General features: G+C 29.8%; 111 protein-coding genes, 1 tRNA gene and 2 pseudogenes (2 of these 114 running past the window's edge). 52 read left to right on the top strand and 62 right to left on the bottom strand.

The window, feature by feature from the left end; translation table 11 throughout:
- Positions 1–205, bottom strand: the start of a protein-coding gene (gene secD / locus IM532_RS07855; protein WP_194182901.1) for a protein translocase subunit SecD. The gene continues 2696 nt to the left of window position 1, outside the view; only the first 205 of its 2901 coding nucleotides appear in the window; the start codon lies at positions 203–205; its stop codon lies beyond the left edge, outside the window.
- 142 nt (positions 206–347) lie between these two features.
- Entirely contained in the window at positions 348–1205 is an 858-nt protein-coding gene (locus IM532_RS07850) for a DUF6929 family protein (protein ID WP_194182900.1), read from the bottom strand.
- Between the two features lie 120 nt (positions 1206–1325).
- On the opposite strand from IM532_RS07850, the gene IM532_RS07845 reads away from it, so the two are divergent.
- From IM532_RS07845 to IM532_RS07830, 4 genes are all read left to right on the top strand, one after another.
- Entirely contained in the window at positions 1326–2546 is a 1221-nt protein-coding gene (locus IM532_RS07845) for an MFS transporter (RefSeq protein ID WP_194182899.1), read from the top strand.
- Positions 2547–2582: 36 nt separating this feature from the next.
- On the top strand, positions 2583–3149 hold the full coding sequence (locus tag IM532_RS07840) for a cob(I)yrinic acid a,c-diamide adenosyltransferase (RefSeq protein ID WP_194182898.1): 567 nt from the start codon (positions 2583–2585) through the stop codon (positions 3147–3149).
- The gene (locus IM532_RS07835) at positions 3142–3753 is read left to right on the top strand and encodes a thiamine diphosphokinase (RefSeq protein WP_194182897.1); all 612 of its coding nucleotides are present in this window, start codon (positions 3142–3144) and stop codon (positions 3751–3753) included. The genes IM532_RS07840 and IM532_RS07835 overlap by 8 nt, the downstream gene beginning before the upstream one ends.
- 89 nt (positions 3754–3842) lie before the next feature.
- A complete protein-coding gene (locus tag IM532_RS07830; protein WP_194182896.1) occupies positions 3843–4577 on the top strand; it encodes an SIMPL domain-containing protein in 735 nt (244 codons plus the stop codon).
- A 34-nt stretch (positions 4578–4611) separates the two neighbouring features.
- On the opposite strand, the gene IM532_RS07825 is transcribed toward IM532_RS07830, so the two are convergent.
- Genes IM532_RS07825 through IM532_RS07815 form a run of 3 tightly spaced genes read right to left on the bottom strand, consistent with a single transcriptional unit; the run spans position 4612 to position 6600 of the window.
- The gene (locus IM532_RS07825) at positions 4612–5301 is read right to left on the bottom strand and encodes a hypothetical protein (RefSeq protein ID WP_194182895.1); all 690 of its coding nucleotides are present in this window, start codon (positions 5299–5301) and stop codon (positions 4612–4614) included.
- 6 nt (positions 5302–5307) lie between these two features.
- On the bottom strand, positions 5308–5985 hold the full coding sequence (locus IM532_RS07820; RefSeq protein ID WP_194182894.1) for a hypothetical protein: 678 nt from the start codon (positions 5983–5985) through the stop codon (positions 5308–5310).
- A 6-nt stretch (positions 5986–5991) separates the two neighbouring features.
- Positions 5992–6600 carry a hypothetical protein gene (locus tag IM532_RS07815; RefSeq protein WP_194182893.1) on the bottom strand — a complete coding sequence of 203 codons (609 nt, stop codon included), beginning with the start codon at positions 6598–6600 and terminating at the stop codon, positions 5992–5994.
- A gap of 353 nt (positions 6601–6953) precedes the next feature.
- On the opposite strand from IM532_RS07815, the gene mnmE reads away from it, so the two are divergent.
- The gene (gene mnmE, locus IM532_RS07810) at positions 6954–8351 is read left to right on the top strand and encodes a tRNA uridine-5-carboxymethylaminomethyl(34) synthesis GTPase MnmE (RefSeq protein WP_194182892.1); all 1398 of its coding nucleotides are present in this window, start codon (positions 6954–6956) and stop codon (positions 8349–8351) included.
- A 299-nt stretch (positions 8352–8650) separates the two neighbouring features.
- On the opposite strand, the gene IM532_RS07805 is transcribed toward mnmE, so the two are convergent.
- From IM532_RS07805 to IM532_RS07795, 4 genes are all read right to left on the bottom strand, one after another.
- Complete coding sequence (locus IM532_RS07805; protein ID WP_194182891.1) at positions 8651–9577, bottom strand: hypothetical protein; 927 nt, start codon at positions 9575–9577, stop codon at positions 8651–8653.
- A 10-nt stretch (positions 9578–9587) separates the two neighbouring features.
- Positions 9588–10493: a hypothetical protein gene (locus IM532_RS07800; protein ID WP_194182890.1), complete on the bottom strand. Its 906-nt coding sequence runs from the start codon at positions 10491–10493 to the stop codon at positions 9588–9590.
- Between the two features lie 157 nt (positions 10494–10650).
- Complete coding sequence (locus tag IM532_RS13775; RefSeq protein ID WP_262892212.1) at positions 10651–10776, bottom strand: hypothetical protein; 126 nt, start codon at positions 10774–10776, stop codon at positions 10651–10653.
- 766 nt (positions 10777–11542) lie between these two features.
- Positions 11543–11950 carry a helix-turn-helix domain-containing protein gene (locus IM532_RS07795; RefSeq protein ID WP_194182889.1) on the bottom strand — a complete coding sequence of 136 codons (408 nt, stop codon included), beginning with the start codon at positions 11948–11950 and terminating at the stop codon, positions 11543–11545.
- A 170-nt stretch (positions 11951–12120) separates the two neighbouring features.
- Between IM532_RS07795 and IM532_RS07790 the strand changes: the two genes are divergently transcribed.
- The 14 genes and pseudogenes from IM532_RS07790 to IM532_RS07725 all read left to right on the top strand — a co-directional run bounded on the left by IM532_RS07790 (position 12121) and on the right by IM532_RS07725 (position 27397).
- Positions 12121–13713 (top strand): hypothetical protein, encoded by a 1593-nt coding sequence (locus IM532_RS07790; RefSeq protein ID WP_194182888.1) that lies wholly within the window; start codon positions 12121–12123, stop codon positions 13711–13713.
- A gap of 12 nt (positions 13714–13725) precedes the next feature.
- Complete coding sequence (locus IM532_RS07785; RefSeq protein ID WP_194182887.1) at positions 13726–15288, top strand: hypothetical protein; 1563 nt, start codon at positions 13726–13728, stop codon at positions 15286–15288.
- Between the two features lie 5 nt (positions 15289–15293).
- A complete protein-coding gene (locus IM532_RS07780) occupies positions 15294–15839 on the top strand; it encodes a hypothetical protein (protein ID WP_194182886.1) in 546 nt (181 codons plus the stop codon).
- A complete protein-coding gene (locus tag IM532_RS07775) occupies positions 15823–16014 on the top strand; it encodes a hypothetical protein (protein ID WP_194182885.1) in 192 nt (63 codons plus the stop codon). Before IM532_RS07780 ends, IM532_RS07775 begins: the two co-directional genes overlap by 17 nt.
- A pseudogene (locus IM532_RS07770) lies at positions 16007–16132 on the top strand (type II toxin-antitoxin system HigB family toxin); the annotation flags it as partial. The gene IM532_RS07775 and the pseudogene IM532_RS07770, both read left to right, overlap by 8 nt.
- 3 nt (positions 16133–16135) lie before the next feature.
- Positions 16136–16490 (top strand): annotated as a pseudogene (locus IM532_RS07765) (helix-turn-helix domain-containing protein).
- A gap of 634 nt (positions 16491–17124) precedes the next feature.
- Complete coding sequence (locus IM532_RS07760) at positions 17125–18768, top strand: type I restriction-modification system subunit M (protein ID WP_194182883.1); 1644 nt, start codon at positions 17125–17127, stop codon at positions 18766–18768.
- A complete protein-coding gene (locus IM532_RS07755) occupies positions 18758–19297 on the top strand; it encodes a restriction endonuclease subunit S (protein ID WP_194182882.1) in 540 nt (179 codons plus the stop codon). Before IM532_RS07760 ends, IM532_RS07755 begins: the two co-directional genes overlap by 11 nt.
- Positions 19298–19360: 63 nt before the next feature.
- Positions 19361–19987, top strand: a complete 627-nt coding sequence (locus tag IM532_RS07750) for a restriction endonuclease subunit S (RefSeq protein ID WP_194182881.1) — start codon at positions 19361–19363, stop codon at positions 19985–19987.
- A gap of 22 nt (positions 19988–20009) precedes the next feature.
- Entirely contained in the window at positions 20010–20762 is a 753-nt protein-coding gene (locus IM532_RS07745) for an abortive infection family protein (RefSeq protein WP_194182880.1), read from the top strand.
- 103 nt (positions 20763–20865) lie between these two features.
- On the top strand, positions 20866–22683 hold the full coding sequence (locus IM532_RS07740) for an AAA family ATPase (RefSeq protein WP_194182879.1): 1818 nt from the start codon (positions 20866–20868) through the stop codon (positions 22681–22683).
- A gap of 171 nt (positions 22684–22854) precedes the next feature.
- On the top strand, positions 22855–23490 hold the full coding sequence (locus IM532_RS07735; RefSeq protein ID WP_194182878.1) for a transposase: 636 nt from the start codon (positions 22855–22857) through the stop codon (positions 23488–23490).
- Positions 23487–26624 carry a type I restriction endonuclease subunit R gene (locus IM532_RS07730; RefSeq protein WP_194182877.1) on the top strand — a complete coding sequence of 1046 codons (3138 nt, stop codon included), beginning with the start codon at positions 23487–23489 and terminating at the stop codon, positions 26622–26624. Before IM532_RS07735 ends, IM532_RS07730 begins: the two co-directional genes overlap by 4 nt.
- On the top strand, positions 26624–27397 hold the full coding sequence (locus IM532_RS07725) for a hypothetical protein (protein ID WP_194182876.1): 774 nt from the start codon (positions 26624–26626) through the stop codon (positions 27395–27397). The genes IM532_RS07730 and IM532_RS07725 overlap by 1 nt, the downstream gene beginning before the upstream one ends.
- An 84-nt stretch (positions 27398–27481) precedes the next feature.
- Here the strand turns inward: IM532_RS07725 and IM532_RS07720 are convergent, their stop codons facing one another.
- The 3 genes from IM532_RS07720 to IM532_RS07710 are packed head-to-tail and all read right to left on the bottom strand — an operon-like array spanning position 27482 to position 28984.
- Entirely contained in the window at positions 27482–28456 is a 975-nt protein-coding gene (locus IM532_RS07720) for a type II toxin-antitoxin system HipA family toxin (protein WP_228063689.1), read from the bottom strand.
- Position 28457: 1 nt separating this feature from the next.
- The gene (locus IM532_RS07715) at positions 28458–28778 is read right to left on the bottom strand and encodes a HipA N-terminal domain-containing protein (RefSeq protein WP_194182875.1); all 321 of its coding nucleotides are present in this window, start codon (positions 28776–28778) and stop codon (positions 28458–28460) included.
- The gene (locus tag IM532_RS07710; protein WP_194182874.1) at positions 28775–28984 is read right to left on the bottom strand and encodes a helix-turn-helix transcriptional regulator; all 210 of its coding nucleotides are present in this window, start codon (positions 28982–28984) and stop codon (positions 28775–28777) included. Before IM532_RS07710 ends, IM532_RS07715 begins: the two co-directional genes overlap by 4 nt.
- Before the next feature lie 866 nt (positions 28985–29850).
- On the opposite strand from IM532_RS07710, the gene ytxJ reads away from it, so the two are divergent.
- Both ytxJ and IM532_RS07700 read left to right on the top strand, forming a co-directional pair.
- Positions 29851–30168, top strand: a complete 318-nt coding sequence (gene ytxJ / locus IM532_RS07705) for a bacillithiol system redox-active protein YtxJ (protein ID WP_194182873.1) — start codon at positions 29851–29853, stop codon at positions 30166–30168.
- A 141-nt stretch (positions 30169–30309) separates the two neighbouring features.
- Entirely contained in the window at positions 30310–30891 is a 582-nt protein-coding gene (locus IM532_RS07700; RefSeq protein WP_228063688.1) for a TlpA family protein disulfide reductase, read from the top strand.
- A gap of 226 nt (positions 30892–31117) precedes the next feature.
- On the opposite strand, the gene IM532_RS07695 is transcribed toward IM532_RS07700, so the two are convergent.
- From IM532_RS07695 to IM532_RS07635, 13 genes are all read right to left on the bottom strand, one after another.
- Complete coding sequence (locus IM532_RS07695; protein WP_194182871.1) at positions 31118–32425, bottom strand: DEAD/DEAH box helicase; 1308 nt, start codon at positions 32423–32425, stop codon at positions 31118–31120.
- A gap of 202 nt (positions 32426–32627) precedes the next feature.
- Positions 32628–32990: a hypothetical protein gene (locus IM532_RS07690; RefSeq protein ID WP_194182870.1), complete on the bottom strand. Its 363-nt coding sequence runs from the start codon at positions 32988–32990 to the stop codon at positions 32628–32630.
- Between the two features lie 74 nt (positions 32991–33064).
- Entirely contained in the window at positions 33065–33454 is a 390-nt protein-coding gene (locus IM532_RS07685; protein WP_194182869.1) for a hypothetical protein, read from the bottom strand.
- A 234-nt stretch (positions 33455–33688) separates the two neighbouring features.
- The gene (locus IM532_RS07680) at positions 33689–35224 is read right to left on the bottom strand and encodes a CshA/CshB family fibrillar adhesin-related protein (protein ID WP_194182868.1); all 1536 of its coding nucleotides are present in this window, start codon (positions 35222–35224) and stop codon (positions 33689–33691) included.
- A gap of 1 nt (position 35225) precedes the next feature.
- A complete protein-coding gene (locus IM532_RS07675; protein WP_194182867.1) occupies positions 35226–35879 on the bottom strand; it encodes a hypothetical protein in 654 nt (217 codons plus the stop codon).
- 325 nt (positions 35880–36204) lie between these two features.
- A complete protein-coding gene (locus tag IM532_RS07670; protein ID WP_194182866.1) occupies positions 36205–36366 on the bottom strand; it encodes a hypothetical protein in 162 nt (53 codons plus the stop codon).
- Entirely contained in the window at positions 36348–37322 is a 975-nt protein-coding gene (locus IM532_RS07665; RefSeq protein WP_194182865.1) for a phage integrase SAM-like domain-containing protein, read from the bottom strand. Before IM532_RS07665 ends, IM532_RS07670 begins: the two co-directional genes overlap by 19 nt.
- Positions 37323–37917: 595 nt before the next feature.
- Complete coding sequence (locus IM532_RS07660; RefSeq protein ID WP_194182864.1) at positions 37918–39693, bottom strand: AMP-dependent synthetase/ligase; 1776 nt, start codon at positions 39691–39693, stop codon at positions 37918–37920.
- Between the two features lie 275 nt (positions 39694–39968).
- The gene (locus IM532_RS07655; RefSeq protein WP_194182863.1) at positions 39969–41735 is read right to left on the bottom strand and encodes an AMP-dependent synthetase/ligase; all 1767 of its coding nucleotides are present in this window, start codon (positions 41733–41735) and stop codon (positions 39969–39971) included.
- 224 nt (positions 41736–41959) lie between these two features.
- Complete coding sequence (locus IM532_RS07650) at positions 41960–43723, bottom strand: AMP-dependent synthetase/ligase (RefSeq protein ID WP_194182862.1); 1764 nt, start codon at positions 43721–43723, stop codon at positions 41960–41962.
- Between the two features lie 150 nt (positions 43724–43873).
- Positions 43874–44530, bottom strand: coding sequence for a DUF2461 domain-containing protein (locus IM532_RS07645; RefSeq protein ID WP_194182861.1), 657 nt, complete (start codon positions 44528–44530; stop codon positions 43874–43876).
- Between the two features lie 26 nt (positions 44531–44556).
- Positions 44557–45006 carry an SRPBCC family protein gene (locus IM532_RS07640; protein ID WP_194182860.1) on the bottom strand — a complete coding sequence of 150 codons (450 nt, stop codon included), beginning with the start codon at positions 45004–45006 and terminating at the stop codon, positions 44557–44559.
- A 90-nt stretch (positions 45007–45096) separates the two neighbouring features.
- Complete coding sequence (locus IM532_RS07635) at positions 45097–46116, bottom strand: YCF48-related protein (protein WP_194182859.1); 1020 nt, start codon at positions 46114–46116, stop codon at positions 45097–45099.
- Between the two features lie 119 nt (positions 46117–46235).
- Between IM532_RS07635 and IM532_RS07630 the strand changes: the two genes are divergently transcribed.
- A complete protein-coding gene (locus IM532_RS07630; protein WP_194182858.1) occupies positions 46236–46745 on the top strand; it encodes a hypothetical protein in 510 nt (169 codons plus the stop codon).
- Between the two features lie 54 nt (positions 46746–46799).
- Here IM532_RS07630 and IM532_RS07625 read toward each other — a convergent pair whose 3' ends face one another.
- The gene (locus IM532_RS07625; RefSeq protein WP_194182857.1) at positions 46800–48425 is read right to left on the bottom strand and encodes a glycoside hydrolase family 10 protein; all 1626 of its coding nucleotides are present in this window, start codon (positions 48423–48425) and stop codon (positions 46800–46802) included.
- A 138-nt stretch (positions 48426–48563) separates the two neighbouring features.
- Positions 48564–49883 carry a solute carrier family 23 protein gene (locus IM532_RS07620; protein ID WP_194182856.1) on the bottom strand — a complete coding sequence of 440 codons (1320 nt, stop codon included), beginning with the start codon at positions 49881–49883 and terminating at the stop codon, positions 48564–48566.
- Between the two features lie 118 nt (positions 49884–50001).
- Here IM532_RS07620 and IM532_RS07615 point away from each other — a divergent pair, with 118 nt between their 5' ends.
- Entirely contained in the window at positions 50002–51258 is a 1257-nt protein-coding gene (locus IM532_RS07615; protein WP_194182855.1) for a DUF3472 domain-containing protein, read from the top strand.
- Positions 51259–51292: 34 nt separating this feature from the next.
- Here IM532_RS07615 and IM532_RS07610 read toward each other — a convergent pair whose 3' ends face one another.
- On the bottom strand, positions 51293–52309 hold the full coding sequence (locus tag IM532_RS07610; protein WP_194182854.1) for a PTS transporter subunit IIC: 1017 nt from the start codon (positions 52307–52309) through the stop codon (positions 51293–51295).
- 104 nt (positions 52310–52413) lie between these two features.
- Between IM532_RS07610 and IM532_RS07605 the strand changes: the two genes are divergently transcribed.
- The gene (locus IM532_RS07605) at positions 52414–53667 is read left to right on the top strand and encodes a PQQ-dependent sugar dehydrogenase (protein ID WP_228063687.1); all 1254 of its coding nucleotides are present in this window, start codon (positions 52414–52416) and stop codon (positions 53665–53667) included.
- A 58-nt stretch (positions 53668–53725) separates the two neighbouring features.
- Positions 53726–55765, top strand: coding sequence for a TonB-dependent receptor (locus IM532_RS07600; RefSeq protein ID WP_194182853.1), 2040 nt, complete (start codon positions 53726–53728; stop codon positions 55763–55765).
- A gap of 31 nt (positions 55766–55796) precedes the next feature.
- On the opposite strand, the gene IM532_RS07595 is transcribed toward IM532_RS07600, so the two are convergent.
- From IM532_RS07595 to IM532_RS07575, 5 genes are all read right to left on the bottom strand, one after another.
- On the bottom strand, positions 55797–56174 hold the full coding sequence (locus IM532_RS07595; RefSeq protein ID WP_194182852.1) for a GreA/GreB family elongation factor: 378 nt from the start codon (positions 56172–56174) through the stop codon (positions 55797–55799).
- Between the two features lie 419 nt (positions 56175–56593).
- Complete coding sequence (locus IM532_RS07590) at positions 56594–60055, bottom strand: methylmalonyl-CoA mutase family protein (RefSeq protein WP_194182851.1); 3462 nt, start codon at positions 60053–60055, stop codon at positions 56594–56596.
- Between the two features lie 564 nt (positions 60056–60619).
- Positions 60620–61282, bottom strand: a complete 663-nt coding sequence (locus tag IM532_RS07585; protein WP_194182850.1) for a MarR family winged helix-turn-helix transcriptional regulator — start codon at positions 61280–61282, stop codon at positions 60620–60622.
- A gap of 83 nt (positions 61283–61365) precedes the next feature.
- Entirely contained in the window at positions 61366–62028 is a 663-nt protein-coding gene (locus tag IM532_RS07580; RefSeq protein WP_194182849.1) for a uracil-DNA glycosylase, read from the bottom strand.
- A gap of 160 nt (positions 62029–62188) precedes the next feature.
- Positions 62189–62413, bottom strand: a complete 225-nt coding sequence (locus IM532_RS07575; RefSeq protein ID WP_194182848.1) for a hypothetical protein — start codon at positions 62411–62413, stop codon at positions 62189–62191.
- Positions 62414–62571: 158 nt separating this feature from the next.
- On the opposite strand from IM532_RS07575, the gene IM532_RS13770 reads away from it, so the two are divergent.
- The 3 genes from IM532_RS13770 (at position 62572) to IM532_RS07565 (ending at position 66578) form a co-directional block, all read left to right on the top strand.
- Positions 62572–62706, top strand: coding sequence for a hypothetical protein (locus IM532_RS13770; protein WP_262892211.1), 135 nt, complete (start codon positions 62572–62574; stop codon positions 62704–62706).
- A gap of 186 nt (positions 62707–62892) precedes the next feature.
- The gene (locus tag IM532_RS07570) at positions 62893–65040 is read left to right on the top strand and encodes an endonuclease MutS2 (protein WP_194182847.1); all 2148 of its coding nucleotides are present in this window, start codon (positions 62893–62895) and stop codon (positions 65038–65040) included.
- Between the two features lie 497 nt (positions 65041–65537).
- On the top strand, positions 65538–66578 hold the full coding sequence (locus IM532_RS07565) for an endonuclease (RefSeq protein WP_194182846.1): 1041 nt from the start codon (positions 65538–65540) through the stop codon (positions 66576–66578).
- A gap of 71 nt (positions 66579–66649) precedes the next feature.
- Here IM532_RS07565 and fsa read toward each other — a convergent pair whose 3' ends face one another.
- Both fsa and IM532_RS07555 read right to left on the bottom strand, forming a co-directional pair.
- Positions 66650–67306: a fructose-6-phosphate aldolase gene (gene fsa / locus IM532_RS07560; RefSeq protein ID WP_194182845.1), complete on the bottom strand. Its 657-nt coding sequence runs from the start codon at positions 67304–67306 to the stop codon at positions 66650–66652.
- Positions 67307–67391: 85 nt separating this feature from the next.
- A complete protein-coding gene (locus IM532_RS07555; protein WP_194182923.1) occupies positions 67392–68141 on the bottom strand; it encodes an SDR family NAD(P)-dependent oxidoreductase in 750 nt (249 codons plus the stop codon).
- 198 nt (positions 68142–68339) lie between these two features.
- Here IM532_RS07555 and IM532_RS07550 point away from each other — a divergent pair, with 198 nt between their 5' ends.
- From IM532_RS07550 to IM532_RS07525, 6 genes are all read left to right on the top strand, one after another.
- Positions 68340–69110, top strand: a complete 771-nt coding sequence (locus IM532_RS07550) for a hypothetical protein (RefSeq protein WP_194182844.1) — start codon at positions 68340–68342, stop codon at positions 69108–69110.
- An 11-nt stretch (positions 69111–69121) separates the two neighbouring features.
- Positions 69122–69847: a hypothetical protein gene (locus IM532_RS07545; RefSeq protein ID WP_194182843.1), complete on the top strand. Its 726-nt coding sequence runs from the start codon at positions 69122–69124 to the stop codon at positions 69845–69847.
- Between the two features lie 32 nt (positions 69848–69879).
- A complete protein-coding gene (locus tag IM532_RS07540) occupies positions 69880–71922 on the top strand; it encodes a S9 family peptidase (RefSeq protein WP_194182842.1) in 2043 nt (680 codons plus the stop codon).
- Positions 71923–72039: 117 nt separating this feature from the next.
- A complete protein-coding gene (locus IM532_RS07535) occupies positions 72040–73896 on the top strand; it encodes a RecQ family ATP-dependent DNA helicase (RefSeq protein WP_194182841.1) in 1857 nt (618 codons plus the stop codon).
- A gap of 8 nt (positions 73897–73904) precedes the next feature.
- Positions 73905–74846, top strand: a complete 942-nt coding sequence (gene fmt, locus IM532_RS07530; protein ID WP_228063686.1) for a methionyl-tRNA formyltransferase — start codon at positions 73905–73907, stop codon at positions 74844–74846.
- Positions 74847–74965: 119 nt separating this feature from the next.
- Positions 74966–75253 (top strand): HU family DNA-binding protein, encoded by a 288-nt coding sequence (locus tag IM532_RS07525; protein ID WP_194182840.1) that lies wholly within the window; start codon positions 74966–74968, stop codon positions 75251–75253.
- A gap of 64 nt (positions 75254–75317) precedes the next feature.
- Here IM532_RS07525 and pdxH read toward each other — a convergent pair whose 3' ends face one another.
- Positions 75318–75965, bottom strand: coding sequence for a pyridoxamine 5'-phosphate oxidase (gene pdxH / locus IM532_RS07520; protein ID WP_194182839.1), 648 nt, complete (start codon positions 75963–75965; stop codon positions 75318–75320).
- A gap of 83 nt (positions 75966–76048) precedes the next feature.
- On the opposite strand from pdxH, the gene IM532_RS07515 reads away from it, so the two are divergent.
- Positions 76049–76603 carry a YqgE/AlgH family protein gene (locus IM532_RS07515; RefSeq protein WP_194182838.1) on the top strand — a complete coding sequence of 185 codons (555 nt, stop codon included), beginning with the start codon at positions 76049–76051 and terminating at the stop codon, positions 76601–76603.
- Here IM532_RS07515 and IM532_RS07510 read toward each other — a convergent pair.
- On the bottom strand, positions 76600–77418 hold the full coding sequence (locus IM532_RS07510; RefSeq protein ID WP_194182837.1) for an aminotransferase class IV: 819 nt from the start codon (positions 77416–77418) through the stop codon (positions 76600–76602). The genes IM532_RS07515 and IM532_RS07510 overlap by 4 nt on opposite strands.
- A gap of 15 nt (positions 77419–77433) precedes the next feature.
- Positions 77434–77817, bottom strand: a complete 384-nt coding sequence (locus IM532_RS07505; RefSeq protein ID WP_194182836.1) for an START-like domain-containing protein — start codon at positions 77815–77817, stop codon at positions 77434–77436.
- A 113-nt stretch (positions 77818–77930) separates the two neighbouring features.
- On the opposite strand from IM532_RS07505, the gene IM532_RS07500 reads away from it, so the two are divergent.
- A tRNA-Met gene (locus tag IM532_RS07500) sits at positions 77931–78004 on the top strand.
- A 63-nt stretch (positions 78005–78067) separates the two neighbouring features.
- Here IM532_RS07500 and IM532_RS07495 read toward each other — a convergent pair.
- On the bottom strand, positions 78068–78898 hold the full coding sequence (locus IM532_RS07495; RefSeq protein WP_194182835.1) for a DUF6515 family protein: 831 nt from the start codon (positions 78896–78898) through the stop codon (positions 78068–78070).
- Positions 78899–79127: 229 nt separating this feature from the next.
- Between IM532_RS07495 and IM532_RS07490 the strand changes: the two genes are divergently transcribed.
- Positions 79128–80177 carry a nucleoid-associated protein gene (locus IM532_RS07490; protein ID WP_194182834.1) on the top strand — a complete coding sequence of 350 codons (1050 nt, stop codon included), beginning with the start codon at positions 79128–79130 and terminating at the stop codon, positions 80175–80177.
- Positions 80178–80239: 62 nt separating this feature from the next.
- Here IM532_RS07490 and IM532_RS07485 read toward each other — a convergent pair whose 3' ends face one another.
- From IM532_RS07485 to IM532_RS07475, 3 genes are read right to left on the bottom strand one after another with little or no spacing between them, the layout of a single operon-like run.
- Positions 80240–80746 (bottom strand): hypothetical protein, encoded by a 507-nt coding sequence (locus IM532_RS07485; RefSeq protein ID WP_194182833.1) that lies wholly within the window; start codon positions 80744–80746, stop codon positions 80240–80242.
- Positions 80746–81165 (bottom strand): hypothetical protein, encoded by a 420-nt coding sequence (locus tag IM532_RS07480; protein ID WP_194182832.1) that lies wholly within the window; start codon positions 81163–81165, stop codon positions 80746–80748. The genes IM532_RS07485 and IM532_RS07480 overlap by 1 nt, the downstream gene beginning before the upstream one ends.
- A gap of 4 nt (positions 81166–81169) precedes the next feature.
- The gene (locus tag IM532_RS07475) at positions 81170–82354 is read right to left on the bottom strand and encodes a sigma-54-dependent transcriptional regulator (RefSeq protein ID WP_194182831.1); all 1185 of its coding nucleotides are present in this window, start codon (positions 82352–82354) and stop codon (positions 81170–81172) included.
- Positions 82355–82664: 310 nt separating this feature from the next.
- Between IM532_RS07475 and IM532_RS07470 the strand changes: the two genes are divergently transcribed.
- On the top strand, positions 82665–83153 hold the full coding sequence (locus tag IM532_RS07470) for a DinB family protein (protein ID WP_194182830.1): 489 nt from the start codon (positions 82665–82667) through the stop codon (positions 83151–83153).
- Between the two features lie 18 nt (positions 83154–83171).
- On the opposite strand, the gene IM532_RS07465 is transcribed toward IM532_RS07470, so the two are convergent.
- The 3 genes from IM532_RS07465 to IM532_RS07455 all read right to left on the bottom strand — a co-directional run bounded on the left by IM532_RS07465 (position 83172) and on the right by IM532_RS07455 (position 84802).
- Positions 83172–83603, bottom strand: coding sequence for a hypothetical protein (locus IM532_RS07465; RefSeq protein ID WP_194182829.1), 432 nt, complete (start codon positions 83601–83603; stop codon positions 83172–83174).
- A 71-nt stretch (positions 83604–83674) separates the two neighbouring features.
- Entirely contained in the window at positions 83675–84325 is a 651-nt protein-coding gene (locus IM532_RS07460) for an NAD(P)-dependent oxidoreductase (protein ID WP_194182828.1), read from the bottom strand.
- Positions 84326–84373: 48 nt separating this feature from the next.
- The gene (locus tag IM532_RS07455) at positions 84374–84802 is read right to left on the bottom strand and encodes an RrF2 family transcriptional regulator (RefSeq protein ID WP_194182827.1); all 429 of its coding nucleotides are present in this window, start codon (positions 84800–84802) and stop codon (positions 84374–84376) included.
- Between the two features lie 88 nt (positions 84803–84890).
- Between IM532_RS07455 and IM532_RS07450 the strand changes: the two genes are divergently transcribed.
- The 5 genes from IM532_RS07450 to IM532_RS07430 all read left to right on the top strand — a co-directional run bounded on the left by IM532_RS07450 (position 84891) and on the right by IM532_RS07430 (position 89122).
- Entirely contained in the window at positions 84891–85493 is a 603-nt protein-coding gene (locus IM532_RS07450) for a Crp/Fnr family transcriptional regulator (protein ID WP_228063685.1), read from the top strand.
- Entirely contained in the window at positions 85486–86097 is a 612-nt protein-coding gene (locus IM532_RS07445) for a hypothetical protein (protein WP_194182826.1), read from the top strand. Before IM532_RS07450 ends, IM532_RS07445 begins: the two co-directional genes overlap by 8 nt.
- Positions 86098–86167: 70 nt before the next feature.
- Positions 86168–86923 (top strand): DUF4241 domain-containing protein, encoded by a 756-nt coding sequence (locus IM532_RS07440; protein WP_194182825.1) that lies wholly within the window; start codon positions 86168–86170, stop codon positions 86921–86923.
- Between the two features lie 138 nt (positions 86924–87061).
- Complete coding sequence (locus IM532_RS07435; RefSeq protein ID WP_194182824.1) at positions 87062–88744, top strand: RluA family pseudouridine synthase; 1683 nt, start codon at positions 87062–87064, stop codon at positions 88742–88744.
- 15 nt (positions 88745–88759) lie between these two features.
- Positions 88760–89122 (top strand): hypothetical protein, encoded by a 363-nt coding sequence (locus tag IM532_RS07430; RefSeq protein WP_194182823.1) that lies wholly within the window; start codon positions 88760–88762, stop codon positions 89120–89122.
- Positions 89123–89138: 16 nt separating this feature from the next.
- Here IM532_RS07430 and IM532_RS07425 read toward each other — a convergent pair whose 3' ends face one another.
- The 3 genes from IM532_RS07425 to IM532_RS07415 form a co-directional block, all read right to left on the bottom strand.
- Positions 89139–89930, bottom strand: a complete 792-nt coding sequence (locus tag IM532_RS07425; RefSeq protein WP_194182822.1) for an alpha/beta fold hydrolase — start codon at positions 89928–89930, stop codon at positions 89139–89141.
- Positions 89931–90056: 126 nt separating this feature from the next.
- Complete coding sequence (gene def / locus IM532_RS07420; protein WP_194182821.1) at positions 90057–90710, bottom strand: peptide deformylase; 654 nt, start codon at positions 90708–90710, stop codon at positions 90057–90059.
- Positions 90707–91120 (bottom strand): DoxX family protein, encoded by a 414-nt coding sequence (locus IM532_RS07415; protein ID WP_194182820.1) that lies wholly within the window; start codon positions 91118–91120, stop codon positions 90707–90709. Before IM532_RS07415 ends, def begins: the two co-directional genes overlap by 4 nt.
- 113 nt (positions 91121–91233) lie before the next feature.
- On the opposite strand from IM532_RS07415, the gene IM532_RS07410 reads away from it, so the two are divergent.
- The 3 genes from IM532_RS07410 (at position 91234) to IM532_RS07400 (ending at position 93350) form a co-directional block, all read left to right on the top strand.
- The gene (locus IM532_RS07410; RefSeq protein WP_194182819.1) at positions 91234–92049 is read left to right on the top strand and encodes a hypothetical protein; all 816 of its coding nucleotides are present in this window, start codon (positions 91234–91236) and stop codon (positions 92047–92049) included.
- Between the two features lie 60 nt (positions 92050–92109).
- Positions 92110–92547 (top strand): hypothetical protein, encoded by a 438-nt coding sequence (locus IM532_RS07405; RefSeq protein WP_194182818.1) that lies wholly within the window; start codon positions 92110–92112, stop codon positions 92545–92547.
- 149 nt (positions 92548–92696) lie between these two features.
- Positions 92697–93350, top strand: a complete 654-nt coding sequence (locus tag IM532_RS07400; protein ID WP_194182817.1) for a response regulator transcription factor — start codon at positions 92697–92699, stop codon at positions 93348–93350.
- Positions 93351–93404: 54 nt separating this feature from the next.
- On the opposite strand, the gene IM532_RS07395 is transcribed toward IM532_RS07400, so the two are convergent.
- The 8 genes from IM532_RS07395 to IM532_RS07360 all read right to left on the bottom strand — a co-directional run bounded on the left by IM532_RS07395 (position 93405) and on the right by IM532_RS07360 (position 101800).
- Complete coding sequence (locus tag IM532_RS07395; protein ID WP_194182816.1) at positions 93405–94916, bottom strand: carboxypeptidase regulatory-like domain-containing protein; 1512 nt, start codon at positions 94914–94916, stop codon at positions 93405–93407.
- An 11-nt stretch (positions 94917–94927) separates the two neighbouring features.
- Positions 94928–96334, bottom strand: coding sequence for a CsgG/HfaB family protein (locus IM532_RS07390; RefSeq protein ID WP_194182815.1), 1407 nt, complete (start codon positions 96332–96334; stop codon positions 94928–94930).
- 32 nt (positions 96335–96366) lie between these two features.
- Entirely contained in the window at positions 96367–96780 is a 414-nt protein-coding gene (locus tag IM532_RS07385) for a curli assembly protein CsgF (protein ID WP_194182814.1), read from the bottom strand.
- Positions 96781–96798: 18 nt separating this feature from the next.
- The gene (locus tag IM532_RS07380) at positions 96799–97542 is read right to left on the bottom strand and encodes a CsgE family curli-type amyloid fiber assembly protein (protein WP_194182813.1); all 744 of its coding nucleotides are present in this window, start codon (positions 97540–97542) and stop codon (positions 96799–96801) included.
- A 6-nt stretch (positions 97543–97548) separates the two neighbouring features.
- A complete protein-coding gene (locus IM532_RS07375; RefSeq protein WP_194182812.1) occupies positions 97549–97920 on the bottom strand; it encodes a hypothetical protein in 372 nt (123 codons plus the stop codon).
- Positions 97921–97991: 71 nt separating this feature from the next.
- Positions 97992–99140, bottom strand: a complete 1149-nt coding sequence (locus IM532_RS07370) for a hypothetical protein (RefSeq protein WP_194182811.1) — start codon at positions 99138–99140, stop codon at positions 97992–97994.
- Between the two features lie 276 nt (positions 99141–99416).
- Positions 99417–100547, bottom strand: coding sequence for a 4-hydroxyphenylpyruvate dioxygenase (gene hppD / locus IM532_RS07365; protein ID WP_194182810.1), 1131 nt, complete (start codon positions 100545–100547; stop codon positions 99417–99419).
- Positions 100548–100642: 95 nt separating this feature from the next.
- Entirely contained in the window at positions 100643–101800 is a 1158-nt protein-coding gene (locus IM532_RS07360; RefSeq protein ID WP_194182809.1) for a homogentisate 1,2-dioxygenase, read from the bottom strand.
- Positions 101801–102168: 368 nt separating this feature from the next.
- Here IM532_RS07360 and IM532_RS07355 point away from each other — a divergent pair, with 368 nt between their 5' ends.
- Positions 102169–102789 (top strand): hypothetical protein, encoded by a 621-nt coding sequence (locus IM532_RS07355; RefSeq protein ID WP_194182808.1) that lies wholly within the window; start codon positions 102169–102171, stop codon positions 102787–102789.
- A gap of 359 nt (positions 102790–103148) precedes the next feature.
- On the opposite strand, the gene IM532_RS07350 is transcribed toward IM532_RS07355, so the two are convergent.
- A complete protein-coding gene (locus IM532_RS07350) occupies positions 103149–105344 on the bottom strand; it encodes a B12-binding domain-containing radical SAM protein (RefSeq protein WP_194182807.1) in 2196 nt (731 codons plus the stop codon).
- A 39-nt stretch (positions 105345–105383) separates the two neighbouring features.
- Positions 105384–106493 carry an NAD(P)-binding domain-containing protein gene (locus IM532_RS07345; protein ID WP_194182806.1) on the bottom strand — a complete coding sequence of 370 codons (1110 nt, stop codon included), beginning with the start codon at positions 106491–106493 and terminating at the stop codon, positions 105384–105386.
- Positions 106494–106593: 100 nt separating this feature from the next.
- Between IM532_RS07345 and IM532_RS07340 the strand changes: the two genes are divergently transcribed.
- The 3 genes from IM532_RS07340 (at position 106594) to IM532_RS07330 (ending at position 109164) form a co-directional block, all read left to right on the top strand.
- Positions 106594–107586 carry a fumarylacetoacetate hydrolase family protein gene (locus IM532_RS07340; RefSeq protein WP_194182805.1) on the top strand — a complete coding sequence of 331 codons (993 nt, stop codon included), beginning with the start codon at positions 106594–106596 and terminating at the stop codon, positions 107584–107586.
- Positions 107573–108451: a flavin reductase family protein gene (locus IM532_RS07335; protein ID WP_194182804.1), complete on the top strand. Its 879-nt coding sequence runs from the start codon at positions 107573–107575 to the stop codon at positions 108449–108451. Before IM532_RS07340 ends, IM532_RS07335 begins: the two co-directional genes overlap by 14 nt.
- Positions 108452–108603: 152 nt before the next feature.
- Positions 108604–109164: a hypothetical protein gene (locus IM532_RS07330; RefSeq protein WP_194182803.1), complete on the top strand. Its 561-nt coding sequence runs from the start codon at positions 108604–108606 to the stop codon at positions 109162–109164.
- A gap of 74 nt (positions 109165–109238) precedes the next feature.
- Here IM532_RS07330 and IM532_RS07325 read toward each other — a convergent pair whose 3' ends face one another.
- The gene (locus IM532_RS07325; RefSeq protein WP_194182802.1) at positions 109239–111098 is read right to left on the bottom strand and encodes a TonB-dependent receptor plug domain-containing protein; all 1860 of its coding nucleotides are present in this window, start codon (positions 111096–111098) and stop codon (positions 109239–109241) included.
- A gap of 86 nt (positions 111099–111184) precedes the next feature.
- On the opposite strand from IM532_RS07325, the gene IM532_RS07320 reads away from it, so the two are divergent.
- Positions 111185–112657 carry an aminotransferase-like domain-containing protein gene (locus tag IM532_RS07320; RefSeq protein WP_194182801.1) on the top strand — a complete coding sequence of 491 codons (1473 nt, stop codon included), beginning with the start codon at positions 111185–111187 and terminating at the stop codon, positions 112655–112657.
- 22 nt (positions 112658–112679) lie between these two features.
- Here IM532_RS07320 and IM532_RS07315 read toward each other — a convergent pair whose 3' ends face one another.
- Positions 112680–113126, bottom strand: coding sequence for a DUF4442 domain-containing protein (locus IM532_RS07315; protein ID WP_194182800.1), 447 nt, complete (start codon positions 113124–113126; stop codon positions 112680–112682).
- Positions 113127–113223: 97 nt separating this feature from the next.
- Here IM532_RS07315 and IM532_RS07310 point away from each other — a divergent pair, with 97 nt between their 5' ends.
- Positions 113224–113979 carry an acyl-CoA desaturase gene (locus IM532_RS07310; protein ID WP_194182799.1) on the top strand — a complete coding sequence of 252 codons (756 nt, stop codon included), beginning with the start codon at positions 113224–113226 and terminating at the stop codon, positions 113977–113979.
- Positions 113980–114010: 31 nt separating this feature from the next.
- Here IM532_RS07310 and IM532_RS07305 read toward each other — a convergent pair whose 3' ends face one another.
- The gene (locus IM532_RS07305) at positions 114011–114613 is read right to left on the bottom strand and encodes a class I SAM-dependent methyltransferase (protein ID WP_194182798.1); all 603 of its coding nucleotides are present in this window, start codon (positions 114611–114613) and stop codon (positions 114011–114013) included.
- A protein-coding gene (locus tag IM532_RS07300) for a UbiA prenyltransferase family protein (protein ID WP_194182797.1) crosses the window boundary here: on the bottom strand, positions 114610–115343 show its 3' portion. 187 nt of this gene lie beyond the right edge of the window; the window shows 734 of its 921 coding nt (coding positions 188–921); the start codon falls outside the window, past its right edge; the stop codon is at positions 114610–114612. The genes IM532_RS07305 and IM532_RS07300 overlap by 4 nt, the downstream gene beginning before the upstream one ends.

The raw sequence follows: 115343 nt of genomic DNA, 5'->3' as shown, positions 1-115343 counted from the left end.
CATCTTTATAATCATAAGAGATTATACCTAAATCCAACGGTTGTTGTGCTAAACTGTCTAAAATTCGTTGCTCATCCGCAGGTTTAGTGGCTAAACTTTTGGCTTCGCTTTCGACTTTGTTTGTGTACCAAGTATAACTTAATTGCTTGATGCACAAAAGACCTAATATAATTGCAAATATTGCAATCAGCCCTCTTCCTCGCATAATTGTGTCTTTAAAAATAATTTTTAACGGGCAAATATAATGGTCTTAAGAAAACTTTCACAATTATTTGTGAATTATCTCAAAACCTTTTTCACCAATTAAAGTTAAAATTGAGTGTTAATATTACTATTTGTTGATTTTTTTATTTAATAAGCTTCAAATCCTTTGAAATACGCATTTCGTAAATCTTTGAGCTTTTAGAATCATCATCATTATCCTCGCAAAGTAAGAAATAATAATAGTTTTTTGATTTCTTTTTTAAAGTTAATCCTTCAATTTTTTGATTATTTGCTATAATTGAATAATTACCGGAATTAAAAGTTTGTAAATCTATAGATCCAATAATGGATTCTTTAACTTCGCCATCATTTACAACATCCGATTTCGCTTCAATAGTTGCTGTATATATGATCTGATCATCAACTATAATTGCATCACTAAATGTGGTTTGATGATTATTTAATACAGGTAAATTTATTTCTATAAAAGCAACACTACTCAAATCAGCTTCATGAGGTAAACCTTTAAACTTAAAAATCGCATTACGCTTATTATTACCATTCCCTCTATTGAATAAATATGAATAACCGTTATGATAAATAAAACCTTCAATATTAAAATCTTTTTCATCTACCATAAACTGTCCACGCAAGTGATTATATAAATTAGATAAATCAAAACGCTCAGATTCTTTAGTTTGAAGATTAACAACCAACATATCATTTCGGCTTGGTTTAGATCCCGAAGCTAAACAATATAATTTTTGATCATACAATACGATTGATTCAAAATCAGGCTTATTTTTTTTTATAATTTGATTTGCAGGTATAAGAGTATTAAGCTCTATTGCATTTTGCTTTTTCGATTTTAAATCATAATGATAAACATAGGCTTGATCATCTGATATTACATATAAATCTTTGTTGTCGTATACTAAACCAGATGCTGCACCAAGGCCTTGTATAATTACAAACAATTTTAGAAATAAATTCAGTATCATAGGGTTAGCATTTTTAGTAATTTTAAGATTTCCCAAATGTAAAAAAAACTAGGAATAATAGGCCATTAAAGCAATAATATAATAAAATAACATCTAAATTTGTAGTTCTTTAAGCTACTTATGAAAAGATTATTTAAAATTTATATAGATGCCTATCGAGGACTTTCCCAGGAATCTTGGATGTTGGCGATTGTAATGTTGATAAACAGAACAGGATCTATGGTTTTACCCTTTTTAGGGATTTATTTAATTGATCATTTAAATTTTACATTAGAAAATTCAGGCATCGTTTTAAGTTGTTATGGAATTGGATCATTAATTGGGTCATCTCTAGGTGGATACTTGACAGATAAAATTGGTAACTTTAAAGTACAAGCACTTAGTTTATTATTAAGTGCACCACTATTTGCCATTATTCCGCTTTTTAAAACATTAGAATCTGCTTGCGTAATTATGTTAATAATTAGTATGGTAAGTATGCTTTTTATTCCTGCAAATTCTGTTGCAATTACACGTTATGCAAAAAAAGAAAATATAACTCGTGCTTTTTCATTAAATCGTATGGCTGTTAATTTAGGATTTTCTTTTGGGCCGGCATTAGGAGGATTTCTTTCTAACTATTCTTACGATTTATTGTTTTATAGTAATGCAGCAGCAACATTGCTGGCTGGTATAGTTTTTATTAAATTCTTTTATAACCGTAAGGAAAGAAATGAAGCCGCTGAGGAAAATGAAACTGTAAATGAAAACACAGTAACCGAAAATAGGAGCGCATATACCGATTGGAAATTTATTATATTCACTATTTTCTGCGCAACCTTCTCCATTGCCTTTTTTCAAATCATGAATACTTTACCACTTTTCTATAATGAGGTGGCAAAATTATCGAAAACTGAAATTGGACTAATTATGGGTTTCAGCGGAATTTGTATTGTATTATTTGAAATGTTATTAGTACACTGGGCAGAGAATAAATTTACAATTACAGATATTTTGTTCTATGGCTCTATCGTCACAGCTATTAGTTACTCTATATTTGGCTTTACACACGCGCTTGTTTTAATGTATTTAGCCATATTCCTTATGAGTATTGGAGAAATGCTTGTATTACCATTTATATCCACTGTAACAGCGCTAAGTGCTGGTGCTAATAACAAAGGTTCTTATATGGGACTTAACGGATTGTCTGGTGCATTTGCATTTATAGTTTCACCATTTGTCGGAACTTTAATTGCTACAAAATATAATTTTGATATTTTGTGGTTCGGAACTGCGATATTACTACTACTTACAGCAATTGGTTTTAAAATAACAGTGAAGAAATTAATTGGAAATAAATAAAATTTAACTACTTTAGACCATCTAAAAAGATAATTAATGAAAATCTATACAAAAACAGGAGATAAAGGAACTACTTCATTATATGGTGGTACAAAAGTTTCAAAAGATAATTTAAGAATCGAAGCTTATGGAACTATTGATGAATTAAACTCATACATAGGATTAATAAGGTCGTATGAAATAGATTTTATTCTTGTAGAAGAATTCATGATTATCCAAAAAGATTTATTTAATATTGGTGCTGAATTAGCAACACCGCAAGATAAAATTATGTTAGCTAATGGTACATCTCGCCTAAAAGTAAGAATATTAGAAGACGATGTAACCCAATTAGAAAATTGGATTGATGATATTGATCAAAGTCTAGAAATGATGACACATTTTATTCTACCTGGCGGAAATCAGGCTTCATCTCATGCACACGTAGCAAGATGCATATGCCGTAGAGCAGAAAGATTAATTACAACTTTGTCTAAGGAAGAAGAAATTAACCCAATTATCATTAAATATATAAATCGTTTATCTGATTATTTATTTACAGCAGCTCGCAAAATTGCTAAAGATAATAATCACGAAGAAATAAAATGGATTCCTGGTGAATAATCAAAAAGTTATATTGTTTTTAAATGGAGAGGTTCCGGTAGAAATACCCAATCTCTCTATTTATTTCAAAATATATTGTACAGATGGGTCCTACGCTTATCTGAGAAAATTAAATATAAAGCCTCACGTCATTTCAGGCGATTTCGACTCAATACATATGAGCGAAATCCCACAAGATGTACAAATAATACCTACTCCTGATCAAAATTATACTGATTTTGAAAAAGCATTAAAACTAATATTAGAAGATGGTTATAAAAATGTAGATGTATATGGAGCGAGTGGGCAGCAACAGGATCATTTTTTAGGAAATCTTCATGCAGCATTTAAATTCAAAGATTTACTTTCTATAACATTTTACGACAACTATTCTAAATATTATTTTGTAACTGAAAATACAACATTAGAAAACGTACTCGGCAAAACGATTTCTCTTCTACCCTATCCTCTTACGGAAGGTATAACTACAGAAGGCTTACAATATCCACTCAATAATGAGACATTATCAATTACAGATCGTATAGGCACACGTAATAAAGCCGTTAATAATTCGGTTAAAATAACGTATAAAAAAGGGAACATGTTGGTTTTTATTTTAAAATAATTATTTATTTAACATCTTTTAACATTTCTTTAATATATGGCATATGTTTTGGTTTATTTCTATCCTAACCTAATAGTATAAAATAAATTATGAACAAAACATCTGTAATTGTTGCAGCTATTGCGGCAATTGGACTAATCGTAGGATCAGCGATTATTGGTAGTGCATACAAATATAAATTTGTATCAACACAAAATATTAATGTAACGGGAAATGCACTAAAAGATTTCAGTGCAGATTTTGTAAAATGGCGAGCGACATTTAGTCGAAATAACTTTGATTTAAAATCAGCCTCAGACCAACTTAAAAATGACCAAGCCATCGTAAAGAATTTCTTAATCTCGCAAGGTATCAATCAAAAAGAAATAATTTTTGAAGCTGTAAACATTTCAAAAGATATACAATACGGTACAGATGTAAACGGAAACTCGATTAGTCAATTCAACGGATATATATTATCACAAGATGTAACGATAGAATCTAAGGAATTGGATAAAATAGAAAAAGCATCACGAGAAATCTCTAATTTAATAAGTCAGGGTATCGAATTAAATTCATCTAATCCCAACTTCTATTACTCAAAATTGGAAGATTTAAAATTAGAATTAATCGCTCAAGCCTCTGAAAATGCAAAACAAAGAGCTGAGAATATAGCTATTAAATCTGGCAGTAATTTAGGCAAATTGCAAAAAGCAGATTTAGGAATTTTCCAGATTACTGGAAAAAACGATAATGAAGATTATTCGTACGGTGGTGCATTCAATACAACTGCTCGCCAAAAAACAGCACAAATTACAGTAAAAACTGTATATAGTTCTAAATAAAAAAAATCCACTTCATAGAAGTGGATTTTATAGTTTAATTAATTCCTATTGGCTTAGGAGTTGTTCCTCTACCTTGATTTCTATCTGAAGAATTACTATTCATATCATAAGTAATAATTTCATTTGCATCTAATAAGAGTAAATTCTTACGATAAATTGTAACGTTTAATACAATATCTACTCTAGATTTATTAAATATCGCGCCATTATTTGGACTAAATGTTAATACCCATTCATTATTCTCATTAACATAAGCTCTACTATTATATAATACATTTTGATTAATAGTAGTTGCTGTTCCGGTAACAGTAGTTGCTGTTGTATTATTATCTCCATATATAATAAACCCACCGATTACAACATGATAATCATTAGCATTTATTTTCGTGTTGTAAGCTTTTAAACCTGTATTTGGAAGCCTATTAAAACGATAAATTGCATAATTAATAGCTCCATAACTCATATCAGATGGATTAAATTTTTTTAATTTATTATCATCTTTATCGATAACTGTTAAAAAACTATCTGAAGTAGAACTACCTGATTTACCTGGATTTTCAAAAAACCATTTATCATTATCTCCTGTAGATACAATATCTCCATTTACATCTAAAGTACGTTTGGGCTCTGGAGTATTAATACCAACCCCTGGAGTATAATTCTCTTGTGCGATTCCTTTAAAAAAAACTAAGTTTAAAAGAATTAAGAAATAAATTTTTTTCATAATTTTTTAGTCTACAATTACAGTATTACCAGCATTTCCATTTTGTCCAACTCCAGTAAATTTAACTTCTCCAAGATTGTTAAAAAATTTGTTTGAATATATGATTATATCAAATTTATAGTCTGAAGTGTTTAAATTAAGGGGACTTTCATTTACTAAATCAACTGAAGGATTACCTATTCTCACTCTCCAAGTACCACCTTCTTGAAAAACTTCATATTGAAATCTACCTCGCTGATCACTTGTAGTTACAAATCCTAAATTTAGGTTATCTATTGCTTGAAAATTTGAGATTGCAACAATATATTTAGATGTAGGAATTTGTAAGTCTAAATTATTTAAATCGTCACCTAAAATATTCTTTATATGATAAGGTTGTATAACAATAGGCACAACTTGTTCATTGGCTGGAATTTCTTTTACTTGACCTTTAATCTTTTTTCCCTCAACATTAATTTCTGAAGGATCTACAACAGCAAGTTTGTAATTGGTTAATTTATTTTCTCCATTAACTTGTTTATACTCTTTTAAATTTTCAAGGTTAGATGTTCTACCAACATCATTCGTAATAACCATATTACCATTTAAGTAAACTTTTTCTGCAACTTCTCCAATATTAACTTGTGAATATACTTGAACAGAAAAACTTGATAAAACTAAAAATATATATTTATAAATCTTCATATTTAATTATTTTACTAATACACTACTAGCTGTTTTAGATCCTTTATTTTCCATATCTATATTTTGTTGTGGAAATAATTTCACAAAGTTTTTATGATATATTGAACATTGAATTATCCAAGCTCTTTTAGCTCCATTACCTTTGTCATTTAAAGAGGGATAATCTGCATTAATAAACCATTTATTATCCTTTACAAAAGCTCCAATTCCAGGTAATGCATTATTTTGTCCACTACCTACATTATTTGAATAATAGCCACTAAGTACAACTAAAGCATATTCTGTAGCATCTATATTAGTGTTAAAGGATTCTATCCAATCACCATTAGGATCTTCTAGTCTTAATGTAACTAAAGCTGCTATGCCTGGGCTTTTAGAATCTTTTATATCTAATAATTTTATATTTTTATTTTCATCCTGATTTTGAACTAACAAGTAGTACAAGTCTTTGGTTTCTTGAGTAACTTTTTCTAAATTTTTCGGAAAAATATACTCATCTGCAATAACATCACCATTAACTTCTAAAACACCTCTTGGATTATCCGTATTAATTCCAACTTGGGCATTCACATAAGACACTAAAAAGTAGACAATAAGTAGTAAAAATTTATTCATTTTATAATTGTTTAATTTCAAAACGGTTGCAAACTTACAATATTTAGATAATGTATTGCTACAATAGGATATTAAATTTATTATAAGTGTATAAATCAATTTTATGCAAACCACTTAAAATTAAATATATTCATATATATGATTACTTTAAAGAATATTATACCAATTGTATAATTTATCATAACAAATATTTCACTCCATGGTTAAAATAATTTTATATTATAAAAAATAGCAGGAATAATAATTAAACTCTAAAACTATATTGATTTTAGATAACTATACTTTTAAAAACACTAGAAATTTGTACAGAATTTAATTTTCCTAGAATTAGATAAATTAACTAATTTTGTATTATGATTAATAACGATACAATTTGTGCATTGGCTACGGCTAATGGAATGGGTGCAATTGCTGTAATACGAGTTTCTGGTCCAGAAGCTATCAGTAAAGTTGCGCAGATTTATCAATCAAAATTTAATGCCAATAAATCCTTAACCGATGCTAAATCTCATACCATACATTTAGGGTTTATAATGGATGGTGATACAATTATTGATGAAGCTCTTTTTTCTATATTTAAAAATCCACATTCATACACAGGAGAAGATGTTGTAGAAATTTCTACACATGGGTCAATCTATATTCAACAAAAGGTTCTAGAACTTTTAAATAAAATTGGAATACGCAATGCTAATCCTGGGGAATATACTTTTCGAGCATTTTGGAATGGTAAAATGGATCTTACACAAGCCGAAGCAGTAGCAGATTTAATCGCTTCAGATTCGAAAGCTTCACATGAAATTGCCATCAAACAAATGCGTGGAGGATTCTCTAATCAAATTAAAGATTTAAGAGATCAAATGATCAATTTTGCGGCTTTGATGGAATTAGAATTAGACTTTTCGGAAGAAGATGTTGAATTTGCTGATCGTACTCAATTTTATGCGTTATTAAATCAATTACAAAATATTTTAAAACGATTGGCAGATTCTTTTGCCTTTGGTAATGTGATTAAAAATGGTGTTCCTGTAGCCATTGTTGGAGCTCCAAATGCAGGTAAATCAACCTTATTAAATGCATTATTGAACGAAGAGCGCGCAATTGTTTCGGACATTGAAGGAACAACACGTGATACAATTGAGGAAACAATTTATATCGAAGGTGTTGGGTTCCGTTTTATTGACACAGCAGGGATACGTGTCGCAGGAGATAGTATTGAAAAAATCGGTATTGAGAAGACATTTGAGAAAATTAACGATGCTTCGATCGTGATTTTCTTATATGACGCTAATATCACCGAAGATGATCAAATTGCACAACAATTGGATGAACTGCAAGGGAAAGGTAAAATTGTTTTTAATGTTGCTAATAAAATTGATATCAACAATACTACTGCCGTTATTTCAGAGGCGATTCGTCAAGAATTCAAAGATGTAGTTCATTTAGAAATTTCAGCGAAAGACCAATTTAATATTGATGCTTTGAAAGATCAATTGGTGTACCAGATGAAATTAAAAGGTTCTAACCAAGATGATACGATTGTAACCAACTCACGTCACTTAGAAGCTTTACAAAATACGTTGATACAAATTGGTAAAATTAAACAAGGAATGGACAATGGACTTCCAGGAGATTTATTAGCGATGGATATCCGCGAAGCACTTACTTATTTAGGTCATATTACTGGTGAAATCGATGTAGATCAAGATATTTTAGGAACTATCTTTGGAAAGTTCTGTATTGGAAAGTAACCTCATCAAAGTAAACAATAACAAAACATATATAAAAAACCTCCTATTATCAGTAATTTAGGAGGTTTTTTCTTGCAATCTATTTTCGATTAATTTCTATTTACTTGTACCTCTTTAGATATTATTTATACCTTTCTTGTACCTTTTCAAATTTAAAGGGTAAAAATTCCATTTTAGGCAAAATAGAGTCCCTTAGTGTATCTTATTAACCCTAATTTATAGGATAGATGAGTAAAAGTATATTATGTAGCAATTATTAAAACTTTTAAACCCTCATTCTATTTGAGGGTTAAATTATCTTAGTTATATCCTGTTAATTTTCCATTCTTAAAATATAAATAATTATCATCATAAACCCATTGATCACCATAACTTGCCTTATTAATTTTCAAGGGTTCGCCCCAAGCAAATCGACACATTTCTTCAGTAAATCCAATTCTTATCTCACCTTCTTCAAAAATTAAATTCCAATTTTTTTCTCCAAACTTATTTTTATATTTATTATATTCACTAAGAGATAAAACAGGTTTATTTATATCATTATATTCAAATACAGAATAATCAACTATTGTCTTTATTCCTGATGAATTTGAAATTACAAAAACAAGCTTAAAATTTTCCTCTTCAATTATTAAATCTTCAACAATCCATTTTTCTCCAATCTTGGGTTTTAATTTATTTTGATTCAAATCAAAATTATCTCTTAAAAAAGTTGTGCCAAATATGTAAGTTTTATTGATATGTTTATCTTTTATATAATTAAAATGTTTTAAAACAATAAATGGAAAATTATGTTCAAATTTGCCATTATATTTATAATATAATGTATCCATAGTTTCCTTTTCAAGTAATTTGAAAAAGTATTCACTATATATTGATGGATATTTTTGCGTTAGATCGTTTGGGATTACATCGATAACACTAAAATATTTACCAAATAATAAATCATAATTAGAATTATACGGACTTGATTCACTACAACATTTATATGGATTACTACTTTTTAAAGATTCATAAAAATCTGAATAACCCCATTTTTGCAAAGATTGAGATTTACCTATTAAATACAAATCTTCTCCTAAATAAAAATTAGCTTTTTCAGCTACAAAATTCTTAGAACCATCATATGTACTTTCTTCAATTATTGGTTTATTAATTTTTATAGTTTCTATTTGGGCATATCCATATGTAACTAATAGTAAAAATATAATTACGAGAATTCTCATATATAAAATGTTAAAATTGTATTTCGTATAAATAATTTGCATCACTTTTATCTTTATAATACAAAGAGAAATTGGACTCATTATAATATGATAATCTAAATTTTATTTCTTTCTTGTCTACATCAGCAATTATAAAAACACCATTATTTTCTTTCAATATTTCTTTGATAACAATTGATTTATTAGATGTGGTTTCAGTATATTCCATATTACTTGTTCCTAATCTATATTCTTTTAAAACATTGAAAGAATTCTTAGAGATTAATTTCGTTTTAAAATCATTTAAATCTAATAAAATATTAGAATAAGCTACACCTGTTAAAATTGTTTCAGTTGTACTGCCAGCTTGCCAATAACCTCCCATTTTATTACCTTCAGTATTTTGATGAGCTAAATAAACAACATTTGCCCCCATCATTGCAGATTGCATTTTTATTTTATTATATGCTCTATTTCTAACTTTTTCCATACTTGAAAAAGTACTACCTCCTTTTGCTTTTGCACCTACATCAGCAATTTTAAATAAGCCTTTAACTTCAGATTCTACATTAGATATCGTTACTTTATCATAATCTCTAATCGAAGTTAATTTATTAAATGAAGATGATTCATTAAAAGTTTGAACCCTTCCACTTTTAAACACAATCTTATTAATTGTATTTTTATAAAAGGTGTTTATAAAATCTTCATTTGGGTAAGTAAACTTAACCGCATCTTCTGTAATTTCTTTAACATTAATTGCTAACTTTTCATTATTAGAATAAATTGTATCCATTTGCGCAAAAGAAAATGAACTAAAGGCTAATGATAATATTAATATTTTGCTTTTCATAGGTTTAATTTCTACAAATATATTACTATTTAGATTTATTTCATTATTTATAACCTTCTGTAAAACAAATATTAATTTCTTCATTATTTACAATTGGTTCTTTACCTTCACCCATATAAATAATATTAATTTTTGAAGCCTCAGAAGGATTTAATTGATTGATTTCTGTAGATTTTAGTTGAGGTATTACAAACTTGGATAATTGTAGTAATGCGTTTATTCTATCTTTAGGAGCTAAAGATTATAAATCACTATACAATGTATCTATATTGTCATTTAAAAGCTGATTAAACTTTTCTCGTATATCAGAAGTGATTTTGTTTTCTGTCCCTTTTACTCTACCTCCTGATTTAAATCCGTTTGCCATATCTAAACCATTGTATTACAATACAAAGATATAAAATAACAAGGTTTTAAGCCTTTTTACAGAAAACTAGAAATTCTAGCAACTATCTGTAACATTTACTTCATAAAATTTAATGCATTTTATACGCTTTTATAACATTTCTGTACCCTATTTTACCTTACCTTTTTAACGCTCTATAAATAGTGAGTTTTTATTTTTTGCATTGGCAAATAGATTTAACTCAATGATTTGAAAATAATATAACTTAAAAAGCGATATCCAATAATGGTATCGCTTTTTTTGAATATTCTATTTCGGCCATTACACTACAAGTATCCTGCCTTTATCTTGCCTTTATCCTGCCTTTATCTATACAATCATTATCTTTCAAAAAAATTTAATGATCTAGAAATCGATGCATAAAATAATGTATCTTATTACCTCTAATTAACTTTTATCAACACTTATTTATAGGATAGATGAGTAAAGTAAAGTAAAGCAAATCAAATAATGTTGTATGAGACTAATAAATAAACAAAGTCTTTGTCAATTCTATACTGGAAAAGAGCATGAACTAACATTATTCTCATGGCAAAAATCCAAATGCTAATATTCTTTATCTAAATATTGATTGAAGAAAACACCATAGATACTCCATACATAAAGCATCGAAAGTGCATTAACTTCATTTATTATAAAAGTGATTAAAACAGAAAAATCGACTATTAATATAATAAATAGTCGATTTTTTTAATTTTATAATTTAGTGTGATTTTATAACAAAAATCTATTTTTTTAATAATTGCTCTACGTAAGCTAATTTTTCCTTTTCAGCAGCTAACAGACGCTCGTATAATTTCTTGTTCTCATCATATGCCTCAACCAATTTATCTAAAGGATTAAATGTTGGATGATAGTTTACATTGTTAGTAAATGGGCTATCATGAAAAGTATTATTGGTAATAATATTCATGATTTTTTCATCTGAATATTCTTTTATAGCTTGGCTAGGCACTTCTAGGGCTTTAGCAATATCGTCAAGTTTTGCATCTTCCAAATCAGCTGTGTTTTCAAGTACCGACATTTTTTGTTGGCTAATACCCAATAGTTCAGCTAAAGTTTCTTGTTTCATTCCCTTCATTTCACGTATGCGACTGATGTTGCGTCCTAAATGCTTTTTTTGTGTCGTTACCATAAGCCAAAATTTTATATACTCAAATATAAACTATTTTCTTAAATCATTCCCTAAATATTTTCCCTAAAAATGTTATTTACCTCCTATTTGTGGTACGTTACCTCATTTTATGGTTCGATACCTCGTTATAATCAATCAATTTTGATGTATTAATTTTTAAATTATTGATTATGAAAAATTTAAACGAATTAACCCTGCCAAAAGACTTGGCTTTGCCTGTTCAAAATTTTATAACTAATGCGGTTTGTAGTGTCGAACTTATGTTGGTGTTTTATACAGCTGTGGTTAACAGTAAACTAAAAATATTAACCTTAGTCGTAGATAAACAAAACTATGATGCTTTTGTTTGTGAGTTAAAACCTCAAGTAGATGCCTTAAATGCTTTGGAAAAGTACGATACTTTAATAACCATTAATTATCATAAAGTTTCATCAAACGATTCTCATTTCCATTTTAGTTATTTGCAATTGCATTTACAGCCTTGTTTTGTTATTTACAGCAATCATTTAAAGAGATGGAACAGTTTATTCCAAAATTTTTACTGTACAGATAAACAAAAGGCGATACTTCATTTCCGAAATTGCAGTAAGGAGGTTGAGAATAAAGTAAATGAGGCTATTTCCATATTCGTAGCTCCATTAGTCAAACAGCAACTTTACGAAGCGGCACATTTAGCATTGCTTGAAGTCTTTGCTTACTATTACGACTTGTTAAAAAATATGTTGCTTCCAAATTCCCTACATCACAACTATAACGAGCAAGAATTTACTTTATTTATAGATGCCTATTATCCAGAGTTCTCGAAAATTGTCTATAAAATCTCTAAAATGAAGGAGAGTTTATTTATCGATCAATCGCAATATATACTGGGGGAAACTCCCAAAAGTATTTTCGATAAAACCATGAAAAGCGCATTAGAAATCTTAACCCATGCATTTAAACAATCTAATATTTTTTATACGAAACGAATCGATGCACAACTTTCAGATCTTTCAAATGAAAAAACGCTATTAAAAAAGCTCGTTGCTTTTTTAAACAATGCCTATAAAATAGATGCCATTTATCTATTAAGCGCAGAAAAAATAAATGACTCAACCAGTAACAATACTTATAAATTCAATCTGCTTTTAATTGCTCCAACACTTCGTATACAACAACACGATGCACTTGTTCAAAAGGTTTCTAATCATTTTAAAGGAAAAGTTGAAGTGTTTTGTTTAATTCATACGTTAGAATGGCTTCAAAAAAACGAAAATAATTACCAGCTTTTTTTTAATAAATTCATTTTACTTCATAATGTTTTGTATTTGAAAAACAACTTAGTTATAAATAAAAGGCTTGTTGAAACTACTAATTCCAAACATTTACAAGAAAAGTATTGGACAGAACGCTTAGCTTATATTTCACCTTGGTTTACTGCTTTTCAAAAGCAGGATTTAGTCTACCAATCCGGACATATTTTACTTCTTAAAAATATGTTGCAACAGTTAATCCTTGGGCTTTTATATCAAAAGCTACAATACATTCCTGCTATATACAGTTGCAGATATTTGATGCAATTATTCCAAGCCTTATTACCTGAGATATACAATAAATGTATGGATTCTATTGAAGTTCAAACCATACTTCATTTGTTAAGTACTCCAATTGATTTCTTGCCTAAAACGGATAAAATATCAAGAGATATCGATCAGCTTTCTTGTACAAAAACGTTAGGTCTTTGTCAAAATTTGTTTAATGAAATACAGATTACGAACAATTAAAACAATAGAATTATGAATATTCAAGAAAAAGAATTCAGTAAAACAGTTCGTTTACCAGATGAATTGAACTGTAAATTAGAAGAAAGTATTCGTACTAATGAAATTCAAGCCATTTGGTTTGATAAAACCGCTCGTACGGCGTATAACATTTTATGGTTAAAAGTAAAAGATAAAGAAGAAATTGTAAAATCATTTTCTGTCGATTTCCAAAACGCTATTTTAAAAGAAAATCAAATTTTGATGGTATGGTTAACCGATTATGATTTTGAATTTGCAAGTTCATATAATGATTTCACACTCGCTCATTTGCTATGTGAGGATAATTGCTTGTACAATACTGTAAAAATAAGTTTAAGTACATATTTAGGTCAAAGTGATTTAAAAAATTTAATTAGTAGTTATGAAGACAAATCCCTAATGTTAAAAAAAATGAGTGATGAATTCATAAAAGAACAACAACACGGAGCGTGGTTATTTATGATAAAAGCATTTGCGAATGATATTACTTATTTAGAACTTATGCTTTTCGGAACCTCGTTAGAAAGTAAAACAATAACCCAACGTTTGTTGATTTTAGAGCACTTCATTCCAGAAGTAAAAAAACTATTGGTTAAAAAAAATGAAACAACCTACTATTTAATTGATTACCTCACTACCGACGATGATTTTGGTTTCTACGACGAATTTGGAAAAAGCTTAAAAGTTGTTCAAAAAAAATTACATAAGCTAGTACATCAAAATATTAAACGATATACACAGAAGTACAATCAGTTTCCATTATTAAGAGTAGAAAAAACCAGCGAAGTTTTCACTCATGAACTAATGAACCATAAAGCTTTAAATCAATTGAAAAAGTTTGATGAGGTTGAAGAGCTATTTCTATTCCATCAAATTACAACTTTTAATAATAATCAACTATATGAACATTTTTATGTATTTGTGGTATCCAAACAGAAAGCGACAAAAGAATTAAAAACCTATCTGCAACACATAGAACAAAATCCAATTGAGAATGTTCGTATAACCTCCGTTCATCATACGCGTTATTATGTTCAGCATCATACTTACGATTATCAATTGTTTTTTCAAAAAATAATGAATGCTAAGAACAGGATTTACAGTTCGGGTTATCATCCTAAAATTCATTGGTATAAGAAAAGACCAACTTATTTAGATGGTTTAAAACATTCGTACAATTACAATAAGCAGGGTTATAACAACGATATAAAACCAATATTTGAAAATAATGAAGGCGAAAAATATTTTTTAAAACAAACCTTATCTAAATTTTTAATGAATCACTTACAAACATTTATTTTTTCAGAGATAATCTATAAACCTCGATCAAAAAATCTCATAACACTTTGGAATTTAATGATTTTTGCAAACAGTGCATTACTTGATAAATTTTCTACTACCGAAATACATCATTTTATTTCCTTATTTCAAAAATTACAAAATGAATTTATAAAAGAAGGACAATTGCTATTAGATGAATCCACTTGTACCTTAATCGATAAGTTTGTTACCACATTATTTTCCCACCTTCAATCTTCAAACGAATTTAAAAATTAGAAATCATGAAAAAAGAAAAGTTATATCTAAGAGCCGAGCTTTGGCATGGAAACAAAATTAAAGATCCATATAAACTAATTCAAGTATTTTTTGAAACGGAATCGATCACTAAAATAAAGACAAATTTTAATCAACTATTAAAACATGCATTTGATGATAAATACGAAATCTACACAAACCCTTTTGAGTCTTTAAAGTTTTTCACAATGACAAATTCGTTAATTCGCGCATGTTTTAAAATTTTAAAGAAGATTGATAAATATGAACGTAAAAGTGAATCTAATGATGTGTTACATTCGAAGTATTTAGTCTATGCATCTGGTTTAACCTACGAGCAATACTTAAATCCATACCTGATTATTAAACATGTTTTTAATGAACAAAGTTTTTCACAAATTGAATTAGATTTAGAAGATATTATGGAGCATACTTTAGGGAGTTACGGCAGTTGCCCATCAGAAGATATTTGTATTTCATTTATCAATATCAATAGGTTGTTAGATGCGTGTTGGTTAATTTTTAATCGTGAAATTTATGATGAAGATGTGTGAGTTAACTTTAGAATCATATTACTGGACGAAAGATAAGGTAGAATGCCCGTATGAACTTCTACTTTTATTAAAGGAGCAAGCAGGTATGGATTATTTTCATCAACAATTAAATAATTATTGCTTGTATTCTTTAAGTCATGTAATGTATGATAAAATAAGAGTTTCAGATGTTTAATATTAAGGGAAATCATTATCGATTAATTGTTAAAATAAACTTCATGCATCAAATGATGTGGATTCGTTTTATAGGAACCCACGCAGAATATGATAAAATTAATGCCAATACCATTTAAATTATGAAATTGAAACCTATAAAATCAGAACAAGATTACGAAGTAGCTTTAGAAAGACTAGAGGTGATTTTTGATGCACTTCCTGGAACGGAAGAAAGTGACGAATTGGAGATTTTGGGAATGTTGATTGAAAAATATGAAAAAGAACATTATCCTATGGATTTACCAGATCCAATTGAAGCAATTAAATTTAGAATGGAACAAATGGCTACACACAAAATGATTTAGCAGAAATGATTGGATTAAAAAGTAGGGCAAGTGAAATTTTAAATAGAAAGCGAAAATTATCTCTTGAAATGATCCGCACTTTAACTCAAAATTACATATTCCTTCCGAAGTTCTGCTTCAAGTCTATTAAATAAAGCCTCCAACTTCGGAGGCTTTACTAATTATATGTAGAATGTAGCATCTTCAACTAGTAGATTAAAAAGCCTTCGAATCAATTAACTATCATAAAGATAAATGAGGGGCTAATTTTCTTCCAAAATTTGAATCAATTCCTTTTGATAGTATTTATACAAATCAGGAATATTCAAAACAATTATTTCTTATTTAAATTTTCCGTTGCTCAAAATGCTGCACTTCTTTTATATGACTATATTCCATTACAATAATTAAATCAGCGTCTTCTAATGCTTCGGTACTTTCAGTTCATATGTCTCTTGATTCATTTGAACCAATTTTATTATTTATATCGTATTCTTTTACAATTCTGTAAACCGTTGCATTAATAACAGGTTAATTATACTCGTGAATTACCACTCCTTCAACATTTGCCTTTAAATTAATTGTCTATTTCTCCTATTCTCTCCTATCCTATTCTAATACTTTACTATACGTATAATATCCTAACGACTTATTTTGACGCTATATCTTTTTATATTTGAAATTAATCTAAAAATGAGGTTTTCCATACAATTTTATCCGTTAATATTACTTTATTAGCGCATATTGTATTTGTATATTTACCTCAAATAAATAATAACGAATAAATGGCTAAAAAGCTACAAACAAAAAGCACCGAGGAAATCCTTTGGGATGCAGCAAATAAATTACGCGGTTCGATAGAACCCTCTGAATATAAACACGTGGTATTGAGTTTAATCTTCTTGAAATTTGCAAGTGATAAATTCATCAAACGTAGAGAAGAATTGATTGCAGAAGGTAAAGAAGCCTTCTTAGAAATACCAGAATTTTATCAGGCAGAAAATGTATTCTATTTGCCTGAAGAATCGCGTTGGGATTTCATTATCGAAAACGCCAAGCAAGAAGATATTACCCTAAAAGTAGATACCGCCCTTAAAACTATAGAACGTACCAACAAATCTTTAGAAGGTGCATTGCCTGACAATTATTTCTCTCGATTGGGATTGGATCAATCTAAGTTTTCGGCTTTGTTGGATACCATCAACAACATCGATACGCTTCGTGATGAAGCACAAGATATTGTGGGGCGTGTGTACGAATATTTCTTGAGCAAATTTGCCATTGCCGAAGGAAAAGGTAAAGGAGAATTCTATACGCCAAAGTCGATTGTAAACTTAATTGCCGAAATGATTGAACCTTATAAAGGAAAAATCTATGATCCTTCTTGTGGTTCGGGTGGTATGTTTGTACAGTCGTTGAAGTTTATTGAAAAACACCAAGGAAACAAAAAAGACATATCGATTTACGGACAAGAGTTAACGAATACCACGTTTAAACTGGCTAAAATGAACTTAGCCATTCGTGGGATTTCTGCCAATTTAGGAAACAAAGCAGCAGATACATTTGGTGACGATCAGCACAAAGAATTGAAAGCCGATTATATCATGGCGAATCCTCCATTCAATTTAAAAGATTGGAGAGCAGGAAACGAATTAACAGATGATCTGCGTTGGACGGGTTACGAAGTTCCTCCAAAATCGAATGCCAACTATGCGTGGATTTTGAATATGATTTCTAAACTTTCTCAAAACGGAGTCGCTGGTTTTATCTTAGCTAATGGCGCCCTTTCGGGGGGTGGTGAAGAATACAAAATCCGTAAACAAATTATAGAAAATGATTTGGTGGAAGCGATTGTTATCTTACCAAGAGCAATGTTTTATTCTACAGATATTTCTGTAACGCTTTGGATTTTGAACCGTAATAAAACGGAACGCACCGTAGCAAGGGCGAATTGCAATTCGCCCCGACAGTATCGAAACCGCGAAGGTGAAGTGTTGTTTATGGATTTACGCCAAAAAGGTGAACCGTTTGAAAAGAAATTCATTCAGTTTTCGGAACAAGATATTGAGCAGATTGCGGCAACGTATCATAACTGGCAGACATGTAGAGGCGAAACTAAGGGCGATGAAAATAAGGGCGAAACTAAGGGCGAATTGCAATTCGCCCCAACCGCCCCAACCGCCCCAACCGCTCCAACCTACCAGAATATACAGGAATATTGTTACTCTGCAACCTTAGAAGAAATCCGTAAAAAGGATTATTCGTTGGTGCCAAGTAAATATATTGAGTTTGTAAACCGTGACGAAAACATCGACTACGATACCCAAATGCAAGCCTTGCAAACCGAACTGAAAGACTTGTTTCAGCAAGAAGAAGCCTTGAAACAAGAAGTAGCTAATGTATTTAAATCGTTGGGCTATGAGTTATAAAAAGTTGGGTGATTATATTCAACAAGTAAATAACCGAAACAGAGATTTACAAGTTGATACATTACTTGGTGTAAGTATTACTAAAAAACTGATTCCTTCCATTGCCAATACGGTTGGTACGGATATGTCTACGTATAAGATTATTGAAAAGGGACAATTTGCATACGGAACCATTACATCAAGAAATGGAGATAAAATATCTATTGCTTTAGCTGATGAATATGAAAAGGCTTTGGTTTCTCAAATCTATATAGTATTTGAAGTAATAGATAAAAATGAATTGCTACCTGAATATTTGATGATGTGGTTTTCTCGACCAGAATTTGATCGTTATGCTCGTTATCATTCGCATGGAAGTACAAGAGAATCTTTTGATTGGGCAGATTTATGTGAAGTAGAATTACCTGTCCCATCCATCGAAAAACAACGTGAAATTGTAGCCCAATACCAAGCGGTAGAAAATAAAATAAAAGTCAACGAACAAATCTGCGAGAAGTTGGAAGCTACTGCTCAAACGTTGTACAAGTAATGGTTTGTTGATTTTGAATTCCCTAACGAGGAAGGACAACCTTATAAATCTTCTGGCGGTGCTATGGTGTACAACCAAGAATTAGAAAAGGAAATTCCTGAAGGTTGGGAGGTGAAGAAATTAGAAGATATATATAAAATTCAAATTGGTAGAACGCCTCCAAGAGATGAGCCTAAATGGTTTAATAATTCAGAAGATGAAAATATAAATTGGATATCAATTAAAGATATAAATGAAAATGGTAATTATATATTAAGTACGAATGAAAGTTTGAGCTTAGAAGCATATAAAACTTTTAAAATTCCTTTAATCCCCAAAGATACTGTAGTTTTAAGTTTTAAGATGTCGGTAGGTAAATTGTCAATAACAAACATTAATTCTTTATCAAATGAAGCAATAGCTTCTTTTATTGAAAATGAGAATAATTATTTATCAAATAAATATTTATACCTATACTTAAAATGCTTTAATTATAAATCCTTAGGAACAACATCTTCAATCGTAAATTCTATAAATTCATCAATGATAAAAGAATTTAAAATAATAATTCCGATAAAAGAAGTGAATAATAATTTTAGCAATTACATCGAAGACATTTATTCAAATATTAAAATTGGAGAAATACAAAACCAAAAACTCACCCAACTTCAATCGTTGTTATTAAGTCGCTTGGCTACGTTGGAGGGGTAAAATACTATAAACGCAATTATTTATGGATCAAGAATTACAGCTCATAAAAAAACTGAATGAACTTCAATTAGTCGAATATTTTCAGGATGGAATCGTAGCTCATGCAACAGGTGGAGACTTTAATAATCAATTATATATTGAGATTAGAAGAAGATTACTTGAAAATAAATCAATTGAAAAATTCTTACCTGAATGGATAGTATCTAAGAGAACAATTGATCAATTTTGGACATTCATAAAAGGAAGATTTAGTACATATCAAGAGCGAAGAGAATTTTTGTGGAATGAATTCTCGCCATTACTTAATTATTTGGAAAAGAAAACTACTTCTCCTTTGGAAGAAATTATTGTGTTTGATGAAGCACATATACATGATCAGTGGCAAAAAGCACTTGACAGGAAGCAAACTGAACCTGAAGGTGCAATCACATTAGCAAGAACATTAATTGAAAGTATTCTTAAACATATTTTGGATGAACAAAATATTGAATACAATGATGGCGCAGATCTTCCTGAATTATATAAAGAAGTAGCAAAGTCTTTAAATCTAGCTCCTGAAAATCATCAAGAACAAATATTTAAACAAATTTTGGGAGGGTCAAGTAGTATTGTCAGCGGATTAGGAGCTTTAAGAAATAAACTTGGAGATGCTCATGGAAAAAGTAAAAAAAGTATTAAACCATCTGAAAGACATAGTGAACTAGCGGTAAATTTAGCTGGTACAATGGCTATTTTTTTATTTAAAACTTTTAAAGAAAAAACTCAAAATAAATAACCAAAAACTCACACAACTTCAATCGTTGTTATTAAGTCGCTTAGCAACGTTGGAGGGGTAAACTAAAATTAAACTACTATAAACTTAAGAAACACTATAATAAATGAAGAAATCTAGATATTCAGTACCTAAAGGATATAAAGGAATAGCGAATAATATTAATTTGGAATTCAATACAAACTTAGCTGTTATTACTGGATTGAATGGTTCAGGAAAATCTACGATATTAAAATATTTATATGAAAATTATCCTGATAGAAGTAAATGCTTTATTAAAACTCTTCAAAGCAATGATGCATATAGTTATGAGAAAAAGAAAAGTATTTCATATAATAACGGTTTAAGATTAACTGATGAAATTTCATTTGAAAGAATAATGGATGAGATTGAATCTATTGGATTAAGAAAACGAAGATCAAGTGATTCTCCTTTTTTAGACAGAACTGATTTTTACTCTGCATTGTTTGACCATGATAGTATTTACTACAAGAATGGTTATTTGTATTTAGAATCAATTGCTAAATTATTGTCAGAATTTCAATTTGATGAGTTAGACAATATAAAACGTGAACTAGGTATTGTACTAGATAGTGAAATTGATGAAAAATTAATTCGTGAATTAAATAAAACAAAAGAAGAAAATTTAAAGACTTTTGGTATAAGAAATGGTAGAAATATTCTTGAAAAATTTCACAACGCTGTTCTACTAGAGACTGATATGATTTCTTTGAGAACCAAAAGAATTGCGATTCAAGACAAATTAAAAATCGAACTTAGAAGAAATGCAAAAGTTTCTAATGAAGAAACATTGAAGTCATATGTTTATGATTTACTTACAAAAGAGTTTCGCTCTATTGAATCTATAGTTCAGAAAATGTCTAACAAAATATTTCAGGATTTTAAAACTAAAAATTTCAGAACACGAACTAAAAAGCTATGGGAAGAAATAAATGATGAATTATATAAATACTATGAGAAGGGGTATTTTAAATATAAATTAGTTGCGCCTAAAAATTATGAATCATATTACGAAATAGCTTTTGAAAAATTTGACACACCATCAAAAACATATATTCATTTTGATTCATTGTCAAGTGGTGAAAAAATCATTTTCGAATTAATTTGTTATCATTTTGCAGCTAAAGAATCAAAATTAGAATTGATTATGTTGGATGAATTTGATGCAAATTTAAATCCACAATTAGCTGAAAGATATATTGAAGTTATAAAAGAGCAATTCAAAAACATTAATGTAGTTCTTACGACCCATTCACCATCTACGGTGGTAGAAGTTGCACCAAATGAATTATTTGAATTAACCGATTCTCGTGAGCTTAAGTGTGCTAATGATGAAAATGGGAAAAGAGAGATTTTGAAGCGACTAGCTCCAAAGTTTGTTTATCATGGAGAATTTGGAATCCTAGAAGATGTTTTTAATACAAAATATGATATGATTGTATTTCTTGAAGGAAATAATGATTATAAAAATTTTGCATCAATCAAACACGAAGAAAAAATTAAGTTTATTGATTCAAATGGAAGTGGTAATATGCCAAATCTAGTTACAATATTTAAAGCAATACCATTTTTTAAAAAATTAGCAGAACAAAAAAAAATAGTTTTTCTTTTTGATTATGACAAAGAAGGTTTTAAAAATTTAGAAGAGTGTATTAAGGATAAAAAATTTAATCCCAAATCTATTTATGATTGTATCTCTGATAAAAGTGCTTTTTGTCATAAATTAGCTAATGATTTGCAAGTATATATTTCACACTTCATTCCAAATAATGAACATTCTTGGGATTTGATTGACGGATATAAACATGAAGAGTTAAAAATAGAAGGAGAAATAGGAATCCAAAGACAGTTAGATCATCTAAAAATGATTAAGAACGGATTTTATGATTTAATTAAAACCTAATTTAGTTACTACGAAATACACCGAACCACAATTAGTACAAGCATTTATTAGCCTTTTGGTGATAGAGGCGTAATCAAAATTTTTGAAACAGTGGGCGAAGATAGTAAGGGCGAATTGCAATTCGCCCATACAAAAAACTATCAGTATATTATACTTTTAAATAGCTAAGTTATGGAACAATACAACCCTCATAAACACCATCGAAGATCGATACGTTTAGCTGGCTATGATTATAGCCAAGCAGGATTGTATTTTGTTACTTTAGTTTGTCAAGATAGAGCGCATTTGTTTGGTGCTATAAAAGATGGCATCATGCATTTAAATGATATTGGGCAAATTGCAGCTGATGAGTGGTTACATACGCAGGAAGTTCGAGATAATGTTGTCTTACACGAATTTATAGTAATGCCTAATCATATCCATGGTATTATAGAAATACTATATCCTAAAGAATCAAGCAATATTGTAGGCGCTTTAAAATCGCCTTCCCAAACCATAGGCGCAATCGTAAGAGGCTATAAAATAGCTACTATAAAAAGAATAAAAGAACTAGAAAGTAAGGGCGAAGATAGTAAGGGCGAAGATAGTAAGAGCGAAGATAGTAAGGGCGAATTGCAATTCGCCCCAACCGCACCAACCGCACCAACTGATCCAACGAGGGAAATCATAAAATCCTTAGCATATAAGATCTGGCAACGTAACTACTATGAACATATCATAAGAGATGAAAAGGCTTATATCAATATCAGTAATTACATTATTGAAAATCCTCTTAATTGGGAGGAAGACCAATTGAATACACTATGAAATACACCGAATCACAATTAGAACAAGCATTTATAAGCCTTTTGGAAACAGAAGGCTATCACTATATTAACGGGAAAGAATTAATAAGAACTTCTAACCAAGAGGTTCTACTCAAAGAAGATTTACGTTCTTTTCTTTTCAACCGCTATTCTGATTTAGAAGAAGTAGAAGTTGAAACTTTAATTAATGAATTGGCTTTTCAGTCGACTTCTACCCTATACGAATCGAATAAAACAATTTGTAAACTTTTGGCGGATGGTTTATTTTTTAAACGCAATAATCCCAGCAAAAAAGACTTGCATATTCGCTATATTGATATAGAAAACATCCTAAATAATACCTTCAAGATTGTTAATCAATTAGAAATTCAAGGTACTGAATTACGCATCCCTGACTTGATTTTATACATCAATGGAATTCCTGTGGTCGTCTTTGAATTCAAAACAGCAATTGAAGAAGAAATTACTATTCACGATGCCTATAAACAGCTCACTAATCGTTATCGTCGTGATATTCCAGAGCTTTTAAAATACAATGTATTTACTGTAATCAGTGATGGTGTTAATAACAAAGCAGGTACAATCTTTTCTCCTTACGAGTTTTATTACGGATGGAATAAAATTACAGGTGACGAGAAAAAAGCCTTAACAGGTATAGAAACCACAACTTCCATTGTACATGGTATGTTGAATCAAACAAGATTAGTTGATATTATCCATCATTTTGTTTTGTTTCCTGATTCTTCTAAACACGAGCTAAAGGTTTTAAGTCGTTATCCGCAATATTATGCAGCCAATAAGCTGTATCAAAATATTAAAGCACATCGTAAACCTGAAGGCGATGGAAAAGGTGGAACATACTTTGGGGCGACGGGTTGTGGAAAGAGTTATACGATGCTGTATTTAACACGTTTATTGATGCGTTCTACCGATTTCGCAAGTCCTACCATTATTATCATTTCAGATCGTACCGATTTAGACGATCAGTTATCGAAGGATTTTACCAATGCCAAGAAATTCATTGGAGATGAAAATATCATCAATATCGAATCAAGAGCTGATTTACGAGTACGTTTAAGAGGCATCGAAAGTGGTGGTGTTTATTTAACGACGGTTCAAAAATTTGCTGAAGATGCTGAAATCTTATCCGATCGCACCAATATTATTTGTATTTCGGATGAAGCGCACCGTTCACAAGTGAATCTCGATTTAAAAGTAAAAATTGACGAGGAAAAAGGAGTGACAAAATCCTATGGTTTTGCTAAATATTTACACGATTCTTTACCTAATGCAACCTATGTTGGATTTACAGGAACACCTATCGATAAAACGTTAGAAGTCTTTGGAGAGGTGGTGGATCAATATACGATGTTCGAATCTGTAAATGATGAAATTACGGTTCGTTTGGTTTATGAAGGAAGAGCGGCAAAAGTCAATTTAGATTATAATAAAGTTCATGACATTGAAAATTATTACGAAAACGCAGTAGCTGAAGGCGCTTCTGAATATCATGTAGAAGCCAGCCAAAAAGCGATTGCTAAAATGGAAGTTGTTTTAGGTGATAAAGATCGAATTAAAGCGATTGCACAAGATTTTATAGCTCATTATGAAAAACGTATCGATGAACGTGCTACTGTTGCAGGAAAAGCGATGTTTGTGTGTGCTTCTCGTACCATTGCTTATAAATTGTACCAAGAACTATTAGCCTTACGACCAGAATGGGGAGAATTGAATATTTCGGATGGATTAACTGAAAAGGAACAAAAAGATATCAAGCCAATTGAGCGTGTAAAAATGGTGATGACACGCAATAAAGATGATGAAAAAGAGCTTTGGGAACTTTTGGGTAATAAAGATGAACGAAAAGAATTAGATCGACAGTTTAAACAAATCAAATCCAACTTCAAAATTGCCATTGTCGTAGATATGTGGTTAACAGGATTTGATGTTCCCTTCTTAGATACCATTTATATTGATAAGCCTTTACAAACGCATAATTTAATTCAAACGATTTCTCGTGTCAATCGAAAATACGAAGGAAAAGATCGCGGATTAGTAGTTGATTATATAGGTATCAAAAAGAACTTGAATAAGGCTTTAGGGATGTTCAATAATCAAACTGCTGATGATGATTTTGAAGATTTAAAACAAGCTGAAATCATCGTTAGAGATCAAATGGATTTATTACGTCAATATTTCCATCAGTTTGATGCTACATTATACTACCAAGGAAATCCTGTTGAACGTTTAAACTGTTTAAATAAAGCTTCTGAATTGGTTTTACAGACCGAAGAATCAGAGAAATTCTTTGTGAATGTAACGAAGAAATTGAAATCTGCCTATAATTTAGTGAGCGGTTCTGAATTGTTCACTCTTAAGGAAGTTGATGAAATTCATTTCTATTTTGCAGTCAAATCTATTGTGGTAAAATTAACGAAAGGCGAAGCACTTGATACGGCTCAAATGAATGAAAAAGTAGCTAAAATGGTGGAAGAAGCGATAATTTCTGAAGGTGTAGAAGAAATCTTTAAACTGGATGATAATAAAGCGAATGCCATTGATTTGTTTAACGATAAATTTATTGAGAAAATCTCTAATCTAGAATTACCGAACACAAAAATTAAAATCTTAGAACGTTTGCTAAAACAAACGATTACTGACTTTAAAAAAGTGAATAAAGTGAAAGGTCAAGATTTTGCTGATCGTTTAAAAAGCATTGTGGATCGTTACAACGAACGTAGTGAAAAAGATATTTTAGATTATGATGGTATTCAGGCTGATACAGCAGAACAAATGCTAGATTTAATCATCAAATTACGCACTGAAATGGCTTCATTCGAAGATTTAGGAATCGATTATGAAGAAAAAGCATTCTACGATATTTTGGATGTCATCTGTAAAAATTATGGGTTTGAATTCGATAAAGATAAAATGCTAGAACTAGCTCGTGAAATAAAAAAGATTGTAGACAGTGCCTCTCAATATCCAGATTGGGCTGAACGTGATGATATTAAAGCACAATTAAAGATGGATATTATCATCAAATTACATGAATTTGGATACCCTCCTATTACACAGGAAGATGTCTATAAAAATGTTTTAGAACAAGCAGAGAATTTTAAGAAGAATAGGTAATGGAAAATTATTTTAATGATTTAGTACTTAATAATGATAATAATTTTTATTTAGGAACTGGTAATCCTTCTTCTAAAATTTTAATTATTGGTAAAGAGTCTGCGATTGATAAAATTTCTAATTATGAACAATATGAAAGAGAAATTTTAAATAACGCATTAGATTGGAAGAAAAATATAGAGGATAATATCCATCAAGATTCTGTAACTTCTTGGTTTATTGATTATCCATTATATAACCCTTTATATCCTTATAAAGGTCAGTTAAATAAAATTGAAAATAAAAGAACTGGTAACAACGGAGGTACAAGTAGAACATTTTATAATTATCAGAAACTTTTAGATAAAATTTATAATGAAAATCGAAAAAGCTCAAACATTAATTTTCATGAAAAATGCTTTATTACTGAGTTAAATAGTTCTACTGCAAAATATAGTCATTTAGTTAATACAATTGATCGTAAGGATAGTATTAATAACCGACAAGAATTGTTAACGCATCCATTCTATCAAAGCTTTCCAATAGTACTATTTGCTGTTGGGAATTATGTAAGAGATTTTAATATTGATATCCAAAAACTCTTTAACGTAAAATTTGATGCTGAAACTGGAACTCTACCAATCACTAAAACTAATTACATTAATTTACATTACGACGATATCACTAATCCATCACGATTAGTAATCCATACAAATCAATTAAGTATTAATATTTCAGACTTATTATTAAATGAATTAAGTCAATATATAAGAAAGCACTTAGAATTAATATAGATTTATTATTATGAATCAATTCTATTTATAAATATTTCCAAAATGCACAAGGAGAATACTCTTTAGTGCATTTTTACTTTATATCTATTTTATTTTCTTCAATCGACGCTGATAACTTTGTAAATAATTTCGTTTTAGTTTCTCTGATAAAAACGATCTTCCAATTAAATCTACCACTTGATCTTCTTTAGAAGTTAGATTTTGAAGGACTTTTATGATAGATTTCTCTGTCATTCCTGCCTTCTCACCCAAAACCATCAATTGATCGATAATTTTACCACTTGAAATTGATTTAGGTAATATTCCTTCTTTCAAAGCAAAATCTGAATCTTCTATATGAATTTTAGTATTTAGCAAATCATAAGCTGGACTTAATTTGAAATCACCTTGTTGAATTTCTATTAATGAAAAATTCTTTAAATGAGCATCTCCATTCGCAAACAGATAATTGAAGACTATTAAAGTAAATAATTTAGGAGCTTCTACTTTCCATGCTGGTACATACTTTTTCAATGCTTCAAATAACTCTAAATAATTTCCTTCGTATTTGTATTGCTCTCCATCTGTAGCAGGTGATTTACCTAATAATGAAACGAAATCTTCTACAGCTAATTTATTTCTATTCTCATCATAATCAAAACGTTTCGTAAGATATGCTGGACTTCCATCTTCAAAAAAGACTAAGGCATTTTCTGCCGTTTCAATTTTAAAAATTTGTTTCGCTATTTGCATCGTTAAATGTTCGTTTGCAGGGGCAAATTCACTATTTTTTGGCAAATCTGAAATTGGTTTTAGAATATATTGACCGCTTTCATTTTCATTTGTCAATCGTAATGCATTTCTATCAAGAATTAAAGAATACTTTTCTTGAAATCCAGAAATTGAAATATGCGTCTGATTTTGATTAAATCTACTTTGATCCTTTCGATTCGTTGGAGTTGAATAATTTAAAAATGGACTTACCTTTTTTCCGTTAAACATTTTCTTCAAAACAACAGGACTGTAAGTAGTAAAATTTTCTTTTAAAGAACCTGGGCAATTTTCTAATTCTATTTTCATATTACATTCTTTCTATTGTTACTGCACCCACTGTATCTACTTTCGACGCTTGTAGTAAAATACCAAAAGCATCATCTTCTTCTATCTTATACGTTTTACAAATCATTCGTTTGTTTACGCCTTCTGGTAATAAATGATAGAAAAAAGGAAACAAAGCTTCTGATTTGAATTCAATTTGACTCTTTGGCAGCGTTAAACTTATCGAAGGTTTAGAATCATCAGATACCCAATCTTCATTATAGATAAAATGAAAACTACCATTATCCAATTGCGTTAAAACTCCTGCCCTTTCACCTTTATATAAAATTTGAGCAACTCTCATGATTCAATCGATTTAACCTCTAATTTAATTTCTAATCCTAAGGCATCACACAACTTTTGTAGTGTTTCTAACGTTGGATTACCTTTACCACTTTCAAATTGTTTTAACGTGCGTAAGCCAACACCAGAAATCTCTGCTAATGTTTCTTGTGATATCGCTAAAACTTTACGTCTTTCTTTGATTTGATTAATTATTGATAGTGTCATATAATGCACTTTTAATGTAAATTTAGAAATAAATAAGGTATAAAACAAGAAAAGTGCAACAAATTGCACTTTTATGAATGTATTACTATTATTTTAGCTTAAAGGTTTAAAATAGTGCGGTATATAGCACTAATTGACTAAACTGACCATATTTTTACATTTATATACCCTAAAGGGTATAATATAAATTATCTATTACAGAATTTATTAAACAAACAAGTAGAAAATGAAAAGCTCCATAGTCTAAACTCGGTGTAATTGCTAATACTAGTTTCTAAGAGATTTTCTATTAATTTCTATGAAATAATGTTAAACTTTCATTAAAATCACTTCACCAAAACTACACCTCATTATATGTAAATACTTATAAATAAAGAGTTTTATACATTCTGTATTGGGAAGTAGAAAGGTTAATAAAAGATAACAACACCCTAACAAGTACTTAATATAGTGATTGTTAGGGTTTTTATGTCATATGAAATTTTCACTATTAGATGTATATAAATTCAAACCGAAAATTTTTCAGGTATGCTTGTTCGTGCTTTCTCCTGCCTTAGTTCGGTGCTCGTTCGGAGTTTAGGTATACAACCTAATTTCGGACTGTCTGTTACTTATTAGGAATATTTTTCTACTTGAAGCGAAGAGATTAAGAAAAAAATTAATTGAGAGAGAAGAAAAAATTCAAATACTATCAATATTCTTCTACAAAAAGATTACCAATCAATGCTTGAGGCACGAGTAACTAATATAAAAATACTGTAAATTTGTACTTAGAATTCATTTAACGAGCATTAAATCTTTAAAAAATAGTATATTGATAAAATCAAGTTATTTGAACTAATTATATTGATCTTAAATTACTACTTATGATAAAAAATAACATCACAACATCCGAACAATTAGAGGGTATTAAAAAAGAATCATTTACCCAACCTCAGTTAATTTATAAACATAGCACAACTTGCTCTTTGAGTGAAATGATATGGAATGAATTACAAAAAAGTAATTTTACCATTCAATTTATTGACTTATTAGCTCATAGAGATATATCTAATCAAATTGAAAGAGATTATAGCGTGAGGCATGAATCTCCACAAGTTTTAGTGATAAAGGATGGAGTTTGTGTATACAATGAATCTCATTTCCGTATTAAAAATGAAATTGTACAACAACATCTAATGTAAAATACTTGTTATCAGCAACTTATTTAAAAACTATGCTAAAAAGTTATTTTATAATACCTTAAATCAATACTATAATTTAAGTCAAATAAAGCAAAATAAGTTGAGCGGAATGGAAATACACAATAAAGTATGAATAAATTTATGAAAGTTTTAAAAAATAACACATCAAATATCTTATTTGTATCGCTCGGAATAGTTTTATTATTCTCTACAGATGCTAAAGCTTTTCTTCAACAAAGTTTAATGAAAGTAGGATTTTTTAAACCTAATTTAGAAAATGTAGTTACTAAGAATATTGATAAAGATTATCTGGATGTAAATCTGATAAATAATCGTGGAGAAGTTGTGACTTTAGCTGATTTTAAAGGGAAAGTGGTGTTCATTAATTTTTGGGCAACTTGGTGTCCTCCGTGTATTGCAGAAATGCCTTCGATTCAGATTTTACATGATAAATTTAAAGATGATAGTGATGTAGTAATACTAACCGTAGAAATTGAAAGTAAAAAAGAGAAAGCCAAGCAGTTCATGAAAAGAAAAAAGCTAACACTTCCTGTTTATTATCCAAATTCAAACTTACCAATTGTTTTATTTGATGGAACTTTGCCCACTACCGTTATCCTAGACAAAGAAGGAAATATAGCTCATAAAACTTTAGGAATGGCAGATTATTCTGGTAATGATATAGTTGATTTTTTAAAAGAAATTAAAGCTATGCACGAGTAAAAGCTTTACATTTTGATAAAATAAGATTTCTTATGGCTTTGAGAAATAAGCGCTTTAAATTACTGATTGAAGGGTGAATTAAACAAAGCTATTCTAAATACAGTTTATTAATTACAATATTAACAATCACTTTAACTAACATATTATAAAGTGCTTTATATTAATGAATTAGTTTATATATAAAAGATCACTCCTTTTTAGCAATGAGTGATCTTTTTATTTAGTTTTAATAAGCAATTTGCATTTTTACTTTCTTGCCTTTTACTTTTTCCCCATTTAGTTTTTTCAATAAATCTGGAACTTTTTTACGGTTAATTGCTACATAAGACGTTGTGTCTTTCACTTCAATAAGTCCAACATCAGATTTATCTAATTCACCTTTTTTAAATAAGAATCCAACAATATCTACTTTGTTTACTTTATCTTTTTTACCCGCCGAAATATAAATAGTTTGATAAGGCGTACGCTCAGGAATACTGTATTCACCAGAAATGTCTTCTACTTGAATCTTTTTGCTAATGAATGGAAAATTTTCATCATTACTAATGATTAAATATACTGTTCCTTTTGCATGCATACGTGCTGTACGTCCATTACGATGAGTAAAAGCATCTTCTTTTGAAGGTAATTGGTAATGGATAATTGTATCTACCTCTGGAATATCCAATCCACGAGCTGCTAAATCAGTTGTAATTAACACACGAACAGAATCATTACGGAATTTTAGCAAAGCACGTTCACGTTCATCTTGTTCCATTCCTCCATGAAAACTTTCTCTTGCAATCCCTTTCTCACGTAAAAGCTCGCTGATACGATTTACAGCATCTCGGTGGTTACAAAAAATCAACATTCGTTGTGTTCCTAACTTACAAATTAAGCTAAATAATGAATCTAATTTCTCTTCAGAAATTGTATTCACTTGCATCATTTTTAAATTAGGTTTTATTTCTTTATTTTTTAAAAAGTTGATTTCTTTGTGGTTATCTAATCCTGCAAAATCAGGAATATCCTTCATTTCTGTTGCTGACGTAAGAATACGGTGTTGGATATTTTTCATCTCGAAAATAATCGTTGACATATCCGATTGAAAACCGAACTCTAACGCTTTATCAAATTCGTCTAAGACTAAAGTTTTAATCGTTGTTGGATCAAAATTTTCGTTGCGTAAATGATATGCAATACGCCCCGGTGTTCCTATTAATACAGCTGGAGCTTCTATCAGATTATTTTGTTCAATTTTTGTACTATGACCACCATAACAACATGTTACTTTAAAACCTGTTTTCATAGATTTGAAAACTTCTTCTATTTGTAAACCTAGTTCTCGCGCCGGAACCATGATAACAGCTTGGACACCTTTCACGGTTGGATCAAGATCACGAAGTAACGGAAAAAGAAACCCTAATGTTTTACCTGATCCCGTAGGTGATAGTAATATAATATCTTGATTGTCACCTGAAAACTCGAAAGCGTTACGCTGCATCGCATTCATATCCAGAATGCCTAGGTTTTTATATAATTCTTGAAAATTCATTGTTTATAAGCACTTTAAGCAAAGTGCGATTTTATTGTTTTTGCAATCTGCAATAAAATTGCAATATTAATCTTGTTATTTTAAATGAAAATCGTTCAAGAATTTTTCCTTGAACGATTTACAAAAGTATGTTATTTTTTTAAAATCTCGTACATTTTAGCGTCGGTAAGATTCAATTCTTTTATTATTTCTTTAAAATCTATCAATTAAAATTAATTCGTTCTGGATTGTCACTTGAATCAAATCTTATATCCTCCCAAATCATGTAAGTTTTATACCAATTCCATGCTTCCATAATTTGCGATTTAATTTCATTTATATTCTCTTTCACTTCAATATCATTAAGATTAAAGAACCTAACAACTTTTAGCATATAATGTTCTTTAAAGCCATCTGGATTTAAATAGGTGAATAAAGAATATACATCATCACTTCTAAAACTGATATCTTCCAATTCATCATATGGAATTATATCTATTAACATAGAATAGTTTGAAGTTTGTAAGATATAAATAGGACTAGTATTCCCATTCATAGGGTTTTCACATAATAAGAATCTCTCCATTTTAATTTATAATTGGTTAATACAATATAGTAAAAAATAAAAATGGTAGCAATATAAATATCACTACCCTTTTCTTACTTTTTCAAATAAAACCACAACCAAATTAATGCAAGTATAAAACAGAGGACTCCAAAACAGGTAAGATAAGTCCCGAATTGAATTCCATTAGTTTCTTTATCGGATTCTTTCTTAATCGAATCAATTAACTGCTCGGATCGTTCAGTTTTATTTTGCTGAAGGTTTACCTTTATAATACTATCAAATAATTTAGAATCTACTTCTGAACGGTATTCTTTTTCAAAGTCAGTAACTTGTTCATCTGTTAATTTGTTTACAAGTGCCTGTGCTTCTTCTTCTGTAGTGCATTGTAACGAGTAAGCCGCCGCTAAACGTGCCAATGTATCTTTATGAGTGCCTTTTCCTAAATATTTTGCAGTAAGTAACTCTAGTAATTTTTGTTTCATTCGAATAAATTATTAATTAATTGATTGAAATCAAATTTACTTTGTAATTAAGGCTTAAGTGCTACATTTTTACTGGAGTTAACGCCGACTTAATGGTTGAAATAATTTTATTTTAGCAGAAGTTGCCCTAATATAATTGTGAAGATTTTTATACATTATCTAGTTCTTATATAATATATAAAAGTTAAAATATATAGTAAAAAAAAACCACTCAGTTTGAGTGGTTCTGGTGGTTTAATCAAAAGATTTATATATTGGTGTTGAATTCAATATCATCGGGTTTGAAACTGCAGATGGCAAAATTTTCATATGGTGATCTTCTACTTCACCTCCTACAACATCTGAACTGGGACTTAATAGAGATTCATCAATCGTCTGATTGGATTTTGAAACTTCTACCAAATCAAAAAGTCTAATTCTGGCATATGTACTGAAAGGTTTTCTATTTTGAGGAATTTTCCATTCTAATAATACTTTAGAATCATTAACGTCTACTTTCTTGAATACACGTTCAGAATCATCAAATTTTCCATTCAAATTAAAATCTATCCACCCAGCTATTACACTACTTCTATTAACCTTAACAGGAATCTCTGCACTAATTAATGCACCAATAGGATATTTATTAGAATCGACAGTTTTATATGAAAAACTTTGGAATTTTTTCGGCCAACTATCTTCTTCATTTGTCAAAACATTTCTAGTACCATCATAATTATATGTATAGTCATCTCCTAATGCATCTTTAGAATATACAGGCATTGGATTTGCGTCAGGACCTAAAGTACCTACATAATTAGTATTAGGTTTTTCTAAACCTCCCGCTACAAATGACTTGGATGTACCTATATTAGTTTCTGCAACTTTATCTCCAAGATTATCTTTCCTAAGTTGTACATTATCTATAAAATGAATTGGAGCACCATAAGATTCGGGAGCATCTCCAAAATCTGCATACGGTGTAAGTAAACCTATTGAAATAGAAGTTCTACCTGTTCCTTTAAACGTTGATTTATAGTTAACTTTATAACTATCAGAAAGAGAAGAATAAGCATCAGCATCAAAATTTAGCATTGCAATAGCTGCTTGCGCTTTATCTTGCCCATACCCCATCGTTATAGTACTTGTATTATCTATATTGGTAACTTTTTTTATCTTATAATTATATTTAATATTATCAGTAATTAAATTTACAAATTCAATAATATCCCATTTACCTTTTGAAGTAAGAGTAAGATATTCATTAGTATTTGCAGATTCAGCATCAGCTATAATTAATCCTTTAATTCTTACCGGTTCATTTACAAAAGGATCATTTGCAGATTTACGCGATAATACAAAAGCATGTGATTCAAGTTCAATTTCCGAATAATCACCTTGATTAGATGATCTCAAAATATGATATAATGTATTTCCCTCGTTTGTATAAGTCTCATCCATTATACTCCAAGCTTTATCAATTACATCTGAAGTTACTTGGCTAACTTTGATTATTTTGGTTTTAACACAGAAATATTTATCATTTGTAATTTTTATTTCAGCATTAGAATAATCGCTAGTGCTCAAAACTTTAGAAGACCCCTTTATACTAGTAGGTGAACTAGCTCCCCAATTCAACCAAAGTATCTCATTCTTATATTTACCACTCCCTTTAGTGGCAAATGTAGAAATTACAGGTTCTAATCTTTTACCATTCTCATCAGAAAAACATTGTGCTGAAGAATAGGTTCCAACTATCATTGGTATTAAAGTTAATAAAAGCTTTTTCATCTTATTTAACTGCAAATATGATATTCATAAATGAACCTATCGAAATATCAGAATTAGGTTTAATCTGATAAGTCATTACACCTTTATCAGAAACTTTTACATTTGTAAAAACAGAATCATCATACCATGTAATATAGTAATCTAATTGATTCGTTTTATAAATAGGTAATGTTGTTGAAGCGTTTGTATTTCTTACCATAGCATTTGTAAACTGAGATTTATAGATTGCATATAAATCAATAGTACCAAATGTGCTTCCAGTTGCTACTTGATCAGATGATGTAGGGATGATAATAGATGGCATATAAAAGAATTGCTGATCTTTAGTCGATGTCATTCTAATCCAACGATCAGTTTCCCAATAATAATATCCTGGAGTTACATTCTTATATTCCTCTACTCCAGTTATTGAAGATGTATTTGTATTATAAACTAGTAAACTATTTTCATATGACTTAAATGAGCTACCGTCTATATTTGTAACAGTCTCTTTATCAAAAATATTAGTTAATGAAACACGAGGTATCAAAATACCCTTATCTTTTGCTTGTACTTCAAGCATTGAATATTTTTGAGGACTATCAGTATTAATTCCAACTTGTGCATTTGCATTAAATCCTAAAATGCATAAAAGAAGTAATATAAAATTTTTCATTTTTTTGTTATCTTAATTTTAAACGTGTGCAAATGTATAAGTTTATGTTTATCATATTACTTACAGAACATAAAGATATTTTATAATACTATATTAAATATGTATTTCGTAAAAATTAAGAAAATAAATAATTATAATTAATTACATGACAGTAGTTTAATTAATTGTTTAGAATGTATATAAATAATCATTTTTATTCGAATATTTATACAATTAGTATATTTTTATATTTTTTTTAACAAAAAACTATTACTGTTTGAGAGATAATTTTGCAGATTTATGGGATTAAGTTTAAAACTAGTCTATTATATTTTAGATTTTTATTTTACTTCACCCAATAAGGCACAATCTTCCAACCTCGATAAACATCTCCTTTTTCTTTCAAATGATTTTCAAAATTGGCAGGCATTTTTGTAATTTCTTTTTGAAAATTACCTAAATGTGAATAATCTTCCTTTACATCTCCTTTTAATTCATCTGTGAACATTTCCATAGGTTTAAGATCGCTTTTAGTTGTGTGGTAATTAATTTATTATTCTGATTGTGAGCTACTAAATTGGTTTCAGGATCCGGAAGAAACGAAAATACTCTATGTTCGTGCTTTGTTCCATATTCTTCTATTATATCCAATGCAAGTGGATGTAGCATATTATTGATCAATGGCCCTCCACCTTTACTTCTATTCTTGTAACGATGAAACTCTACTCTATTATTTTCAATGTTAGTCCATTTTAGATTTGCGATTTCAATGAAATCATGACCTCCAATCAAAAACTGCAGTTTCAATAAATCAACTGTTCTTTTAAACTTGAAGTCTGCTGAAGGATAATTTGAAAAATTAGTTAGATTAAAGAATACTTTCAGATCCTTTATAGAAACATCTCTTGATTTTTCTCTTTTACTTGGACTGATCTTGATTTTATCAAATGGATTATCTTGTTTTATATAAAGTGATTGCCTTTTTTGAGCTTCTCTATATATTAATTTTAAATTCTGAAAATAACTCGTGATTGAAGAATCGGCTAACCCTTGATTCATGCAAAAAATTTTATAGGCATTTAGAAGCTCATAATCTACATCATTAATTAAAAAAGTATTAAAATTAATACCTCTTGAATTAAGAAAATCTAAAAACTTTTTATTACTTATTTTAAGTCTGCCTGTAGTCTTTCCAACGATTTTATATTCATCAATAAAATCTTTAAAAAATTCGATGTATTTAGTTTGTGAGTGTTTAGATTTCAATCGCTGAAGTTCCTTTTCCAAATAAAGAATCTTGCTATTAACATCATCTTCAGGAATACCATTATTAATAATATCTAATGCATCCTCCAACGGAAGATTATTAAAATTGCAATATTCAACCTCTTTATGTAATTTTAATTCACGCTGGATAATAACAGCAGACCTTACAACCTCTTTGGATTTCTCGGCTTGATACATTTTTAATGCAATATATCTATGAGAAGTTATGTGATCGTATACTCGAATCTTAATTGGATAGCCATTTTGCTTCTTAGAAAAACTTCTATTATCGACTATTAATTTCGCTGATATAATACCTTTTAAGTATTAGATGTTGATATTGCAAAATTGAGAAAAATTGCAATAATTATTGCAATAACTTGTATTTTAATTGCTTTCTAATGTATTTATTTTGCAATTATTTTGCATATAGGTAATATTAACAAGCCTGTAATATAGATGCTTAGGTACTAAATTTTAGGTATATGCAAGCCAAAAAAATTCATTCATATCCAGAATGCCTAGGTTTTTATATAATTCTTGAAAATTCATTTATAATAAAGAGTTAATCGCATTAAAATCATGTTCTATTATCAATTTACAAAATTGTAAAGACTAAAATACGTTAATAAATACAAAACGCTCGGTTAAGTCCGAACGTTATCGCAAAGATATGAATATTTATTTTTTAATTCTAATTAATAATTTTACTTCGTTCTTTAGCTTAGACGTTGAAATTATGTAATTATTTTTATAAAAAATAAAGACCAATAAAAATTGGCCCTTGATAGATTTATTTGAAAATATTTTGAATTTCAGTTTTGTATTTTTCAGCAATTATTTTACGTTTCATTTTAAGCGTTGGAGTTAAATCTCCTGCTTCTATTGAAAATTCGTCTGGTATAATAACGCATTTTTTTAGTTGTTCCCAATTTCCAAAAAATTGGTTTGCTAATCGTACTTCTTGATTAATTTTTTTAGCAACTTCTGCAGTTTTAAAAAGGTCTTTACGTGGTAAAGCTGCAATTTCAGGCGCATTAGTTTCTGCCCAACTTTTTAAATTTAGATAGTTCGGAACGATTAAGGCTGAAGCAAACTTTTGCCCATCACCTACGACCATTGCTTGTTCAATAAATTTTGATTCTGTTAGTTTATTTTCTATTGGTGCTGGCACAACATATTTACCTCCAGAAATTTTGAACATTTCTTTTTTACGATCAATAATTTTTAAAAAATGACCTTCGCCTTCAATCCATTTACCGATATCACCTGTATGTAACCATCCATCTTTTAACACTTGTGCTGTTGCTTCAGGATTCTTATAGTAACCTTTCATCACATTTGGTCCTTTCACTAAGATTTCACCATCTTCTGCAAGTTTTACCACTACATCTTTTATGGGTTGTCCTACTGTTCCAATTCGAACTCCTAACTTATTTGGATTATTCACTGTAATTAATGGAGAAGTTTCTGTCATTCCATACCCTTCAAAAAAAGGTAAACCTGATGCCATGAAAACTTTTGCAATACGTCCTTGTAAAGATGCGCTACCAGATATTATATATTGGAAATGCCCCCCTAAAGCATCATAAAATTTATTTAATACAAGTTTTCTAGCCAATGCTAATTTTATATTATAAGCTAAAGATCTATTCGATGGATTTGGATCATATTGTGCTGCAATTTCAACTGCCCAATCAAAAACTTTACGCTTATTCCCTTTTAGTGAGCTTCCCGTTTTAATAATTTTATCATATACTTTCTCCATAATACGAGGAACTGCTGTCATAATATGAGGCTGTACTTCGTTGATATTGTCACCAATTTTCTCTAGACCTTCTGCAAAATAAACCGTAATACCAATGTATAAATAAGTATAGATTACTGTACGTTCGTAAGCATGACATGGAGGCAAAAAAGTTAATCCACGACTACCTTGCTTAATGACTACAACTTCTTTTGCCGCTATGAAATTAGTTACTAAATTATTATGGGTTAACATAACTCCCTTTGGTTTCCCCGTAGTCCCGGAAGTATAAATTAAGGTAGCTAAATCTGAACTACTTATTGTGCTACTAATATTATCGATATATTCTTCTGTAATGTCTTGACCAATTTTTGTAAGTTCTGACCAATTTCTTGAATCTGGAAATTCATTAATTGCGAATACATATTGTAGACTATATATAGAGTCAACCATATTATTAATACGGTTATACAAACTTTTATTACTTGCAATACAAACTTGTATCTCTGCATCATTGAAAATGAATTGATACTCTGCATCTGTAATGTTTGGATAAATGGCAACCACTACCCCTCCTATCTGTTGAATTGCAAAATCAATGACATGCCATTCATATCTACTTTCGCTCACTAATCCAACTCGATCACCAGGTTTTATACCTAACGCAAGAAGACCTTTAGAAATTTTTCTAGTTTGTTGAATAAACTCTGCTGGTTTAGTAAATTTCCATTCACCATCAACTTTAGACGAAAACATATTATGATCCGGAGATAATTCCTGCTGATAATATGCTAAATCAAATATTCTTGTAGGGTTATTCATTGTTTAATATATTTTTTCCACTTTCCAAAAAGAATGCAAATTTGAGGCTTATTTTTAATAAATGTAAATATTATGCTAAAATATCTTAAAATACATTAACTTTTTTGCTCTATATATTTTTTTACATTTATAAATATACATTGTAAAATTTCAATTATGGCAGTCAACTTGTAAATTTTATTGATTAATTGATATATATAACATAAAAAAAATGAACAAAATTCAATTTTAATAAATTGAGTTTTGTTCATCTTAATTTTAAATTTATATCAGTCTTATTGATATATTTTATCAATACTTTCTTTGTATTTTTCTAAAATGACTTTCCTTTTCAGCTTTAGAGTAGGTGTTAATTCGCCTCCTTCTATTGAGAATTCCGTTGGAATTATTTCTATTTTTTTAATCGTTTCCCAGTTTCCAAAATTCGAATTAATTCTATTGACTTCTTCGTTTAATTTAGTTTTAATCTCTTTTGTCTTTAGGAATTCTTCGTGAGGAAGAGAAAGAATATCTTTTGCATTATTTTTAGCCCATTCCTTTAAATTTTGATAAGATGGAACAACTAATGCGGCAGGAAATTTTCTATTTTCGCCGATGACCATAAATTGTTCAATAAAATCTGACTCTACCATCTTAGATTCTATTTGTGCAGGTACGATATATTTTCCACCAGAAGTTTTAAACATTTCCTTTTTACGGTCAATAATTTTTAAGAATTTTCCATCAATAATTTCTCCAATATCCCCTGTTAATAACCATCCATCTTTTATAACCTCAGCGGTAGCTTCTGGTTTATTATAATAGCCTAACATTACATTAGGGCCTTTCACCATAATTTCGCCATCATTTGCTAATTTGAATTCGACTCCAGGAATAGCTGGTCCTACAGATCCAATTAAGACACCATCTTGATAAGAATTTACAGAAATTAAAGGTGAAGCTTCCGTTAATCCATATCCTTCGTATACATTAACTTTGGCAGCGAAATATAAACGCATTAATCTTTGATTAAGCGCAGCACTTCCTGAACATACAGCACCTAAGTTACCACCTAAACCTTCTTTCCACTTAGACAATACTAATCGATGAGCGATTGAATACTTTAAGTTATAGGCAAAAGATCTGTTTTCTGGATTAGGATCATAAGATTCTCCTACTTTAACTGCCCAAAAAAATAGCTTACGTTTTATTCCAGTTAATTCATTTCCTTTAGCCATGATTTTTTCATATACCTTCTCTAATAATCGAGGTACTGCAGAAATCATATCAGGCTGAATCTCCTTCATATTTTCACCAATTGTATCCATTGATTCTGCATAATATACTTGCATTCCTTTATACATATATAAATACTGAATCATGCGTTCGTACGCATGACAGGAAGGCAAAAATGTAAGTGCTTTATCATACGCTTTTGTTGGTGTCGGACGATCCGCTCCAATGGCATTACTTAAAATATTTTTATGGGAAAGCATTACGCCTTTCGGAGTTCCGGTTGTTCCGGAAGTATATATTAGTGTAGCTAGATCATCTTCATGGACTTGATCTTTTAAATGATCAATCTGAGCTTGTGTTATGTACTCACCTTGCGTTATTAACTCGTCCCAATTAGTCTTATGAGGAACAGAATTGATGATATAAAGTTTTTCTAAAGTTGGTAAATTGTTTTTTAAATCAGTTATACGATCATATAAACTTGCATTACTTACTATACAAATTTTTATTTCAGCATCATTAAAAATATATTGATAATCAGCATCAGAAATATTTGGATAAATTGCAACCACAACGCCACCAATTTGTTGAATTGCAAAGTCAATCACATTCCATTCTAGCCGGTTCTCAGAGATTAATCCAACTTTATCTCCTTGTTTTACACCATTAGCTAACAAACCTTTAGACACCTCGTTGACTAACGCTATAAATCTTTTAGAAGTAATGGCTAACCATTTTCCATCTTTTTTCGCATTAAGCATATTTAAGTCTGGAAATAATTCTAATTGACGATATGGTAAATCAAACAATCGTTTGGGTTGATTCATAATTATTTTTTTATGGTTTTGATAAAAACAAATATCAAATAAAAAATTAAATTTCCTATGCAAGAATAATAAATTTTTAAAAAAATACCCTGTTTTATTATAAATACATAATCAAAGCAATGTTTTAACCTGTATATTTAACAAATAAACAAATAAATCATTATACATTTATCATAATAAGACATAAAATTTAAGACCTCCGCAAAGAGGTCTTATGTATCTAATTAATTATAAATATTTTGAATTATTGAATCAAATTTTTTCAATATTACTTTACGTTTCATTTTTAATGTTGGAGTAAGCTCTCCTGTTTCTATCGTAAATTCATTTGGAATTATCGCAAATTTTTTGATTTGTTCCCAATTTCCAAAATTTAAATTCGAAATATTTATTTCCTCTTGGACTTTATTTTTAACGATATCGTGATTTAAAAATTCCTCTTTTGATAAATTAAGTATATCTCTGTGATGGATAGTTGCCCATTCTCTTAAATTTTGAAATGCCGGTACTATAATCGCCGCGGGGAAATGCTTCCCTTCACCAATTACTATTGCTTGTTCAATAAATTTAGACTCAACCAATTTTTTTTCAATTTGTTGAGGAACTATATATTTTCCGCCAGAAGTTTTAAACATTTCTTTTTTACGATCAATGATTTTAAGAAATTTCCCTTCAAATACACCTATATCCCCAGTATACAGCCAGCCATCTTTTATGGTTTCTGCTGTTGCTGTCGGATTATTGTAATATCCAACCATTACATTATCGCCTTTTACAAGGATTTCTCCATCTTCTGCTAACTTTACATCAATATTAATTAAAGGAATACCAACAGTTCCGATTTTAATTCCTCTTTTTATACAATTTACAGACACACATGGACCTGCTTCTGTTAACCCATAGCCTTCCCAAATAGGAATACCTGCTGCAAGATATATTTTTAATAATCGTTCTTGTAAAGTTGCGCTTCCCGATGCAATACCTTTAATATTGCCGCCTAATGCAGCTCTCCATTTTGAGAAAACTAATTTCCTAGCAATTTTTAATTGTATTTTATACCAAGTAGAATGGTTTGCTTCGTCTACATCATATTGCTCACCTAAAGCTATTGCCCAAAAAAATAATTTCCTTTTTATCCCAGATAATTGTTCACCTGTAGCCATTATTTTGTCAAATACTTTTTCTAAAACACGTGGCACAGCAGAGAAAATTTCTGGTTTTATTTCTTTCATATTTTCACCTATGACATCCATAGATTCGGCATAGTAAATAGTAACACCCATATACATATATACATAATGAAAGCAACGTTCGTAGGCATGACAAGCAGGCAAAAATGATAATGCTTTATCGTATGCTGCAATGGGAAATGAATATTCAGAACTTATAACATCTGCTAATAGATTTTTATGTGAAAGCATTACACCTTTAGGATTTCCTGTGGTTCCTGATGTATAAATTAAGGTAGCTATATGATTAGGCTGAACGTTATTTCGAAGTTCATTTAAAGTTTCATCAGAAACATCAAATCCTTTTCCTATTAACTCAAACCAATGCGGTAGGTGAGGATAAGAATTAAACGTAAAAACAAATTCGAGTGTTGGGATTTCATCTTTAATTCCTAAAAGACGTTGGTATAAATTATCATTACTTACTACACAAAATTTAATTTCAGCGTCATTAAAAATGAATTTATAGTCCTCATCAGAAATGTTTGGATACATTGCTACAACTACTGCTCCTATTTGCTGAATTGCAAAATCAAGAAGATTCCACTCTAATCTATTTTCACTAATTATTGCAACTTTATCGTTAGGACGCACACCTAAACCGTATAAACCTTTGGATATATTTTTTACTCGATTTAGAAAATCGTTTGTTTTAATACCTTTCCATTTTCCATTAATTTTTGAACTAAAAATATCGATTTCATTATATTTTTCTAATTGAAATGTGGGGATATCAAAAACTCTTTGTGGTGCTTTCATGATTTAATATTGAATAAAAATCAAATTTCGTTAAATAATAATTGTTAAAAAAGACTTTTAAACCATATTTAGAGATGTATAAATAGTTTTGATTGAAGAAAAATTAATAATGATAAAAGTTGACTGTATCTTTTTTTCTTAATTTTAATTTTAAATTATTATTTCTCCGTTGCTATTTGTTGTTAAAACCTCTGTCATATAATCAAAGAAAGGTAGTAGAATTTTATATTCTTTACAGACTGTTTTTGCAAAGTTTTCAAAGTAAACTTCTTCATCCTTAAGATTTTTTATCAACAAAAACTGTTTTTTACGTAATAACTCAATTCTTTCATGATCTTTCGGGAAACCTTTTGGAGCAGTTTTTAATTCTTCACCGAACAAAATACCAAAGGATTGAACTATCGGCTTTTGTCGTAAAATGTTTTCTAGTTCATCCGAATAATCTATCGCCTGTCTTATTCGTAATAAATCTTCTTTTTCGGGACCCCAAAAACCGCCAGCAATAAAACATTTATTACTTTCAAAATGGATGTAGAAACCTCCACGATTGTACGGTTTTTTTCGGCCTATGAATGCAGAAAAATGTGTTTTATAAGGTGTTTTATCTAATGAAAATCTAATATCTCTATTTATTCTATATTTTTTTATGCGCTCTAATTCTTCAATTTTTGACAATTCTTGATATATATTATCAAAAATACGATGAGCTTCATATTTTGCTTTTTCGAATTCTTCTTTATTGGCATGAAACCATTCTCTGGAATTATTATTCTTAAGTTTATCTAAATATTCAAATATATAATGCATGCTATTTCTTAATTTGAGTTAGAGTATTAAATGTCTTTCATAAAGTCAAAGGCTCCCGTACGTAGATTAATTCCATATTCTAAACTTGCCTTCATACACGATAAAAAATTAGCCCATCCTGCTGTTTGTCTTATAGCTCTTTCTATACCTTCCTTGTTATCATCAAACTCATGTTCAATTATATTAATAATGGTAAAATCTTCCCCATATTTACTAAGATAGATTTCGACCATCATTTTATCCTTACCACCACTCCAATCAAAGGAAATATATTCATTGGGTTTAATTAGAATCCCTGTAACAGGAAATGTATCGTCAAATTCTGGAAATTTCCAAATAACTGTTTTGTAAGCTTCTAATGGACCGCTCGAGGATTCAATAAAATAAGTCCTCATTTTGTCAGGATTAATTATAGCTTCAAAAACATCATGAATTGGACGGAGAATTTGAATACTTGCTTCAGCTTTAATTTTCATAATTTAAAATTTGGTTATAACTAATTTAAAACAAATAATTAACCTAAAATCAATTCTATAAAAAAATCCAGCAAATGCTGGATTTATATATTAAAAATTTATTTTCCCAATTTTACCTTTATTTCCGACAAGAATAACATACTTTTTATCGGGTGATGCAAGGCAAGTGTTGTAACTATCTTTTGTTATATTTTTCCAATTATGTCCTCCATCTACAGAATAATCTACACCTGAATAACCACAAACAACAACTTTATCTTTGCTTAGAATCGTTACACCAGACTTATATCCATCTGGATATTTCCATGAATCAATAAATTGTAGTTGATTTTTTGAATCAATTTTAAATTTATATAAATTGTATTTAGAATCCATTGGTTTCGTATAATCTCCTCCTACAAGGTAGCCTACGTTATTAATTGCATCATATGCCATACCATTAATTCCTGCTGTTGTAGCATTTGATTTTTGGAGAGTATATAATTGTCCTCCTTTTGTTGTATATCGATACAGATTAGATTCTGCACCTCCTGAAACTATCATAACTTGATTAGCATCCGCATAAATATTACTTCCGCTAGATGCAAAAAAAGCTTCTTTAGGATTTTTTAGTCGTACACCTTGATTTAGCAATGAATTATTAATTGTCCATTTCGTTAAATCAGTTGTAGATGCCGTTAAAACAAAAGGTTTACTAGTTTCAATTGGGTCACCAATTACATATACTTTTTTATTTTTTGAATCAACATACATTGCATCTAAGAATATGCCTTTTTGAGTATTTTCATATACTTTCTTCCAATTTTTACCACCATCTATGGTTTGTAGAATATATGCTGGAGCATCAATTCCTAAAGTGATGTAATTATCTTTTGATAAAACTTCAATATCTCTAAAATCTCTATTCTGAACTACTGTAGGACTAATCCACTTAAATGTTTTGCCACCATCAGTCGTTTTTCCTATTGTATTTTTAGAACCAGAAACTATAAATGTTGTGGCAGATTCAAAAGCAAGGCCGCGATAGCTAACATCTTTGTTGTCTTCATTTAAAATTGAGTATGTTTGAGCAAAAGATAAGGTTGAAAGTAGAAAGAATAATAATTTCATGTCTTGTTGTATTAGTCTATACAATGTATAAAATTTATAATTGTAACGAAATTATTTTTAATACAATTATAAAATTAAATTTTGGTACATCATTTGAAACTATTTTTTAAATTTACGTTATGAATAAAATATTATCAATTTTACTACTTTCTTGTATGAGTTTGTTATTTGTAAACTGTACAAGTGATGACAATGGTGGGTATGTAAACAACGTTCAGGCTGGATCTGAGGTATACGATTTAAGAAATGTTAATTTCGAGTATAAAAATAATGGCTACCAAATTTATAGAGCTTTTGACTATGCATTAGCAGAGCAAGACGTTATATTAATCTACAGACAAGCGGAAGTGAGCAATGGTACAGTTTACTGGGAACCAATTCCTAAAACTTTTTACTTAGAAGATGGAAACGAATTAGATTTTACGTTTGATTTCTCTAGAAACGATATCACGATCTATGCTGGAGGAACATTTAATTTAACTGGGTCTGATTACATAAGAAATCAAACTTTTAGAGTTGTAGTTATACCAGCTGCACAAGGAAGATCTATATCTCCTGTAAATACTCAAGATTATAATGAAGTTATTAAATACTATAATATAAACGATAAAAATATTATAAACTTATAAGTTTACTTCAATAAAAAAACCGAGATTAATCTCGGTTTTTTTATTGAAATAGGTCTAGTTAATTTTCTGTGCGACGTAATCACTTTCATTCCCTAATCTATCTACACTTTTTAATGCAACTGCATTTAAAGTTTTACCATTTTTCTGTTTATGCACCGTTTGATATGTAGTAGTCGGATTTAAAAAAGTTGTTTCCCAGTTATCATTGTATCTTGTAAATAAAACCCATTGCGAAACATTGTTTAACTTAGATTCTTTCCAATTAATTACAACATCTTGAGGTTGATTTGTAATTAAAAGTTTTGGTTTTTCAAGTTTATCAGCTTTTATCCAATTCATAGTCGGAATTAATGCTTTGTTTTTATAAGGTCCATTTTTTAGAGAATTTAGCATTGATGGATTTTTAGTTAATCCTGCAATACTCCAATGTATAGTTCCTATATTATTTTGCAATATATCACCTGATACTTTTACTTGGTTAATAATTTCAGAAGTTCGGTCAGTTGCTTTTACCTCAACTGTATTTAAACCTGGCCATAAATGACGATTATGCGTATTTTCTGATTTCCACCATTCTAATAATTTCGGAAAACTTTGCCCTTTAGATTCAATTGGCCAATATAATTGAGGTGAAAAATAATCAACCCATCCCTTGTTTAGCCATAGTTTCGCATCTGCGTATAGTTCATCGTACTGAGAAGATCCTGTGATACCTGCTGGATAACCAGGTTTCCAAATTCCGAAAGGACTAATTCCAAATTTTACAAAAGGCTTTTCTTGTTTAATTTCTTTATAAATACGTTCTATAATTGTATTTACATTCTCTCGACGCCAATCTGCTCTAGATAAATGTCCTCCTTTAGCTTTATATTCATTCCACGTAGTATTATCAGGAAAATCTGCACCTCCATTATAAGAGGCATATGGATAAAAATAATCATCAAAATGTACCCCATCTATATCGTATCTCTTTACAATATCTTTGACAACATTAGATACGTGATTTTGAGTATTCTTGTCAGCTGGATCAAACCAATACATTCCATTTTTTAACCTTACAATATTTTCAGGTGTTTGCTTAACTATAGATTCACTCGTCACAGCTCCCCCACTCGAATGATGCGCACGATATGGATTTAACCATACATGCAATTCTAAACCTCTTTTATGAGATTCTTCTACCCAAAATTCTAAAGGATCATAAAAAGGATAAGGACTTTTTCCTATTTCTCCAGTTAAGAAATATGACCAAGGTTCAAAATTACTTTTATACAATGCATCTCCTGATGGGCGAACTTGAAAAATAACAGCATTAAAATTATTTGCTTCTAGCATATCCAATAATTTTATGGCTTCTTCTTTTTGCTGCTCAGTCGTTAAATTACGTTTAGAAGGCCAGTTGATATTTGCTACTGTAGCAACCCAAGCTGCTCTAAACTCACGATTGATATCAGGAAGAGTTACTTTGAAAATTTCTTCTTTTGGTTTAGCTATTTCTGGCTTAACAACAGTTGTTTGATTATTCCCTTTAGGAATAGTCGTCGTAGTCGATGGTTTTGTTGTAGGTTTTGTTACTTTTTTATATACCACTTTTTTCGACGAATTATTCGTTGAACAAGCCGTAAATGATAGAGAAACAACACCTAACAAGGCAAAGATTGTTTTAAAATTTAATCTCATATAGAGTAAATTCAAGATTTATAATAAGTTACTAAAATATAAAATATCATTACATAAGCTTTACATTTATGAATCTTTAAAATAAAAATTTGAAATATGAATCATTTGAAGATAATCAATTTCAAAAACCTTTAATATTTATTCTTCTTTAAACATTTCATTAAAATTAATAAATTCTCTTCCAGGTAGTACTAAATTTAAAACTACACCTACAATAGATGCTAAAGCCATTCCTTCTAAAGAAAACATATTTCCTATATGTATTGCAGCACCACCAATACCAATAACTAAAATAACAGATGAAATTATTAAATTTCTTTTTATTTTGAAATCAACATTATTTTCCACTAACATTCGTAATCCACTTGAAGCTATAATTCCAAATAAAAGGATTGATACTCCACCCATAACTGGTGTCGGAATTGTACTAAGTAGGGCGGATATTTTTCCACAAAAACCAAATAAAATTGCGAAACAAGCAGCACCTAAAAATACATAAATACTAAATGCTCTAGTAATTGCCAATACTCCTATGTTTTCTCCATAAGTAGTATTTGGCGGTCCACCGATCAAAGAAGCGAGCATCGTAGCTATACCATCGCCTAACATTGAGCGATCTAAACCAGGGTCTTTTATTAAATCTTTATTGATCACTTTACTTAATACTAATTGATGACCTATATGCTCAGCAATTGGTACTATTGCTACAGGAACCATTAAAAAAATAACATACCACGATAAAGTAGGTGTATAATCTAAAAAAGGAACTGTAAAATCTGGTATTTCGAACCACTTAGCTTTAATAACGGGTTCTAAATCTACAATACCCATAATTATTGAGAAAACGTAACCTCCGATTATACCAACTAATATAGGAACAACACTTAAAAAACCACGACTAAAAATTGCTGCTATAATTGTTATCAGTAAAGTAAAAAAACCAACTATTACGAAATTCAAATCATATTCCCCATTTGAGTTATTCGTTACCATGCTGACAGCTGTGGTAGCCAGACCTAAACCAATCACCATTATAACTGGGCCCACAACAATTGGTGGTAATAATTTCATGAGCCAATTAGTTCCTGCTTTAGATATTATTAGAGCAACTAGTGCATAGACTAATCCTATTACAAAACTTCCTACCAAAAAACTTCCCATTTCTAGAGAGCTATTGGGATCTGCCTCTAAAGCTTTTAATGCGATAATAGGATTAATAAAGGCAAATGATGAACCTAAGTATGAAGGTACTTTTCCTCGTGTAATTAAAATAAATGCAAGAGTCCCTAGACCACTTGATATTAAAGCAATAGAAGGATTCATTCCGGTGAGAGCAGGAACTAAAACAGTAGCTCCAAACATTGCAAATAAATGTTGTATACTCAATAAAATTCCTTGCCCTAACGTTGGTTTCTCATTAATGGCAAGGACTATATTTTTGTCATTTTCCTGACTCATTTAAAAAAAATTTTTTTTTATGTATTCTTGCAAAATTACTTTAAAAACATTTATTTTCTCTTATTAAAAAATATATAAATCAATAATTAAATATAAATTTAGATAATTAAACACAGATATGAATAAAACGATTTACCTAACTACAATATGTAGTCTATTACTCACAATTAGTGAAATTAATGCACAAGACTATACAAGTTATAGCATTCCATTTACTGGTAATGGATTTGAAATTAATCCATCTATAAAAAGTTTGACTAGTCAAAAAGAAGATATTTCTCTTGATAATAAAAAAATTAAAAGACTATACTTCAAATTATTAGGAAGTGGAAATATTGATATTAAATTAAAAGGTAATACAAAATTTAAGACTGAATTAGAAGTTGAATTTAATAAAACCCATAAAACAATAGTATGGGAAGAAAATAATACACTTTTAAATTTAGGCTCATATACAGTTACAAAACCTGGATACTATTACGTAGAATTAAAAACAAAAAACAAGAATATAGCTTTTGATGATATAATTATTTCTGGAGCAGCAACAGATAAAGGAATAGTTTATAGCAATAATCCTGAGTATTTTTATTGGGCAAGGCGCGGTCCATCTTGTCACTTATCTTATGAAATTCCTACCGAAAAAAACGTGTCATATTATTACAGCGAAATTGTTGTGCCAAAAGGTCAAGACCAAATAGGTTCTTATTTTATGGCAAATGGTTTTGCAGAAGGATATTTTGGAATGCAAGTTAATTCTAGTACAGAAAGGCGTATTTTATTTTCTGTTTGGAGTCCATTTGTCACAGATGATCCTAAAAGTATTCCAGAAGAAGATAAAATTAAACTACTACGAAAAGGGGAAGATGTGTATACTGGCGAATTTGGCAACGAAGGCTCAGGAGGACAAAGTTTTTTACGTTATAATTGGAAAGCAAACGATACATATCGATTTTTATTAAAAGGTGAACCTGATAGAAATGGAAACACAATTTATTCAGCTTGGTTTTACATACCGGAAACTTCTAAATGGAAACTAATTGCGAGTTTTAAACGTCCAAAAACAGATACTTATTTAAAACGATTTCATTCATTTTTAGAGAATTTTGACCCTAATCAAGGTTATTTTACTAGAAAAGCTCAATATAACAACCAATGGGTGTACGATGGTCAATGGAAAAAAGTAACATCAGCAAAATTTACAGTAGATGCAACCTATAAAGCGAATCAACGCGTTGATGCTACTGGAGGAACTACTCGTGCAGGTTATTTCTTAAAAATGGGAGGTTTTTTTAACGAAATAACGCAGCCAAATACTTTATTCCAATTCAATTCTGAAAATATTCCTCCACAAATTGATCTTAATTCTTTACCATAATTTTAAAATAAAGGTTGAAAAATTTCAACCTTTATTAGTTTATCTTCATATCTCCATCTTTTATCCAATTCCATTTTTTTAAGATGATATAAAATAGAAAAGAAAGCAAAGCAGGCAACAAAAATTGTAATCCGATTATTGTTATTAAAATATATGTAGATGAAAAAGAGGATTTCATAGCATTAAAGGTTCCAATCTGTCCCACAAAACCACAAGTTCCCATTCCAGATTCTAAAGAAGAATTTGTCATTTGAAAAAATATAATTGCAATAGGTCCAATAACACCAGCTGCCAAAGTTGGTGGAATCCAAATTTTCCAATTTTTATAAATATTAGGCATCTGAACCATACTAGTTCCCAATCCTTGGGCTAACAACCCTCCGATCCCATTATCTTTAAAACTAATTGTTGCAAATCCTATCATTTGTGCGCAACAGCCAATAGTAGCAGCTCCAGCAGCCAATCCGTCTAATTCTAACATGAGGCACAATGCAGCAGATGAAATAGGAAGTGTCAAAACCAATCCTATTACAATTGCAATAATAATACTCATAACAAAAGGATTAGATTCAGTAGCAATCATAATAATTTCACCAATCCATTTCATTATTTGCATAACGCTAGGCCCAATAATTTGAGCTACACCAACACCTACTAAAACTGTTATAATTGGAGTTAAAATAATATCGACTCTGGTTTCACCAGCAACCAATTTTCCAATTTCTACTGCGAAAATAGTCGACAGAAAAACTCCCAAAGGTCCACCAATTTGATATGCTGATATACCCACAATAGTACTTGAAAACATTACTAACTGGGGCGCTTTTAGACTAAATGCAATGGCTAAAGCAATAGCTGGACCAGTTGCTTGATTGGCTAAAGGCCATACAATATTCTTTAAAAATGAGATATCTAGCTCATCACCAATAGTTTTAAGAATCGTACCTACTAATAATGTTGCAAATAAAGCGTAAGCCATTGCTCCCATGGCATCTATAAAATATCGCTTCGGAGTAATTTCTATATTTTTTTTAAGTAAAAATTCTTTCATTTATAATTTTTTACAATCGTATAATATAATACACAAAAATATCAATATAGCATTATTCTCTTCACTTATTTTAGGGAATTATATTTTAAAATAAAAATAGTAAATTGGAAGTTAAATTACATCCCATGAAAAATATTGCAACTTTAACACTTTCAGTGGCTTTTTTATTCTCTTGTACAAATAATTCAAAATCAACAACTGAGAAAGATAGTACAATAAATGATAGTATAGCCAAAGAAACAGAAGCAGCTAATACAGAGTACAAACCTGCATTTGATGGTCAAACTAGAGCAAATTACATTAAAACAAAATCAGCTTACGAAGTTTTAGTGGTAAATGAAAGTCTAGGTTTACCTTGGGCCATTGTTAATCTTCCTGACGGAAAATTATTAATGACTGAGAAATCCGGATATATGATGATTGTTGATTTACAAAAACCTTACGAAATTAAAAAAGTTACAGGCTTACCTAAAGTTAATCAATATAATCAAGGTGGATTATTAGATGTTATTTTAGATCCTAATTTTGATTCTAATCGTACAATTTATTGGACTTTCTCAGAACCTGCTACAGATGGTAGTAAAAATGATCAGACGTCAATAGCCAAAGGAAAACTCTCCTTAGATGAAACCAAAGTGGAAAATGTACAGATTATTTACAGAACATTCCCCTCACACGATAGTGGATTACATTACGGAAGCCGTTTAGTATTTGATAAAGAAGGATATTTATATGCTTCATTTGGGGAAAGATCAGATGATGAAATGCGAAAATATGCTCAAGATTTGAAATCTCCATTAGGGAAAATTATTAAAATAACTACGGATGGAAAGGCTGCACCAGGAAATCCATTTATGGATAACAAAGATGCTTTACCTGAGATATATAGTTTAGGACATCGTAGTCCACAGAGTTTAGCTTTTAACGACAAAGGAGAACTTTGGGAAGTAGAACATGGACCTCGTGGTGGAGATGAACTAAATTTAATACAACCAGGAAAAAATTACGGATGGCCAACTATTACTTATGGTATTGAATATGCTGGTGGAAAAATTTCAGACGGAGCGACTAAGCACCAAGGATTAGAGCAACCAAATTACTATTGGGATCCAGTTATTGCACCTAGTGGAGCAGAATTCTATACCGGAAGTATTGAGGAATGGAAAGGAAATCTATTCGTTGGCGGAATGATAAAACAGGCTTTAGTACGTCTTGTAATAGAAGGTAATAAAGTGGTAGGTGAAGAACATATTTTATTAGATCAAAAAGATAGAATTCGTGATATGGTTACAGGAAAAGATGGACATTTATATGCAGTTGGTGATAATGGAAAACTATATCGCATAGCTAAAAAATAATATCTAAAAGTGGTAATTATTAATTGCCACTTTTTTTGAAACAATACCTTTAATTGCCATGAAAATTCATCAAAATTTATTCATCTATTTACCAATTCTTTTTTTTAGTCAAAACTCTAAAGCTCAAAATAATGATAGTATCCAACAATTAAACGAGGTTGTTATTGAGTCTTTCCAGCGAAAAACTTTGCAGTTTGAGTCAACTACATCAGTTAATCAGATAAACTCAGATTTATTGAAATTAAATCACCCAGAACGATTGTTAGAGAGTTTTAATTTTATTCCAGGAACTAAAATGGAAGAACGTTCTCCTGGAAGTTTTCGCTTATCGTTGAGAGGAAGTACAATTAGATCACCATTTGGCGTTCGAAATGTAAAAATATATTTTGATGATTTCTTATTAACAGATGCTACAGGTAATGCTTATCTTAATCTGATTGAGCCACAATTTATAAAAAACATTGATATAATGAAAGGTCCACAAGGCGGAGAATATGGATCAGAAACTGGTGGTATAGTTTTACTTCAATCCAATCAAAATAATAATATTAAAGCGAATGTAGGAACGGGTAGTTTTGGCCAATTTAATGAAAGTATTCAAGTTGGTAAGCGATTAGGAAAACATGGGTTACAAATAGGTCAAAGTCATTATCAATCCAATGGATATCGGGATCAATCAAAGATTAAAAGATCATCATTATTTTTAAAAGATCAATGGAAATATTCTCCATCAAACGAAATTAATCTCATGTTGCTCTATACAGCCATGGATTATGAGACACCAGGTGGACTTACTTTGGAACAAATGAACAATAATCGAAAACAATCTCGCTTATCAACTCCAACTTTGCCTAGTGCAAAAGATCAAAAAACTGGGATTATAAATAAAACTTTACTCGCAGGAATTAATCACATTTTGAATATAAATGAACATTGGAAACAATTTACGCTTATCCAAACCAGCTATACAGATTTTCAAAATCCATTTATTTCAAATTTTGAAAAACGGAAGGAAAATAATATTCAAGGACGATCTTATATAGATTATAAAAATCAAATAAATGATGTCACATTAAATACAAGAATTGGCACTGAAATTGGTTATAATTCGACAGAATTTCAAAATTATGATAACAATTTAGGTGAAAAAGGTAATCCTCAAAAATTTGATAATTTACAAACTTTGAATGGATCTTTTTATGCTAGCCAACACATTAATTTTACAAATAAATGGTTTGTAGACGCGTCATTAAGCTTATATACAACAAAATATAATTGGGAGACAATATTTCCAGATTTTGAAGAAGGTAAACGTAAATTTAAAAATCAGTGGCTACCTCAGCTTGGGATTAACTATATCTTAACCCCTACATTTTCTGTTCGTGGAAAAATCGCTAAAGGAATATCATCGCCAACGACAGAAGAAGTGCGATCATCTAATCAAAAAATTCAAAATAATTTGAACGCAGAACATGGGTGGAATAAAGAAATTGGACTACGAAAAAAGTTTAATCAATGGACTATAGAACTAAGTGCTTTTAATTATCGCCTGAAAGAAGCCATTGTAAAAAGGCAAGATGATGCTGGAAATGATTATTTTATAAACGCTGGAGGAACTATGCAAAATGGTATTGAATGGAGCATAGAATCCAAAAAATTCACCTTCAATCATGCTATTTTTAATGGTTTAAACTTTGTATTGAATGGACATGTGTATGATTTTAAGTACAAAGATTATCAAGTAGGAAGTACCAATTATTCAAATCATAATATTCCAGGGATTTCTAAATTTTCCATTCAATCTTATATTGGATTCGATTTTTTAAATAATTATAAATTTAATTATACTAATTATTATAACTCAAGTTTATATCTTAATGATGCAAATACTGTGAAAGAAAAAGACTATATCATTGGAAATATGTTAGTTGAATATAATTATAATTTAAATGGAAAAAAATTGAATTTATATTTAGGCATTAATAATTTATACAATTCTAAATATAGTTCTGGGTATGATTTAAATGCATTTGGAAATCGATTTTATAATCCTGCAGCAACGATTAATTATACAATTGGATCAAAATTTATTCTATAAAAAAAACCTGCAATGTTGCAGGTTTTTTAATTTATGATAATGGTTCCGAACCAACTATTTGATACTTTCTTACTCCATCTGCCATTGGCCAGTCAATAGTTTCTCCAACTCTTTTGCCTAAAATTGCCAATCCTAAATCTGATAAAATAGAATATTTTTGTTTTTTATAATTTGCTTTATTTGGTGATACTAATAAACCATCAAATTCCTTATTTTCAGTTAATTCTTTCACCTTTATTTTTGTGTTTACCGTTACAATATCTGACGGCAAATCTCTTCTTAAAACTTGTTTCGCACTTTTTAGTTGTGCCAATAAAATCGCTTCTTGTTCCTTGGTTACTTTTTTTCTTCTTAAATGATCTTTTAATAAATCATAAATTCCTGTTGTTAAAATTACATTTGTTGACATTGATACTTAGTTTTTTTGAAAATTCATTCCGTGAGAAGATTTCGCGATAGATCCAAACAAAATACAATAAAGTATTCTGCAAAAATCAATTCACAAAACGAAAAGTTTATTATTAAATTAAAAAAATGTGAAGTTTCCCTATTTCGGATCGTAACAGGGACTAATTAATAAACTCTTTAGAGCTTCTTAAAAAAGTATCGTCATGCAGATAAGCTAATGATAACATAAGCACTGGAAGACCATACTTTTTGTAGTTAATGTTAAAAGTTATCATAGTTTATATTCTTGAAGGGCAAACATAATAAACATAAATGAGTAAACCAATACGAAAGGGAAATTATAATGATATAATAAATTCGCTGTATAAAAAATGCCTTCAAAAATTGAAGGCATCTTTATTGTATTTTTAAGTGATATAATTACATATTTCTGCGGTACTGACCACCTACTTCAAACAATGCGGAAGTGATTTGTCCTAACGAGCACACTTTAGAAGCATCCATTAAAACTTCGAAAATATTTTTATTGCTTATAGCAGCTGTTTGTACTGCATCTAACGCTTTTGCAACTGCATCTTCATTTCGCGCATTTAAACTTTCTTTTGTTTTAATTTGGAACTGTTTTTCCTCTTCGGTTGCACGAATTACTTCTGCTGGAATTACAGTTTTAGAACCCGTTGAAGACAAGAATGTGTTTACTCCAATAATTGGGAAATCACCATTGTGTTTCAATGTTTCGTAATATAACGATTCTTCCTGAATCTTAGAACGTTGATACATTGTTTCCATTGCACCAAGAACTCCACCACGTTCTGTAATTCTGTCGAATTCTGCTAATACAGCTTCCTCAACTAAATCTGTCAATTCTTCAATAATAAACGAACCTTGAATTGGGTTTTCATTTTTCGCTAAACCTAATTCTTTGTTTATGATTAACTGAATTGCCATTGCTCTACGAACCGATTCTTCCGTTGGTGTAGTAATCGCTTCGTCGTAAGCGTTTGTATGTAACGAATTACAGTTATCGTAAATCGCATACAATGCTTGTAATGTGGTACGTATATCATTAAAATCAATTTCTTGTGCGTGTAAAGAACGTCCTGATGTTTGAATGTGGTATTTCAACATTTGAGCTCTTTCATTAGCTCCATATTTATTTTTCAAAGCTTTAGCCCAGATTCTTCTAGCTACACGACCGATTACTGAATATTCTGGATCTATTCCGTTTGAGAAGAAGAATGATAAATTTGGACCAAATGCATTGATATCCATTCCACGAGATAAGTAGTACTCTACATACGTAAATCCGTTGGCTAAAGTGAATGCTAACTGAGTTACCGGATTAGCTCCTGCTTCGGCAATATGATAACCTGAAATTGATACAGAATAAAAATTACGTACATTTTCTTTGATAAAATATTCTTGCACATCTCCCATCAAACGCAAAGCAAACTCTGTTGAGAAAATACAAGTATTTTGTGCTTGATCTTCTTTTAAGATATCCGCTTGCACCGTACCACGAACTTGTGCTAATGTATTTTTCTTAATTTCTGCATATACATCGGCTGGTAATACTTGATCTCCTGTAACACCCAACAACATCAATCCTAAGCCATCGTTTCCTTCAGGAAGTTCACCATTGTAAAATGGACGTTCAACTCCTTTTGATTTATAAATCGATACAATTTTAGCTTCAACTTCTGCTTCCAATCCATTCTCTTTGATGTATTTTTCACAGTTTTGATCAATTGCTGCATTCATAAAAAATCCTAACAACATTGGTGCTGGGCCATTAATAGTCATCGATACCGATGTCATGGCATGTGATAAATCAAACCCAGAATATAATTTTTTAGCATCATCTAAACAACAAATTGATACTCCTGCATTACCGATTTTTCCGTATATATCAGGACGATAACCTGGATCGTTACCATATAAAGTTACCGAGTCAAACGCTGTAGATAAACGCTTAGCTGGCATTCCTTTTGAAACGTAGTGGAAACGTCGGTTAGTTCTTTCCGGGCCACCTTCTCCAGCAAACATACGCGTTGGGTCTTCACCTTCGCGTTTGAATGGATATAATCCTGAAGTGAATGGGAATTCCCCAGGAACGTTTTCTTGTAAAACCCAACGTAAAATATCTCCCCAAGCTTCGTATTTAGGTAAAGCTATTTTAGGAATTTGTAAGTGTGATAATGATTCAGAATGCGTTTGGATTTTGATTTCCTTGTCACGTACTTTGAAAGAATACACAGGATTTTTATATCTATTGACCTTTTCATCCCAAGTTGTAATTACTTCCCAGTTAAAAGGATCTAAATTCATTTTTAATTTATCAAACTCAGCTAATAATAATTTCACTAAATCTGCATTATCTAAACCTGTAATTTCAATACCAAATTTTGTAATAGTTGGTACTTTTCCAGAAAGAGTTTCAATGGTTTTAAAGAAACCATATAATTTTTGAGCAACTTCTTTTTGAGCATTTGCTCTAGCATCATATCCACGGTTATTTTCTGCAATCTCTGATAAATAACGTGTTCTTGCAGGAGGAATTACGAAAATCTTTTCCGACATTTCTTTTGTAATCTCGAAATTAGACTTTAGATCAGCTCCAGTTTTTTCAACAATTTTATCCATGATTGATTTGTACAATTGATTCGTTCCTGGATCATTAAATTGAGAAGCAATTGTACCAAATACAGGCATTTCATCTGGATTTACATCCCATAAATTATGGTTGCGTTGATATTGTTTTTTTACATCGCGCAAAGCATCTAAAGCACCACGCTTATCAAATTTATTAATTGCTACAATGTCAGCAAAATCTAACATATCAATTTTTTCTAATTGCGTCGCTGCACCAAATTCTGGAGTCATGATATACAATGAAGCATCAGAATGATCTAAAATCTCTGTATCGGATTGTCCAATACCTGAGGTTTCTAAAATTATTAAATCGTATTGTGCTGCTTTCAAAACTTGAATTGCCTCCTCAACATATTTAGATAAAGCCAAGTTCGATTGACGCGTAGCCAATGAACGCATATAAACACGTGGATCATTAATAGAATTCATTCTAATACGATCACCTAAAAGTGCTCCACCTGTTTTCTTTTTAGATGGATCTACTGAAACTAACGCTATAGTTTTTTCAGGGAAATCGATTAAAAATCTACGAACCAACTCATCTACCATCGATGATTTTCCAGCTCCACCAGTTCCGGTAATACCTAAAACAGGTGCATTTTTATTTTCAACTTTATTAAAATCGAATAATTTCAAGAAGTCTTTTTCTCTATTTTCTGCCAAGGAAATTAGTCGAGCTATCGTCGTAACATCTTTATCTTTTAAGGATTGATATACATTTTTTCCTACGGGAAGTTCTAATTCTGGTGTAGGGAAATCTGATTTCATCACTTTATCATTAATCATACCTTGTAATCCCATAGCTCGTCCATCATCAGGAGAATATAATCTAGTAATACCGTATTCCATCAAATCTTTGATTTCCTCTGGTAGAATTACTCCACCTCCACCACCGAAGATTTTGATATGACCAGCACCTTTTTCTTGCAGCAAATCATACATGTATTTAAAATATTCGTTATGTCCGCCTTGGTAAGAACTTACAGCAATTGCATTAGCATCTTCTTGTATTGCTGTATTTACTACATCTTCTACCGATTTATCATGTCCTAAATGAATTACTTCACAACCTGTAGATTGTATGATACGACGCATTATATTAATGGCTGCATCGTGACCATCGAATAAGGCAGCTGCTGTAACAATACGAACTTTATTTTTTGGCTGGTAAACTTCTTGTACAGGATGTACAAAGCTTTCTTTTTTCTCTTCTTGAGCTATTTGAGACATCTTTTTGCTTGTTTTGATTTATACGAATATAAACATTTTGATAATTAATAAAAACTATATTTATTAATTAAATAAGGCTTAAAAGAAAAATAAAATGTATTGGATTTAGGTTATACCAAAAACCACGCATTCAACTTCCGGACATTGGGACGTTAGTACATTAGTACAGCACTTAGATAAATTTTAAACAATTAAAATGGCTAAATAATCACCTTTTTTAAAAATATAATCAACAGATTTTATCAAAAATTTCCTATTACATAATGTACACTTATATATTTTGATTGAAAATAAAGTAGAAATTAAGAGAATAAATATACATCCTAAGACATAGAAAAAAGGCTATACTAAAAGTGTTCTTACTGAATTATTACAATGAACAAAATCAAAAAACTATACCACTGCATTATTTGAAAAATGCAAATAAATGAAACTAGTTATTAAATTGTATGAATATTTTGAGTATAGAATTATTGCCAATTACTAGATTTTATGATAAGAAAAATTGAGTATGTTTTTTGAAATTTTAAATTGATGCTAAAATTACGGAATATAAAAAGGGACCTAATTAGCGTCCCTTTTTGTATTGATATTTTTAACGTATTCTAGTAATTCCTCTGGTTTCTTATTCTCGTTATATATTGGATAATGATAATTTTCTAACTTTTGCAACAATGAAATTAACTTAAGTTTTTCTTCATCAGATAAATTACCTGTTACAATATTAGTTGCATTTCTAATTTTATCCATATTTTCATCAAGCATTTTCTCACCTTCTTCAGTAATAGAAATTAGTTTACTCCTCCTATCAATTACATCATCCACCTGAATAATCCACTTGTTTGCAATCAATCGATTAATTATTTGCATACCTGGAGATTTTTCATGAATATTTTTTTTAATCAATTCAATTTTAGTCATAGGACCAAGTGCACGGAGATTTATTAAATAAATAAAATCTTCTTGTGATACAAATTTCGTATTATAAATAACAGATTTTGAGTAGGATTTTGCATATCTATTTAAATGTACAATTAAAGTATTAATTATACTATTTAAGGATCTACCTTTATCCTTACCTTCCCACGTTAAATCTCTATGTGATTGGTCATTGATAAGCCATGATTTATAAGCATCAAAATCTCTAATTTGCTCATCATTTTCATCACAAAACTCTTCAAATTCCTCTAAATTGATTAAAATATCTTTTAGTAATTTGTATTTCATAAATACTTAAAACTTTCTTCAATTAATTATAGGGTTATATTGATGCAAATATAAATTAATAAATGCTTTAAAACAGTACATCTTTACCAATTAATAGATGTACTGTTTATACTTTTTAAATAATCATTTGTTTTAGAAAATGGTTTACTACCCCAAAAACCACGATATACAGATAAAGGTGAAGGATGAGCACTCTCTATAACATAATGTTTGTTACGATCTATCTTGAGTCCTTTCTTTTGTGCATAGCTTCCCCATAATATAAAAACTAAATTTTCTTTTTTAACGTTTAATTGATTTATAACCTCATCTGTAAATTGTTCCCACCCCTTCTTTTGATGTGATCCAGCAGAAGCCGCCTCCACTGTTAGTGTAGCATTTAACATTAAAACCCCTTGTTTTGCCCAATAGCTTAAATCTCCGGTTGTGGGAATAGGATTTCCTAAATCATCAGCTAGCTCTTTATATATATTTTGTAAACTAGGAGGGAATTTTACACCATCATTTACAGAAAAACTAAGCCCGTTAGCCTGACCAGGACCATGATATGGATCTTGCCCAATAATAACCACCTTAACTTTATCAAATGGAGTTGTATCAAAAGCCGCAAAAATTTTATTAGCTGGTGGGTAAATGGTTTTAGTTTTATAGGCAACTTTTACAAAAGATACTAAATCTTTGAAATAGTCTTTTTCAAATTCTGAACTCAATACTTTTTTCCAACCTTCTTCTATATTCACCTCCATTTTCTATAATATTAAAAGTATAAATTTAAGAAAAATAATACCAAGTTGTAGCATGAAAGATTTCTTAAAAAGATTTTTTTTATGAGATTTATGCTAGATGAATCTTACTTATTAATAGATTAAATGAGAATATTATATTTCTAAAATAACTATTTATTGTTTATTCTCTTTTTTTTTCGAAACAATTCTTATCCATGTTAATATGATAAGTAAAATTCGTACATACAATAACATCATTACTATCAAAATGTTTAACGATGCCATCCTTTTCTAAAGTTACTACCCAGCAACTATTTTGGTGCATTCCATAATCAATAATAAAAATGCAATGTCCTCTACCTAATGGTGTTTCTACTAATATAGTAGGATTTAGTTGTAGTATCATCGTAATATAGTTTGGTTAACTATCTCATACGTAAAACTATGCCAATTGAATATAATTTAATTAATTAACTAAATAGTGAATATTTAGGATTAAATAAGTTATCTTTTATTTTTAATTTTATTATTACCTAAATTTTATAGAAAACAAATTGAATAAATATGAGCAGAGATAAGCGTAAAGTAAAATTTCAGAGTATAATATTTATATTAGCAATGTTTGTTTGTATTGCATTAGTAGTTTATAAATGTCAACCCTATTTAAAGGAAAAAGCAAACATAACTCGTAACGAATAGAATTACAAACCATGAAATTTGTATGCTATTTATATGTCCAAGTTTTTGAGTATCTTTACCTCATCATTACAAGTAATTACATGTTGATTAGATAAATTCCAATAATTATAATTTTATATTAATTATACAGCATGTAACGTATTATTTTTCCATTAGTTATTTAAAAGACATTTACAACAAAGCTAAATGCAAATATCAAATCAGACCCTTAAAGATTTAGAATTTAATGCTGTGCAACAAGAAATTGCAGCATTTGCTTACACTGATAAAGTTGTTGAACAAATTGAAAATTTAAAACCTTATTCAGATCATCAGAATCTAAAACAAGATTTACATACCACATACGAATATCTAAATGCCTTTGAAAGCGGAAATATCGTTCCCTTTGCGGAATATTTTATTTTAGACGAATATTTAAAGCATTTAGAAATTGAGAATTATTATCTTCCTGCTGAAGAATTTTTTAAAATCAAATCTAATACTTTACAAGTCAAAGAAATTTTAAAATATCTAACTGCTTTTCAAGAATATACACCAACTCTTTTTGAAAATGCTGCTGAGATAAAATATGAAAAAGATATTGTAAAAACAATTGATGGGGTATTTAATAAATTTGGTGAAGTAAAAGATGATGCAAGCCCAGCATTAAAAATTATACGCGACCGTATTCGTCATTTAAATTCTCGTATTACAGAGTTATTTAATAAGTCTATGGTATACCATGCAGATTATTTAGATGATATTAGAGAATCTGTAATTGGAAATCGTCGTGTATTGGCTGTTAAATCTTTTCAACGTAAACGTGTTAAAGGACAATTTTTAGGAACTTCTAAAACTGGATCAATTACTTTTATAGAACCTGAAAGTGTTCAAGGTCCACGCCGTGAATTTGAAGAATTAAAGGAAGAAGAAAAACATGTAATCATTCAGATTTTATTGGATTTAACCGCTAAAATAGCCATATATCGCCCTAATTTAGAAGAGTATCAATCCTTTTTAGAATATATTGATTTTACCCAAGCTAAAGCAAAATATGCACAATCAATTAATGGGATTTTACCGCAATTAAAGGACGAAACTGCTATTAATCTAATTGATGCTTATCACCCACTTTTATATTTGAATAACAAAAGAAATGGTGAGCGTACAATTCCACAAAGTTTACATCTTGATCGTAAATGTAGAATTATTATCATCTCAGGACCAAATGCAGGAGGAAAATCCATTACTTTAAAGACAATTGGTCTATTACAAATTATGATTCAGTCAGGCGTATTGGTTCCTGTACATCCAAGTAGTGAATTCGGTTTTTTTACACAAATCTTTACTGATATTGGAGACAATCAGTCTATCGAAAATCATTTATCGACATATAGTTATAGGCTTAAACAAATGTCTTATTTCTTAAAACATGCAGATGAAAACACCTTGTTATTGGTAGATGAATTTGGAACTGGATCTGATCCAGAACTAGGAGGCGCGTTAGCAGAGGTATTTTTTGAGGAATTTTATGAACGTATGTCTTTTGGAATTTTCACAACCCATTATACAAATATAAAATTAAGTGCTGAAAGTTTAGATGAAGCTATTAATGCTTGTATGCTTTTTGACAAAAAATCCTTAGAACCCCTATACCGTCTAGAAATAGGCCAAGCCGGAAGCTCATTTACTTTTGAAGTAGCAGAAAAAAATAAAATACCTTTTAGACTTATTAACCGCGCTAAGAAAAAAGTTGAGAGTGATAAGGTTAGTTTGGATAAAACAATATTAAAACTTCAACAAGAAAAATTCGAGATCCAAAAAACGAAAAACCAAGTTGAAGAATTACGCGAAACGAGTATTGCAAGTAATGATGAATTAGAAATCACAAAGGAGAAAATACAACAGAAACTTTATGATTTTCAACAACTATATGATCGTGAACAAAAAACCATGATGCTTGGAAAGCGAATTGTTGACATGTCAGATTCTTACTTAAAGTCTAAAAATAAAAAACAATTAATTACAAATTTCCTGAAAATTGTTGAGATGGAAAATTCCAAGAAAACAAAGGAAGTTCAACAATTAAAAAAAATAGAGAAGATTGTAGAAAAGGAAGTAAAACGCGAATTAAAAGAGAATTCAGTTGAAATTTCTAAACAAAAAGATGTTTTAGTCCAAAAGGAAAAAGCTGAAACAAAGAAAAAAATTGATGCCTTAAAGGTTGGTGATAGAATAAAAATACATGGTTCTACTTCCGTTGGAACGATTGATAAAATAAAAAAAGATATTGTATTTGTTAACTATGGTAATTTTACTACTCAAATTAATGTGAAAGAAGTATACAAAATATAGTATATAGAAAAGTAAAATCAACCAATAGATAGTACAACGTGGACTTAATCATTATATATAAGTTACGTATATTTAAAATAGTTTAATTCAATAAAAAAGCCATTACTTAAATGTAATGGCTTTTTTAATCATGATTAATTTTATTGTAATTCTTGAAGAATGTAGATGTAAATAACATTAATAAGAAAAGTAATGGAATAATCATAATAACTGAAATTAATAAAAATGTTCTAATCATATCTTAATTGTAATTTTAACAAATATACAATAAATATTTACATTAATTGTATATATTGTAAAATCACACCATTACATTAACAAATCCTTTATAAAATACATTATTTTTTAACTACTTTTCAATTCATAACCAATAAATACGCCTCAATATTATCAAAATATTAAACTTTGGAAATTTTTATATTTATTTACGTATAATTCGAATAATTGATTAGATTTGCCATCCAAACTTTAGAAACTATAAACACAATTATTTGATAATGAAAAAACTCTCTACAATTTTATTTGTACTAGTTGGTATTTGTACTTATGCACAACAAACCTACTACAATGGTATTAATTTTAACTTACGCGGTATTGCATTAAAATCTGAATTATCAGATTTAATTATATCTACTCATACTAAGAAACTTTCTTATAGTAATGTATGGGATGCATTAAAGAAAACCGACATTGATCCTACGGATCCTACGAGAGTAGTACAAATCTATGGATACAACAAAACATCTACAGGTAATGATGCATATTATAATAAAGTAAATAATAATGGTGGTAATTCAGGACAATGGAATCGTGAACATACTTTTGCAAAATCTTTAGGAACTCCAAACCTAGGAACATCAGGACCTGGAGCAGATGCTCATCATTTACGTGCTTCTGATGTGAAAAGAAACAGTGACAGAGGTAATTTAAAATTTATTGACGGAAGTGGAAATTCTAGAAAAATAGGAAGTGGATGGTACCCAGGTGATGAATGGAAAGGTGATGTTGCTCGTATGATGATGTACATGTACCTACGATATGACACGACTTGTTTACCTGCAAATGTAGGTTTTGGAAGTACTTCACAAACACCAGATGGTATGATTGATCTATTCTTAAAATGGAATGCTGAAGATCCTGTATCTCAGTTTGAAATTCAACGAAATGAATATTTAGGTGACCGAAATAATGCGTATGCACAAGGTAATAGAAATCCTTTTATCGATAATCCATACTTAGCTACATTAATCTGGGGAGGTCCAGAAGCTGAGAATAAATGGCCTGGTTTATTAAATACATCAGATATCAACCAAAATAATATTAAATCATATACTAAGGAAAATAGTATTCTTGTTGCGACAGGAAATACAGCTGTGAAAATGATTGAAGTATTTAATACGAATGGTCAATTAATAAACACATATAAAAATACAAAAGGTCTTAAGACTATTGAATTAAGAAACTTTGAAAAAGGTGTTTATGTTCTTAAAATTTCTGGAGATAAAGTTAATTTAACTCAAAAAGTTTTAATTAAATAATACATACACTACATATAAAAAAAGCCACTCAAAGAGTGGCTTTTTTTATATGTAAATTTTAAGTTTTCTTATTAAGAATTTGCTTTCGCGTGATCTGCTAAGAATTGAGCTAATCCAGAGTCAGTTAAAGGATGTTTTAATAATCCTAATATTGCAGATAAAGGTCCTGTCATTACATCAGATCCAATTTTAGCACAATTTACAATATGCATTGTATGACGAACTGAAGCAGCCAAAATTTGAGTTTCAAATAAATAATTATCATACACTTCACGAATTTCTTCAATTAAGTTTAATCCATCCATAGAAATATCATCTAAACGACCTAGGAATGGAGAAACATACGTTGCACCAGCTTTTGCCGCTAATAAGGCTTGACCTACAGAAAAAACTAATGTAACATTTGTACGAATTCCTTTATTTGAGAAATATTTACATGCCTTAATACCATCTTTAGTCATAGGAATTTTAACGACGATCTGTGGGTGTAATGCTGCTAAAGCTTCACCTTCAGTGATCATTCCTTCATAATCCGTTGCGATAACTTCTGCTGAAACATCTCCATCTACTAAATCACAAATTGATTTATAATGGTTTAATACATTTTCAGAACCAGAAATTCCTTCTTTAGCCATTAATGATGGGTTTGTAGTTACCCCATCTAATACGCCTAAATCTTGGGCTTCTTTAATCTCAGCTAAATTAGCTGTATCGATAAAAAATTTCATTATTGTTTGTGTTACGTTCATTGCAAAACTAAACATTAATAAAGAAATATTCTATTCAATTAATAAAATATTACACAACAAATTTCTAAATAGCTGTGTATCCACCATCCACTAAATAATACCCTCCTGTTATAAAAGAAGCCTTATCTGAACTTAAGAATAAGACTAATTCTGCAACTTCTTCAGGTTCACCTAATCTACCTATTGGATGTTTTGAGGTAAGAATATTTAATTGCTCATCAGATAAACTATCCAATAATGGTGTTTTGATGTAACCAGGACCTACAGCATTGCATCGTATGTTCTTAGGACCATATTCTGCGCCTATATTTTTAGTTAAACCAACAATACCATGCTTAGATGATGTATACGCCGAACTATAAGGTGCAGCTACAGAACCATGAATAGAAGCCATATTAATAATAGCACCTCCACCATTATTTTCCATCGCTTTTAATTGATATTTACAACCATAGAAAACTCCATTAAAATTAATATCAATTACTTTCTTCCAATCTTCTAGCGTGTAATCTCCGGTAAGCGCAGCGGCACCACCAATCCCAGCATTATTACATGCAATGTCTAATTTTCCATATATTTCAATCGCTTTATTAACTAAAGCTTCATTTCCTTCTGGTGTTGATGTATCTGCCTCTACAAAAAAGGCTTCTCCTCCTATTTCTTGTATTTCGAATAATGCGTCATTTCCTCCTTTTCTATCGATATCTGAAATAATTACCTTTGCTCCTTCTCTCGCATATAATTTTGCTATTGCTTTCCCAATCCCAGAACCTGCTCCTGTAACTATTGCTACTTTTTCGTTTAATATACCCATGTTCATAAAATTTTTAGTCTTATTAAATGTAGTAATTATATTGACACCAATGTTTCAAAAAACACCTTTACACGTTTATTTTTAATGAGTTAAATTAAAATAGCTGTAATTTTGATCACTTCCAATTCTATTAAAATAATTTTAATTTAAGTAAGTATTTTAAAAACATTTACATTTGTTAAGTAATATAAAATAAATATGAAAAATATTATTTCAGTTCTATTGATAACTGCATTTTCTACTCTTAATGCACAAGATAAAGTAAGCGACTATGCTTATATTGTAATTCCTAAAAATTTTGAGAATTTTGAGAACAATCAATATAAATTAAGAAATCATTTAAATTTTCATTTAAAGCAAAAAAACTACAAAATTATTTCTGATAATCCTGATGCTTGGCCAGCTGAGGTTAAGCAAAATCCATGTCTAGCTTTAACTACGAATGTAAAAAAGGTCAAAAGCTTTACAAACAACAGATTGGAAGTAGAATTTACTTCTTGCAAGAATAAAATTGTAGAATCAGTAGAAGGACTTTCTAAAATTAAAGAGTACGAACCTGGTTACCAAGAAGCTATAGAAATTGCTATAAGAACATTACCACTTAGTAATCCAATTAAAATTGAAAATCCCATTCTAAGTTCTACACCTACAGAAACAGTACCTATAAATACACAAAATAGTGTTAACACAAAAGTGAACGTTTTATCGAATGAAACAATTTATTCGGATGGAACGGCACAAATCACTTTATCAAAATTAGCAAATGGAGATATTTTATTGATTCAGGGAACTTCAATTATTGCTCAGTTTAATCCTTCTGTGAAAACTAATATTTACCACGCTACAATTTTTGCAAGCAATGGGGAAAAATATACTTCTATAGGATATACAACTAAGGATGCTATAAGCTTTGAATTTTTAGACCAAAATAAGCAGTGGAAAGAACGCATTTTCAATAAAGTAAAATAATATATATCAAGATGAAATTATTCCTATCTACATGCTTACTCTTTTTTTTTATAAATGGTAAAGCACAAAACATTACAGACTTTAAGTATATTATAGTGCCACAATTTTTTAGTGATTTTGTAAAGGAAGATTATCAATTAAATCTCATTTTAAAATCAACTTTAAGAAAAAAAGATTTTGAAATTGTTGCTGAAGGAGCTTCAAATACTCCCTTACAATTACAAAATGATAAATGCCTTGCTGCTAATGCAGATATAAAAACTGTACAAAGTTCTTTTCAAAATAAATTGAAAGTAATTTTTACAGATTGTAATGCTAATGTAATAGGAGAATTTGAAGGAAGTTCTAAAATTAAAGATTTTAAAAACGGTTATCAAGAAGCTTTAAATTTTGCATTGAATAAAATATCAAATTATAAAGTGAATTCAACTTATAAATTGACAGAAAATATCAATCCAAAAGCTGTTATTTCTAACTCGAATCTTTATAAATCTTCAGATAACAAGTTGTATTCCATTAATTATAAATCCAATTCAACTTTTGAAGTAACTGATGAAGACTCAAAAAAAATCATCGCAAAATTTTATCCCACGTCGCAAAAGAACACCTACCATGTGAGCATTTTTCTTGATAAAGAAAATTACAATACTATAGGATTTGTAAAAGAAAATACAATAATTATTGAATATATGAATGGTGAAAATAGTTGGAAAACTAAGATTTTCACCAAAGAATAATTCGTCCAAATATTACCTGAAATTAGAAAATTATGCAAGCACCAATTGCTAAGAAAATAGAAAAGAAGTTAGAGAAACATGGAGATATTCGTATAGATAACTACTATTGGTTAAATGAACGTGAAAACCTTGAGGTTATTCAATATCTTGAAGATGAAAATAAATACACTGCTGAGGTTTTAAAACCTACAGAAGAACTTCAAGCAAAGTTGTTTGAGGAAATGAAATCTCGCATCAAAGAAGATGATTCTTCAGTTCCCTATAAACTTAATGGCTATTGGTATTTAACAGAATATCAAAAAGGAAAAGAATATCCAATTCATAAGCGTCGTAAAGATACATTAGATAATGAAGATCAAATTCTTTTCGATGTAAATCCAATGGCCGAAGGTTATTCATATTACAAACTAGAAGGACTTTCTATCTCTCCAGATAATAGATTGTGTACATTTGGAGTAGACAATGTTTCTAGAAGAATATATACTATCCAGATAAAAAATTTAGAAACAGGTGAAATTTTAGAAGATAAAATTGAAAATACTACAGGTGGTTCTGTTTGGGCAGCGGATAATGAAACTTTGTTTTACACCAGAAAAGATGAAACATTAAGAGCTTACCAAATATGGAAACATAAATTAGGCACTGCTTCAGAGGAAGATATTTTAGTATATGAGGAGACTGATGATACGTTTTCTGTTTATGTTTATAAATCAAAATCAAGAGAGTTTATTATCATTGGTACTTCATCTACAGTATCTGATGAATACAGATTTATTTCAGCGAACGAACCAGATTCAGAATTTAAAATTTTCCAAGAAAGAGAGCGTGATTTAGAATATGCAATTGAACATTTCGGAAATGAATTTTACATTCAAACCAATAAAGATGACGCATTTAACTTTAAATTAATGAAAACTCCGGTGAGCAACACAACTCAAGAAAATTGGGTTGAGGTTATTGCACACCGCGAAGATACCTTTATTGAAGGGTTCGAAATATTTAAAAATTACTTAGTAATCGAAGAACGTACAAATGGTTTAATGCAAATGAACATTAAAGCATGGGATGGATCAGAAGATTATTATTTACCATTTAACGAAGAGACTTATACAGCTGGTACAGGAACAAATACTGATTTTGATACAGATATCTTACGTTACGGTTATACTTCTTTAACTACTCCAACGTCAGTCATTGACTTTAACATGAAAGATAAAACGTCAATAGTTAAAAAGGAACAAGAAGTCTTAGGAGATTTTAATAAAGACAACTACGTATCTGAACGTATTTGGGCTGAAGCTCGTGATGGTGAAAAGGTAGCGATTTCATTAGTGCATCACAAAGATACAAAGCTATCGGCTGATACTCCTTTATTACTATACGCTTACGGATCTTATGGTTATACAATAGAACCTAATTTTAGTTCTATCCGTTTAAGTTTATTAGATCGTGGTTTTGTTTATGCGATAGCTCATATCCGTGGAGGACAATATTTAGGAAGAGAATGGTATGAAGATGGTAAAATGCTAGATAAGAAGAATACTTTCTTTGATTATATAGATTGTGCTAAACATCTAATATCTTCAAACTACACTTCTACTCCACATTTGTACGGAATGGGTGGTTCTGCTGGTGGTCTATTGATGGGAGCTGTTATTAATTATGAGCCAAATTTATTTAATGGTATTGTAGCTCAAGTTCCATTTGTAGATGTTGTAACAACAATGTTAGATGATACAATTCCTTTAACAACTGGAGAATATGACGAATGGGGAAATCCGAATGAAGAAGAATACTACCATTACATGAAAGAGTATTCTCCGTACGATAACGTAGAAGCAAAAGCATATCCAAATATGTATGTATCTACAGGTTTACACGATTCTCAAGTACAATATTGGGAACCTGCAAAATGGGTAGCAAAGTTGCGTGATTTAAAAACAGATAATAACATTCTACTTCTAGATACAAATATGGATACTGGACACGGAGGTGCATCAGGACGATTTGAATCCTTAAAGGAAGATGCTAAAGAAGATGCCTTCTTATTTATGTTAGAAGGTATTACAAAATAAATTTATTAAAAGGTAAGCAAATAGCTTACCTTTTTTTATATATGATTTAATTTTTGATGCCATTTCAAGAGATTATATAACTTATATATGTTATTTTTACCAGAAAGCTTTTAAGATTTGACTGCAAAAGAAATTCTAAAATATTATTGGGGCTACGATGACTTTAGAGCACCGCAAGAAGATATCATTCATTCCGTATTAAGTAAAACAGATACATTAGCTGTATTACCAACTGGTGGTGGAAAATCCATGTGCTTTCAGATTCCTGCCCTAATGTTTGAAGGTCTAACGTTAGTCATCTCTCCATTAATTGCTTTAATGAAAGATCAAGTTAATCAACTAAAAGCAAATAATATTCCTGCTCAATTAGTTTCTAGTGAATATACAATGACAGAAATTGTTCAAATTTTAGAACAAGCTCGTCGTGGAGAGATCAAATTATTATATGTTTCACCTGAAAGATTATTAAGTTCAATTTTTATTGAACATTTAAAATCAGTCAAAATTTCTTTGATCACTATAGACGAAGCTCATTGTATTTCAGAATGGGGACACGATTTTAGACCAGCATATCACAAAATAGCGAAAATAAAACAAGTCTTTCAAAACATTCCTATTTTAGCTCTTACGGCTACTGCAACCAATAAAATTAAAACTGAAATTATTCAAAAACTGGAATTAAGAAATCCAAATATATTTCAGTCTACATTAAAACGTTCAAATCTTTCGTATCATGTTGTACATTCTAATGATAAATATGGTGATTTATTAAAATATTATCGAAAATTTAAAGAAAGTTCTATCATTTTTGTGAGAAATCGCAGACAATCACAAGAATTAGCACAATTCTTAATTGATAAACAGCTTGATGCTGAATATTTTCATGCCAAATTAACTAAAGATGATAAAGAGCTTAAGCAAAATAATTGGACCAATAGTTCTACACAAATAATGGTGGCAACAAATGCTTTTGGGATGGGAATAGATAAACCAAATGTACGTTCTGTTTTCCATTTAGATTTACCTCCAAGTATAGAATCTTACTATCAAGAAGTTGGAAGAGCAGGACGAGATAATATTCCTGCCAAAGGGATATATCTCTACCATGAAAATGATCAAATTAATGCTGAGAACATTTTTAAAGCTAATTTACCTTCTGAAAAAGAATTTCAACGTATTGCCAATGCATTATTTAGCCATTTAATTATTGGAGAAGGTGAACTACATGATGTGAATTATACATTAGATATTCCTAAATTTTCTGAACAATTTAAAATTAATGCAAAAACGGTTGTGATGTTTTTGGATTTTCTTAATACACAAGGCGTAATTTTTCAGAAAAACTATGCACAACTTAGTACAGTAAAAATACTTATCAATCCTAAGACTTCTCACAATCTCAACAATCCTATTATAGATTTTCTGCAAAGGAATTCTCCCGGAATTTTTATTCAACATAAAGAAATCAGCGAAGGACGAATCAGTTTTGAAATTGGAGAAAGTGTAAGTATCGTAAGACAAAAATTACAAGAATTACGAGACCGACAAGTGCTTGAATATTCAGACCGTTATTTAGCAAGATTTAGATTTTTAGTTCCTAGAGAAGATTCATTGTTTAAGAATAAATTATGGACAATATTTAAAGAAATTCAAATTTCTCAATGGAAAAGATTACAAGCTGTAGGATATTATGCCTCACAAAAAGAAATGTGCAGAGAACGAATGTTATTAGCATATTTTAATGAAAAATCTACTCAAAACTGTGGCAAATGTGACATTTGTCGAAAACAAAGAAAATCGGAGGAAATCAAAAAGAATATTACAGAATATCTAGGAGACGGACCAAAATCAACAGAAGAAATTCTTACAAAATTCTTAACTTCGCCGAAAGAAACTATTCTTGCTACAATCCAATATTTAATTGATGAATATGTGATTGAACCTATAGGAATAGATACGTATAAATTAAAATAAAATATAATATGCGCGTAGTTTTTATGGGAACTCCAGAATTTGCTGTAGCTTCTCTGAATGAAATACATACAAATAGTCAACATGAAGTTGTAGGTGTTGTTACAGTTCCGGACAAACCTGCAGGACGTGGACAAAAAATAAATATATCTGATGTAAAGAAATATGCCTTAGTACATGATTTAAATATTTTACAACCTGAAAAATTAAAAAATGAAGAGTTTGTTAATAATTTGAAGGAATTAAATGCAGATGTTTTTGTAGTTGTAGCCTTTCGTATGTTACCTAAAGTTGTATGGTCTATGCCAAAAAAGGGAACATTTAATTTACACGGATCTTTACTTCCTCAGTATCGTGGTGCTGCCCCTATTAACTGGGCTGTAATGAATGGAGATACAAAGACAGGTGTTACAACTTTCCTTATCGATGAAGAAATTGATACTGGTAATATTTTAATTTCTAATGAAGTTAAAATTGGAGAAAATGATACTGTAGGAGTTATTCATGATCAATTAATGGATATTGGTGCTAAATTAGTTGTAAAAACTCTTGATGGATTAGCATCAGATACTTTAAAACCACATCCACAAGATGAAGCATTAGTATTAAATCACGCTCCAAAAATTTTTAAAGAAGATTGTAAAATTGATTGGAATCAATCAATTGAAACTATACATAATAAAATACGTGGACTATCTCCTTATCCATGTGCATGGACAACTTATGGTTCAGATGATAAATTTAAAACCTTAAAAATTTCAGGAGGTTTAAAATCTGAAATAGAAAAAACAGGTGAACTTTTTGAAATGGTTCGAACTAAAAATAACTTATATATTCATTTACAAGATGGAATGTATGAAATAACTGAACTTCAACCAGAGGGAAAAAGAAAAATGAGTGCCAAAGATTTTATAAACGGTCACCAAAACGAATCTAATTTGTATATCAAATAGTAAATCTTAATTTTTTTACCTTTTTTTGGTAATTTTTTTGATTTTTTTTACGTCTAAACTTGCACAAATAACGGGAAAGAGTATATTTGTGTATAAATTAATTATAAAAAGTTAAGACTATGAACAAATCAGAACTTATTGACGCTATGGCTGCTGATGCTGGCATCTCTAAAGAAGCTGCAAAAAAAGCATTAAATTCATTCACTGAAAATGTTACTAAAGCATTATCTGCTGGTGACAAAGTTGCTTTAGTTGGATTCGGAACTTTCTCAACTTCTGACAGAGCTGCGAGAACTGGAATCAATCCACAAACTAAGAAAGAAATTCAAATTGCTGCTAAAACTGTAGCAAAATTTAAAGCTGGATCTGAGTTATCTGAATCAGTTGATAAAAAGAAAAAGAAATAATTAATATTTTACTAATTATTTAAAATATTTAGAAAGCCTATCATTACTGATAGGCTTTTTTATTTTATGGAGCTAAGCGTTCTTTTTTCCAATCATAATCTTCTTGTAAAACATATCTCACACGATCATGTAATCGGTTTGGTCTTCCTTGCCAAAATTCTATTTCTACTGGACGAACTAAAAACCCACCCCAATGAGATGGTCTAGGTATTTCCTTCCCTTCATAATCTTGCTCTAATGTTTTAACTTCAAGTTCAAGATCTTCATTTTCATCAATTATACTACTTTGTTGAGAAATCCAAGCCCCAATCTGACTTCCTCTTGGTCGAGTCTCAAAATAGCCATCTGATGTATTTTCTGAGGTTTTTTCAGCAATTCCTTTTATAATAATTTGCTGCTCTAAGTAAGGCCAAAAAAATGATAAACATATGTTTGGATTCTCAAGCAAAGCTATTCCTTTTTGGCTATTATAATTCGTATAGAAAATAAACCCTTCGTCAGTAAATCGCTTTAATAAAACAATTCTTGTTCTAGGAAAACCATCCAAACTTATTGTAGATATCGCCATTGCATTAGCCTCGTCTACACCTTCGCAAGATTCAGCTTGTAAAAACCAATCTCTAAATTGTTCCATTGGATTATCTTTTAAATCCTCAAATTTCATAGATTTTTTATCATATGATTTTCGATGAAAACTTAAATCTTCTTTCATATTTAAAAGTTTAAATATTTTATTATATTAGTTATAGGTAAGAATATAGAGAAGTTTCTAAACCTAATATTTGTATTTATTATATGTCAGTCAAAAGTATAAAAAAAGGAGCTATTTTATTAGCAAGACCATCATTATCATTAGATATTTTTAACAGGAGTATTGTTATAATCGCGGAACATTCTAATGAAGGCAGCTTGGGATTTATTATTAATAAACCTTCTCATCTACCTATACATATATTTTTATCACAAATTAATTCTAATCAAATCGTTTTTGAAGGTGGACCTGTCCAAAAAGAACAAATATTTTACTTACATCATCGTCCAGATCTAATAACTGATAGTTTGCATATACAAGATAATATGTACTGGTCCGGAAATTTTGATGATTTGTGTAACGCAATTTCTGAAAATATAATTGATGAATCAGAAATTAAATTTTGCTTAGGATATTGCGGCTGGGAGGCCAATCAATTAGAAAATGAACTTTCTAATAAAGAATGGGAAATCCTTGATGAAGAAAATATCAATATATTAAATCATTGGGAAAATGATTTGTGGAAAAATTCTCTAAAAAAATTAGGAGGTGAAAACCTAATATGGCTCAACACCCCCTTGGATCCTTTTATGAATTAATTTTTAAAATAAGTATTAAAAATTGATTTTGTAAGATGTGATGGATAAGCTTTTTTTCTGTTTTGTGAGACAGATTGTATTCCTATCCCATCAATTAATATAAAAACTTCATCTGCTTTCTGAATTTCAAATGGAAATATTTCTACTTCCTGAACTTCATATTCACTATTGTTTTTAATAGAAGCTATAAAATTATTTCTTAAGACACTTTTTATAACTCCTTCTTCTTGTTTTGGAGTTTTGATTACATTGTCTTTCACTACAAAAATATTCCCTTTTAAGGTACGAGCCATTCGCTTATCTGCATTTAGTAAGACTAAATCATTATACTCATTTTCTAGAGCATATATTTCTGCAATATATTCCTCAGGATGAGGTGCATTAACTAATGCATAGAATGAAGTATTGATTTGAAAATCTTTAAAGACTTCTATTTCTGCTGAATTATCAAAAAACTCCCATGATTTTTCACTTTCTTGAATTGAAATTACAAAATCGATTTCAGATTCTAATAAATTTTGATTGTTCAAACGGAAAGTAAAAAACTCTACTTTACCATTTTTAATGTTATTTGCATTCGCAACTTTTATAATTTCTTCTTGGAAAAATTCTGGCGTAAAAGATAGTGGAATATTCATACGAAATATTCTCATAGAAGCCATTAAATTAAAATAATGATCTTCCCAATCATGAATTTCACCATTTACTAATCGTAAAACTTCTTTAATTGAATCGCCATGAGAAAATGCTCGATTAGCACCACTAATCGAATAATTCTCCTGATGTACAATTAATCCTCCTGCATTTAATTTCAAAATCAAAAATTTAGCTTATTTAGAACCCAATACTTTCTTTAAATCTTCAATTTGACTTTCCCATAATTCCTTAGACTCTTCTACTTCATCTTCTTCAGCAAAGTCAGTAATTACAATAGAAACATCGTTTGTTAATTCATCAACAACAATATTTAATTCGAAGAAATATTTTGTATCTTCATCGTCCTCCCACTGAAAACGAACATAAGTATCTTGTTTAGACTTCATTAAGAAGGCTGATTCTTCGTGTCCATCCCAAATAAAAGTGTACTTTTCTCCTCTCGAATTAACATTGTTAGCAAACCATTCTGACAATCCTGATGGATTGGATAGATAATTATATAATAATGATGGAGAAGCATTAATAGAAAATTCTACTTGATATTTCTTTTTAGGCATAATTCTTATTTATTGCCCGCAAGATATAAAATGAAATGTACTTACCAAAAAAAATGAAATATAACTTTGTCATTATTTTTAAAAATATTTATATTTGCAAACCGAAAGAAAATGGCGAGGTAGCTCAGATGGTTAGAGCGCAGGATTCATAACCCTGAGGTCGGCAGTTCGATTCTGCTCTTCGCTACAATTATAAAATCCCAATTCAAAAAAAATTGAATTGGGATTTATATTTGAAATTATTTGAAAATTAACTTAAATATCCTACTAGTTGATAAGCTAACTCACCTCTATGATAAATTTTCTCATATAATGCTCCAGCAAATTCATAATAAAATTCGCCATAATATTCTACCTTTTCATATCCACTTGGTAAAGCATATACAATAGCACCTATTGGAGGTTCAACAACTCTATATTCATTTCTATATGGTTCGTAATAAACACCTTCATAAAAATAATAAGGTCTAGATCCTACACTTACAGTCAAAAATCCTAACGGTAAAATATTAATTCTAAAGCCAGGTGATGGCATATATCTTACATAATTGTTATTATATTGTCTGTAATAAATACCATTATAACCATAGAAATTTACCTGATTGTAACTATGATGAGCATATCTGTTGTAATCAATAGATTTTATAGGTCGATTGTAACTGTAGTTATATTTATTATCATTTCTCTGCACTTTAATAGGATCTCTACGAACGATGACATTAGAATTATTTTGGTTATTTCTTTTGGGCTCTCGTTTTACCATTTGACCATTTTCTTGGTTTTTATGGTTTATATTTTGATTACGATGATTTGCATCTCTCAAAACAGAACTATTTTGATGAGCCTGTTGTTTTGTTGTACTATTATTTTGCTGAGGCAAAACTCTTGTTGACTCTCTAGGTGTATTTCTGACTTGAGTATTCTGAGTTCTATGCGTATTTATTGAACTTGATGGATTATTATTTACTCGACTTTGTGTTTCCATTCGTCTCACTCCTTCTCCTCTATTTTGAGCATCGACTTGTGATGTAATTCCAAAAGTAAATGCTAAGCTACAAAGCGTAAATTTTAAAAAATTCATAACTTATATTGTTAATGATTAATACTTTTAGAATATACCAACTCTATGCCAAATGCACGTAAAATATACAATATCAAGGATAATATTTCTACTTATAACAAGCAATCACCACTAACTGATTGTAAAACAAATTATTACATTAACAATTTAGTTTGACATTTTTGTTAAAATATATTTCGTTATACTCTTAAAAGTTTAATTAATTTTATACCGTATTTAGAATTTGATTATGATTGATGTTAAAAATGCCTATATAGGCTACATTACTTTGCAAAAAGTAGGACACAAAGTTCGTGAAGAAGCTAATATTATTGCGAATGAAACTATGCCTGTTGACGAAAAGAAAGAGGAAGATTTAGTTCCATTTCTATTAGCACCATTCAAAAAAAATTTAGAAACACATCGTTTTCATCATTATACAGATAAATTAGAATTTAATGTACTCTACAACTTAGCAAAGTCAACCTTTGACGAGGAAATTGATTTTCTAGATTTTTCTAATGAAGCATTGCAACATTTATATGAGAAGTCTTTACATCCACAAATAAAAAGTGGAGAAGTCTTTATGGTGATGTATGAAAATATGCAATTTGAAGAGATTCCATGTAGAGGACTTGCTATCTATAAGTTAGAAAATAAGAAAAAATTTTTACGATTTGATGAATCTAAGGGTATTGATTACAATATATGGAAAGGATATAAACTTGAAGGTATAGATAAAGCATGTTTAATATTAGATGTATACCGAGAAGAAGGATTTAGAGTATTCTCTATTGACGATCAGCACCAAGAATCTGAATATTGGAAAAAAAACTTCTTAGAAATTGATTTGATTAAAAATAACTCTTACCATACGAAGAAGTATTTAGAATTAATTGAAGATTTCTCCAATCAAATTTTATTAGATAAAACTGATCGTAAATCCCAAGCGGAATTTATCTCTAACTCTATACAAGTTTTACAAAATAATGAAATCATTACGAATGATATTATTGAGGAAGAAATTATTAAACCTTTCGAACTAATAGATGAGTATAAAGGGTATAAAAAAACATATGCAGAAGATAATAAAATAGATTTCGTCGAGAATTTTGAAGTTTCTATTCCTACTCTTTCCAAAGAATCTAAAAAGATTAAAAGCGAAATTAAATTAGACACTAAAATAAACATTAAAATTGATTTAAGTGATCCCGATGCTGCTGAAGAACATCTTGAAAGAGGATTTGATGATGAGAAGAAAATGTTTTATTACAAAGTTTATTTTAACAAAGAACAATAAAGCTTTGTAATAAATTTATTTAATTTAAAAAATCCTATTATTATATAATAATAGGATTTTTTTTATTTTTCAACATCAATATTTTTAGATTGTTCTAAATCATATAACTCAATTAAATCACCAATAGGATAATTAAACCAATCCACTTGTTTTTTAATTTTATAATTTTCATCAAAATACAAATAGGTTGTAAATTTCATTGGACTAAATTGAAAACCATTGTAAGAATATGTATTAAAATGCCCATTTACTACAACCATACTATCATTACTGATATATTCATCTACGGTAAACATTTGGTTATTCTCATAGGCTAAATCTTTATCATTAAAAGCAAATAACGTATTTAAAACATAACCAGATTCATATTTATTTAGACTTGTATTTTGAATAACATTTTCATACAAAACTGAATCGTTATAAAATGATTTCATTTGGTTATAATCTGCACGAGCAGAGTAAACTTCAAAATATTTTCTTGCTATTTCTTCAGTTTTAGAATTATCTGATTTTTTTTGACAACTGAATATAATACTTGCCCCAACAAGTAATAAAACTTTAAACTTCATTATTTTTCTATTCGCATTAAATAATTCTGACCATTATCATCAGCTGTTTCGTCAGCATTTAAAATCATCAATGTATTATTATCAGACCATGACATAAACTGGAAGGGAAGTTTTTTTCTTCCATCAAATTCTATCAATGATCCATCATCTTTTATAAACCACTCACCTTCTATTTTTTTTCCTTTATACAAGATGAGATAATTCCCATTTTTATTTAACTCTAATTCAATCTTTTCATCAAAATAAACACCTGAAAATTTACCCGAATAAATTATTGGTTCATACGAAAAAACAGAATTTTCTTCGATTGATACAACATCTTCATGGGTTAATACACCATAGCTTTTATCCACCTTTTCTTTACTACAACTTGTGAAAATTATTATTAGAGAAAAAAAAGTTATAATGTGTTTTTTCATAGACTTATTTCTTAACGTAGGTAATTACATCATCTGCAGTAATTGGATTAGAACCTAAAATTAACAAACGTTCTACAACGTTTCTTAACTCACGAATATTTCCACTCCAATCAATATCTTTTAATACATCATAAGCATCCTCATTAAAACTTTTATTCTCTAAACCTAAGTTTTGAGAGAAATCTAATGCAAAATGCTCTACTAAAAGTGGGATATCTTCTTTACGATCATTAAGACCAGGAACATTTATAATAATTACAGCTAAGCGATGGTATAAATCTTCTCGGAATCTCCCTTCCGCAATTTCTTTACGAAGATCTTTATTTGTAGCAGCTAAAACTCGTACATTAACATTGATTTCTTTTTCACTACCCACTGGAGACACTTTCCCTTCTTGTAAAGCACGAAGCACTTTCGCTTGAGCTGAAAGGCTCATGTCACCAATTTCATCTAAGAAAATAGTACCACCTTCTGCCAGTTCAAACTTACCTTGTTTATCCTTAATCGCACCCGTAAAAGAACCTTTTACATGACCAAAAAGTTCACTTTCTATTAACTCTGCCGGAATTGCAGCACAGTTAACTTCTACTAATGGTTTTTTATTACGAATACTTTTCTCATGAATATGATGAGCAACCAATTCTTTTCCTGTACCATTAGGTCCTAAAATAAGAACTCGAGCATCGGTTGTAGCTACTTTATCTATCATTTCCTTAACGTGTACTAATTTGGTTGATTCTCCAACCATGGTATACTTTTTAGAAACTTTCTTTTTTAGTTCTTTATTTTCTTTCTTTAAAGCTTTATTGGATGATTTTAAAGATTTATGGTCTAATGCTATACGAACTGTATTTAGTAAACGATTTAAATCTGGCGGTTTAGAAAGAAAATCGAAGGCTCCTTTTTTTAAACAGTCTACAGCTATCTCAATATCACCATGTCCAGAAATCATTATAAATTGTAATTCTGGGTTATATTCTAAAGCTTCAACCAAAACTTCAGTGCCATCTTTCATTGGCATTTTGATGTCGCTAATGATTAAATCGTATGTATTTTGCTTAATTTTTTCTATTCCTACAAGTCCATTCTCAGCCTCATCCACTTCCCATTTTGGATCTTCATCCATTAAGATGCTTTTTAAGACATTTCGGATCGCTTGCTCGTCCTCAATTACTAATATTTTAGACATAGTATTTTTTAAATAATTTGTTCTTTAAATCAAAAGTAAGAGATTTTATCGTAACAATTTACTAAAATAGAAGAGTTATTAGAAAGTTTACATAAAAGTAGGTTGTATAATTTTCCTTTTTTAAAATATATTGAAGCAGTTATTTTTGATGAAATATATATTTTCCAGCTTCTTACTATCTTATATTAAATTGGATTAGATGGTATTATATACTGAATATTAAAAAGAAACTTGGGCCAAATTATATATTAAATTATGAAATAAATTTTAAATATAAATGCTATATTTAAAAAGTTAAAATTATGAAATTATGAACTACAACCACAATGATTATATTGTAAGCTATGACGGTATCACAGTACATGATGCCCTAGAATTACGCATCGAAGAAATAAAAAAAACGCTTACAACTGTTACAGATCTAGAGAAATGGGATTATAGATATGCTGATGGAAAATGGAGTATCAAGGAAGTTGTACAGCATTGTATTGACTGTGAGCGAATTTTTTCTGAAAGAGCATTAAAAATTGCACGTAATGATGGAAACTCACTTCAATCATTTGATCAAAACAAATACGTAGAATTATTAAATTATGATTCTTTAAATCCTGAAATATTGGTTAAAGAATGGTTATATTTAATGAATGCAACAACTTTTCAGTTTGAAGGTTTTGACTCTAAAACGCTAGATAAAAGTGCTATAATTGATGAAAATGAATATACCATTAAGAAAATTGGCTATATCATTGCGGGGCATTCTATACATCATATAAATATTATTAAGGAAAGATATTTATAATAGGTAATTTTTTAGTTATTAGCCCTTAGAAAATAATGCAATGTTAGGGTTTTTTGGATCAATTAAAACATCTATAATTTCATTTTCACTTACATTTAAATTTTGTTTTACTTCACCATAATAATCCACAAAAGTTTTATAACTCTTATGGTTAAATGGATGCTCGTATATCACTTCTAAAATAAATTTAGGTGAATCCTTTAATTTTAGGATAGTACTCTTTATATGAATAATTTTTGCTTTTACCTTAAACCCATGTTTTACTACTCTTTTATAATCTAAGTAATTGTATAAATTATTAAGACCAAATAACAGCATAATAGTAGATAAAGCAAAAAATAATACTGCAACTAATTTTTCGAATAATATTGTGAAATCTAAAAAAATACTTGATGCTATCATCATCAATGCACCTGTTATAATACAAATAATACCAATATAAAATCTCATAACATTTAATTTTATATTGGTATTTCTAAAAATATTCCAAAATTCGAATAATATATAACTTTAAGAAAACATTAGTATCCTGCTGTAAATCTTCTTCTTACGAAATTTTGCTTTTCTGCTTCGTCAGCTATAACTACAGCAAGATCTTCAACAGATAATACACTTCTTCCCTGTTTATCTACAACTGGATTATCTAATCCCAATCTATATTTACCAGTTCTATTACCAGAAGTACCTTGATGCATTTCTATGGCTGGTGAAAAGAATTCCCAATCTAAATCAACTTCATTTCCTAAAAAATCAAAATAATCATTAACAGCTAATGCACCTTGTTTTATTTCTTCAGGGAATTCAGGACTATCTAATACCTTTTTATTTTCATCAAGGTATAAACTACCTGCCCCGCCAATTACAATAAAGCGATTAACACCAGCTTTTTTTACTGCTTCCTGAATATTCTTTGCACCTTTCATATAATCTTCGTAAATGTTTGGATTATTCCATCCTGCATTGAAAGCGGAGATTACAATATCTGCACCTTTTAGGTCAGCTACTAATTTATCTGTGTTATTTACATCCATGGGAATTCCAACAACATTTTTTTGTCCTAAATTGGCTTCAATATTTCTTGCAAAAGCTTTTATAGAGTGATTTCTATCTGATAACTCTTTTAAAATTGCGGATCCAACAAAACCTGTTGCTCCAATTAATGCTATTTTCATATATTTATATTTTTTATAGATATTTTAAATCTTAAATAATTAAATCTTCTAAAATTGATCCGAAAAATTCTTTAAAGTTATCTTGGAAAGATTATTTATTATTTCATTTTTCACATTAGAAAATATTAAATTTAATTCTGTATTCATTTTTTTTCCTACAGGGCAATTTGGATTAGTCTGATTTAGTTTACCAAATGTATTTCCTTCATATATTATCTTATACAACTCCCCAAGCGTTATTTCTGAAGGATCTTTAATTAAAAAACATCCCCCATCCTTGCCTTTTTTAGAACCTAAAATCCCAGCTTCCTTTAGAATTTTAATCTCACGACGTACTACAACCGGATTTACATTAATACTTCCGGCAATATAATCGGATGTAATAATCTTATCTTTATTCTCATTACAATTAGAATCTCTCAATTTGTTAGTAAGAACCAAAATATGCACAATTGTAGCAAATCTTAAATTATTCATTGAATTATATATATATAGCAAATGTAAAATATTTTTTTAATGTAACAAATTTAGTTACATTTATATTTATGGAAATAAACCGCTATCTTTGTCAGAAGAATTAGCAAAATATATGCAAAATTTTATAAACCATTTAACAAACAGTGTTGAACTAAATCCTGAAGACATTAACAAAATTCTTGATTTTATTACTGTTAAAAAATACACTAAAGGAGATATTATTCTAAATGCAGGAGATTTCTCTAATGATTATTATTTTGTAGAACAAGGTGTCATCAGATCATACACGATAGATGATAATGGAAAAGAGCACATCATCCAATTTGGTACTGAAAACTGGATAATAAGTGATCGCAATAGTTCTTTATGTAAGAAAGAAGCAAAATTTTATGTACAAGCTATAGAAGATTCTACAATTGTTATGCTAAATGATGAGCTAAGTGCATTAATACAATCATTAAATCCTAAGTATATAGAGAAACAGATGATACTTTTACAAAATCATGTCAGACATATGCAAGATCGTATAAATTCTTTACTAAGCGATTCTGCGAAAGCAAGATACCTAGGGTTTATCAAGTTATATCCTAATATTACAGCACGCGTTCCGCAATGGATGATTGCTTCATATCTAGGAATAACACCAGAAAGTTTAAGTCGTGTAAGAAAAGATATAGCATCAAATGGATAAATATAGTTTTGACAGATTCATCAAACAAAAGGATCAAAATAAATCGAAAAAAGTCATTCGATTTATTGCTTCATTTTTTATTTTGTCACTTGTTAGTTATGTTTTTATCCAATTCGGATTTTTTAAAGAAAACAATACAGCTTATTACATTTTTATAGGAATATTGGCAACGGCAGTTGCTTATTTTAATGGTTATTTTAAGGCACCTAAAGAAGATGTAGATGGAATAATAGATGGTAAAATAACATTTACAACAGATAGTATTATTATTGGAGGTGATAAGTACTTGATAAATGATATTGTTTCTATTACTATTCAGAACGACGATTATAAAGGTAAAAAAGTATTAGAACACGGAGAATTTGAAAAAGAAAATGGTTCTCAAGGCGTAGATAATAAATTAATATTAGATTTAGGAACACGAAATTTAATAGAAGCAAATTTCAAACAAAAAAGTGAAAAAGAATTTGAAAAATTGAAAGCTCTATTGATAAATTATCACCTAAAGAATAAATTAACTTTTGATGATTTAGTTTACATCATGAAAGTTGAATATGATATTGATAAAATTGAATTGAAAAAACGAATAGCTAAGAAAAGTTAAATCTTTTATAAAGATGATTAACTAATATAACTATTACATAACTTTAAAAATTAATATATTATATATAATTATGGAACCAACTGCAGAATGGTTAAAAATTTGGGAATCTAAACGTGAATTTACGTTAGCTCCAAATGACTTGGATATGTATTTTACTAGCAAAGAGATTAACGACATTAAAGTTGATCAAATTGATTTAGGAGAAGTTACATTACCAACTGGAAAAATTATTGTAAACGATCCTCTTGGACAATATTTAGCATTAGATAACTCACCTTACTTTGTAGAAACTCCAAAAGGAAATTTCCCAATCAAAGCAAGTATTATTTCATACGAAGATGATGGAGATGCTGAAAACTTAATCGCATGCGTTAAAATTACTTTTAAAGATGAAAAACCAACACGTTATGAAGAAGCTTTAAAAGGAATAGAATCTATAGAAGACTTAAATGAAGGTGAATTTTTTGGATTTGCATCTGAAAGTGGATTAGCAACTATTGTTGACTTTGGCGCTAAAGAAGCATTTACAAATTTCATTGATGAAGTTGAAGCGAAAGATGAAAATCTGTACGATGATTACTTTGCACCATTATTCATTGAAAATGTAAAAAATAATCCAGCTTATCAATCGGAAGATGGAGATTGGATTAACTGGAATATTCCTAACACGGAATATAAAGCTCCTATTTTCCAAGCAGGTTTCGGAGAAGGTGTTTACCCATCATACTTTGGATATAATGAAAATGGTGATGTTGTAGCTTTTTACATTCAGTTTATTGATGCTGAATTAGATGACGAAATGGAAGGTGATGATGAATGGGTTTAAATCAATTCATTAAAATTTTATATAATACGATTCCTCAGTTTTAGAACTGAGGATTTTTTTTTGAGTACATAACTCAAAAAATTCTCCTTTAACAAAATCATTTCTTTGCCGTAAATTTGCAAACTATTTTATCTAAAAATGCCAAAATACTTTAAACATTTTCAACAGCCAATTCATCATATAGAATTACCAGATTCTATGGATTATCCATTCTATTATCAACCTCATCCTATTGCCATTAAAGCATGCGAAGAGGTACAACTATATTTAGAGAATCAATCTGATTTTATACATAATTTTGGTTTAGATAAAAATGATAACAGCCCAGCAATTGGAAAAATGTTTGGTGTATTAGTTTGTGAAAACGAAAAGCAAGAAATTGGTTATATAACTGCTTTTTCCGGGAAATTAGCCAATACAAACGAACATCTTTTCTTTGTTCCACCTATTTTTGATATGCTAAATAAAGATGGTTTTTTCTTACAACAAGAAGAACGGTTAAATGAAATAAATCGAACACTAGTTGAGTTAGAAAACAATCATTTTTTTATCCAATTAAAAAAAGAAATCGGAGATTTTGAGACATCTTCGAATGAAAAGATTGAAAAGGCTAAAATTGAATTAAAATCAAATAAACAGCATAGAAAAGTAAAACGTGAAGTCATATTACCTACGTTATCTATAGATGAAGCAAAGTTATTTGAAGAAGATTTAATAAAACAAAGTTTAAGAGATAAGCATGAATTTAGAGTTCTGATTCAAGAAATTGAGAATAAAAAACAAGAACTAAAAGAAAAATTAAATTTTTATACCAATCAAATTGTTCAACTTAAAGAGGAACGTAAATTTAAGTCCAATTCTCTTCAAAATCAATTATTTGATCAATATCAATTTTTAAACATCAATAAAGAAAAAAAAGGTCTACGTGAAATTTTTGAAACAACAGCAGCACAAATGCCACCTGCAGGATCTGGAGAATGTGCTGCACCAAAATTATTTCAGTATGCTTTTGAAAATAATTTAAAGCCTATTTGTATGGCTGAATTTTGGTGGGGAGAATCTCCAAAATCAGAAATTAGAAAACACAAAAACTATTATCCTGCATGTACTGGAAAATGTGAACCAATATTGGGACATATGTTGAAAGGCATTAAAATGAATGATAATCCATTGATAAAACAATTTGAACATATTGAAAAGATTGAAATAATTTATCAAGATGAAGATTTAGTTGTAGTTAATAAACCAGAAGAATTTTTATCAGTTCCTGGAATTGAAATTAAAGATTCTGTATATGAAAGAATGAAACATCAGTTTCCGCAAGCTACTGGTCCCCTTATTATTCATAGATTGGATATGGCAACTTCTGGATTATTAGTTTTAGCCCTAAATAAAGAAAGTCACAAAGCTATACAACAACAGTTTATAAAAAGAATAGTTTCTAAAAGATATATTGCTTTATTAGATGGGTTAATACCTAACGATGAAGGAACTATTGAATTACCTCTTCGAGTTGATTTAGACGATAGACCTCGACAAGTTGTTTGTTATGAACACGGAAAGATGGCCAAAACTGATTATAAAGTTTTAAAGAGAAGTAATAATAGAACGTTAATTCAATTTTATCCAATTACAGGACGTACCCATCAATTACGCATGCATGCAGCACATCCTTTAGGACTAAACACTCCTATCGTAGGTGATGATCTGTATGGAAAAAAATCTACTCGATTATTTTTACATGCAGAATATCTAGAATTTATACATCCTAGGACGAAAGAATTAATAAATTTTAAAGTAGAACCAAATTTTAATCTATAGTTTTGTACAATACTAATGAAGATGGAAGAAAAAAAACTTACAATTAAAGACGTCATATACCGTGATATGGAAACATTAGTTATGGCGAAGTTAAAAAATAATGGGAAGATATCAATAGATGATTTAATTGATATTACATCATACTTGGCAGCAAGCTTATATCGTGCACGTTGGAAAGAGAATGGAGAATTATCTACAGAAGAAGTAAATATAATTTTAGGAAATATTGGAAATTTCTGTAATGATCATTTTGGCGAAAGCTTTACACAAGAAGATTTTGATAAAGTTGTCAAAATATCTCAACTATTGTTGCAAAAGCCAACATTTGACGATGATTCAAAAACATTTTTTGATGAAATTTTAAAGGCTAACAATTAATTGTTAGCCTTTAAAATTATTTTTTTATTTGATTTTTTAAAAAATCAATCACTTTTTCATTAAAAATTTTAGGTTGATCTACATTTACAACATGCCCACAATTATTAATAATATATAATTGTGCTGATTTGGTATGTTCTTTTACCAAATTTCTTATAGTTGGTAAAAACATATGATCCTCATCTCCCATAATATAAAAAGTAGGAATATTAATATCAACTTGCCTAAAAAGCTTCAACAAAGGATTTAATTCTGTAGTTAATTTAAACCATTTTATAAATTCCTTTTGATATAGTTTTTTAGCTTCATTTATAAATAAAATTCTAGACTCTTTATGCGTATTTTTTGGCATTATTGCAAATGCAAATATTTTATATAAAAGTAAATATGGTATTACATTTTTAAACATATTACCTATCGTCATCAAAATACGTCCTCGCACATTCATTTTCATTACCGCACCTCCCATTACCATAGAAGCAACACGCTTTGGTTGATCTTCTGCGATTTGTCTGATAATGATTGTGCCTAAAGAAATACCTACAAAATGGCTTTTTTTAATCTTTAAATAATCTAAAACATCCAAAACATCTGCCGATACAGATTTAAAAGTATATCGCTTTTCAAAAATTGCTTTCAAATTATTTTTTGAACGTCCATGCCCTCTAAGATCAAGCATTAAGACATTAAAATGTTTTTTGAACTCTCTAATTTGTTTAAACCAAATAGACGAACTTCCTCCTGCTCCATGAACAAAAGTTACCCATTGGTCACTTGTTTCGTGTTTATAAATTGTATGTGCTAGCAAATTTTATATAATTTAAAAATTTTAATATCAGAATTTAACTTTTAATCGTCGAGATATGAAAACTCATATATATTCTCTCAATCAAAATATATTCCTTTTTTTAACTTTATGGATAATTGACATTTTTTATTGTTTATAAAACACTTCGTTAATTTGATCTGCTTTTATAAATTCGATTTTTTCCTGTTCAGTAATACGATCTATGAATAATATTCCATTTAAATGGTCAATTTCGTGTTGAAATATAACAGCAGTAAAACCTTCAACTATTTCTACTATATTTTTCCCATTACTATCAAAATAATTTAACTGAAGGGATAAACTTCTATATATTTTTCCAAATTCATCCGGAATAGATAGGCAACCTTCTCTACCTAATCGTAATATCTCGGAATACCAAGTAATTTTTGGATTAATATACAATTCGAATGGATGATGATCTTTATCAAAACGTTGTACCCATATTACATTTCTATTAATTCCTATCTGAGGGGCAGCAATTCCTACTCCACTGCTTTTTTTATCGACAACAGTAGCATGCATGCGATCTGCAAAATGTTTTAAATTTGGGTCGTTAGGATCAATATCTTTAGATATTGATTTAAGAATTTTTAAATCATTGCTTGTTGTAGTTAGTAATACTCGCATAGGAACATCACTATCTTTTGCTCTGATTAATTTGAGTTCATCTTTGTTTAATTTTTCGTAAGCTAATTCCATAGATTGCGCATTTAAGGTAATTGAGCAAAATAGAATTATAAAAGTGATTAAATTTTTCATTTTTTTCTAAGTAAATAATCCATTGAAAATTTACCTGCTCCTGATAAAAATAACACTAAATAATTAATAAAATAAAATAATCCTAATTCTTTTTTTCCAAAATCATGGTCTAGATGAACGACAAAGACTGCAACTAGCATAGTGATAATTAAAGGTATAGAAGCTAACCTTGTAAAAAAACCAAAAACAATAAGCAATGAACAAAATATTTCGGCAAAAACAGCTAATCCTAAAGAAATTTCTACTCCTAATCCAATTGGATCACCAAATTCGAAATTTCCATTTATTAGCTTTATTAATTTACCCCACCCATGAGTTAACATAAATCCTCCAGCGGATAAACGTATTAATAATAACGATAAATTGATAAAAGCTGGCTGATTTCCCTTTAAACTAAATTTTGAAGTCATGTATTATTGTTTTTCTCAAATATATTTAAAATAATTTAACTCTTGATAAATGAGCCAACTTTAATGAAAATCACAATAATTTTTAATATTTTTAGGAACATTAAAAACAAAATATGATGTATAAAAAATATAGTTCGATTTTAATTTTAATAAGCGGAATTTTATTTGCACAAACAACAGATTTAGAAAAAGATAAAATTTTTAAAAATCCTCATCTTGTAGAAGAATCCTTTACTAAAGCTTTTATTAAAACTAATATTATTGAAGATTACATTCAAGAATATCATACAAAAACATATTATAATTCAGAAGGTAATAAAAAAAATAAAGAATATTTTTCTGAAAATGGTGATTTACTATATACCGAAACGTTTACATATTCTGAGGATCAAAAGTTAATTAAATCAGAATTATCAGATCCTGAAAGAAATATGATTGTTATCAAAGACTATGAATATACCTCTGACGGTTTTGTAGAAACAAAAAGTGAAAATGAAATAGTTACAGTTTTTAACGAGTATAAAATAAATGATCAAGGAAATATAATCTATAATAAAGAAACATCTCTAATAGACAACAATATATTTACTGAAAAAACTAATGAATATAAAAATAATCAATTAATAAAAACAGTTGTTAAATATGGCAAAGATGGATACATAATTAATTATAAATATAATCAATTAAGCCAGCCTATAGAAGAAGTTATTTTTGATTTAAAGAATAATTTAGTATCTAAAAAACGTAGAAATTTTGATGAAAATTCAAATATAGTCGAAGAGTTTTTATATGATTCACAAGGCAAATTAAAAACAAACAATCGTATTTTATATGAGTATGATGAAAATAAAAATTGGTTAAAACGTACCCAATACGCAAATAATATTGAACAACCTATATCAAATACCATGCGAACGATTAAGTATTAGTACTTAATTATCAATTAATTCGTAATTTTTATTATATTTATTACAACTAATAACTAAATTATGAGTTTTGAGATTAGCATTAATGAATTTAATCGTCAGTTCCAGCTTTATCAAAAAAATGGAAGATATAATCTTAATGTTTACAATTTAGACATTAACCATTTTATCGTGACCTTTTTCCAAAATGAAATTGAGGATTTAGAAATATCTTTTTCTTGTAAAGAAAAGGGAACTATATACCAACATAAGATTAGCCATACTACTTTTAATCATTATTTTGAAAGTGTAGAAAACTTATTGGATCATAATATCCATTCTCTGAATGGATATTTTCATCAACTAGACCTATATTTTCATTCTTCTAACGAATTCTTAGAAATAAATTATATTCAACGAGAAATACTTTTTGATATCATTGATCAACTTCTTAATGGTATGGATTGTAATTATAAATCTCGATTGAAAACAGAATTATTAATCAATATGGAATTTGATTAATTAACATTCACTAAACTAGCTACCAAATTTTAACTTTTTTCAGTTAATATTAATTGTTTATAAAACTCTTATAATATTATTATTAAGTATTTTTATAATATTAATTCTACTACCAACTAATAAGCCTAACTAACTTAAATATAGAATTAATGAACATTTTTATTATTGATCAACACAAAATTGTAATAGATGGATTAATTGCAGTCTTGAACAAAAAGAAAGGATTTAAAGTTGTGGGATATGCCACAAACGTTAAAGATGCAATAGAATGGATTTCAGCAAATCCCATAGATTTAGTAATTACTGAAATCGAATTTACAGATGAAGATGCTAAAGATTTGATAAAAACAATTAAAATAATGCATCGTGAAGTTAAAATTTTAATTTTAACTGGAGATAATCGTATTAAGAAAATTAGTGAACTTTTTAAACTTGGAATCAATGGTTTTATAGAAAAATACAATGAAACTAAGACATTGATAAAAGCTATAGACTGTATAAAAAATGGTGAAGCTTACATGGGAGATGAGCTTCGTGCTAAAATTATAGAAAATTTTAGTAATCAACAAAGTAATTCAGATGAACAGAAAAGTATAAATGAAATACTTGCAAGCATCACCAACCGTGAATTAGAAATTATACGATATATTTGTGAAGGTTGTAATAGTAAAGAAATTTCTGATAAACTTTTTATTAGTTTTAATACAGTAGAAACTCATCGAAAAAGAATTTTCAACAAACTACAAATAAAAAATTCTATCTCTCTCATGAGATTTGCACTGAAACATGAATTAATCGAATAAAAAAATAAACCCCTTCATTCTAATAATGAAGGGGTTCCTAACTAAAAATGTAACCTATTCCCAATCGGGCATCCAGGCATTATTAAATAATAATACTCTAGATTCGCTTTCATCATTGCCTAATGAAATTTTATAAATATCTTTTCTTGATATTCCATCATTCGAAGTTTGAGTAAAAATTACTTCAGCTTCATTCGGTGAAAATCTTGGATCGATATCTATAAAACCGTTTGGAATTTTTGATTTTTCTGAAATATCTATTAATTCATCTGTTAAGATATTATACAAAAATATATGTGTATTAAGTTGTCTATAAGAATAATTTTGATATCCTGAAATATCATAACAATATAATATTTTAGAACCATCGACAGATATATCTAAACCTCCTGCAGCTCCAGATACATTTTCTAGAATTGTTTTAAGAGTGTTTCCTACTAAATCTATTACAAATATTTTTACATTATAACCATCTATATTATTTGTTTTTAAAACTATTTTTGAGCCATCTGTACTCCAAGCACATTCCGTAATAAAACTACCATCTTGTGTTGTATAAATCAATTGAGTACCACTCCCGTCTTTATTAACTTTATAAAGTTTATTATAATTAGGATAAATAAATTCACTTCCATTTGAACTCCAAGCATAATCAAGTTCATTATTGTTAAATCCAGCTAATGGAATTTGAGTAACTCTAAATGCATCTGAACCATCTGGTTTTGCAGTATATAAATGTGTATTACCATCTGAAATCCTTAAAAAGGAAATCAAACCTGCTGAATTATTTTTTCTTGGTCGAATAGAATTAACTGATTCTTTAGTAAACTTAAATTTTACACCTTCTTCATTTGAAGAATATATTACATGATTCTCACCTTCCAGACTTACAAAATGAAACCTATTATGAGGTATATTACTAGTTTGAAATTTAAAGGTCTCACTATATACGTCATCATTAATACCATCAGAAGCAACAATTTGCCAAAAATAAGATGTACCATAATTTAAGTTCTCCAAAGTATAATTCATAGCTTTAATATCCTCAAAAATTAGAATATCATCACTTTTATTATTCTTAACTAACAATTTAAACGTAAGTGGATCATCATCAGCATCTGTAGATTTCCATGCTAAACTAACAGATAAAGCTTGATCAAATGCGTTATTTATTGGTGACAACAGTTCTGGAATTGAAGGTGGACTATTTAATGCATTATCATCTTTCATTTCAAAAACTAAACTAACTTCTTGCCCATAGTCGACAATATTAGCACCATTAATCTCCATTATATATCCGTTTAATTCTGCTTTTACAGAATAATCACCTATTGGTACATTTTCAATAATAAATGATCCATCGCTCCCTGTAAAAATTGTACTAGTAGTGGGAGCAGTTGTAATTTTAACATGAGCTAAGGGTTCATTAGAGCTATGTTTAACGACTACTCCTTTTATTATTCCTTTCTCCGATCCTACAACCAAATCTTCACTGCATTGTGTAAATAAAAATGTTATTAATGTTAATTTTAAAACGAGAAAGACTGTATTTATATATTTGTTCATAATTTTAGAATTTATTTGTTAAATTTTTTACCAAAATATAAGTTTACCCCTATCCCAAATACGATTACATTGTCTTTACGCTTACCACCTATAAAATTGTCCCAATCATCATTGAAACCAAAATCATATTCTCCGTAAGCTCTAACACCCACATTTGGTAAAGGCAGGTATTCAAATCCAGCACCGATATTTGCTTTACCTCTTGAATCACTATTTTTCTTTTGAGGGGTCAATAAACCTATTCCACCAAATAAAAATGGTGAAACATTATCTTCCGGTAAAAATATATATTCTAAATTAAGATCAATACTATTAAAATTCTGTTTAAATATCCCTCTATTTTCCAATGCAAAACTTGAAAAGGAAGCTTCAAAATTAATATTTTTAGAAAGAAAGTATTTAGCACCAACAGTAAATCCTGGTTTAATTTTACTTTCTTGATAATCTCCTTTTATTATCTGTCCATTAAAGTTTCCAAGTACAGCAAACTTACCTCTTCTGGGTTTGAGAATAACATTATCTACTCTGTAATTATTGATAGAATCTTCAATATGTGATTTTTCGATTAGTTCCTTAAAATTTGATTGATCTTTTTGATCTACATTCCATAACTGATCTTTTGAACCTTCAATAATCAAATCGTATACAGCTTTTTCAATAGCTTCCTTTACTGCTAAATGAACAGGTTCATTTTTAGTAATTCCAACTTCAGCTTCTAATAATCTCTCTAAATCTACATATCTAAAAAAACTACCATTTAAAGATTGCGATAAAATCGTTTTTGAAGTATAAACAGTTTTTAAAATTTTACCTGTATTAGTGGATACAGCTCTTAGATATACAGATATTCTATCTTGCCTATATTGCGTACTTCCTCCAATCCCAAAGTATCTTGCTCCTGCTCCTCCTGTCATGATATTAGAATCATAGGATACAATTCCGCCTTCCAAAATAATTCCCGCGAATAATAAGGGAGGAAGAATTTGATTTGCAATTTTCTGATCTTCTGCAGATTGAAAAGAAGCATATTCTTGTCTTGTTGATTTTATGATTTGTCTTTCATTAAGTAAATCACTTATATTTTCTCTTTCAATAGTGGTAAACCATTTAGAATCTTCCAATGCTTTTAATAATATAGAAGTCGTTCCTTGAGGTATAGCAGTACTCCAATTCGCATTAAATTCCGACGGTTTATATTGACCTGTTTGGTCTTTAAATTTATAAACTGCCACTACAACTTTCTCTTTTGGAGAAGGTAATAATTTTAATTTTTGCGTATATGGTGTAACTTCACCTAAGGTTGATTGTTCTTTATCTGTAGGTGCATTAATTAATGCACTACAACTATTAAAAACATATAAAAGTAAAATTGAAAGTAGAAAATGTATTTTTGTTAGGTTACATGTTAGTTTATACATTTTTTAGTTTTTTATTGTTTACTTTTCTTTTACTAATATGAATTTGGCAAATTAATATTAGTTTGTTCTCCAGTTAAAATATCGATAATGCTTATATAAAGGCCCCCGAAATATTCGGCAATTGTAACATTTAGGCTACCTAGATTATAAACACCTGGATCCATTTTAGTATCATCATAGCTACCTCCAAATAATCCATTTGATATTTTATTTAATAACTGTCTGTTTAGATTTTCTTGAAAACCGCTAATAGCAGTATTTGGCTTAAGCCCCGCATATCCAGTGTTAGCTTTAAATTGATTTTGAGCATTAGCAGAACTTAATAACCAATTGTAATTGTAATTATCACCGCCAAAAGCGGAATTAATAGGTTTATAAACCATTTGTTGGCCAATACATGGTATTGCTCCAACGATTATGAGTAAAATAATAATAGGCCATTTCATTTTAAATGATATAATGAGTTAGGGAGAAGTTATTTGTTGTTTAATGAATTTTTTCTCGTTGTTATATTGATTCAACATTCTTAAAATAAACTCTACTTGAGCAGTTAAATATTCTTCACTAGGAGACATTCTAAAACTATGTAATATATTATCCCCATCTTCTATTTGAAGAATAAAAGATCTACCCATTGTAGGAATTTCATTTATATTAATAATAAAATGATACATTTCATTAAGTAAACTATATTTAGAATAAAATAGATCAAAAAAATCTTTGCCTAACTTAGTTTTGGTTTGATCTATTACCAAACCTCGTAATACAAATTCTTCTTTTTCAAGTTTTACTTGATTCTTTTTATAGTCATTTAGTATAAGTTTTATTCCATCATATTTTATAAAAAGGGAATCTTTAGCGATAAGTTGATTTTTTAAATCATCTCGTATGAATAAATAAGCTTTGATTTCATCACCCTTATTAATGTTTAGACGAATATCACTTAACGTAATTTTTTGATTAGATTCAATCACAAATTTACCTTCTTGTTTTTGAGTAGATAAATTACTGTCTTCTCCTTGCTTAATAGCAACTAATAAATAATTTAATTCATGAATAGTTTCGTCATTATTCAAAGCTAAACCTTTCAAATGAACCATTTTTTCAAATTCCGACACATCAATTATAGGCAATATATCTATGTTAGTATCTTGAGCAAATAGTCTTGAAAAATTTAAGATTATAAATAATATACATCGTTTTTGCATAAATTTTTATTTATTGTGTATCAGAACTGTTCTATTATCTCCAATAATTTGTAAGTTCATTTCATCAGAAATAGAATTAGCACCTATGATTTGTATAGAATTATTATTTCCAAACATTTCTACTTGAGTATGATGACCTGAATTCACATTATTTCTTGTATCGTATTGTAGATTATTATAATGACCAACTTGGATAACATCAATAACATTATCATGTAAATAAAGATCTATCAAATTGTAATTACCATTTTGTACAGTAATTGTTTTTGAATTTATATTTAGATAATCTATTACATTATTCGCATTTATTGATTTTAAATCCTGTGCATATATACATATTGGAAGAAAAACAAAAAATATGTAAATTATTGCTCTCATATAGAAATATTAATTTTATAAAAAAGGGAAAAGACTAGCTTTTTCCCTCTTTTATAAAAATTATAAATTTGTTAATTTGATTGATTAACTGTCATTGTGTTACCTACACCAACTTGTAGCCCAAGATGAGTATGCCCAAGACCAGTTTGAGAAACCATACTTACATTAGATGAACCTAATTGAATATCTAAAGCATTATTATAACTACCCGATTGATTCTGCATAATAGAATTAGAATCACCTAATTGATAAGCTGTAGCATCATTGTATACTCCATTTTGTAATTGAATTACATTATTAAAATCTCCGTCTTGTGTGGATGCAGCCGTGTTATAATTTCCAATTTGTAGTTGAAGTGAATTATTTATATTACCTGATTGATTAGATGAAGCTAAATTATTATCCCCCCATTGTAACTGTAATGCATCATTTCTTACACCTACTTGTTCTACAGTAGCAGTATTATCATCACCTAATTGTACTTGCTGAGATGAGTTTAACCATCCAGATTGAAAATTCGACACATAATTTCCATCTCCAACTTGACTTTGGTCTGAAGTATTAAGCACTCCAGATTGTTCATTTAATGCTGTATTATAATTTCCTTGTTGTTGTTGTAAGCTATTATTTGAAGTTCCATCTTGAAAACTATACGCTAAATTATCATTTCCAACTTGGAATTGGTAAGAACCATTACTCGAACCGTCTTGTAAACTTAAGGCAAAATTTGAATCACCTTGCTGATCTTGAATAATAGTATTAGAATTTCCATCTTGGTAAGCTAAAGCAGTATTTCCTGAACCTAATTGATATTGATCTGCGCTATTATAATTACCAACTTGATTTACAAGTGCTCCATTTGAAGTTCCTAATTGCATTTGAGTAGAACTATTATCATAGCCAGATTGTGAAACTACACCAACATTCATTTCGCCCACCTGAGTTGTGGAATTTGAATTTAAGATCCCATATTGATCTACATAAGATTGATTTTCTAATCCTACACTTAATGTAGTATTTTGGTTAAACCATCCCTCTTGACTAATATCTGAATAATTTGATATACCTAATTGTAATTGTTCGTTTGTATTATTCCAGCCCTGTTGAGAAACATACGTTTCATTACCTAATCCAAGTTGAATAGACGTATCTTGGTTAGTTTGAGCAAAAGCGAGTGCTGACATGAACACTGCCATTAATGATAAAGTAATTTTTTTCATAATCTAAGTATTTTTGATTGATATTCAAATTTAACTCAGATATAAACAAAAGTAAATCACTAAATTAGCTAAATTAGTGATTCATAGAATTCAGTTACCTAATAATAAGTAATCTAATTATGAGGAAATTTATATACAGATAATTTTTAAGAAAAACATACTAAATATAATTCATAATTGATGATATATATATAGTATGTATTGTATAACAAATTATGTTCCAATATTATATAATAAAAAAGCTAATTCATTTAGAATTAGCTTTTTGAAAGTAATTTATAAATTTCCTCTTTTTGCTTGTTCTCTTTCTAAAGATTCAAATAAAGCCTTAAAATTCCCAGCGCCAAAAGATTGTGCCCCATGTCTTTCAATTATTTCATAGAATAAAGTTGGACGATCCTCTACAGGTTTAGTAAATATTTGTAACAAATAACCTTCTTCATCACAATCAACTAATATTCCTAAATCTTGCAATTTTTTAATGTCTTCATCAATTTCTCCTACTCGATCTGGAATCATTTCGTAATAAGCTTCCGGTGGTGGAGATAAAAATTCAACTCCTCTAGATTTTAATTCGGTTACAGTTTTTACAATATCTTTTGTTGCTACAGCAATATGCTGCACTCCTTCTCCTTGGTAGAAATCTAAATATTCTTCAACTTGCGACTTTTTCTTCCCCTCTGCAGGTTCATTAATTGGAAATTTTGAATACCCATTGCCATTACTCATTACTTTAGACATTAACGCTGAATATTCTGTATTGATCTGTTTATCATCAAATGATAAGATATTTACGAATCCCATCACCTCTTGATACCACTGTACTACTTCATCCATGCGGTTCCATCCAACATTTCCTACACAATGATCTACATATAATAAGCCACAGTCTGAAGGTTGATAAGCAGATTCAGATTTAACGTATCCTGGCATAAATGGTCCATTGTAGTTTTTACGTTCAATAAACATATGAACAGTTTCTCCATACGTAAAAATCCCAGCCATTTTTATCTCTCCAAATTCATCAGAAAGTGTTGTAGGTTCTAAATATACTTTCCCGCCACGTTTAGTAGTTTGGACAAAGGCATCAAATGCATCATCTACCCAAAGTGCTAAAACTTTTACTCCATCACCATGTTCCATAGCATGCTGACAAATGGGGGAATCAGATTTTAAACCTGAGGTTAAAACTAAACGTATTTTACCCTGTTGTAAAACATAAGAAGCACGATCTCTAACTCCTGTTTCAGGTCCAGCATAGGCAATTTCTTGAAAACCGAATGCTGTTTTGTAATAGTGTGCAGATTGTTTAGCATTTCCTACATAAAATTCGATATAATCTGTTCCATTAATCGGAAGAAAGTCTTGTGCTTGTGCAATTTTTTCTGCAAATGTTTGTGTACTCATTTTTTATGGTGTTTTATTTACTTTGTATTTATGCGTTAAGTCAACTTTAATTTACTCTTCGACAGGCTTATAAAATTAATAATCTCATAACCAATTTAATACATCCATGATTTATAATAATCTGGATCTTCTAAAGCCAATGCTTGTTCGGTAAGCATTAAGGGTCTAAATGGATCAATCATTACAGCTAATTCATGCGTTTCTTTTGCTCCGATTGATTTCTCAACTGTTCCTGGATGTGGACCATGTGGAATACCTGCAGGGTGTAATGTAATTTGCCCTTTTTCTACTGATTTACGCGACATAAAATCTCCATCCACATAATATAAAATTTCATCCGAATCAACATTACTATGATTATAAGGTGCTGGAATAGCATTAGGATGATAATCAAACAATCGAGGAACAAAACTACAAATTACAAAACCTGCACCTTCAAATGTTTGATGCACTGGAGGTGGTTGATGAATTCGACCAGTTATTGGTTCAAAATTATGAATCGAAAAAGCCCAAGGATAATGATAACCATCCCAACCTACAAAATCGAAAGGATGTGTACCGTATACATATGGGTATATTAATCCTTCCTTTTTAATCATTATTTTGAAATCTCCGTGTTTATCATGTGTCTCTAAATCTTGTGGACGTTTGATATCACGTTCACAAAATGGTGCATGTTCCATTAACTGACCAAAATGATTGCGGTAACGACGAGGCGTTTCAATAGGACTAAAAGATTCTGTTATAAATAAACGATTATTCTCATCCTTGAAATGCAATTGATAAATAATTCCGCGTGGAATCACTAAATAATCCCCATATTCAAACGGAATTTGACCATAACCAGTTTTTAGTATTCCTGAACCTTCATGAATAAAAATAACCTCATCAGCCATTGAATTCTTATAAAAGTAATCCGTCATGGATTTTTTTGGTGCCGCTAAAGAAATATGTAAATCGTTGTTCACTAATATCGGAACTCTTGATTCGATATAATCATCCGTTGGTTTTACACGAAAACCTTTTAATGAGGTATGCTTTAGATGTTTTGCGCGAGCTATTTTGGGTTCAACAGAAAATGGTTCATTAATTTCTTTGACCAATGTTGGCGGATAACAATGGTAGACATTGGAATACGTACTCGAAAATCCGTGAGTAGACACCAGCTCTTCGGCATAGAGTTCTCCATTAGGTTTTCGGAATACGGTATGTCTTTTCTGTGGGAAATTACCCAACGCGTGATATAGTGGCATATGTCTTTTGTTTGTATTAATGAAAAGGTAAAATATGTCTTTTATGACATATGTATATTCAAAATTCTAAAAAGAATATTGTGCAAATACAATCTTTGTAAGTAATGCAGCAGTCTGTTTACTCATCCCGATAAATAAAGGTTTATTATGTACTTTATTGCGTTGCATTTATTTTTTTGTAGTTATCCAAATATAGGCATTCATTTTAATTGTACAAAATACACTTTAAAAATCATTAAAATTTTAATTACAGGTTTATAAATAAAATTTAAGTTATATTTCACATACACTAATATCCCTTATTTCAGCGATTGTATAGACTTAATACATCTTATAATTTTAAGCATTTAAATCTTAATCTAAAATATATGAACAAGTCAATTATAACAATGCTTATAGGTTCTGCTTTCTTTTTAATTTCTTGTGGAGAAGGTGATAAAAAAGTTAATTCTTCTGAACAAACATCAGCCACACAAGTTGACAATGAATTGGATAAAAGTTCAACTAATACATCATCAAATTTATTAGCTGATACGAAACTTTTACAAGATGCTGAAAATTCTTTAAAAAATTTACCTCAATTTAAAGGGAAGGAAATTAAAATTTTTCAAAAAGTATATTTTTATGAAGATGGAAGAATTATTTTATCTATTCAAGATCCTTCAAAACCTGAAAATATAGATGAATATAAATTTCAGAACGGAAAATGGCAAGAACCTATTCCTATGCAAATTTCTGGTGACGGTGACATGGACAGTAATGTTTTTTCATTAAATACAATTAAATTTGAAACTGTAGCTAATATAAATAAACAAACACAGGACAAAGCTAAAGATATTGAAGGTGCTGAGCCGTTGAGTTCAATTTTCTATGCTATGAATCCTGCTACAGGTGAATATAGATGGCTAACAAGCATACAGGCAACAAGAGGAAGCTATACAGGGATTTATAATGCAGATGGAACTCTAAAATCTTTTGAGAAAGATTAATACCTATTAATGACCTTCAACCTAAAATCATGTAAGAATAATTCTCATTATTAATATGTAAAATAGGATTTGATGGGAATAATATTAGTGATGAAAATAATAGAGGTAAAATCTTTATATAACGATAACCTTTATGAAGATAAATCTATACGATGGGTTTTACTTAACAATTGATCCAAAATAAAATAGTAATGAGTCATATAATAATATGACTCATTTTTTGCTTTATTAATCATCTATATAAAAACTAAAATACATATACTATTTTTATTTTCAATAGGATATAAATTAATTAGTATTTGAAAATGATGGATTTAATTATGTATGTAAACTAATTAAAAGTATTTTTTTGGGATTCTTTAAACAATCAATAATGCTTCTTCTTTCATCTGATTGGCTGGTTTTGAATAAATAAACACTTCAAAATCAGTATTGGTGGCTTCTTCGAAGCTTTGTTTCATCTTTTGGTAAGAAATTGGTTTTTCAGCTACTTTCATTACTTTGATGAAATCAATCAACCATTCCCCTTCTGCTTTTTCTAACGTTACCTCAAAGTAATTACTCTTGGTATGGAAGGTAAACACTGCATTTTCAAACGTACGTCCTTTTTTGGTTTTGGTACGCACTTCCATTGTTGGAATACCGCCTAACCAAACGACTTTTTGCGTTGATTTATGCGTCACGAATACCTCTTGATTTAAAATCGATTCGATATAATTTGGTCGAACGGTCGTCTTTGGTACGTTCATTTCAAACCATTCGTGTAATGGAATCTCAAATCCTACCCCGTGCATATAATTGAATAAGGATTTCTTTAAACCGAACGAAAATTGGCTATGATCCAATCCCGATTTTTCTTCGTGTACCATGTCATTGTTTGCAAATGATCCCAATTCGGTACTGTGGTTGATCACATTGTATTCTTCAGGATTTAAACCCACCGGGCTATGCGCTGTCATCGCAAATTGATGCCAAAAACCAGATTGAAGAATCCCTAACTCGAACATCTGGCGCACCATTTCTAAACTATCGATGGTTTCTTGTTCCGTTTGTGTTGGGAATCCGTACATTAAATACGCGTGTACCATAATACCCGCTTCGGTAAAATTACGGTTCACGAGCGCTACTTGATCTACGGTTACCCCTTTATCAATCAATTGTAATAAACGATCTGAAGCTACTTCTAATCCACCGGATACGGCAATACACCCAGAAGCTTTTAATAAGCGGCATAAATCCAAGGTGAAGCTTTTCTCGAAACGAATGTTGGTCCACCACGATACCGTCAATTTACGACGCAGAATCTCCAATGCCACTTCACGCATTAAAGCAGGAGGTGCAGCTTCATCCACAAAATGGAACCCTGTATTGTTGGTTGAGGCAATCAATTCTTCCATCTTATCAACAATTTGCTTGGCCGCGATCGGTTCATACACTTTGATGTAATCCAATGAAATATCACAAAATGTACATTTTCCCCAATAACAACCGTGTGCCATCGTTAATTTGTTCCAACGCCCATCACTCCATAAACGGTGCATTGGATTCACCACCTCAATCACCGAAACGTATTGATCCAAATGTAAATCGGTGTAATCAGGTGTTCCTACTTCGCTAAATTTATAGTCTTTGATTAAAGGATGATTGATGTATTTCACTTCACCATCTACTAAAGTAAACGTACGTTTCAGATCCGAAAGTTCTACTTCTTGGTGAATGTATTTAAGTAATTGTTCCGTTGGCGCTTCCCCATCATCCAACGTAATAAAATCGAAGAATTCGAATACACGAGGATCGGATAGCGAACGTAATTCCGTATTTGGAAAACCTCCCCCCATATCCACGACAATCTCTGGATAATTCGCTTTAATGTATTGGGCACAACGAAATGCCGCATATAAATTCCCTGGAAATGGCACCGAAAACCCAATCATTTTTGGATTCGTCGACTGAATTAATTTTTCTAATTCTGATAATGTAATGCGGTCGATGTAGGTAGGTGCTTTTTGTAATTCGGCATAGATCTCATCGAACGAATTCGCCGATCGCCCTAAACGTTCAGCATAACGACTGAACCCAAAGTTTTCGTCTACGGCTTCGATGATTAAATCGGATAAATCTTCTAAATACAATGTCGCCAAATGCTTGGCTTTATCTTGAAAAGCCATCGTACCGAAAGCCCATTCTAAATCATCTAATTCAGCAAAACGAGAAGCTTCAGGTAAATACCCATCTTGGACAATGGCATCGGCTAACGTTGAATTTTTGCCTTGCAGAAAACGGATCACCGGATCGATGGTATGGATATAATCTTCGCGTAACGTGTAGATGCGAAAACTATTTTCACCTAATGCAATGCCTGAATTTTCGATGTATTCAAATAAATCCGTTAAACCCTTTTTACAGAACAATTGTAAAATTACATCCAGCCCTAAATCGGCTTGAAATGTAGAATAGTTCAACTGGTTTAAAAATCCTTTAAGATAAACTGTACCCGGATAAGGCGTGTTTAATTGTGTAAAAGGAGGAGTAATTAATAAAAGATCCGTTTTCAAAAATGTAGAATTTGTGCAAAAATACGGTAATTATCCCATTTATACTTTCTTCAACTCTAAAGTAGCGATGATTTCACGCGCAACCGCTCTTCCTGCTCTATTTGCGCCGATGGTAGAAGCGGATGGTCCATAACCCGTTAAGTGAATGCGAGGATCTTTTTGCACTTGTGTGGCTGCTTTACCTGCCATCACTACGCCCCCCTTTTCACTGACTAAATTTAATTCCTTCAAATGGTCGATGTTTTGTTTGAACCCCGTATTCCAAAAGATTACATCCGCTTTCATTTCTTGGCCATCCTCCCATCTCACCCCATTTGCTGTGATTTCGGTAAACATCGGTAAACGATCCATTATACCGTTATTTAACATTTCTTCAATGGCGGGTGTAATGGGTAAACCTGTCACCGAAACCACGGACTTGGGCGGTAAACCCAATCGGACGCGTTCATCGACCATGGCCACGGCTTCTCGCCCATGTTCGGGATTAAATTCGTAAGGACGAAAATCTGGAGGGCGTCGCGTGACCCAAGTCGTGGTTGTAACCTTGGATAATTCGCCCAATAATTGTACGGCTGATATTCCAGCGCCTACCACAATAACGTGCTTACCTCTAAAATCCTCTGCTTTTTTATATGTCTTGGTATGCAATTGGAGTCCTTTAAATGACTCTGAACCAGGTAAATGAGGAATATTGGGTGTTTTCCACGTCCCTGTTGCATTGACAATTCCTCTTGCACTGAATTGTACTCCATTGGTTTCAATCAGAAAACGATCCTTCTGCTCTTTGATGTTTAGCACTTTAACCGTTCTTATGATGGGCAAATGAAACGTTTTTTCGTATTTCGAATAATAGGCTGGAACAGCTTGATTGGCGCGAATAGCCTCTGGATTTTCTTTCATTGCCTCCTCAAAACTTAGACCTGGTAAATCATTGATTCCATTCACATTTTCTAATGTCAAGCTGTCCCAACGGTGTTGCCAAGCTCCTCCTGCTCCGTTTTCATCGTCTAAGACCACAAACCCTTTCCCTGCTTCGATTCCGAATTTTTGCAAATAATAAGCAGCCGATAAACCGGCTTGTCCTGCTCCGATTACAACAATGTCTACTTTGTAAAACGTATTCTTTTTTAGGGAAGATGCTTTATTCATGGATTTGATTTTTAATAAAAATAAAACTTTATCCCACTTTATACGAATTTCAAAATGTTAAAAGAACTTTTGTATCTTCACTTTTCAAACGACAAACAAAATGAAATTCGTTACTTACGCAAAGGAACACCAAGAAAAAGTAGGCATTATTGTGAATGATTTAGTCTATGATTTAGAACAAATTAATCCCCACTTACCTTCCACTCTAACTGAAATATTAGCCGATTCAGCTTTTAGTTTTCCCCTGATTGAGTTAATTCAGAAGGAAATCACAAATGGAAATTATAAAAATACAGTGATGGAAAATCCTCAATTGTTAGCTCCTATTCCCCATCCGCTGAGTTTTCGAGATGCGTATGCTTTTCGTCAACACGTAGAGACTTCCCGTTTAAATCGAGGGTTAGAAATGATTCCAGAGTTTGATGAAATTCCGGTTTTCTATTTTTCGAATCATCAGGCTATTCAAGGACCAGGAAAAGTCTATGCCATGCCAGAACACTTTAATCAAATGGATTTTGAATTAGAAATTGCTATTGTAATTAAAAAAGAAGGTATGAATATCAAAGCCGAAGAAGCTGATGAATATATTGGCGGTTTTATGATTTTAAATGATTTGAGTGCTCGTGCTTTGCAAATGCAAGAGATGAAATTGAATCTTGGACCAGCCAAAGGAAAAGATTTTGCTTCCATGATGGGACCTTATTTAATTACGCCCGATGAATTAGAAGCTTATAAAGTAGCTCCAAAAGAAGGACATATTGGCAATTGTTATGATTTGGATATGATATGTCGTGTCAATGCCGTTGAAGTCTCACGAGGAAATTTCAAGGATATGCATTGGACGTTTGCTGAAATCATCGAACGAGTTTCTTACGGCGTGAAAATATTTCCTGGTGACGTTATTGGATCAGGTACAGTTGGAACAGGATGTTTTTTGGAATTAAACGGAACTGGAAAAAGAAAAGATCCAAATTACGAAGTGCAATGGATACAGCCAGAAGATTGTATCGAAATAGAAATAAAAGGATTAGGAAAATTAACAAATTCTGTTCATCTTTATCAAGAGAATTTAAACGACCATGCAAAAAACTAAATCATTCGAACCGAACACTAAAGCATTTGATAATTTGCTGAAACATGCTATCTCGCCTCGCCCAATTTGCTTTGCAAGTACAGTGGATAAAGATGGTAAAATGAATTTAAGCCCATTTTCTTTTTTTAATATTATGGGAATTAATCCTCCAATTTGTGTCTTTTCACCGTTGCGTAAAATGCGTGATGGGGCAACAAAGCATACCTTAGAAAATGTTTGGGAACATCCTGAATGTGTAATCAATATCGTGAATTATGATATGGTACAACAGCAATCATTAGCTAGTGTTGAATATCCTAAAGGAGTGGATGAATTTGCAAAAGCCGGATTAACGCCTATCGCTTCTGAACTGGTTCAACCGCCTCGTGTTGCGGAAAGTCCTTTTCAATTGGAATGTAAAGTTCGCGATGTAATTTCAATTTCAGATCAACCGGGAGCGGCCAATTTAATTATTGCTGAAATTGTAAAAATGCACGTTCAAGATCAGTATTTGAACGAAGAAGATAATGTCAGTCCATATGATTTAGATTTAGTAGCTCGTATGGGTGAAGATTTTTATTGTCGTGTGATTCCAGAATCGATATTCGAAGTGGAGAAACCAACTCGTACAATAGGTTTAGGAATTGATTCTTTACCTGAAGAGATTAAATATTCAAAATTTTTAACAGGAAATCATTTAGGACAATTAGGGAATGTTGAAGCGCTTCCGACTCAAGATTCAATTGAAAACTTTAAAACACAATTAGGCAATCGTTTGGATATCCAAAAATTTAAACCTACCGAAGTAAGACATCAAATTTCAGCTAAATTATTGGATCAAGGTGATGTACAAAGCGCATGGTTTTGGTTGTTAATGAAAATATAATTTTAGAGATATGATTTTAATCGCCGTATTATTTCCTGCTTTATCTTTCTTATTGAGAGGAAAGATTTTAATTGCTATACTTTGCTTTGTTTTGCAGATAACACTTGTTGGTTGGATTCCTTGTTCGATTTGGGCAGTAGCATCACTATTGGATGAAAGAAATAAAAAACGAATTAATAGATTTAACGATTAAAATGACTATTAAGAATTTACTAACCATCATTGTAAAATTGATTGGATTAATTTTTATTCTTATCAGCTCTATTTACATCATACCTGGATATGTTACGTTAATATTTATAGAGGATACTATTTATCCCGAAGAGATAATAGAAAATTCAGATCTGTCGATGGCTTTATCATTCATCATCACTGATATTTTCATTAACCTATTTATCTATTATTTGTTTATTTATAAAACAGAGCTCGTTTTAAAATTTCTTCATTTAGATCAAGAATTTACGAATAAAACGATTGGAAATTTGAATCTTAACCTTCAAATTTATGTACAAATAACGCTCTATATTACAGCTGTAATTTTATGTATTCTAGCAATACCAGAAGTAATCATTAGTACTGTACAACATTTCCGTATTAAAGACGATTTTCTGACCATTGAGAGTTTTGACTTGATACATAATATTATAATAAGTGTTTCAGCTTTATTAATTTTAATATTCAGTGATCAAATTGCTCGGTTTTTAATAAAATAAAATATAACAAAACCGCCATTTTCAAGTCTTAAGAAAATGGCGGTTTTCGCATTAAATATTCTAAAAAGGATGTATTAAATTCCGTTCCATTTTATTCCGATACTCATCCAACGAGTTGGTAATGGAATTGATCCAACTTCATTATAGCTGGTATTCCAAAGATTTTGGACGTCAAGAATTACATCCATATTTTTTGTAAAACGTTGATTAACTCGTATATCGCTCAACCAATATGATTTATACGATTGTCGTGTTAAATAGCGATTCGCTAACGAAATATTAAAATTTTTATATTGATAATCAATTGTATTAATCAATTGATGTTTTAATGATTCGATACGATATTTTGAAGCGATTTCAGGATTAATTTGTTCAAATTTTGGATCTAAATACGCATAACTTAATCCTATTTTTAATTGTTGCTGTTGATTAAAAATATGTTGATAATTCAATTTAGCATTGAATCCATTCGTTTTCAAATCACCAAAATTATTAGCTTGCCACGGCTGATCGGTCGTTTGTCTGATCCAATCGATAAAATTATGGATGTTACGGTAGAAATAATATGCATTCACACTCCAATTGGATTTGGCCCATTTCAATCCAAATTCTGTTTGGAATGCTTTTTCAGATTCTAAATTACTGTTCCCAATATTCCCAGGACGCTGATCTAAATACAAATCGGTAAACGATGGAATTCGTTGACTCGTTCCAATATTTCCTACAATTTTTAAATATTTCGTAAGCTTGTAACTGGCATCTATTCCTGGAAAAATTTGCCAATCGTATTGCGAATTATAATTGATGTAAGCTCCCGCATTGATATTCAACTTTTCCGTTAAATCCGTTTTATATTCCGCATACAATCCAAAATTATCTCTGGTGTGCGAATTGATACTTGTTGAATTGATTTGCTCGTTACGAAATTCAGCTCCGAAACCTAATTTCCCACTATTGAAAGCATATGTCGAATTGATTTCTCCCGCTAATGCATTGGAATAATGCTTCGAACGCGCTCGATTTAAATCATGTTTAAAATAACGATAATCATCAAAATTATAGCGATAACTTAATCTAGGCTCAATATGCCAACGATTAGAAAGCTGATGCTTTGATTGAATCATCACCATTGAAGTTTCTACGATTTCTTTTGAATCTTTATCACCTGGGGCAGCGTAAAATCCGTTGGCTCCAAATCCATTTTTCACGTAACCATAAGAAGCTATCAGTTGGTGATTAGCACTGAATTGTATATTTCCTTGGTAATAAATTTTATTATTTTCAAACGCTGTATTGTAACGTGTTCCATTACCTGTTTCGTGACTTAAAAACAATTGATGTTGATGCTTTTCTTGTGCTAAGGTCCCACCCAATTGAATCCCTCGATTTGAAAATAATTCATTCGTTTCTTCTGTATCTTTCTTAAAGCTCGTCCCAAAATAAGTGTGGCCGTATAAACCATTTTGACGAGGTTTACGCGTTACAATATTGATAACACCTGTTAAACTATTGTTTCCATACACACGAGCCGCAGGACCACGTATAACTTCGATCCGCTCTACTATTTCTAATGGAATAGGTAAGTTTAGTGTATTGTGCGCCGTTTGCTGATCAATCACTTTTGAACCATTCAATAAAATTAAAGTTTGTTCAAAACTCCCTCCATCCATGGAAATATCTGCTTGCGATCCGAAAGGACCACGTTGTCGTAAATCAATTCCGGAAGCATATTGTAACACTTCTTGAATTGTTTTTGCTGGTAAGCGATCGATTTGGGCTTTATCTACGATGTATACGTTACGATTTTCTTTTGAAACTGCGCTATGTAATCGGTTTTCTAAAAGTGTCACTTCTTGTATTGCGATGGTATCTTTCGCTTCTTGAGCCTTCGAGAAAGTTCCGATGAAACTGACTAGAATAAAAATTCTCTTCATTGATCTAATAATTAATTTCTTGCGTTAATTTTTCAAGACAAAAGTATTATCTTACCAACCTATATAAATAGTCCAGTTTTTTAATTATGAATAGTCCGGTTTTATTAAATTTTGATTTCATCTATTTAGATAAAAAATCAAATACACCAATTTATATTCAATTAGTGGATCAGATAATAAATGCTATACAAAGAGGTTATCTACACCATGGCTATCGATTTCCAGGTACAAGATGTTTATCAAAATTGATAAAACTTAATAGAAATACAATTGTTAAAAGTTTTAGTGAATTAGAAGATTTAGGCTGGATTAAAATTATTCCCAATAAGGGTACATATGTTCAGAACGAAGCTATTTTAGAAAAAAATTCAGTAAAAATAAAAGCAGGATTTCCTTCTAAAGCTTCATTTGATTTTGAAAATTCTGAACTTTTAAAGTTGGAAAATGTTAAGGATACATTTGAATTTTATTTGAATGATGGAAAACCAGATCCTTATTTATCAGAATTAAAATTGCCTGCTAAAATATATTCTAATATCTTGAATAGGAAGCAATATAAAAATAAATTAGGTGCTTCAGAAAACATTTTTTTCCTAAAGCATTTTACAAATTATATAAATTCTACAAGGAATCTAAGTATTTCACATTCTAACATTCTTATTACAAAAAATCACGAAATGGCTTTACAACTAGTGACAAAAGTAATTACTGTACCAAAAGATTATATAGCTGTAAGTGAGATAAGTAATTTTAAATCTAACATGATTTTACAATCTAATCAAATTAATTTGATTCCGATTGATATCGATAATCAAGGTATTATTTTAGATGATTTAAGAATCAAAAGTAGCTTAAAAAATATAAAGGCTATCTATATCAATACACAACAATATCCCGCCACGACTGCTTTAAACTCTCAACGCAAAATTGAATTATTAAATTTTGCAAAAGAAAAAAATTGTGTGATAATTGAAGACGATCCAGATTTTGATTTTTATTATACATCCAGACCTACTACACCATTAGCTTCTATAAATAATGAAGGAAATATTATTTACATTGGGAAATTTGGGAATGAATTAGGGGATAATTATAATTTTAGTTACATAATAGCTCCAAGTGATTTTATCATCGAAACTAAAAAACATCAGGCTGTATATGAAAATCCTATACATCCACTTGTAGCACAAACTATTGGTGAAATAATAAATGAAGGCGAAATAAGTAAAATATTAAGAAAACATAGAAAAAAATATAAAGAGAGACGAGACTACTTTTGTAATCTATTAATTCAACATTTTGGGAATGAAATTGAATTTAATTTTCCAAAGAATGGGTTTGCTGTTTGGGTTAAGTGGAAAATTCCTATTAATCTAATGAGATTAAAACAAGATTGTGAAAAGAAGAATTTATATATTCCTCAACATATTTTATATCAAAACAAAAAAATAACTGCAATGAGAATTGGATTTGCACATTTAGAAGATAATGAGATGATTGCTATACTTAAAATTTTACAAATTTGTATTAATAAACAATTCAATAAAGCAGAAATATAAACTGCTTTATTGAATTAAAATATTATCTTACTTTAAAAGTCCATGTAAATTCAAATTCAGATACAATATCATTTTGCTCATCTACACCTCTACTTTTTACTGTCAACATTACACCTTGCTTAGTTGCAACAGCTTCTCTAATTGCAGCCTCTATTTCTTCACCTTGATCGCAAGTAAAAATAATTTTGCCAACGGCTTTTTTTAAAAATTTTGCTTGCATCCCAATAACTAACATTGAAATATCTTCTCCAGAAGACTGAATCTTAGCGTTTACCATTAAACCCGATGAGAATTCTGCTGCCATTCCTTGCACTGCCCAAAACATGCTTTTGAATGGATTTTGGTTCAAAAAACCAAACTTTACTTTAGTCGAAACTTTATTCTCCTCCCATTGGTTTAGACGCACACCTGCAATCCATGCGATAGGAAGCTGAGTAGTCATTAAAGACTTAAAAAAGGCTTTATTCATTTTAAATAATTTTTTTGTGAATTTTATATGATATTAATTAGCCAATTTAATAAACCTAAACTATATATTTGCAGAAATTAATTTTTATTACAATTAAATGACTGGAGTTATTATACTGTTCATTATACACTGGTACGGTTCCTTATTCTTCCAAACGTTCTTCCATCACCGTTATGCTTCACATGCTATGTTTACGATGTCTAGAACTTGGGAAAAAATCTTTCATGTTTTAGCTTGGTTTTTCCAAGGTAGTTCATATTTAAGCCCTTATGCTTATGGAGTTATGCATAGAATGCACCATAAATACGCAGATACTGAAAACGATCCACACTCTCCTATTTTTGACAAAAATTTATGGAATATGATGTGGAATACACGTACATATTACAATCAAGTAGGTACAGGTGAAAAAGTTATTGAAGCAAAATATATTAAAGGTGTTCCGAGTTGGAGATCATGGGATAAGTTTGCAGGAAATAATATTATACGTTTAGCTTGGGTACTTACATACATTGGTTTATATTGGTTATTTGATGCTCCAATATGGGCATATATAGTTTTTATCCCAATGCATGCATTAATGAGTCCTCTACATGGTGCTATTATCAACTGGTTTTCTCATAAATATGGTTATAGAAACTATGAGGTAAAAGATACTTCAACTAACTTAATGCCGATTGATTGGTTAATGTGGGGCGAAAGTTTACACAACAATCACCATAAATTTGGAGGAAGACCAAACTTCGCAGTTAAAAAATTTGAGTTCGATCCAATGTATCCATGTATACAGTTGATGGAAAGATTAAACATTATACAGTTTAAGAAAGGAAAATTAGATACAGATTATATGTAAAATATGAAAGACCTCGCATTGAGGTCTTTTTTTATTTTCTAAATACTTGGGCACGAATATATTTTTTAAAATAAAATACTTCTTCTACTAATTCAAACTCATTAAATAAATGATCTATTTTAGGAAAATGAGAATTATTAAGTCCAGCTACTACATTAAAAAACATTATCATAGATTGGGTTAAGAATTGCTGGAATTTTGTTTGTTTAGTACTAAAATCTAAATAAAACCACTTTCCTCCTTTTATTAGAAATGGGTTAATCTTCCGAAATAATTTTTCACATTGTATCTCTGTAAAATGATCAAATATAAAAGCAGAAATAACTACGTCATACCCTCTATTATAGTTAAAGCTAAACATATCCTCACAATAATAATTGACCTTTAAATTTTCATAAATTTTGGAACTAGCTTTATCAACCATTACTTTGGACAATTCTACATAATCAATTTCTAAATTAATTTGTAAACTATTTAGCTCTTGTAGAAACCAACCACTTCCTCCACCAATCCATAAAATTCGATTACCAGATTTTAAATGTTTTAGTATAACATGATGCGCTATTTGTTGACGGTTTAAAAAGCAAATTCTACTCAATATATCATAGTAGGGAGCAATAAAGTTATAATTCATGATTCAAATAAGATGACGCTTAATATTCCGAACAGGGCTTTAACTAATATCATACCATCTATAGCACTTAAATAAAACAAAATAGACCTCTTATGCTTTAACTGATAGGCAAAAACAGCCATAAAAGAGATTGGAATTAGCATGAAAATTATTCTGTGAATCGGTAAATTATACCAAATTCCAAAAATTATGAATGAAAGAAATCCGAGAAATATGAGTGGAAAAATAATTGCGTTTAAAGTAAATTTAATCCCATATTTCACAACAAATGTTTTCAGTCCTCTATTATAATCGTCTTCAAAATCCTTGATATCAAATATAATTGCATTAACAATAAAATACATAAAGGTTTGGACGAATAAGAAATAAAACTTACTATCAACGGCAAATGATATTTTATTTTCCAAATCTAAGATTAATAAAGGTAAATAAACTGTTGTAATTGCCCATGTCCACGCTATTAACAGAGGTTTAAACCAAGTATATTTTCTAAGTGATAAACCAAATTTCCAGTTATAATAACTAATGGATAATAAAAAAGTAAATCCTAAAATTATGTAATGCTCAAATGATAATTGAAAAATTTCATTATAACATCTTAGAAAAATTACAAATCCTGAACAAACACATATTACTGAAACGAATATGTTAAATAAAAATAGAGACTTTCTGTTCTTAATATAAAATAAGGTACGAGGATTAGACGCGACTGTAATAAGTTGAGGGATTT

Origin of the sequence: Faecalibacter rhinopitheci, from assembly GCF_015234135.1 — a bacterium.
GTDB lineage: Bacteria > Bacteroidota > Bacteroidia > Flavobacteriales > Weeksellaceae > Empedobacter > Empedobacter rhinopitheci.
The sequence above is the reverse complement of the archived record's forward strand: the minus strand, read 5'-3'. Positions and strand labels throughout refer to the sequence as shown.

What these genes read in the sequence shown, in the direction of transcription:
- IM532_RS07515 (WP_194182838.1), top strand. Translation starts at nt 76,049, where the DNA reads ATGTCAGTCAAAAGTATAAAAAAAGGAGCTATTTTATTAGCAAGACCA.
- IM532_RS07480 (WP_194182832.1), bottom strand. Translation starts at nt 81,165, where the DNA reads ATGAAAAAACACATTATAACTTTTTTTTCTCTAATAATAATTTTCACA.
- IM532_RS07485 (WP_194182833.1), bottom strand. Translation starts at nt 80,746, where the DNA reads ATGAAGTTTAAAGTTTTATTACTTGTTGGGGCAAGTATTATATTCAGT.
- IM532_RS13775 (WP_262892212.1), bottom strand. Translation starts at nt 10,776, where the DNA reads ATGGCAAACGGATTTAAATCAGGAGGTAGAGTAAAAGGGACAGAAAAC.
- IM532_RS07495 (WP_194182835.1), bottom strand. Translation starts at nt 78,898, where the DNA reads ATGAATTTTTTAAAATTTACGCTTTGTAGCTTAGCATTTACTTTTGGA.
- fmt (WP_228063686.1), top strand. Translation starts at nt 73,905, where the DNA reads ATGCGCGTAGTTTTTATGGGAACTCCAGAATTTGCTGTAGCTTCTCTG.
- IM532_RS07410 (WP_194182819.1), top strand. Translation starts at nt 91,234, where the DNA reads ATGATGTATAAAAAATATAGTTCGATTTTAATTTTAATAAGCGGAATT.
- IM532_RS07750 (WP_194182881.1), top strand. Translation starts at nt 19,361, where the DNA reads ATGGTGTACAACCAAGAATTAGAAAAGGAAATTCCTGAAGGTTGGGAG.
- mnmE (WP_194182892.1), top strand. Translation starts at nt 6,954, where the DNA reads ATGATTAATAACGATACAATTTGTGCATTGGCTACGGCTAATGGAATG.
- IM532_RS07670 (WP_194182866.1), bottom strand. Translation starts at nt 36,366, where the DNA reads ATGTTCACAGATGAATTAAAAGGAGATGTAAAGGAAGATTATTCACAT.
- IM532_RS07735 (WP_194182878.1), top strand. Translation starts at nt 22,855, where the DNA reads ATGGAACAATACAACCCTCATAAACACCATCGAAGATCGATACGTTTA.
- IM532_RS07470 (WP_194182830.1), top strand. Translation starts at nt 82,665, where the DNA reads ATGAACTACAACCACAATGATTATATTGTAAGCTATGACGGTATCACA.
- IM532_RS07440 (WP_194182825.1), top strand. Translation starts at nt 86,168, where the DNA reads ATGGAACCAACTGCAGAATGGTTAAAAATTTGGGAATCTAAACGTGAA.
- IM532_RS07315 (WP_194182800.1), bottom strand. Translation starts at nt 113,126, where the DNA reads ATGAATAAAGCCTTTTTTAAGTCTTTAATGACTACTCAGCTTCCTATC.
- IM532_RS07740 (WP_194182879.1), top strand. Translation starts at nt 20,866, where the DNA reads ATGAAGAAATCTAGATATTCAGTACCTAAAGGATATAAAGGAATAGCG.
- IM532_RS07385 (WP_194182814.1), bottom strand. Translation starts at nt 96,780, where the DNA reads ATGAAATGGCCTATTATTATTTTACTCATAATCGTTGGAGCAATACCA.
- IM532_RS07435 (WP_194182824.1), top strand. Translation starts at nt 87,062, where the DNA reads ATGCCAAAATACTTTAAACATTTTCAACAGCCAATTCATCATATAGAA.
- IM532_RS07655 (WP_194182863.1), bottom strand. Translation starts at nt 41,735, where the DNA reads ATGAATCAACCCAAACGATTGTTTGATTTACCATATCGTCAATTAGAA.
- IM532_RS07760 (WP_194182883.1), top strand. Translation starts at nt 17,125, where the DNA reads ATGGCTAAAAAGCTACAAACAAAAAGCACCGAGGAAATCCTTTGGGAT.
- IM532_RS07710 (WP_194182874.1), bottom strand. Translation starts at nt 28,984, where the DNA reads ATGACACTATCAATAATTAATCAAATCAAAGAAAGACGTAAAGTTTTA.
- IM532_RS07390 (WP_194182815.1), bottom strand. Translation starts at nt 96,334, where the DNA reads ATGTATAAACTAACATGTAACCTAACAAAAATACATTTTCTACTTTCA.
- IM532_RS07680 (WP_194182868.1), bottom strand. Translation starts at nt 35,224, where the DNA reads ATGAAAAAGCTTTTATTAACTTTAATACCAATGATAGTTGGAACCTAT.
- IM532_RS07630 (WP_194182858.1), top strand. Translation starts at nt 46,236, where the DNA reads ATGAATAAAATATTATCAATTTTACTACTTTCTTGTATGAGTTTGTTA.
- IM532_RS07525 (WP_194182840.1), top strand. Translation starts at nt 74,966, where the DNA reads ATGAACAAATCAGAACTTATTGACGCTATGGCTGCTGATGCTGGCATC.
- IM532_RS07570 (WP_194182847.1), top strand. Translation starts at nt 62,893, where the DNA reads ATGCAAATATCAAATCAGACCCTTAAAGATTTAGAATTTAATGCTGTG.
- IM532_RS07565 (WP_194182846.1), top strand. Translation starts at nt 65,538, where the DNA reads ATGAAAAAACTCTCTACAATTTTATTTGTACTAGTTGGTATTTGTACT.
- IM532_RS07805 (WP_194182891.1), bottom strand. Translation starts at nt 9,577, where the DNA reads ATGAGAATTCTCGTAATTATATTTTTACTATTAGTTACATATGGATAT.
- IM532_RS07575 (WP_194182848.1), bottom strand. Translation starts at nt 62,413, where the DNA reads ATGATACTACAACTAAATCCTACTATATTAGTAGAAACACCATTAGGT.
- IM532_RS07505 (WP_194182836.1), bottom strand. Translation starts at nt 77,817, where the DNA reads ATGCCTAAAAAGAAATATCAAGTAGAATTTTCTATTAATGCTTCTCCA.
- IM532_RS07840 (WP_194182898.1), top strand. Translation starts at nt 2,583, where the DNA reads ATGAAAATCTATACAAAAACAGGAGATAAAGGAACTACTTCATTATAT.
- IM532_RS07615 (WP_194182855.1), top strand. Translation starts at nt 50,002, where the DNA reads ATGAATAAAACGATTTACCTAACTACAATATGTAGTCTATTACTCACA.
- IM532_RS07430 (WP_194182823.1), top strand. Translation starts at nt 88,760, where the DNA reads ATGAAGATGGAAGAAAAAAAACTTACAATTAAAGACGTCATATACCGT.
- IM532_RS07815 (WP_194182893.1), bottom strand. Translation starts at nt 6,600, where the DNA reads ATGAATAAATTTTTACTACTTATTGTCTACTTTTTAGTGTCTTATGTG.
- IM532_RS07460 (WP_194182828.1), bottom strand. Translation starts at nt 84,325, where the DNA reads ATGAAAATAGCATTAATTGGAGCAACAGGTTTTGTTGGATCCGCAATT.
- IM532_RS07745 (WP_194182880.1), top strand. Translation starts at nt 20,010, where the DNA reads ATGGATCAAGAATTACAGCTCATAAAAAAACTGAATGAACTTCAATTA.
- IM532_RS07555 (WP_194182923.1), bottom strand. Translation starts at nt 68,141, where the DNA reads ATGGGTATATTAAACGAAAAAGTAGCAATAGTTACAGGAGCAGGTTCT.
- IM532_RS07845 (WP_194182899.1), top strand. Translation starts at nt 1,326, where the DNA reads ATGAAAAGATTATTTAAAATTTATATAGATGCCTATCGAGGACTTTCC.
- IM532_RS07715 (WP_194182875.1), bottom strand. Translation starts at nt 28,778, where the DNA reads ATGAGAGTTGCTCAAATTTTATATAAAGGTGAAAGGGCAGGAGTTTTA.
- IM532_RS07620 (WP_194182856.1), bottom strand. Translation starts at nt 49,883, where the DNA reads ATGAGTCAGGAAAATGACAAAAATATAGTCCTTGCCATTAATGAGAAA.
- IM532_RS07755 (WP_194182882.1), top strand. Translation starts at nt 18,758, where the DNA reads ATGAGTTATAAAAAGTTGGGTGATTATATTCAACAAGTAAATAACCGA.
- IM532_RS07780 (WP_194182886.1), top strand. Translation starts at nt 15,294, where the DNA reads ATGAAAAAAGAAAAGTTATATCTAAGAGCCGAGCTTTGGCATGGAAAC.
- IM532_RS07850 (WP_194182900.1), bottom strand. Translation starts at nt 1,205, where the DNA reads ATGATACTGAATTTATTTCTAAAATTGTTTGTAATTATACAAGGCCTT.
- IM532_RS07645 (WP_194182861.1), bottom strand. Translation starts at nt 44,530, where the DNA reads ATGCATTATATATTTGAATATTTAGATAAACTTAAGAATAATAATTCC.
- IM532_RS07370 (WP_194182811.1), bottom strand. Translation starts at nt 99,140, where the DNA reads ATGAAAAAAATTACTTTATCATTAATGGCAGTGTTCATGTCAGCACTC.
- IM532_RS07825 (WP_194182895.1), bottom strand. Translation starts at nt 5,301, where the DNA reads ATGAAAAAAATTTATTTCTTAATTCTTTTAAACTTAGTTTTTTTTAAA.
- IM532_RS07775 (WP_194182885.1), top strand. Translation starts at nt 15,823, where the DNA reads ATGATGAAGATGTGTGAGTTAACTTTAGAATCATATTACTGGACGAAA.
- IM532_RS07355 (WP_194182808.1), top strand. Translation starts at nt 102,169, where the DNA reads ATGAACAAGTCAATTATAACAATGCTTATAGGTTCTGCTTTCTTTTTA.
- IM532_RS07490 (WP_194182834.1), top strand. Translation starts at nt 79,128, where the DNA reads ATGATTGATGTTAAAAATGCCTATATAGGCTACATTACTTTGCAAAAA.
- IM532_RS07610 (WP_194182854.1), bottom strand. Translation starts at nt 52,309, where the DNA reads ATGAAAGAATTTTTACTTAAAAAAAATATAGAAATTACTCCGAAGCGA.
- IM532_RS07545 (WP_194182843.1), top strand. Translation starts at nt 69,122, where the DNA reads ATGAAATTATTCCTATCTACATGCTTACTCTTTTTTTTTATAAATGGT.
- IM532_RS07540 (WP_194182842.1), top strand. Translation starts at nt 69,880, where the DNA reads ATGCAAGCACCAATTGCTAAGAAAATAGAAAAGAAGTTAGAGAAACAT.
- IM532_RS07730 (WP_194182877.1), top strand. Translation starts at nt 23,487, where the DNA reads ATGAAATACACCGAATCACAATTAGAACAAGCATTTATAAGCCTTTTG.
- IM532_RS07830 (WP_194182896.1), top strand. Translation starts at nt 3,843, where the DNA reads ATGAACAAAACATCTGTAATTGTTGCAGCTATTGCGGCAATTGGACTA.
- IM532_RS07640 (WP_194182860.1), bottom strand. Translation starts at nt 45,006, where the DNA reads ATGAAAATTAAAGCTGAAGCAAGTATTCAAATTCTCCGTCCAATTCAT.
- IM532_RS07720 (WP_228063689.1), bottom strand. Translation starts at nt 28,456, where the DNA reads ATGAAAATAGAATTAGAAAATTGCCCAGGTTCTTTAAAAGAAAATTTT.
- IM532_RS07360 (WP_194182809.1), bottom strand. Translation starts at nt 101,800, where the DNA reads ATGCCACTATATCACGCGTTGGGTAATTTCCCACAGAAAAGACATACC.
- IM532_RS07345 (WP_194182806.1), bottom strand. Translation starts at nt 106,493, where the DNA reads ATGAATAAAGCATCTTCCCTAAAAAAGAATACGTTTTACAAAGTAGAC.
- IM532_RS07600 (WP_194182853.1), top strand. Translation starts at nt 53,726, where the DNA reads ATGAAAATTCATCAAAATTTATTCATCTATTTACCAATTCTTTTTTTT.
- pdxH (WP_194182839.1), bottom strand. Translation starts at nt 75,965, where the DNA reads ATGAAAGAAGATTTAAGTTTTCATCGAAAATCATATGATAAAAAATCT.
- IM532_RS13770 (WP_262892211.1), top strand. Translation starts at nt 62,572, where the DNA reads ATGAGCAGAGATAAGCGTAAAGTAAAATTTCAGAGTATAATATTTATA.
- IM532_RS07415 (WP_194182820.1), bottom strand. Translation starts at nt 91,120, where the DNA reads ATGACTTCAAAATTTAGTTTAAAGGGAAATCAGCCAGCTTTTATCAAT.
- IM532_RS07790 (WP_194182888.1), top strand. Translation starts at nt 12,121, where the DNA reads ATGAAAAATTTAAACGAATTAACCCTGCCAAAAGACTTGGCTTTGCCT.
- IM532_RS07380 (WP_194182813.1), bottom strand. Translation starts at nt 97,542, where the DNA reads ATGCAAAAACGATGTATATTATTTATAATCTTAAATTTTTCAAGACTA.
- IM532_RS07625 (WP_194182857.1), bottom strand. Translation starts at nt 48,425, where the DNA reads ATGAGATTAAATTTTAAAACAATCTTTGCCTTGTTAGGTGTTGTTTCT.
- IM532_RS07595 (WP_194182852.1), bottom strand. Translation starts at nt 56,174, where the DNA reads ATGTCAACAAATGTAATTTTAACAACAGGAATTTATGATTTATTAAAA.
- IM532_RS07405 (WP_194182818.1), top strand. Translation starts at nt 92,110, where the DNA reads ATGAGTTTTGAGATTAGCATTAATGAATTTAATCGTCAGTTCCAGCTT.
- IM532_RS07455 (WP_194182827.1), bottom strand. Translation starts at nt 84,802, where the DNA reads ATGAATAATTTAAGATTTGCTACAATTGTGCATATTTTGGTTCTTACT.
- IM532_RS07795 (WP_194182889.1), bottom strand. Translation starts at nt 11,950, where the DNA reads ATGGTAACGACACAAAAAAAGCATTTAGGACGCAACATCAGTCGCATA.
- IM532_RS07330 (WP_194182803.1), top strand. Translation starts at nt 108,604, where the DNA reads ATGAAAGAAATAAAAAACGAATTAATAGATTTAACGATTAAAATGACT.
- IM532_RS07665 (WP_194182865.1), bottom strand. Translation starts at nt 37,322, where the DNA reads ATGTATCAAGCCGAGAAATCCAAAGAGGTTGTAAGGTCTGCTGTTATT.
- def (WP_194182821.1), bottom strand. Translation starts at nt 90,710, where the DNA reads ATGAAAAATTTAATCACTTTTATAATTCTATTTTGCTCAATTACCTTA.
- IM532_RS07690 (WP_194182870.1), bottom strand. Translation starts at nt 32,990, where the DNA reads ATGGAGAGATTCTTATTATGTGAAAACCCTATGAATGGGAATACTAGT.
- IM532_RS07820 (WP_194182894.1), bottom strand. Translation starts at nt 5,985, where the DNA reads ATGAAGATTTATAAATATATATTTTTAGTTTTATCAAGTTTTTCTGTT.
- IM532_RS07685 (WP_194182869.1), bottom strand. Translation starts at nt 33,454, where the DNA reads ATGAAACAAAAATTACTAGAGTTACTTACTGCAAAATATTTAGGAAAA.
- ytxJ (WP_194182873.1), top strand. Translation starts at nt 29,851, where the DNA reads ATGATAAAAAATAACATCACAACATCCGAACAATTAGAGGGTATTAAA.
- IM532_RS07325 (WP_194182802.1), bottom strand. Translation starts at nt 111,098, where the DNA reads ATGAAGAGAATTTTTATTCTAGTCAGTTTCATCGGAACTTTCTCGAAG.
- hppD (WP_194182810.1), bottom strand. Translation starts at nt 100,547, where the DNA reads ATGAGTACACAAACATTTGCAGAAAAAATTGCACAAGCACAAGACTTT.
- IM532_RS07395 (WP_194182816.1), bottom strand. Translation starts at nt 94,916, where the DNA reads ATGAACAAATATATAAATACAGTCTTTCTCGTTTTAAAATTAACATTA.
- IM532_RS07785 (WP_194182887.1), top strand. Translation starts at nt 13,726, where the DNA reads ATGAATATTCAAGAAAAAGAATTCAGTAAAACAGTTCGTTTACCAGAT.
- IM532_RS07335 (WP_194182804.1), top strand. Translation starts at nt 107,573, where the DNA reads ATGCAAAAAACTAAATCATTCGAACCGAACACTAAAGCATTTGATAAT.
- IM532_RS07660 (WP_194182864.1), bottom strand. Translation starts at nt 39,693, where the DNA reads ATGAATAACCCTACAAGAATATTTGATTTAGCATATTATCAGCAGGAA.
- IM532_RS07475 (WP_194182831.1), bottom strand. Translation starts at nt 82,354, where the DNA reads ATGTCTAAAATATTAGTAATTGAGGACGAGCAAGCGATCCGAAATGTC.
- IM532_RS07375 (WP_194182812.1), bottom strand. Translation starts at nt 97,920, where the DNA reads ATGAGAGCAATAATTTACATATTTTTTGTTTTTCTTCCAATATGTATA.
- IM532_RS07800 (WP_194182890.1), bottom strand. Translation starts at nt 10,493, where the DNA reads ATGAAGAAATTAATATTTGTTTTACAGAAGGTTATAAATAATGAAATA.
- IM532_RS07675 (WP_194182867.1), bottom strand. Translation starts at nt 35,879, where the DNA reads ATGAAAAATTTTATATTACTTCTTTTATGCATTTTAGGATTTAATGCA.
- IM532_RS07580 (WP_194182849.1), bottom strand. Translation starts at nt 62,028, where the DNA reads ATGGAGGTGAATATAGAAGAAGGTTGGAAAAAAGTATTGAGTTCAGAA.
- IM532_RS07400 (WP_194182817.1), top strand. Translation starts at nt 92,697, where the DNA reads ATGAACATTTTTATTATTGATCAACACAAAATTGTAATAGATGGATTA.
- IM532_RS07635 (WP_194182859.1), bottom strand. Translation starts at nt 46,116, where the DNA reads ATGAAATTATTATTCTTTCTACTTTCAACCTTATCTTTTGCTCAAACA.
- IM532_RS07590 (WP_194182851.1), bottom strand. Translation starts at nt 60,055, where the DNA reads ATGTCTCAAATAGCTCAAGAAGAGAAAAAAGAAAGCTTTGTACATCCT.
- fsa (WP_194182845.1), bottom strand. Translation starts at nt 67,306, where the DNA reads ATGAAATTTTTTATCGATACAGCTAATTTAGCTGAGATTAAAGAAGCC.
- IM532_RS07700 (WP_228063688.1), top strand. Translation starts at nt 30,310, where the DNA reads ATGAAAGTTTTAAAAAATAACACATCAAATATCTTATTTGTATCGCTC.
- IM532_RS07305 (WP_194182798.1), bottom strand. Translation starts at nt 114,613, where the DNA reads ATGAATTATAACTTTATTGCTCCCTACTATGATATATTGAGTAGAATT.
- IM532_RS07585 (WP_194182850.1), bottom strand. Translation starts at nt 61,282, where the DNA reads ATGAAATACAAATTACTAAAAGATATTTTAATCAATTTAGAGGAATTT.
- IM532_RS07465 (WP_194182829.1), bottom strand. Translation starts at nt 83,603, where the DNA reads ATGAGATTTTATATTGGTATTATTTGTATTATAACAGGTGCATTGATG.
- IM532_RS07725 (WP_194182876.1), top strand. Translation starts at nt 26,624, where the DNA reads ATGGAAAATTATTTTAATGATTTAGTACTTAATAATGATAATAATTTT.
- IM532_RS07320 (WP_194182801.1), top strand. Translation starts at nt 111,185, where the DNA reads ATGAATAGTCCGGTTTTATTAAATTTTGATTTCATCTATTTAGATAAA.
- IM532_RS07550 (WP_194182844.1), top strand. Translation starts at nt 68,340, where the DNA reads ATGAAAAATATTATTTCAGTTCTATTGATAACTGCATTTTCTACTCTT.
- IM532_RS07340 (WP_194182805.1), top strand. Translation starts at nt 106,594, where the DNA reads ATGAAATTCGTTACTTACGCAAAGGAACACCAAGAAAAAGTAGGCATT.
- IM532_RS07695 (WP_194182871.1), bottom strand. Translation starts at nt 32,425, where the DNA reads ATGAATTTTCAAGAATTATATAAAAACCTAGGCATTCTGGATATGAAT.
- IM532_RS07650 (WP_194182862.1), bottom strand. Translation starts at nt 43,723, where the DNA reads ATGAAAGCACCACAAAGAGTTTTTGATATCCCCACATTTCAATTAGAA.
- IM532_RS07310 (WP_194182799.1), top strand. Translation starts at nt 113,224, where the DNA reads ATGACTGGAGTTATTATACTGTTCATTATACACTGGTACGGTTCCTTA.
- IM532_RS07445 (WP_194182826.1), top strand. Translation starts at nt 85,486, where the DNA reads ATGGATAAATATAGTTTTGACAGATTCATCAAACAAAAGGATCAAAAT.